General features: G+C 56.6%; 106 protein-coding genes, 10 tRNA genes and 1 riboswitch (2 of these 117 cut by a window edge). Of the genes, 68 read left to right on the forward strand and 48 right to left on the reverse strand.

Annotation, left to right across the window (positions count from 1 at the left end):
* The 6 genes from FOV68_RS06960 to miaB all read right to left on the reverse strand — a co-directional run.
* A protein-coding gene (locus FOV68_RS06960; RefSeq protein WP_010258958.1) for an amino acid ABC transporter substrate-binding protein crosses the window boundary here: on the reverse strand, positions 1-643 show its 5' portion. It extends 254 nt beyond the left edge of the window; 643 of the gene's 897 nt are visible here — the first part of the coding sequence; the start codon lies at positions 641-643; the stop codon falls past the left edge of the window.
* 440 nt (positions 644-1,083) lie between these two features.
* Positions 1,084-2,607: an apolipoprotein N-acyltransferase gene (lnt, locus tag FOV68_RS06965; RefSeq protein WP_031592228.1), complete on the reverse strand. Its 1,524-nt coding sequence runs from the start codon at positions 2,605-2,607 to the stop codon at positions 1,084-1,086.
* Between the two features lie 4 nt (positions 2,608-2,611).
* A complete protein-coding gene (gene corC, locus FOV68_RS06970) occupies positions 2,612-3,493 on the reverse strand; it encodes a CNNM family magnesium/cobalt transport protein CorC (protein WP_031592226.1) in 882 nt (293 codons plus the stop codon).
* A gap of 82 nt (positions 3,494-3,575) precedes the next feature.
* Positions 3,576-4,049 (reverse strand): rRNA maturation RNase YbeY, encoded by a 474-nt coding sequence (gene ybeY / locus FOV68_RS06975; RefSeq protein WP_033785461.1) that lies wholly within the window; start codon positions 4,047-4,049, stop codon positions 3,576-3,578.
* On the reverse strand, positions 4,046-5,107 hold the full coding sequence (locus tag FOV68_RS06980; RefSeq protein ID WP_010258952.1) for a PhoH family protein: 1,062 nt from the start codon (positions 5,105-5,107) through the stop codon (positions 4,046-4,048). Before FOV68_RS06980 ends, ybeY begins: the two co-directional genes overlap by 4 nt.
* Positions 5,108-5,316: 209 nt before the next feature.
* Complete coding sequence (gene miaB / locus FOV68_RS06985) at positions 5,317-6,741, reverse strand: tRNA (N6-isopentenyl adenosine(37)-C2)-methylthiotransferase MiaB (protein WP_064704648.1); 1,425 nt, start codon at positions 6,739-6,741, stop codon at positions 5,317-5,319.
* A gap of 172 nt (positions 6,742-6,913) precedes the next feature.
* On the opposite strand from miaB, the gene ubiF reads away from it, so the two are divergent.
* A complete protein-coding gene (gene ubiF / locus FOV68_RS06990) occupies positions 6,914-8,086 on the forward strand; it encodes a 3-demethoxyubiquinol 3-hydroxylase (protein ID WP_143990538.1) in 1,173 nt (390 codons plus the stop codon).
* 99 nt (positions 8,087-8,185) lie between these two features.
* Here the strand turns inward: ubiF and FOV68_RS06995 are convergent.
* From FOV68_RS06995 to nagB, 12 genes are all read right to left on the reverse strand, one after another.
* A tRNA-Gln gene (locus FOV68_RS06995) sits at positions 8,186-8,260 on the reverse strand.
* Positions 8,261-8,290: 30 nt separating this feature from the next.
* A tRNA-Gln gene (locus tag FOV68_RS07000) sits at positions 8,291-8,365 on the reverse strand.
* Positions 8,366-8,371: 6 nt separating this feature from the next.
* Positions 8,372-8,448, reverse strand: a tRNA-Met gene (locus FOV68_RS07005).
* 22 nt (positions 8,449-8,470) lie between these two features.
* Positions 8,471-8,545 (reverse strand) — tRNA-Gln (locus FOV68_RS07010).
* Between the two features lie 34 nt (positions 8,546-8,579).
* A tRNA-Gln gene (locus tag FOV68_RS07015) sits at positions 8,580-8,654 on the reverse strand.
* A 22-nt stretch (positions 8,655-8,676) separates the two neighbouring features.
* Positions 8,677-8,761 (reverse strand) — tRNA-Leu (locus FOV68_RS07020).
* A 9-nt stretch (positions 8,762-8,770) separates the two neighbouring features.
* Positions 8,771-8,847: transfer RNA gene (locus FOV68_RS07025), tRNA-Met, on the reverse strand.
* 218 nt (positions 8,848-9,065) lie between these two features.
* Positions 9,066-10,733, reverse strand: coding sequence for an asparagine synthase B (asnB, locus tag FOV68_RS07030; RefSeq protein WP_031592223.1), 1,668 nt, complete (start codon positions 10,731-10,733; stop codon positions 9,066-9,068).
* Between the two features lie 307 nt (positions 10,734-11,040).
* Complete coding sequence (locus FOV68_RS07035) at positions 11,041-11,793, reverse strand: HAD-IIA family hydrolase (RefSeq protein ID WP_010260664.1); 753 nt, start codon at positions 11,791-11,793, stop codon at positions 11,041-11,043.
* A gap of 39 nt (positions 11,794-11,832) precedes the next feature.
* A complete protein-coding gene (locus FOV68_RS07040; protein ID WP_010260667.1) occupies positions 11,833-13,053 on the reverse strand; it encodes an N-acetylglucosamine repressor in 1,221 nt (406 codons plus the stop codon).
* Between the two features lie 7 nt (positions 13,054-13,060).
* A complete protein-coding gene (gene nagA / locus FOV68_RS07045) occupies positions 13,061-14,209 on the reverse strand; it encodes an N-acetylglucosamine-6-phosphate deacetylase (RefSeq protein ID WP_010671285.1) in 1,149 nt (382 codons plus the stop codon).
* A 62-nt stretch (positions 14,210-14,271) separates the two neighbouring features.
* Positions 14,272-15,072: a glucosamine-6-phosphate deaminase gene (gene nagB / locus FOV68_RS07050; protein WP_010260676.1), complete on the reverse strand. Its 801-nt coding sequence runs from the start codon at positions 15,070-15,072 to the stop codon at positions 14,272-14,274.
* 328 nt (positions 15,073-15,400) lie between these two features.
* Here nagB and nagE point away from each other — a divergent pair, with 328 nt between their 5' ends.
* The 3 genes from nagE to FOV68_RS07065 all read left to right on the forward strand — a co-directional run bounded on the left by nagE (position 15,401) and on the right by FOV68_RS07065 (position 19,879).
* Positions 15,401-17,428, forward strand: coding sequence for an N-acetylglucosamine-specific PTS transporter subunit IIBC (gene nagE, locus FOV68_RS07055; protein ID WP_031293061.1), 2,028 nt, complete (start codon positions 15,401-15,403; stop codon positions 17,426-17,428).
* A 152-nt stretch (positions 17,429-17,580) separates the two neighbouring features.
* Positions 17,581-19,248: a glutamine--tRNA ligase gene (glnS, locus tag FOV68_RS07060; RefSeq protein WP_143990539.1), complete on the forward strand. Its 1,668-nt coding sequence runs from the start codon at positions 17,581-17,583 to the stop codon at positions 19,246-19,248.
* A gap of 235 nt (positions 19,249-19,483) precedes the next feature.
* The gene (locus tag FOV68_RS07065; RefSeq protein WP_010260686.1) at positions 19,484-19,879 is read left to right on the forward strand and encodes a hypothetical protein; all 396 of its coding nucleotides are present in this window, start codon (positions 19,484-19,486) and stop codon (positions 19,877-19,879) included.
* A gap of 71 nt (positions 19,880-19,950) precedes the next feature.
* On the opposite strand, the gene fur is transcribed toward FOV68_RS07065, so the two are convergent.
* The 4 genes from fur to ybfF form a co-directional block, all read right to left on the reverse strand.
* The gene (gene fur / locus FOV68_RS07070) at positions 19,951-20,394 is read right to left on the reverse strand and encodes a ferric iron uptake transcriptional regulator (RefSeq protein WP_009091454.1); all 444 of its coding nucleotides are present in this window, start codon (positions 20,392-20,394) and stop codon (positions 19,951-19,953) included.
* Between the two features lie 348 nt (positions 20,395-20,742).
* Positions 20,743-21,273 (reverse strand): flavodoxin FldA, encoded by a 531-nt coding sequence (gene fldA, locus FOV68_RS07075; protein WP_010671288.1) that lies wholly within the window; start codon positions 21,271-21,273, stop codon positions 20,743-20,745.
* Between the two features lie 132 nt (positions 21,274-21,405).
* Complete coding sequence (gene ybfE / locus FOV68_RS07080) at positions 21,406-21,681, reverse strand: LexA regulated protein (RefSeq protein ID WP_010260688.1); 276 nt, start codon at positions 21,679-21,681, stop codon at positions 21,406-21,408.
* A 168-nt stretch (positions 21,682-21,849) separates the two neighbouring features.
* Complete coding sequence (gene ybfF, locus FOV68_RS07085) at positions 21,850-22,614, reverse strand: esterase (RefSeq protein WP_010260689.1); 765 nt, start codon at positions 22,612-22,614, stop codon at positions 21,850-21,852.
* A gap of 250 nt (positions 22,615-22,864) precedes the next feature.
* Here ybfF and seqA point away from each other — a divergent pair, with 250 nt between their 5' ends.
* Both seqA and pgm read left to right on the forward strand, forming a co-directional pair.
* Positions 22,865-23,413, forward strand: a complete 549-nt coding sequence (seqA, locus tag FOV68_RS07090) for a replication initiation negative regulator SeqA (RefSeq protein WP_010260690.1) — start codon at positions 22,865-22,867, stop codon at positions 23,411-23,413.
* Positions 23,414-23,439: 26 nt separating this feature from the next.
* A complete protein-coding gene (pgm, locus tag FOV68_RS07095; protein ID WP_143990540.1) occupies positions 23,440-25,080 on the forward strand; it encodes a phosphoglucomutase (alpha-D-glucose-1,6-bisphosphate-dependent) in 1,641 nt (546 codons plus the stop codon).
* A gap of 276 nt (positions 25,081-25,356) precedes the next feature.
* Here the strand turns inward: pgm and kdpE are convergent, their stop codons facing one another.
* Positions 25,357-26,031: a two-component system response regulator KdpE gene (kdpE, locus tag FOV68_RS07100; RefSeq protein WP_010260694.1), complete on the reverse strand. Its 675-nt coding sequence runs from the start codon at positions 26,029-26,031 to the stop codon at positions 25,357-25,359.
* Between the two features lie 257 nt (positions 26,032-26,288).
* Between kdpE and FOV68_RS07105 the strand changes: the two genes are divergently transcribed.
* The 11 genes from FOV68_RS07105 (at position 26,289) to nei (ending at position 35,517) form a co-directional block, all read left to right on the forward strand.
* Positions 26,289-26,489: a DUF2517 family protein gene (locus FOV68_RS07105; protein WP_031592216.1), complete on the forward strand. Its 201-nt coding sequence runs from the start codon at positions 26,289-26,291 to the stop codon at positions 26,487-26,489.
* Between the two features lie 154 nt (positions 26,490-26,643).
* A complete protein-coding gene (locus tag FOV68_RS07110; RefSeq protein WP_022626045.1) occupies positions 26,644-27,600 on the forward strand; it encodes a 2-thiouracil desulfurase family protein in 957 nt (318 codons plus the stop codon).
* A 12-nt stretch (positions 27,601-27,612) separates the two neighbouring features.
* On the forward strand, positions 27,613-29,037 hold the full coding sequence (gene phrB / locus FOV68_RS07115) for a deoxyribodipyrimidine photo-lyase (protein WP_115758936.1): 1,425 nt from the start codon (positions 27,613-27,615) through the stop codon (positions 29,035-29,037).
* An 18-nt stretch (positions 29,038-29,055) separates the two neighbouring features.
* The gene (locus FOV68_RS07120) at positions 29,056-29,799 is read left to right on the forward strand and encodes a type 2 GTP cyclohydrolase I (RefSeq protein WP_039390972.1); all 744 of its coding nucleotides are present in this window, start codon (positions 29,056-29,058) and stop codon (positions 29,797-29,799) included.
* Positions 29,800-29,958: 159 nt separating this feature from the next.
* The gene (gene pxpB, locus FOV68_RS07125) at positions 29,959-30,615 is read left to right on the forward strand and encodes a 5-oxoprolinase subunit PxpB (RefSeq protein ID WP_039390970.1); all 657 of its coding nucleotides are present in this window, start codon (positions 29,959-29,961) and stop codon (positions 30,613-30,615) included.
* Complete coding sequence (gene pxpC, locus FOV68_RS07130; RefSeq protein ID WP_031592210.1) at positions 30,609-31,538, forward strand: 5-oxoprolinase subunit PxpC; 930 nt, start codon at positions 30,609-30,611, stop codon at positions 31,536-31,538. Before pxpB ends, pxpC begins: the two co-directional genes overlap by 7 nt.
* Entirely contained in the window at positions 31,528-32,265 is a 738-nt protein-coding gene (gene pxpA / locus FOV68_RS07135) for a 5-oxoprolinase subunit PxpA (protein WP_010260713.1), read from the forward strand. Before pxpC ends, pxpA begins: the two co-directional genes overlap by 11 nt.
* Before the next feature lie 53 nt (positions 32,266-32,318).
* The gene (locus tag FOV68_RS07140) at positions 32,319-33,047 is read left to right on the forward strand and encodes a DUF969 domain-containing protein (RefSeq protein ID WP_115764252.1); all 729 of its coding nucleotides are present in this window, start codon (positions 32,319-32,321) and stop codon (positions 33,045-33,047) included.
* Complete coding sequence (locus tag FOV68_RS07145; RefSeq protein ID WP_143990541.1) at positions 33,047-34,063, forward strand: DUF979 domain-containing protein; 1,017 nt, start codon at positions 33,047-33,049, stop codon at positions 34,061-34,063. The genes FOV68_RS07140 and FOV68_RS07145 overlap by 1 nt, the downstream gene beginning before the upstream one ends.
* Before the next feature lie 6 nt (positions 34,064-34,069).
* Complete coding sequence (pcp, locus tag FOV68_RS07150; RefSeq protein ID WP_137240919.1) at positions 34,070-34,717, forward strand: pyroglutamyl-peptidase I; 648 nt, start codon at positions 34,070-34,072, stop codon at positions 34,715-34,717.
* A gap of 11 nt (positions 34,718-34,728) precedes the next feature.
* Positions 34,729-35,517, forward strand: a complete 789-nt coding sequence (gene nei, locus FOV68_RS07155) for an endonuclease VIII (RefSeq protein ID WP_143990542.1) — start codon at positions 34,729-34,731, stop codon at positions 35,515-35,517.
* Between the two features lie 338 nt (positions 35,518-35,855).
* On the opposite strand, the gene FOV68_RS07160 is transcribed toward nei, so the two are convergent.
* Complete coding sequence (locus FOV68_RS07160; protein ID WP_010260725.1) at positions 35,856-37,139, reverse strand: citrate synthase; 1,284 nt, start codon at positions 37,137-37,139, stop codon at positions 35,856-35,858.
* A 633-nt stretch (positions 37,140-37,772) separates the two neighbouring features.
* Between FOV68_RS07160 and sdhC the strand changes: the two genes are divergently transcribed.
* The 22 genes from sdhC to FOV68_RS07270 all read left to right on the forward strand — a co-directional run bounded on the left by sdhC (position 37,773) and on the right by FOV68_RS07270 (position 57,386).
* Entirely contained in the window at positions 37,773-38,162 is a 390-nt protein-coding gene (sdhC, locus tag FOV68_RS07165; RefSeq protein ID WP_029519433.1) for a succinate dehydrogenase cytochrome b556 subunit, read from the forward strand.
* Entirely contained in the window at positions 38,156-38,503 is a 348-nt protein-coding gene (gene sdhD, locus FOV68_RS07170) for a succinate dehydrogenase membrane anchor subunit (protein WP_009091417.1), read from the forward strand. The genes sdhC and sdhD overlap by 7 nt, the downstream gene beginning before the upstream one ends.
* On the forward strand, positions 38,504-40,270 hold the full coding sequence (sdhA, locus tag FOV68_RS07175) for a succinate dehydrogenase flavoprotein subunit (protein WP_022626042.1): 1,767 nt from the start codon (positions 38,504-38,506) through the stop codon (positions 40,268-40,270).
* A gap of 14 nt (positions 40,271-40,284) precedes the next feature.
* Positions 40,285-41,001, forward strand: coding sequence for a succinate dehydrogenase iron-sulfur subunit (locus FOV68_RS07180; protein ID WP_010260736.1), 717 nt, complete (start codon positions 40,285-40,287; stop codon positions 40,999-41,001).
* 200 nt (positions 41,002-41,201) lie between these two features.
* Positions 41,202-44,009: a 2-oxoglutarate dehydrogenase E1 component gene (gene sucA, locus FOV68_RS07185; RefSeq protein ID WP_010260738.1), complete on the forward strand. Its 2,808-nt coding sequence runs from the start codon at positions 41,202-41,204 to the stop codon at positions 44,007-44,009.
* Between the two features lie 15 nt (positions 44,010-44,024).
* Positions 44,025-45,248 (forward strand): 2-oxoglutarate dehydrogenase complex dihydrolipoyllysine-residue succinyltransferase, encoded by a 1,224-nt coding sequence (odhB, locus tag FOV68_RS07190; protein WP_031593671.1) that lies wholly within the window; start codon positions 44,025-44,027, stop codon positions 45,246-45,248.
* 70 nt (positions 45,249-45,318) lie between these two features.
* Positions 45,319-46,485 carry an ADP-forming succinate--CoA ligase subunit beta gene (gene sucC, locus FOV68_RS07195; protein WP_003853151.1) on the forward strand — a complete coding sequence of 389 codons (1,167 nt, stop codon included), beginning with the start codon at positions 45,319-45,321 and terminating at the stop codon, positions 46,483-46,485.
* Positions 46,485-47,360 (forward strand): succinate--CoA ligase subunit alpha, encoded by an 876-nt coding sequence (gene sucD / locus FOV68_RS07200; RefSeq protein ID WP_010260744.1) that lies wholly within the window; start codon positions 46,485-46,487, stop codon positions 47,358-47,360. The genes sucC and sucD overlap by 1 nt, the downstream gene beginning before the upstream one ends.
* Before the next feature lie 573 nt (positions 47,361-47,933).
* Positions 47,934-49,505 carry a cytochrome ubiquinol oxidase subunit I gene (gene cydA / locus FOV68_RS07205; protein ID WP_010260749.1) on the forward strand — a complete coding sequence of 524 codons (1,572 nt, stop codon included), beginning with the start codon at positions 47,934-47,936 and terminating at the stop codon, positions 49,503-49,505.
* A gap of 11 nt (positions 49,506-49,516) precedes the next feature.
* Entirely contained in the window at positions 49,517-50,656 is a 1,140-nt protein-coding gene (gene cydB / locus FOV68_RS07210; protein WP_143990543.1) for a cytochrome d ubiquinol oxidase subunit II, read from the forward strand.
* 15 nt (positions 50,657-50,671) lie between these two features.
* A complete protein-coding gene (cydX, locus tag FOV68_RS07215) occupies positions 50,672-50,776 on the forward strand; it encodes a cytochrome bd-I oxidase subunit CydX (RefSeq protein WP_010260755.1) in 105 nt (34 codons plus the stop codon).
* Positions 50,776-51,069 carry a cyd operon protein YbgE gene (gene ybgE, locus FOV68_RS07220; protein WP_031593673.1) on the forward strand — a complete coding sequence of 98 codons (294 nt, stop codon included), beginning with the start codon at positions 50,776-50,778 and terminating at the stop codon, positions 51,067-51,069. The genes cydX and ybgE overlap by 1 nt, the downstream gene beginning before the upstream one ends.
* Positions 51,070-51,247: 178 nt before the next feature.
* Positions 51,248-51,652 carry a tol-pal system-associated acyl-CoA thioesterase gene (gene ybgC, locus FOV68_RS07225; RefSeq protein WP_010260759.1) on the forward strand — a complete coding sequence of 135 codons (405 nt, stop codon included), beginning with the start codon at positions 51,248-51,250 and terminating at the stop codon, positions 51,650-51,652.
* A complete protein-coding gene (gene tolQ, locus FOV68_RS07230; protein WP_010260762.1) occupies positions 51,649-52,335 on the forward strand; it encodes a Tol-Pal system protein TolQ in 687 nt (228 codons plus the stop codon). Before ybgC ends, tolQ begins: the two co-directional genes overlap by 4 nt.
* Positions 52,336-52,348: 13 nt before the next feature.
* Positions 52,349-52,777 carry a colicin uptake protein TolR gene (gene tolR / locus FOV68_RS07235; RefSeq protein WP_010260764.1) on the forward strand — a complete coding sequence of 143 codons (429 nt, stop codon included), beginning with the start codon at positions 52,349-52,351 and terminating at the stop codon, positions 52,775-52,777.
* Between the two features lie 27 nt (positions 52,778-52,804).
* Complete coding sequence (tolA, locus tag FOV68_RS07240; protein ID WP_064704663.1) at positions 52,805-54,082, forward strand: cell envelope integrity protein TolA; 1,278 nt, start codon at positions 52,805-52,807, stop codon at positions 54,080-54,082.
* Between the two features lie 115 nt (positions 54,083-54,197).
* The gene (tolB, locus tag FOV68_RS07245) at positions 54,198-55,493 is read left to right on the forward strand and encodes a Tol-Pal system beta propeller repeat protein TolB (protein ID WP_010260769.1); all 1,296 of its coding nucleotides are present in this window, start codon (positions 54,198-54,200) and stop codon (positions 55,491-55,493) included.
* Between the two features lie 50 nt (positions 55,494-55,543).
* The gene (gene pal, locus FOV68_RS07250; RefSeq protein ID WP_010260771.1) at positions 55,544-56,074 is read left to right on the forward strand and encodes a peptidoglycan-associated lipoprotein Pal; all 531 of its coding nucleotides are present in this window, start codon (positions 55,544-55,546) and stop codon (positions 56,072-56,074) included.
* 9 nt (positions 56,075-56,083) lie between these two features.
* Positions 56,084-56,878 (forward strand): cell division protein CpoB, encoded by a 795-nt coding sequence (cpoB, locus tag FOV68_RS07255; protein WP_010260773.1) that lies wholly within the window; start codon positions 56,084-56,086, stop codon positions 56,876-56,878.
* Between the two features lie 164 nt (positions 56,879-57,042).
* Positions 57,043-57,118: transfer RNA gene (locus FOV68_RS07260), tRNA-Lys, on the forward strand.
* A 70-nt stretch (positions 57,119-57,188) separates the two neighbouring features.
* Positions 57,189-57,264: transfer RNA gene (locus FOV68_RS07265), tRNA-Lys, on the forward strand.
* 46 nt (positions 57,265-57,310) lie between these two features.
* Positions 57,311-57,386 (forward strand) — tRNA-Lys (locus tag FOV68_RS07270).
* A 639-nt stretch (positions 57,387-58,025) separates the two neighbouring features.
* Here the strand turns inward: FOV68_RS07270 and FOV68_RS07275 are convergent.
* Positions 58,026-59,501 carry an AlkA N-terminal domain-containing protein gene (locus FOV68_RS07275; protein WP_143990544.1) on the reverse strand — a complete coding sequence of 492 codons (1,476 nt, stop codon included), beginning with the start codon at positions 59,499-59,501 and terminating at the stop codon, positions 58,026-58,028.
* 158 nt (positions 59,502-59,659) lie between these two features.
* Between FOV68_RS07275 and FOV68_RS07280 the strand changes: the two genes are divergently transcribed.
* From FOV68_RS07280 to pnuC, 3 genes are all read left to right on the forward strand, one after another.
* Complete coding sequence (locus FOV68_RS07280) at positions 59,660-60,202, forward strand: methylated-DNA--[protein]-cysteine S-methyltransferase (RefSeq protein WP_143990545.1); 543 nt, start codon at positions 59,660-59,662, stop codon at positions 60,200-60,202.
* Between the two features lie 126 nt (positions 60,203-60,328).
* The gene (gene nadA / locus FOV68_RS07285; RefSeq protein WP_143990546.1) at positions 60,329-61,390 is read left to right on the forward strand and encodes a quinolinate synthase NadA; all 1,062 of its coding nucleotides are present in this window, start codon (positions 60,329-60,331) and stop codon (positions 61,388-61,390) included.
* 24 nt (positions 61,391-61,414) lie between these two features.
* Positions 61,415-62,137, forward strand: coding sequence for a nicotinamide riboside transporter PnuC (gene pnuC / locus FOV68_RS07290; RefSeq protein WP_010260155.1), 723 nt, complete (start codon positions 61,415-61,417; stop codon positions 62,135-62,137).
* Here pnuC and zitB read toward each other — a convergent pair.
* The 4 genes from zitB to FOV68_RS07310 all read right to left on the reverse strand — a co-directional run bounded on the left by zitB (position 62,131) and on the right by FOV68_RS07310 (position 67,205).
* Positions 62,131-63,120 (reverse strand): CDF family zinc transporter ZitB, encoded by a 990-nt coding sequence (zitB, locus tag FOV68_RS07295; protein ID WP_115765427.1) that lies wholly within the window; start codon positions 63,118-63,120, stop codon positions 62,131-62,133. The two genes, pnuC and zitB, sit on opposite strands and share 7 nt — an antisense overlap.
* Positions 63,098-66,142, reverse strand: a complete 3,045-nt coding sequence (locus FOV68_RS07300) for an ATP-binding protein (RefSeq protein ID WP_186289733.1) — start codon at positions 66,140-66,142, stop codon at positions 63,098-63,100. Before FOV68_RS07300 ends, zitB begins: the two co-directional genes overlap by 23 nt.
* A gap of 14 nt (positions 66,143-66,156) precedes the next feature.
* Positions 66,157-66,738, reverse strand: coding sequence for a response regulator transcription factor (locus tag FOV68_RS07305; RefSeq protein WP_031593825.1), 582 nt, complete (start codon positions 66,736-66,738; stop codon positions 66,157-66,159).
* 98 nt (positions 66,739-66,836) lie between these two features.
* Positions 66,837-67,205, reverse strand: coding sequence for a YbgS-like family protein (locus tag FOV68_RS07310; RefSeq protein ID WP_022626030.1), 369 nt, complete (start codon positions 67,203-67,205; stop codon positions 66,837-66,839).
* A gap of 287 nt (positions 67,206-67,492) precedes the next feature.
* On the opposite strand from FOV68_RS07310, the gene aroG reads away from it, so the two are divergent.
* Positions 67,493-68,545: a 3-deoxy-7-phosphoheptulonate synthase AroG gene (aroG, locus tag FOV68_RS07315; RefSeq protein WP_031593826.1), complete on the forward strand. Its 1,053-nt coding sequence runs from the start codon at positions 67,493-67,495 to the stop codon at positions 68,543-68,545.
* Positions 68,546-68,747: 202 nt separating this feature from the next.
* On the opposite strand, the gene gpmA is transcribed toward aroG, so the two are convergent.
* The 6 genes from gpmA to modE all read right to left on the reverse strand — a co-directional run bounded on the left by gpmA (position 68,748) and on the right by modE (position 75,433).
* Complete coding sequence (gene gpmA / locus FOV68_RS07320) at positions 68,748-69,500, reverse strand: 2,3-diphosphoglycerate-dependent phosphoglycerate mutase (protein WP_003851893.1); 753 nt, start codon at positions 69,498-69,500, stop codon at positions 68,748-68,750.
* Positions 69,501-69,651: 151 nt separating this feature from the next.
* Positions 69,652-70,686, reverse strand: coding sequence for a galactose-1-epimerase (gene galM / locus FOV68_RS07325; RefSeq protein ID WP_010669659.1), 1,035 nt, complete (start codon positions 70,684-70,686; stop codon positions 69,652-69,654).
* The gene (gene galK, locus FOV68_RS07330; RefSeq protein ID WP_143990548.1) at positions 70,680-71,828 is read right to left on the reverse strand and encodes a galactokinase; all 1,149 of its coding nucleotides are present in this window, start codon (positions 71,826-71,828) and stop codon (positions 70,680-70,682) included. The genes galM and galK overlap by 7 nt, the downstream gene beginning before the upstream one ends.
* Positions 71,825-72,871 carry a galactose-1-phosphate uridylyltransferase gene (galT, locus tag FOV68_RS07335; protein ID WP_033756994.1) on the reverse strand — a complete coding sequence of 349 codons (1,047 nt, stop codon included), beginning with the start codon at positions 72,869-72,871 and terminating at the stop codon, positions 71,825-71,827. Before galT ends, galK begins: the two co-directional genes overlap by 4 nt.
* Before the next feature lie 237 nt (positions 72,872-73,108).
* Positions 73,109-74,581, reverse strand: coding sequence for a molybdate ABC transporter ATP-binding protein ModF (gene modF, locus FOV68_RS07340; RefSeq protein WP_143990549.1), 1,473 nt, complete (start codon positions 74,579-74,581; stop codon positions 73,109-73,111).
* Positions 74,582-74,650: 69 nt separating this feature from the next.
* Positions 74,651-75,433: a molybdenum-dependent transcriptional regulator gene (gene modE / locus FOV68_RS07345; RefSeq protein WP_022626025.1), complete on the reverse strand. Its 783-nt coding sequence runs from the start codon at positions 75,431-75,433 to the stop codon at positions 74,651-74,653.
* A gap of 136 nt (positions 75,434-75,569) precedes the next feature.
* Here modE and FOV68_RS07350 point away from each other — a divergent pair, with 136 nt between their 5' ends.
* The 4 genes from FOV68_RS07350 to modC all read left to right on the forward strand — a co-directional run bounded on the left by FOV68_RS07350 (position 75,570) and on the right by modC (position 78,387).
* Entirely contained in the window at positions 75,570-75,725 is a 156-nt protein-coding gene (locus FOV68_RS07350) for an AcrZ family multidrug efflux pump-associated protein (RefSeq protein ID WP_010260183.1), read from the forward strand.
* Between the two features lie 144 nt (positions 75,726-75,869).
* Positions 75,870-76,643 (forward strand): molybdate ABC transporter substrate-binding protein, encoded by a 774-nt coding sequence (gene modA, locus FOV68_RS07355; RefSeq protein ID WP_039391185.1) that lies wholly within the window; start codon positions 75,870-75,872, stop codon positions 76,641-76,643.
* Positions 76,640-77,329 (forward strand): molybdate ABC transporter permease subunit, encoded by a 690-nt coding sequence (modB, locus tag FOV68_RS07360; RefSeq protein ID WP_083068666.1) that lies wholly within the window; start codon positions 76,640-76,642, stop codon positions 77,327-77,329. Before modA ends, modB begins: the two co-directional genes overlap by 4 nt.
* Positions 77,329-78,387: a molybdenum ABC transporter ATP-binding protein ModC gene (modC, locus tag FOV68_RS07365; RefSeq protein WP_039391187.1), complete on the forward strand. Its 1,059-nt coding sequence runs from the start codon at positions 77,329-77,331 to the stop codon at positions 78,385-78,387. Before modB ends, modC begins: the two co-directional genes overlap by 1 nt.
* On the opposite strand, the gene FOV68_RS07370 is transcribed toward modC, so the two are convergent.
* On the reverse strand, positions 78,388-79,206 hold the full coding sequence (locus tag FOV68_RS07370; protein ID WP_010669666.1) for a pyridoxal phosphatase: 819 nt from the start codon (positions 79,204-79,206) through the stop codon (positions 78,388-78,390).
* Between the two features lie 155 nt (positions 79,207-79,361).
* Here FOV68_RS07370 and pgl point away from each other — a divergent pair, with 155 nt between their 5' ends.
* On the forward strand, positions 79,362-80,363 hold the full coding sequence (gene pgl / locus FOV68_RS07375; RefSeq protein ID WP_022626021.1) for a 6-phosphogluconolactonase: 1,002 nt from the start codon (positions 79,362-79,364) through the stop codon (positions 80,361-80,363).
* Between the two features lie 343 nt (positions 80,364-80,706).
* Here the strand turns inward: pgl and FOV68_RS07380 are convergent, their stop codons facing one another.
* Together FOV68_RS07380 and bioA are read right to left on the reverse strand one after the other, a co-directional pair.
* Entirely contained in the window at positions 80,707-81,183 is a 477-nt protein-coding gene (locus tag FOV68_RS07380; protein ID WP_143990550.1) for a kinase inhibitor, read from the reverse strand.
* A gap of 75 nt (positions 81,184-81,258) precedes the next feature.
* Positions 81,259-82,563, reverse strand: a complete 1,305-nt coding sequence (gene bioA, locus FOV68_RS07385) for an adenosylmethionine--8-amino-7-oxononanoate transaminase (protein ID WP_143990551.1) — start codon at positions 82,561-82,563, stop codon at positions 81,259-81,261.
* Between the two features lie 85 nt (positions 82,564-82,648).
* Here bioA and bioB point away from each other — a divergent pair, with 85 nt between their 5' ends.
* Genes bioB through bioD form a run of 4 tightly spaced genes read left to right on the forward strand, consistent with a single transcriptional unit; the run spans position 82,649 to position 86,238 of the window.
* Positions 82,649-83,680, forward strand: coding sequence for a biotin synthase BioB (bioB, locus tag FOV68_RS07390; RefSeq protein WP_031593833.1), 1,032 nt, complete (start codon positions 82,649-82,651; stop codon positions 83,678-83,680).
* Entirely contained in the window at positions 83,680-84,831 is a 1,152-nt protein-coding gene (gene bioF, locus FOV68_RS07395) for an 8-amino-7-oxononanoate synthase (protein WP_143990552.1), read from the forward strand. Before bioB ends, bioF begins: the two co-directional genes overlap by 1 nt.
* The gene (gene bioC, locus FOV68_RS07400) at positions 84,815-85,570 is read left to right on the forward strand and encodes a malonyl-ACP O-methyltransferase BioC (RefSeq protein ID WP_143990553.1); all 756 of its coding nucleotides are present in this window, start codon (positions 84,815-84,817) and stop codon (positions 85,568-85,570) included. Before bioF ends, bioC begins: the two co-directional genes overlap by 17 nt.
* Positions 85,567-86,238 carry a dethiobiotin synthase gene (gene bioD / locus FOV68_RS07405; protein ID WP_143990554.1) on the forward strand — a complete coding sequence of 224 codons (672 nt, stop codon included), beginning with the start codon at positions 85,567-85,569 and terminating at the stop codon, positions 86,236-86,238. The genes bioC and bioD overlap by 4 nt, the downstream gene beginning before the upstream one ends.
* 144 nt (positions 86,239-86,382) lie before the next feature.
* On the opposite strand, the gene FOV68_RS07410 is transcribed toward bioD, so the two are convergent.
* Complete coding sequence (locus FOV68_RS07410; protein WP_010260222.1) at positions 86,383-87,105, reverse strand: ABC transporter ATP-binding protein; 723 nt, start codon at positions 87,103-87,105, stop codon at positions 86,383-86,385.
* 183 nt (positions 87,106-87,288) lie between these two features.
* On the opposite strand from FOV68_RS07410, the gene FOV68_RS07415 reads away from it, so the two are divergent.
* Positions 87,289-87,567: a hypothetical protein gene (locus FOV68_RS07415; RefSeq protein ID WP_115387778.1), complete on the forward strand. Its 279-nt coding sequence runs from the start codon at positions 87,289-87,291 to the stop codon at positions 87,565-87,567.
* A 431-nt stretch (positions 87,568-87,998) separates the two neighbouring features.
* Positions 87,999-90,020, forward strand: a complete 2,022-nt coding sequence (uvrB, locus tag FOV68_RS07425) for an excinuclease ABC subunit UvrB (RefSeq protein WP_010260230.1) — start codon at positions 87,999-88,001, stop codon at positions 90,018-90,020.
* On the opposite strand, the gene yvcK is transcribed toward uvrB, so the two are convergent.
* Entirely contained in the window at positions 90,004-90,927 is a 924-nt protein-coding gene (gene yvcK / locus FOV68_RS07430) for a uridine diphosphate-N-acetylglucosamine-binding protein YvcK (protein WP_143990555.1), read from the reverse strand. The genes uvrB and yvcK overlap by 17 nt on opposite strands.
* Positions 90,928-91,131: 204 nt before the next feature.
* A riboswitch (molybdenum cofactor riboswitch) is annotated at positions 91,132-91,265 on the forward strand.
* Here yvcK and moaA point away from each other — a divergent pair.
* From moaA to moaE, 5 genes are all read left to right on the forward strand, one after another.
* Positions 91,255-92,241, forward strand: coding sequence for a GTP 3',8-cyclase MoaA (moaA, locus tag FOV68_RS07435; protein ID WP_039391210.1), 987 nt, complete (start codon positions 91,255-91,257; stop codon positions 92,239-92,241). It overlaps the preceding riboswitch by 11 nt.
* Before the next feature lie 14 nt (positions 92,242-92,255).
* Complete coding sequence (gene moaB / locus FOV68_RS07440; protein ID WP_022626013.1) at positions 92,256-92,771, forward strand: molybdenum cofactor biosynthesis protein B; 516 nt, start codon at positions 92,256-92,258, stop codon at positions 92,769-92,771.
* 2 nt (positions 92,772-92,773) lie between these two features.
* The gene (moaC, locus tag FOV68_RS07445) at positions 92,774-93,259 is read left to right on the forward strand and encodes a cyclic pyranopterin monophosphate synthase MoaC (protein WP_039391212.1); all 486 of its coding nucleotides are present in this window, start codon (positions 92,774-92,776) and stop codon (positions 93,257-93,259) included.
* Positions 93,252-93,497, forward strand: coding sequence for a molybdopterin synthase sulfur carrier subunit (gene moaD / locus FOV68_RS07450; RefSeq protein ID WP_022626012.1), 246 nt, complete (start codon positions 93,252-93,254; stop codon positions 93,495-93,497). Before moaC ends, moaD begins: the two co-directional genes overlap by 8 nt.
* 1 nt (position 93,498) lies before the next feature.
* Entirely contained in the window at positions 93,499-93,951 is a 453-nt protein-coding gene (moaE, locus tag FOV68_RS07455) for a molybdopterin synthase catalytic subunit MoaE (RefSeq protein ID WP_143990556.1), read from the forward strand.
* 104 nt (positions 93,952-94,055) lie between these two features.
* Here the strand turns inward: moaE and FOV68_RS07460 are convergent, their stop codons facing one another.
* Complete coding sequence (locus tag FOV68_RS07460; RefSeq protein WP_143990557.1) at positions 94,056-94,838, reverse strand: OBAP family protein; 783 nt, start codon at positions 94,836-94,838, stop codon at positions 94,056-94,058.
* 106 nt (positions 94,839-94,944) lie between these two features.
* Between FOV68_RS07460 and FOV68_RS07465 the strand changes: the two genes are divergently transcribed.
* Positions 94,945-96,039, forward strand: coding sequence for a DUF1615 domain-containing protein (locus FOV68_RS07465; protein WP_031594629.1), 1,095 nt, complete (start codon positions 94,945-94,947; stop codon positions 96,037-96,039).
* A gap of 245 nt (positions 96,040-96,284) precedes the next feature.
* Positions 96,285-96,992 carry a Bax inhibitor-1/YccA family protein gene (locus tag FOV68_RS07470; protein ID WP_010260256.1) on the forward strand — a complete coding sequence of 236 codons (708 nt, stop codon included), beginning with the start codon at positions 96,285-96,287 and terminating at the stop codon, positions 96,990-96,992.
* Between the two features lie 50 nt (positions 96,993-97,042).
* Here FOV68_RS07470 and FOV68_RS07475 read toward each other — a convergent pair whose 3' ends face one another.
* The 3 genes from FOV68_RS07475 to FOV68_RS07485 are packed head-to-tail and all read right to left on the reverse strand — an operon-like array spanning position 97,043 to position 100,010.
* Positions 97,043-98,008, reverse strand: a complete 966-nt coding sequence (locus tag FOV68_RS07475) for a lysylphosphatidylglycerol synthase domain-containing protein (protein ID WP_115758772.1) — start codon at positions 98,006-98,008, stop codon at positions 97,043-97,045.
* Positions 98,008-99,252 carry a cardiolipin synthase ClsB gene (clsB, locus tag FOV68_RS07480; protein WP_031594394.1) on the reverse strand — a complete coding sequence of 415 codons (1,245 nt, stop codon included), beginning with the start codon at positions 99,250-99,252 and terminating at the stop codon, positions 98,008-98,010. Before clsB ends, FOV68_RS07475 begins: the two co-directional genes overlap by 1 nt.
* Positions 99,249-100,010: an endonuclease/exonuclease/phosphatase family protein gene (locus FOV68_RS07485; protein WP_143990558.1), complete on the reverse strand. Its 762-nt coding sequence runs from the start codon at positions 100,008-100,010 to the stop codon at positions 99,249-99,251. The genes clsB and FOV68_RS07485 overlap by 4 nt, the downstream gene beginning before the upstream one ends.
* Positions 100,011-100,189: 179 nt before the next feature.
* Between FOV68_RS07485 and FOV68_RS07490 the strand changes: the two genes are divergently transcribed.
* From FOV68_RS07490 to FOV68_RS07505, 4 genes are all read left to right on the forward strand, one after another.
* Positions 100,190-100,582 (forward strand): YbhQ family protein, encoded by a 393-nt coding sequence (locus FOV68_RS07490; RefSeq protein ID WP_031594396.1) that lies wholly within the window; start codon positions 100,190-100,192, stop codon positions 100,580-100,582.
* Between the two features lie 217 nt (positions 100,583-100,799).
* Complete coding sequence (rhlE, locus tag FOV68_RS07495; RefSeq protein WP_022626008.1) at positions 100,800-102,179, forward strand: ATP-dependent RNA helicase RhlE; 1,380 nt, start codon at positions 100,800-100,802, stop codon at positions 102,177-102,179.
* Positions 102,180-102,181: 2 nt separating this feature from the next.
* On the forward strand, positions 102,182-103,132 hold the full coding sequence (gene dusC / locus FOV68_RS07500; RefSeq protein ID WP_033771193.1) for a tRNA dihydrouridine(16) synthase DusC: 951 nt from the start codon (positions 102,182-102,184) through the stop codon (positions 103,130-103,132).
* Between the two features lie 70 nt (positions 103,133-103,202).
* A complete protein-coding gene (locus FOV68_RS07505; protein WP_010260279.1) occupies positions 103,203-104,390 on the forward strand; it encodes an MFS transporter in 1,188 nt (395 codons plus the stop codon).
* 22 nt (positions 104,391-104,412) lie between these two features.
* Here the strand turns inward: FOV68_RS07505 and FOV68_RS07510 are convergent, their stop codons facing one another.
* From FOV68_RS07510 to FOV68_RS07525, 4 genes are all read right to left on the reverse strand, one after another.
* Entirely contained in the window at positions 104,413-106,014 is a 1,602-nt protein-coding gene (locus tag FOV68_RS07510) for an inorganic phosphate transporter (protein WP_039387694.1), read from the reverse strand.
* A gap of 187 nt (positions 106,015-106,201) precedes the next feature.
* Positions 106,202-107,323: a L,D-transpeptidase family protein gene (locus FOV68_RS07515; RefSeq protein WP_143990559.1), complete on the reverse strand. Its 1,122-nt coding sequence runs from the start codon at positions 107,321-107,323 to the stop codon at positions 106,202-106,204.
* 214 nt (positions 107,324-107,537) lie between these two features.
* Entirely contained in the window at positions 107,538-109,352 is a 1,815-nt protein-coding gene (locus tag FOV68_RS07520; protein ID WP_052270826.1) for a glycoside hydrolase family 15 protein, read from the reverse strand.
* Between the two features lie 231 nt (positions 109,353-109,583).
* Entirely contained in the window at positions 109,584-110,165 is a 582-nt protein-coding gene (locus FOV68_RS07525) for a DedA family protein (protein ID WP_143990560.1), read from the reverse strand.
* 204 nt (positions 110,166-110,369) lie between these two features.
* Between FOV68_RS07525 and FOV68_RS07530 the strand changes: the two genes are divergently transcribed.
* The 3 genes from FOV68_RS07530 to FOV68_RS07540 form a co-directional block, all read left to right on the forward strand.
* On the forward strand, positions 110,370-110,957 hold the full coding sequence (locus FOV68_RS07530; RefSeq protein ID WP_010260296.1) for a Yip1 family protein: 588 nt from the start codon (positions 110,370-110,372) through the stop codon (positions 110,955-110,957).
* Between the two features lie 178 nt (positions 110,958-111,135).
* Positions 111,136-112,083, forward strand: a complete 948-nt coding sequence (gene pbpG, locus FOV68_RS07535; RefSeq protein WP_010669685.1) for a D-alanyl-D-alanine endopeptidase — start codon at positions 111,136-111,138, stop codon at positions 112,081-112,083.
* 226 nt (positions 112,084-112,309) lie between these two features.
* Positions 112,310-114,630, forward strand: the 5' portion of a protein-coding gene (locus tag FOV68_RS07540; protein ID WP_143990561.1) for a DUF3772 domain-containing protein. It continues 127 nt past the right edge of the window; only the first 2,321 of its 2,448 coding nucleotides appear in the window; the start codon lies at positions 112,310-112,312; the stop codon falls past the right edge of the window.

A 114,630-nucleotide genomic window follows, 5' to 3' on the forward strand; every position in this document is an offset into this window, starting at 1 on the left:
GCTTTTTGGCTTTGGCGCGTTCGCCTGCCAGCAGGGCATCATCCATCATAAAGGCCACGGCTCGACCGGTTTCCAGCGTACGGAAGGAGTCACCGTGATCTTTTGCGCTGATGATGCGCAGATCCAGTTTCTGTTCGTCGTTGAGTTTGTGCAGCAGCACTTCAGAGGTGGTACCTGAGGTCACCACTACGGTTTTGCCTTTCAGGTCAGCGAAATCTTTGATCGGGCCATCTTTCTTCACCAGCAGACGGGTGCCGATAACAAAAATAGTGTCTGAGAAGGCGGCCTGTTTCTGGCGCTCAAGATTGTTAGTAGTCGAGCCACACTCATAATCGTAGGTGCCGTTTTGCAGCAGCGGAATACGGTTTTGTGAGGTGATCGGGATCATTTTGACCTGCAGATCAGGCTTGTTCAGTTTTGCTTTAATCGCTTCAACGATGGCATTTGAATAAGCCTGAGAGTAGCCGACGACTTTTTGCTGGTTGTCATAATAAGAAAAGGGAACTGATGATTCGCGATGCCCGACCACAATGACGCCATTGTCATTGATCTTCTTCAGGGTGCCGCTGAGATCTTCCGCCTGGGCCGCTCCCGCCGCTGCGCTGATCAGCAGAAGAGATAATGCCACTTTGCGTAGTTGCATGTTCCAACTCCTTCGTATGAAAAAGGCACAGGATATAACCTGCGCTGATTATGATGTTGTATCTGTTTTCTGCTGCGTTTCTGCTCATTCTGCGGTTTAAACGGGCGCAGAAGAGTCATTAACATAGCGGATTGTTAACGCAATGAAACAAAAAAGTTTCTTTTTTGCGAGGTGATACGCACCAAAAAAAGGCAATTTTTTCACCCTGCGCGTTAATGGTGCAGCAGCGTCAATTGTTTTGGTGCAACCCGCCCGGCATCAGCGCCTGCAATCAGCCTGTTTGCGAAAAGCAGTGAAACATTTTGCAATCATCGTGCCAGAAAGAGGTAATGGGTTAGAAAGACAGCAGAGCGTGCGGCGTGGGGAGTGAAAAAAACCGGAGAGTTACCATGAAAAAGGCGAAGCACGTGCTTCGCCTTCAGTGAGCACAGGAGGGGATGTTATCGACGCCGACGCAGCAGGGCTATCACCGCCGCCAGCAGCGTCAGTGACCATACTGGCCAGATGCCAGCCCGCGCATACGGGGTTTCTCCCTGCGTTGGCGTAACCTTGCTGGTCAGCACATCGCGGGTAAACTGCGGCAGCATGGCTTCCACATCACCACTGGCATTGACCACCGCCGTCACACCATTATTGGTGCTGCGCAACAGCGGACGTCCCAGTTCCAGCGCACGCATCCTCGCCATCTGGAAGTGCTGCCATGGGCCGATAGAGTGACCAAACCAGGCATCGTTCGAAACGGTGAGCAGGAAGTTGGTGTCGGGATGGAAGTTGGCCCGCACCTGTTCTCCCAGCACGATCTCATAACAGATGGCGCTGGTCAGGTTATAGCCCGCTACGCTGAGTTGCGGCTGGAGGTAGTTGCCACGACTGAATGCCGACATCGGCAGATCGAAGAACGGGGCCAGCGGACGCAGCAGATCGGCCAGCGGCACAAACTCGCCAAACGGCACCAGGTGATTTTTCTGGTAACGATTGCCGCTGAAGTAGTTGTACGGCGCTTTGCCGCCCAGCACGATCACGGTGTTGTAATCGTGATAACGGTTCTGCTCCAGCCGGGAGTCCACAATGCCGGTGATCAGCGAACTGCCGCGCTCACGCAGTTCGTCATCCAGCGAACGCAGGAACGGCTGCTGATTACTCTCCAGATCGGTAATTGCCGATTCAGGCCAGATAATAATCGGCGCTTTGCCCATCAGCGGCTGACTCAGACCGTTGTAAATGCGCAGGGTAGTGAGCAGCTGCTGCGGATCCCACTTCATCGATTGCGGAATGTTCCCCTGGACCAGCGCCACCTCGACGGCCCGCTCGGGCATCGGCTGAACCCACTGGATGTAGCGCAACGGCCATGGCAATGCCAGCAGCAGCAGCGCCGCCACCAGACTTCTGACGTTGCGCTGTTGCAGGGCATAAGCCAGCAGGCCAGCCACCACCATCAGCAGGAAGGTCAGCGTCTCTACGCCGGCCAGCGGGGCCAGGCCTTTTAACGGGCCATCGATCTGGCTGTAACCAAACTGCAGCCACGGAAAGCCGGTCAGCACCCAGCCGCGCAGGAACTCGGTCATCTGCCACAATGCCGGTGCCGCCAGCGCCAGGCGCCACAGCGTCGTTCGCGGCCAGATGCGATTCAGTACGCCGGCAAACAGCGCCGGGTAGATCGCCAGATAAGCCGCCAGCAGCGCTACGATAAAAACATTGACCGGGCCAGGCATGCCGCCAAAGGTGGCGACACTGACATAAACCCAGTTGATGCCACTGCCGAACAGACCTAATCCCCAGACAAAACCGATCGCGCTGGCCTGCGGGCTGGAGCGGTTAAGAGTCAGCAGCTGTAAGCCGCACAGCGAGAGCAGCGCGGCGGGCCAGAAATCATAAGGAGAGAAGGAGAGGGTGCCAAGTGCACCCGTTATTAAAGCCAGCAGCAGGCGAACCCGCTGACGCGGGTAGAGTGAGGCTAAAGCCATAGACTTATTCGTTTTCCAGTTGAGGTTGTGGCGAATTTTCCGGAATAGTCACGTGAACCTGGATAATGCGGCGGCTGTCAGCCATCGCCACCTTGAACTGGTACCCCTCAATCTCAATGCTTTCACCGCGAGCGGGCAGATGACCGAAGCCCTGCATCACCAGACCACCGATGGTGTCGACTTCATCGTCGCTGAACTGGGTGCCAAACACCTCGTTGAAATCTTCAATGGCAGTCAGTGCGCGCACCGTAAAGGTGTGGCGGTTGAGCTGACGGATATCACGATCTTCTTCATCGTCATACTCATCTTCAATTTCACCGACGATCAGCTCCAGGATGTCTTCGATGGTCACCAGACCGGAGACCCCGCCAAACTCATCAATGACGATCGCCATGTGGTAACGCTGGGAGCGGAACTCTTTCAGCATCCGGTCGACACGCTTACTTTCAGGCACAACCACCGCAGGACGCAGCACTTTCTCAATGCTGAAAGGCTCAGATTCGCTGCTCATAAACGGCAGCAGATCTTTCGCCATCAGAATCCCTTCCACATGATCTTTATCTTCGCTGATCACCGGGAAACGAGAATGGGCGGATTCGATGATGACATCCAGACACTCTTCGAGGCTCTGATTACGTTTCAGGGTGATCATTTGCGAGCGCGGGATCATGATGTCACGCACGCGCTGCTCCGCAATATCCAGTACCCCTTCGAGCATGTCGCGGGTGTCCTGGTCAATCAGCTCTTTGTTATTCGAGTCGCGGATCAGCTCCAGTAGCTCATCACGGCTTTTTGGTTCACCGTGAAAGAGTTGGTTGATCAACAGGGAGAAAAATCCCTTTTTACTACTGGGTGCATCGCTGTTTTGAGAATGGTCGTCGCTCATGGCGGTTTTTAAAGATCTCTCTGGTGAGGAATGGGTGCTGTCAGTAACCTGTACTGACAGCAGGATTGACTGAATTCAGGATTCAGGCGTCTTCTTTCTCCGAAATGTACGGATCAGGATACCCAAGAGCAAGCATTATCTCGGTCTCCAGCCCTTCCATCTCGTCCGCTTCGTCGTCTTCAATATGGTCGTAACCCAGCAGATGCAGCGTGCCGTGTACCACCATATGTGCCCAGTGGGCTTCAACGCTTTTACCCTGTTCAGCGGCTTCCTGCTCAACGACCTGGCGGCAGATGATCAGATCGCCCAGCAGCGGCAGCTCAATGCCCGGCGGCGCTTCAAACGGGAAAGAGAGGACGTTGGTCGGCTTATCTTTGCCGCGATAAGTCAGATTAAGCTCATGACTCTCCGCTTCATCAACCAGACGCACCGTGACTTCGCTTTCCGGCTGAAAAGGGGTGACAGCCGCTGACAGCCAGCGATGAAACTGGCTTTCATCAGGCAGGTCAGCGGTGTTGTCACAGGCGACCTGCAGGTCGAGAATCACCTCGCTCATTTGCTCTCCTGCGTGGCGCTCTGTGCAGCCAGTGCTTCACGTTTACGCTCTTCGGCCTGCTGGTCACGACGGGTCTGATCGGCCGCTTCCCAGGCTTCATAGGCGGTAACAATGCGTGCAACCACCGGATGGCGCACCACATCTTCGCTGTGGAAGAAGTTGAAGCTGATCTCTTCAACGTCCGCCAGCACCTCAATGGCATGACGCAGGCCTGACTTGACGTGACGCGGCAGGTCAATCTGGGTAACGTCGCCGGTAATCACCGCTTTAGAGTTAAAGCCGATACGCGTCAGGAACATCTTCATCTGTTCGATGGTGGTGTTCTGGCTCTCATCAAGAATGATGAATGCATCGTTCAGGGTACGACCGCGCATGTAGGCCAGCGGGGCGACTTCAATGACGTTGCGCTCCATCAGCTTTTCTACCCGCTCGAAGCCGAGCATTTCGAACAGCGCATCGTAGAGCGGACGCAGATAAGGGTCGACTTTCTGGCTCAGATCGCCTGGCAGAAAGCCGAGCTTTTCACCCGCTTCGACGGCTGGGCGGGTCAGCATGATGCGGCGAATCTCCTGACGCTCCAGCGCATCGACTGCTGCGGCTACCGCCAGATAGGTTTTACCGGTACCGGCCGGGCCGACACCAAAGGTGATATCGTGGTCGAGCACATTAGCGATGTACTGGGCCTGGTTTGGGGTGCGCGGCTTGATCACACCGCGCTTGGTCTTAATATTGACCGCTTTACCGTACTCCGGCACGCTCTCAGCGGTTTGCTCCAGTACCCGGCTCTCTTTGATCGCCAGGTGAATCTGATCAGGCTCGATATCCGGGATGTCGCCACGCACAGGCGCGGTATCGACATACAGAGTTTTCAGAATATCTGCTGCGGCATTGACGCAAAGTGGACGTCCTGACAGCTTAAAAACGTTGTCGCGACGATTGATCTCAATGCCCAGACGACGCTCAAGCTGTTTTACATTATCGTCGAAAGGCCCACACAGGCTCATCAGACGACGGTTATCAGCCGGTTCAAGGGCGATTTCACGAGTTTCGATATTCAAACGAATCCTTTGGGTCACTCAGGGCCAGTTATGGGATGTGTCTGACGCACCGTTAAGCTTAACCGGATGCACCATAACGAAATTATTTATGCCGTAACGCCTGGGCGCAAGCTTATGGAGTGATATTTGGGCGACACTTTCAGAAAGCAAGTGGTGCAAAGTGAAATTGGCGGCAACGCGATGCGCGCTGCCGCACAGTAAAGCGGGCATCACGGCTGGAACAGACTCACGCCGATTTCATTTTCTTTACGGGTACGGGCGATCACGGACGCCGGACTTTCCGCCATGCGCAGCCCCATCTCTTCTTCAGTACGCACCAGTTTGCCGCGCAGCGAGTTGGTGTAGACATCGACAATCTCAACATCCACAAAGCGGCCGATCATTTCAGGCGAGCCTTCGAAATTCACCACGCGGTTATTTTCGGTACGGCCAGAGACTTCCATCACGTTCTTGCGGGAGATGCCTTCCACCAGAATACGCTGCACTGTGCCCACCATGCGGCGACTGATCGCCTGCGCCTGCTGGTTAATGCGGTCCTGCAGGATCCACAGACGCTGCTTCTTCTCCTCTTCGCTCACATCATCCGGCAGGTCAGCGGCGGGCGTGCCGGGACGGGCAGAGTAGATAAAGCTGAAGCTGACGTCGAAATTGATCTCGGCGATAAGCTTCATGGTCTGCTCGAAATCCTGCTGAGTTTCACCGGGGAAACCAATGATGAAGTCAGAGCTGATCTCAATATCCGGACGCGCCGCGCGCAGCTTGCGGATAATCGCCTTATATTCCAGCGCGGTATGAGCACGCTTCATCAGCGTCAGAATACGGTCTGATCCACTCTGAACCGGCAGGTGCAGGAAGCTCACCAGTTCCGGCGTATCGCGGTAGACCTCGATGATGTCATCGGTGAACTCAATCGGGTGGCTGGTGGTGAAGCGAATGCGGTCGATACCGTCGATGGCGGCGACCAGGCGCAGCAGCTCAGCGAAGGTACAGATTTCACCATCAAAGGTGGCACCACGATAGGCGTTGACGTTCTGGCCAAGCAGGTTAACTTCACGCACGCCCTGCGCCGCCAGCTGAGCGATCTCCAGCAGAATATCATCGCTGGGACGGCTCACTTCCTCGCCACGGGTGTAAGGCACCACGCAGAAAGTACAATATTTGTTGCAGCCTTCCATGATGGAGACAAAGGCAGTCGGGCCCTCTGCGCGCGGTTCCGGCAGGCGATCAAATTTCTCGATTTCCGGGAAGCTGATGTCGACCACCGGGCTTTTGGTGCCGCGCACGGTGTTGATCATCTCTGGCAGGCGGTGCAGTGTCTGCGGACCAAAAACGATATCCACGCAGGGCGCACGCTGGCGGATATGATCCCCTTCCTGCGACGCCACGCAGCCGCCCACGCCGATAATCACATCCGGGTTGCGCTCTTTGAGTTTTCTCCAGCGTCCCAGCAGGTGGAATACCTTCTCCTGCGCTTTCTCGCGAATAGAACAGGTGTTAAGCAGCAGAATATCCGCCTCTTCAGGAACCTCGGTCAGCGTATAGCCGTGCGTACTGTTCAGCAGATCAGACATCTTGGATGAATCATACTCATTCATCTGACATCCCCAGGTTTTGATATGCAGTTTTTTTGTCATCGCGCTAACCATTGATTCAGTGCAGTGAAGTGCGGGGCGCGTATTGTAATGCTTTGATGCTGTTGTGACCAGCCTCAGGGCTTTTCTGCCAGCAATCCGGTTTTCCGGTACACTTTGCTTTATTCAGACCCGTGTTGCGCAGGCTGGCGGGAATAAGAGAGGGACATAAGCAATGCAGGATAATCAGTTTGATGTAGTGATTGTTGGCGGTGGCATGGTCGGTGCGGCGCTGGCATGTGGACTGACGCAGCAACATTTTCGCGTTGCGGTGATTGAGCGTGCCGAACCCGCTCCTTTTGATGCCGACAGCGATCCCGATCTGCGAATTTCGGCGATTGGCTCATCCTCGGTGGGACTGCTGAAGCAGCTCAACGTCTGGCCACGGGTAGAGGCGATGCGCAGCGCGCCCTATCGCAGGCTGGAAACCTGGGAGTGGCAGACGGCGCAGGTGAGTTTTGATGCGGCCTCGCTGGGGCTGCCCGAGCTGGGCTTTATGGTCGAGAACAGCGTGCTGCAGCGGGCGTTATGGGAGGAGATGCAGTCGCTGGGCGTGACCTGCTATTGCCCGGCCACACTGGAGAACCTGCAGCCAGAAAATGGCGGCTGGCGCATCGACCTTAACGACGGCGTTGCCTTACACGCCCGCCTGGTGGTTGGGGCTGATGGCGCGAACTCTCAGGTGCGACAGATGGCCGGGATCGGTATTCATGGCTGGAGCTATGCGCAATCCTGTTTACTGATCAGCGTGACCTGCGAACATCCGGCAGGCGATGCGACCTGGCAGCACTTTACGCCTCAGGGACCGCGCGCCTTTTTGCCGCTGTATGGCAACCGGGCCTCGCTGGTCTGGTATGACGCGCCTGCAAGAGTCCGCCAGCTACAGGCGATGCCGATGACCCAGCTGGAAAAAGAGATAGCCAGCCACTTCCCGGCGCGGCTGGGACGTTTTAAAGCCCACGCAGCGGGCGGTTTCCCGCTGGTGCGGCGTCACGCTTCACGGTATGTCCTGCCTGGACTGGCGCTGGTCGGTGATGCCGCGCATACCATTAATCCGCTGGCCGGGCAGGGCGTGAATCTGGGCTATCGTGATATTGATGCGTTGATTAATGTGCTGGTCAGCGCGCGCGGTGCGGCGGAGGATTGGGCATCCGAGCGCGTATTGCAGCGCTATCACCGGCAACGTCGTAAAGACAATATGCTGATGCAGGGCGGCATGGATTTGTTCTATTTTGCCTTCAGCAATCAGCTGGCACCGCTGCGGTTTGCACGTAATCTCGGTCTGATTGCCGCCGAACATTCCGGGGTACTGAAGCGGCAGGTTTTGCGTTACGCGCTGGGGTTATAGCAGATTGCGCATGTCGGCTCGCCATACGGCGGGCCTGCAATCAGGAAGGGGAACGACAAAAACAACAAAGCCCGCAAAAGCGGGCCAGGTTGTGCAATTTGGCTGGGGTGCAGGGATTCGAACCCCGGAATGCTGGTATCAGAAACCAGTGCCTTACCGCTTGGCGACACCCCAATAATGGTGTTTTTCAAATTGTCTTTTGTATGGCTGGGGTGCAGGGATTCGAACCCCGGAATGCTGGTATCAGAAACCAGTGCCTTACCGCTTGGCGACACCCCAATTATATGGTGGCTACGACGGGAATCGAACCTGTGACCCCAGCATTATGAGTGCTGTGCTCTAACCAGCTGAGCTACGTAGCCAAATTGTACTGCATTTCAATGATGGCTGGGATACCTGGATTCGAACCAGGGAATGCCGGTATCAAAAACCGGTGCCTTACCGCTTGGCGATATCCCATTCGTCCGTTCTCAGCCTCGAGAATCATCGAAATTGGCTGGGATACCTGGATTCGAACCAGGGAATGCCGGTATCAAAAACCGGTGCCTTACCGCTTGGCGATATCCCATCCACGCTGCCGAATAATGAAATGGTGCGGGAGGCGAGACTTGAACTCGCACACCTTGCGGCGCCAGAACCTAAATCTGGTGCGTCTACCAATTTCGCCACTCCCGCAAAAAAAGATGGTGGCTACGACGGGAATCGAACCTGTGACCCCAGCATTATGAGTGCTGTGCTCTAACCAGCTGAGCTACGTAGCCATCTTTTTTTCGCGTTACCTTCATCGGCGTTGCGGGGCGCATTATGCGGAGTTGACCAGACAGCGTCAACAATTTTTTTACCGTTTTTTTCCAGATAATCGCTGTTTGACTGGCTTATAACCAGCCTGGATGTTTATTCGGCAATTTTTCAGTGAATACAACGCTAATCGTAAAAAAAATGGGCCGCAGCGGGCCCATTCTGGCTGCTCTCTGCCAGCTTATTTATAGGCTGACTGATGCACACCCACGGCACGACCAGAGGGATCGTCCATGTTTTTAAACGCTTCATCCCATTCAATCGCTTTGGCAGAAGAACAGGCGACCGATGGACCGCCAGGCACACACTCTGCCGCGCTCGCCAACGGGAACAGCTCTTCAAAGATCTCACGATAGAGATAGGCTTCTTTCGAACCCGGCGTGTTGAACGGGAAGCGGAAGTGAGCGGTAGCCAGCTGCTGATCGCTGATTTGCTTCGCAGCCACTTCTTTCAGTGAGTCGATCCAGCTGTAGCCCACGCCATCCGAGAACTGCTCTTTCTGACGCCACGCCACGCTCTCCGGCAGGTAAGAGGAGAAACATTCACGCAGAATGTGCTTCTCCATTTTACCGTTGCTGCCACACATTTTATCGGCCGGGTTAATACGCATCGCTACATCCAGGAATTTTTTATCCAGGAACGGTACGCGGGCTTCAACGCCCCAGGCGGACATCGCTTTGTTGGCACGGGCGCAGTCGAACATATGCAGCGCCTGCAGTTTACGTACGTTTTCTTCGTGGAACTCTTTGGCGTCTGGCGCTTTATGGAAATAGAGATAGCCGCCGAAGACCTCATCTGCGCCTTCGCCCGACAGCACCATCTTAATGCCCATCGCTTTAATTTTACGCGACATTAAGTACATTGGCGTAGAGGCACGAATAGTGGTGACGTCATAGGTTTCAATGTGATAAATCACATCGCGAATGGCATCCAGACCTTCCTGCACGGTGAAATGAATTTCATGGTGTACGGTGCCCAGATGCTCCGCCACAGATTTCGCCGCTTTTAAGTCGGGTGACCCTTCCAGCCCTACCGCGAAGGAGTGCAGCTGTGGCCACCACGCATCACTTTTATCCTGATCTTCAACCCGCTTCGCCGCGTAACGCTTGGTCACGGCTGAAATGATGGAAGAGTCCAGACCGCCTGACAGCAGCACGCCGTAAGGCACATCTGACATCAGGTGGCTTTTCACGGACTCCTCCAGCGCATGTTTCAGGCCAGCGGCGTCGGTGGTGTTGTGCTCAACGTTTTTATATTCCATCCAGTCGCGCTGCCAGTAACGGCGGATCTCGCCATCGGTGCTGGAGAGGTAGCTTCCCGGCGGGAACTCTTTGATTGAACGGCAGGCAGGCACCAGCGCTTTCATTTCTGAAGCAACAAACAGGTTGCCATGCTCATCGTTACCCATATAGAGCGGGATGATGCCGATGTGGTCGCGACCAATCAGGTACGTTTTTTTAACGGTGTCATAGAGGATAAAGGCGAACATGCCTTCCAGCTCATCGAGGAAATCGACACCTTTCTCCTGATAGAGCGCCAGAATCACTTCACAGTCAGAACCGGTCTGAAACGCGTAGCGATCGCTGAGTTCAGCGCGCAGTGCCTGATGGTTATAAATTTCGCCGTTAACTGCCAGTACGTGGGTGTGATCGGCGTTGTACAGCGGCTGTGCGCCATTGTTAACGTCAACAATGGAGAGACGTTCATGCGCCAGAATAGCATGGTCATCGGCGTAGACGCCTGACCAGTCCGGGCCGCGATGACGCATTAAGCGTGAACATTCCAGCGCTTTTTTGCGCAGCTCAACAGGATCGGTTTTCAGATCCAGCACACCAAAAATTGAACACATAACTGACTCCTGAGCTCGCCTTACGGCGATGTTATCTTTTGCGTTTGTCCGGCAGCCTGATGCTGCGTGATACATAAGAAAATGCGCTATTTGGTGCATTCAATGCAAGAGGAATCGTGATTTACTGATAAAAAGATTGCTTGCACGGCAATAAAATTGAATAAACGATAATTTTAAAGCAATTTTGTTGATGGATCGGCAATGAAATAGCTTTTGTGAGCAGAAATCAGGCAGTAAAAGTAGGCGATATAGCGCAAAAAGGGGTGACGCATCACAGATTAGCCGGATGCGTCATAAGAGAAATGAATCAGAACAGGTCGATATCGGCCACAGAAGGGTAGATCCAGTCCGGACGGAACGGCATGGCATCAATATCACTCAGCGTCGAGACGCCGGAGAGCACCAGCACCGTCTCCAGACCCGCCTGAAAACCGGCCAGAATATCGGTTCGCAGATTGTCACCGACAATCACGGTCTCTTCCGAGTGGGCCTGCATTTTGTTCAGTGCGGCACGCATGATGTAGGGACTGGGTTTGCCGACAACAAACGGGCGACGGCCTGATATCTTCTCAATACCCGCACAGAGCGCGCCACAGGCAGGAATAAAACCGCGCGCATGGGTATCGGGGTTGGTGGCAATAAAGCGAGCGCCATTAGCCACGAAGAAAGCCGCTTTATGCATCATGTCCCAGTTAAACGAGCGCGTCTCTCCGACAATGACAAAATCGGGATTCACATCGGTAATGGTAAAGCCCGCTTTGTAGAGTTCATGAATCAGTGCGCCTTCACCAATTACATACGCCTTTTTGCCCTCCTGACGGCGCAGAAAGTCGGCGGTTGCCATTGCGGAGGTATAGAAAACGGAATCGGGCACCTCGACACCGGCCGAGGCAAAACGGTTAGCCAGATCCTGCTCGGTTTGCGAGGGATAATTCGTCAGCACCACCAGCGGCATCTCTTTGGCCAGAATGCGCTGTAAAAACTCCTGTGCGCCGGGAACGGCCGTGTTGTCGTGCATCAGCACGCCATCGATATCACAAATTACGCTTTTAATGGTCATAGTCAGATCCGATGTGGCCCGCCACAGCAGCGGGTTAGCTTAGTCTTCCAGAAGATGTTGCAGCAGAATGCCGTTAAGCATGGCACGTTTAGCGAGCGCAAAGGCACCGATAGCAGAACGATGATCCAGGGTGGAACGCACGACCGGCAGATTTTTACGGAAGGCCTCTAATGCCTGAGTATTAATGCAGCCCTCAATCGCGGGCAGCAGCACTTTTTCTGCTTCAGTGATCTCACCCGCCAGCACCACTTTTTGCGGATTAAACAGGTTGATCGCGATGGCGATAGCTTTGCCAAGATAACGGCCAACGTGCTCAACCACTTCACAGGCCAGTGCATCACCCTGATTGGCTGCTTTACAGATGTGGGATATCTGGCACGCCTCCAGCGTCAGTACGCTGGGATAGCCCTGATTCAGCAGATGCCGAACCCGATTTTCAATGGCGCCGTTGGCGGCAATGGTTTCAAGGCAGCCAAAGTTGCCGCAGTGACAGCGCTCGCCAAGCGGGTCGACCTGAATATGGCCGATCTCGCCAACGTTGCCGTTGCTGCCGAGAAAAATATGGCCGTTGGCAATAATGCCGGCCCCCGTGCCACGGTGTAAACGCACCAGAATCGAGTCAGCACAGTCGCGGCTTGCACCGAAATAGTGCTCGGCCAGCGCCAGGCTGCGAATATCATGACCCACAAAACTGGTAACGTTAAAACGTTTTTTCAGGCTGGCGACCAGCGGCCAGCGGCTGACAGAGATGTGTGGCATATAGCGGATCACGCCGTTAATCGGATCGACCAGCCCAGGCAGGATCACTGAAATCGCGATCAGCTCGCGAATTTTACGCTGGTGCTGCTCAATGAAGCTGCTGATGGCGTTAAACAGCGCATGTTCCAGCGTCTCCTGAGTGCGTTCCGGCAGCGCATAATCTTCCTGTGCCAGCGATTTACCGCTGAGGTCAAACAGAGTCAGGGTGGCGTCGTTGCGTCCTAGGCGGACGCCGATGGTATGGAAATGGCGGGTTTCAGTGATAATGGAGATGGCGCGGCGACCACCGGTAGACGCCTGCTGGTCTACCTCTTTGATCAGGCCGCGCTCAATCAACTGACGGGTAATTTTGGTGACGCTGGCGGGAGCGAGCTGGCTAAGTTCGGCAATCTGAATGCGCGATATCGGCCCCTGTTGATCAATCAGCCGGTAAACCGCTGCGCTATTGAGTTGCTTAACAAGATCGACATTTCCTATTTGTGACTGGCCGCCAGTGGTCATTCAGTGCTTACTCGCTCAGGACGTCGTCTCCGTTGACAAACGTCTTTATGATTTTAAAGTCGCGCGTAAACACAGTCAGGTTCGCGATTTTTCCTGCTTCGATCGAGCCTGACTGCCTTTCCACGCCCATCGCCCGTGCCGGGTAGAGTGTTGCCATGCGCAACGCTTCGTCCAGTGCGATCCCTGCATGTTCAACGCTGTTTTGTACCGCTTCAATCATCGTCAGGGCAGAACCACTTAATGTACCGTTTTCGTCGACACAGAGCCCATCGCGATAATAGATTGTTTTGCCTGCAAAAATAAACTCGCTTATGTCTGCGCCAGCCGGTGCAGTGGCATCCGTGACCAGCACCAGTTTGTCGCCTTTAATGCGTTTTGCATTGCGCACGTTAGCGTAATGTACATGTAAACCGTCCGCAATAATGCCGCAGTATACATCAGGAGAATCAAACAGCGCACCGATAAGCCCGGGTTCACGTCCGGCAAAGGTGGGCATGGCGTTGTAGAGGTGCGTCGCGAAACTCACACCAGCAGAAAAGCCCGCTTTAGCCTCTTCATAGGTCGCATTCGAGTGACCGGCTGAGACAATAATCCCGGCATCAGTCAATTGACGAATCACATCGCTACCCGCATTTTCAGGGGCAAGCGTGACTTTGGTGATGACGTCCGCGTTGTCGCACAGGTACTGCACCATTGCCGCATCCGGCAGGCGAATCAGCGCCGGATCGTGGGTGCCTTTTTTCGCTTTGCTCAGCCAGGGCCCTTCCAGATGCAGACCCAGCGCCTGATTCTGGTGTTTCTGCAGGTAAGCGCGCATGGTTTCAATCGCCCGTTTCATCAGGGCGTCGCTGCTGGTGATAAGCGTCGGTAAAAAGCTGGTGCAGCCAGACTTTTCATTGGCGCGCTGCATCGTTTCCAGCGTTTCAATGCTGAGCGCCTCAAGGCTGTCGTTGAACTGCACGCCACCGCAGCCATTGAGCTGGAGATCGATAAAGCCTGGCGCAATATTCGCCCCTGCCATATCCCGCTGCTCAATATCCGCCGGGAGCGCTTCACGCGGACAGACGCGCGCAATACGCCCATCGGCAACCACCACCGCGTGATTATCCAGAACCTCATGGCCACTGTAGATTCGACCGTTAACTAATGCGTACATCTCTCTTCTCCCGTCCTGGCCTGCTGCCACTCAGCGTAACAGCAGGGCATGACAATGTTCTGTTACACGCCTTTCATATTTTCCGCTTCCATTTCGCGGAAATATTTCACGGTTTTCACTTTCAGTTCCATGGTGGCCGGCTCATCACACACTACCACCGATTTCGCGTGCAGCTGCAGGCAGCTGATGGTCCACATATGATTAACGTTGCCTTCAACCGCCGCCTGTAATGCCTGCGCTTTAACATGGCCGGTAACCAGAATCATCACTTCCTCTGCATCCAGCAGCGTACCGACGCCGACCGTCAGCGCATATTTAGGCACCTGATCAACATCACCGTTAAAGAAGCGGGAGTTCGCCACGCGGGTGTCATGGGTCAGGGTTTTAATGCGGGTACGGGAAGCGAGAGAGGAAGCCGGTTCGTTAAAGGCGATATGACCGTCGTTGCCGACGCCGCCCATGAACAGGTGAATTTTACCCAGCGCGCGAATTTTCTCTTCGTACTGACGACATTCTGCGTCAATATCGGGGGCATTACCATTCAGCAGGTTGATATTTTCCGGTTGAATATCAACGTGATCGAAGAAATTTCGATACATGAAGCTGTGATAGCTCTCAGGATGCTCCTTTGGCAGGCCAACATATTCATCCATATTGAACGTCACGACGTTTTTAAAACTGACCTGGCCCGCTTTGTGCATATCAATCAGGTGTTTGTACGCTTCCAGTGGCGTACCGCCGGTTGGCAGACCCAGGACAAAAGGTTTATCCGCCGTCGGGTTAAACGCATTGATACGATTAACAATATGTCGGGCGGCCCATTTTCCCACCTGGGTTGGTGTCGCTAAAGGAATCAGTCTCATGTTTCACCTCAATTGAAAATAGAAAGGGGATGGCTAAGCCGTTGCGTGAGTCACCAATCTGAACAGATGATTCATTGTCGCTACGGGCGGCGCATAATTCAATATTTCGGATCATAAAATAAGTTTACGGTCATAGCCAGATGTTGCCGTATGAAACGATGTTTTTTAGTGATAAAAATCACATTTACCAGGCTTTTAATTTGCGAGGCGAATTAATTTATCATTACACTTCGCTGCGTGATATGAAGTGTATTAACGATCTTTGCAGCTGACATAACAACATTAAGCGGCGCAAAGGGATAAGTCAGGCTCATAGGGGGAAGGGGATATGTTAGGTTACTTACAAAAGGTGGGGCGCGCACTGATGGTGCCGGTAGCAACCCTGCCAGCAGCAGCGATATTAATGGGCGTGGGCTACTGGATCGATCCAGACAGCTGGGGCGCAGGTAATGCGCTGGCGGCGCTACTGATCAAATCTGGTGCTGCCATCATCGAAAACATGTCAGTACTGTTTGCGATTGGTGTCGCGTATGGCATGTCGAAAGATAAAGATGGTGCGGCAGCCCTGACCGGTTTTGTCGGATTCCTGGTGGTCACCACGCTCTGCTCACCGGCCGCGGTGGCGATGATACAGAAGATGCCGGTTGACCAGGTGCCTGTGGCGTTTGGCAAAATTAATAACCAGTTTGTCGGTATTCTGGTCGGTATCCTGTCGGCGGAGGTCTATAACCGCTTCAGCCACGTCGAGTTGCCGAAAGCACTCTCCTTCTTCAGCGGACGGCGACTGGTGCCGATTCTGGTCTCGTTCCTGATGATCCTGGTCGCCTTTATCCTGATGTATATCTGGCCGGTTATCTTTAATGGTCTGGTCGGCTTTGGTGAACATATCCAGAAGCTCGGTTCTGCCGGTGCCGGTATCTACGCCTTCTTTAACCGCCTGCTGATTCCGGTCGGTCTGCATCACGCCCTGAACTCGGTGTTCTGGTTCGATGTTGCGGGCATTAATGACATTCCTAAATTCCTTGGCGGTGCACAGTCACTGGCTGATGGATCGGCAACCGTCGGCATCACCGGTCGTTATCAGGCGGGCTTCTTCCCGATCATGATGTTTGGTCTGCCGGGTGCTGCGCTGGCTATCTACCACTGTGCGCGTCCTGAGAACCGCGTCAAAGTCGGTAGTATCATGCTGGCCGCAGCGTTTGCTGCCTTCTTTACGGGTATTACCGAACCGCTGGAGTTCTCCTTCATGTTCGTGGCACCCGTGCTTTATCTGATCCACGCCGTCCTGACCGGTATTTCTGTCTTCATCGCTGCCAGCATGCACTGGATTGCCGGATTTGGTTTCAGCGCCGGGCTGGTGGATATGGTGCTGTCGACCCGTAATCCGCTGGCGACACACTGGTACATGCTTATCCCGCAGGGTCTGGTCTTCTTCGTTATCTATTATGTGGTGTTCCGCTTTACCATCAAAAAATTCAACCTGATGACGCCGGGCCGCGAGCTGGCGGTTGATGGTGATGAAACTGATGGTTATGACGTTAACGTTGATAAAACGGATAGCGGTGAAAGTGCCACAGAGTCACTGGCGCGCCGCTACATTGGGGCGATTGGTGGTTCAGCTAACTTAACCAGCATCGATGCCTGTATCACCCGTCTGCGTCTTAACGTGAATGACTCGGCGCAGGTGAATGAGGCGGTTGCTAAGCGTCTTGGCGCGTCCGGCGTGATCCGTCTTAACAAACAGAGCGTGCAGATCATCGTAGGTACCCAGGCAGAAAGCATCGCCTCGGCCATGAAAAAAGTGCTGACCAAAGGTCCGGTTGCTGCAGCGGCTACCAGCAGTGCGCCGGCCGAGCCGGATGTTAAACCGCAGGCGGTGCTGAACAGTGAGAAGCAGGTCATCGCCACGCTGCTGGCGCCGGTCAGCGGTGAAGTCGTGGCGCTGGATGATGTGCCGGATGAAGCCTTTGCCAGCAAAGCGGTGGGCGATGGTCTGGCGATCAAACCCAGCGACAAATGGGTAGTGGCACCGATTGCCGGTACGCTGGTGAAAATCTTTAATACCAATCACGCCTTCTGTCTGGAAACCGACAATGGCGTGGAGATTGTGGTGCACATGGGGCTGGATACTGTGGCGCTGGAAGGTAAAGGCTTTACCCGTCTGGTTGAAGAGGGGGCCAGCGTGGTCGCCGGTCAGCGAGTACTGGAGATGGACCTTGAATTCCTTAACGCCAATGCCCGCTCAATGGTGAGTCCGGTCGTGGTCAGCAACAGCGACGATTTCGCCGGTCTGACTTTACTGGCACAGGGTCAGGTAATAGCAGGGGAAACCCCGCTGTATGAAGTGAAAGGCTAATCCCCGCAACAGAACCCCACAGGCAGGAAGCGATTCCTGCCTTTTTTGTTTTAAAGGCTTAACAAACGGTTGTTTCCCTCAGACGCTTTGTGGATCATACTCCGTTACTTCGTGGTACAAATCACCCGTTATTCGTATTGAGGATTTTTGAGATGAGTGAGGCTGAAGCCCGCCCAACTAACTTTATTCGTCAGATCATTGACGAAGATTTGGCGAGCGGTAAGCACAGCAGCGTGCATACCCGTTTTCCGCCGGAGCCCAATGGCTATCTGCATATTGGTCATGCGAAATCGATCTGTCTGAATTTTGGCATCGCCCAGGATTATCAGGGGCAATGCAACCTGCGTTTCGACGATACCAATCCGGTTAAAGAGGATATGGAATTCGTTGAATCCATCAAGCGTGACGTTCAGTGGCTGGGTTTTGAGTGGAGCGGTGAGGTCTGTTACTCATCAAACTATTTCGATCAGCTCTACAACTATGCCATCGAGCTGATTTCCAAAGGGCTGGCCTACGTTGATGAACTGAGTCCGGATGCGATTCGTGAATATCGCGGCACCCTGAAAGAGCCTGGTAAAAACAGCCCTTATCGCGATCGCAGCGTGGAAGAGAATCTGGCGCTGTTTGAGAAGATGCGAAACGGTGAGTTTGCCGAAGGCACCGCCTGTCTGCGCGCTAAAATCGACATGGCCTCTAGTTTCATCGTGATGCGCGATCCGGTGCTTTACCGCATCAAGTTCGCGGAACACCACCAGACCGGCAATAAGTGGTGCATCTACCCGATGTATGACTTTACCCACTGCATTTCCGATGCGCTGGAAGGCATTACGCACTCGCTCTGTACGCTGGAGTTCCAGGACAACCGCCGTCTCTATGACTGGGTGCTGGACAACATCACTATTCCGGTTCATCCGCGTCAGTATGAATTCTCGCGCCTGAATCTGGAGTATGCGGTGATGTCGAAACGTAAACTCACTCAGCTGGTGACCGAGAAGCACGTAGAAGGGTGGGACGATCCGCGCATGCTGACCGTTTCAGGTCTGCGTCGCCGTGGTTACACCGCCGCTTCTATCCGTGAGTTCTGCCGTCGTATTGGCGTGACCAAGCAGGATAACATCGTGGAGATGGCCTCGCTGGAGTCCTGTATCCGCGATGATCTCAACGAGAATGCGCCCCGCGCCATGGCGGTTTTAGATCCGCTTAAAGTGGTGATCGAAAACCTGCCAGCAGGCCATAGCGAAATCGTCACCATGCCAAATCATCCGGGTAAACCGGAGATGGGCACGCGTGAAGTGCCGTTCAGCCGCGAGATCTGGATCGATCGCGCGGATTTCCGTGAAGAGGCGAACAAACAATATAAGCGTCTGGTGCTGGGCAAAGAAGTCCGCCTGCGTAACGCCTATGTGATTCGTGCTGAGCGGGTCGCCAAAGATGAAGCGGGCAACATTACCTGCATCTACTGCACCAGCGATGTTGATACGCTGAGCAAAGATCCAGCCGATGGCCGCAAAGTTAAAGGCGTAATTCACTGGGTTTCGGCGGATCACGCGCAGCCAGCTGAGTTCCGCCTGTATGACCGTCTGTTCAGTGTGCCAAACCCGGCTGCTGCAGAGGATTTCCTGGCGGTCATTAATCCTGAGTCACTGACCATCAAAAACGGCTTTGTTGAACCCAGCCTGCGCGATGTGGAACCGACAACACCGTTTCAGTTTGAACGTGAAGGTTATTTCTGCGCCGACAGCGTTTACTCTAAACCGACGCAACTGGTGTTTAACCGCACCGTCGGTCTTCGTGATACCTGGACCAAAACGGGCGAATAAATTTTTTGAGGCCGACCTCATAAAATGACAAAAGGGCGATTTATCGCCCTTTTTTATTGCCCCGATTTTTACCATCGCCGACGTTTATTCTGCACTAACCACAACCGGTTCAGTACCGCTTTGTGGGAGTAATCTGAGTTTAAAAAAATTAATCAATTTCAGGATGTGAATTGTCAGCTTTCAGGTAGGCTATCCGCTCTCAGAGGTTGCAAAGCGGGTTACAGAAGGAAAAAAAATGACAGTTCTCGCCCAGGAAGCCAAACACAGTGTCGTCGTTTTACATCAGCTCATTGAACGTATTTTTAATCAGCCAGCCGGATCTGACGACAGTTTCCAGCTGCTGATGTCCTATTTTCATCCTGAATTTCGCATGGTGACCCCAAAGGGCAAAGAGTACAATCTGAACGAGGTCGAGGATCTTTTCCAGCAGTTGCAAGGGCAGCGGGAAGGGATGCGCATTGCCACCTGTGAACATGTCATTCTCTCTCATCATGAAAAAGAGATCGTCGTACAGTATCGCGAAATGCAGATGATGAACGGCAATAACCAGAGCCGCATTTCGCTGGCCATTCTGGATTGCAGCAGCTCCATTCCACGCTGGCGCTATCTGCAGGAGACGCTGGTCGCCTGAGTTGAGGGCAGAAAACAGACGAAAAAAAACCGGTGAATTCACCGGTTTTTTTATTTCAGGCCGCGCCAGCGTTACTGGTCGTGCAGCGTTTCGTCTTCACGGCAATCGCCCAGCGTACAGTGTCCATAGAGATAGAGGCTGTGGTTGGTCAGCTTGATGCCATGACGTGTCGCGATTTCACGCTGACGCGTTTCAATCGATTCGTCGCTGAACTCGATAACCTTGCCGCAATCCAGGCAGATCAGGTGATCGTGGTGATGCTGCTGCGTCAGTTCGAAGACAGACTTGCCGCCTTCAAAGTTGTGACGAGTCACAATACCGGCATCATCAAACTGGTTCAGAACACGGTAAACGGTCGCCAGGCCAATCTCTTCGCCAATGTCGATCAGGCGTTTATACAAATCTTCCGCACTGACGTGATGGCACTCAGGTTCCTGAAGCACTTCCAGAATTTTCAGTCTGGGCAGCGTTACTTTCAGGCCAGCCTTCTTTAATGCGGTGTTGTTGTCAGTCATGCGGATTTTGTCCTGTTACTAATATTCACTTTTGTGGCTTATCGCCTTGAATGTCGATCTGTGCTCATTCTCATTTGCGTCTCATTATAGAACTGAAGCGATGAAATGAAAACCAGAGGGCGTGTCTGAATCATCATGGGCTATTGGGGATTCGTCACCGGGCCGGGGAAGATTCTGACAGAGGTCTGTTAGCACATCACTTAGTCTTGCCGCCTGAGAAAATAAGCGGAAGATCGATGCGGGTATTCTACAGATTAAACGGAGAAAGTTAAAAAAATGTGGCTATTATTTCTATAGGCATTTTCATTGCCTCAATGTGAGCTGGCGCTCACATTGAGTCGGGCAGGATCAGGCTTCGATGATCTCTTTCAGCTGCAGTTCATCAAAAATCTGCTTAACCCACTGCTCTACACGCTGGCTGGTCAGCTCAGGCTGGCGATCTTCGTCAATGGCCAGGCCCAGGAAGTGGGTGTCATCGGCCAGGCCTTTCGAGGCTTCGAAGTGGTAGCCTTCAGTTGGCCAGTGTCCGACAATCACGGCACCGTGCGGTTCGATAATGTCGCGAATCGTGCCCATGGCATCACAGAAATACTCTGCGTAATCTTCCTGGTCGCCACAGCCAAACAGCGCAACCAGCTTGCCGTTAAAATCGATTTCTTCCAGCGTCGGGAAAAAGTCATCCCAGTCGCACTGCGCTTCGCCGTAGTACCAGGTCGGAATACCCAGCAGCAGGATATCGAATGCTTCCAGATCTTCTTTTGTGCTTTTTGCGATGTCATGGACTTCTGCAACATCTGTACCCAGCTGTTTCTGGATCATTTTTGCAATGTTTTCGGTATTGCCGGTATCGCTGCCGAAGAAGATGCCTACGAGTGCCATGAGTAAAATAACCTCTTAAATCCTGATGATGAGATGTGTGCCGCAGCACATTTCAGCGAATAATAGCAGACGAGAGAAAACCGGTGAACGGTTAAAGCCCCGACATTTGCCTCTGCGTGCGATTTGCTCGCATTAATCCAGTTTGAGCTGTGCCAGTAGCATCTGTTCAATCAGTTCGCTACGGCTGAGATTGCGCTGTTCTGCCAGCGTATTGAGTGCATCGACGGCGTCACTGTTCATTTTCAGTTCGACACGACGAAGTCCGCGTCCTTTGTCACGTTTCAGTTGATTGCGCTTATTAATGCGCAGCTGTTCATCACGCGAAAGCGGACTGGTTTTGGGTCGACCAGGGCGGCGCTCATCAGCAAAGAGATCGAGCGTCGTGCGGTCAGTCTGTTCTTTTGCCATGGCTTAGTAAAACTGAATGGGGGCGGGCGCCAGACACTCACCGCGCAGATTATAAATTATTGGCCATTGCCGCAGCAAAACTGACCCGCGGCAAAATTTTAGCGCGCCATCATACTTCACGCTTACGCCGGACGCCAATCCTAAACCTTTACCGCCATCTATTTGCTTTTAAAGCGCAAAAAAGCGACGGACACTGCGCAAAACGGCATCGGGTTTCTCTGCATGAACCCAGTGTCCTGCGCCACCGATCACATGCGCCTGAGCGGCCGGGAACTGCTGCAGCAACGCATCGCGATAGCTGTTATCCAGGTAGCTGGAGTCGCCGCCGCGAATAAACAGCGCCGGGTGATTCCAGGCGGGAACCGGCTGCCAGCCAGAGATCGTGGTGTAGTTATCCCATAGCACCGGGACGTTGAAGCGCCACTCCCCCTCCTGGAATGATTTCAGCAGGAACTGGATCACCCCTTCTTCCTCGATCAGCGTTCGCATGACCTTCGCCGCCTCGCTGCGGGATGAGACGCCCGCATCGGTGACGGCACGAATGCCGGCAAATATCTGGTCATGGCGGCGCGTCTGGTAATCCACCGGGGCGATATCGATCATCACCAGGCGCTCAATGCGTTCCGGCACCAGCGCGCTCATGGTCATGGCGATTTTACCGCCCATCGAGTGTCCGATCACCGCGACGCGATCAATGCCATGTGCATCCAGCGTATCGACCATATCCTGCGCCATTACAGCGTAGTTCATCTCGTCAGAACGTGGTGAAAGTCCGTGGTTGCGGACATCCACCTGCAGCAACGGACCGGCATCTTTCAGCCCGCGCGCCAGCACGCCAAGGTTATCGAGACTGCCAAACAGACCGTGAATAAGCAGGATGGGCAGAGAATCAGCAGGGGATTGTTCAGTTTGCAGACGGGCGTTCAAAATCATAGCAAAGTTCTTAAGTTTGAGACCTGAGCTTAGGTTATCATGGTTTCACCTTTTCAGGCGCGCCGGTTCCGGCGGCATTAGGACATATTCTGACTTTTGCCCGTAAACCGTTTGATTGCTAACAACCCGCCTGACTTTAACTTTATAATCCTGATGTTAGAACCCACACACCCTTTGAATTGCCTGACTATACTCAGAGCTTTTCAGGAAACAGGTGGTTCTGTCATGAGAAAGAACCGTACGGAATAAGATGAAAACGATCGAAGTTGACGAAGAGCTCTACCGTTATATTGCCAGCCACACGCAACACATTGGTGAAAGCGCATCCGACATTCTGCGTCGTATGCTGAAGTTCACGGCCGGTCAGACTGCACCCGCTTCGCCTGCACAGCCAGCCTCAAAAGATGCAGCGAAAGAGTCCCAGCCTGCGTCTGTGGGTTCGCGCCCGCAGGATCGTGTCCGCGCGGTGCGCGAGCTGCTGCTTTCCGATGAATATGCGGAGCAGAAGCGGGCGGTGAATCGCTTTATGCTTATCTTGTCAACGCTCTATCGTCTTGATACCGCAGCCTTTGCTGAAGCTACTGCATCTCTGCAGGGCCGCACCCGCGTCTATTTTGCAGGTGATGAGCATACGCTGTTGCAGAATGGCACCCATACTAAGCCGAAGCATGTGCCCGGCACGCCGTACTGGGTGATCACCAACACCAATACTGGTCGTAAATGCAGCATGATCGAACACATCATGCTCTCGATGCAGTTCCCTGCGGAACTGACCGAGAAAGTTTGCGGCACCATTTAAAACTTAAGCGTCAGGGAGCAGCGCCAATGGCCAATCACCCACGTGCCGGGCAACCCGCCCAGCAGAGCGATTTGATTAACGTTGCACAATTAACGTCACAATATTATGTCCTGCAGCCCGATGTGGCGAACCCGGAACATGCGGTGAAATTTGGCACGTCCGGCCATCGCGGCAGTGCAGGGCGTCAAAGCTTCAACGAGATGCACATTCTGGCGATCGCTCAGGCGATTGCCGAAGAGCGTAAAAAGAATGGTATCACCGGGCCTTGCTACGTTGGTAAAGACACCCATGCGCTGTCTGAACCCGCCATCCTGTCTGTTCTGGAAGTGCTGGCGGCGAACGGCGTTGATGTGATTGTGCAGCAGGATAATGGCTATACGCCAACCCCTGCGATCTCGAATGCGATTCTTGAGCACAACAAAGCGGGTGGCGCGCTGGCTGACGGCATCGTGATTACGCCGTCGCATAACCCACCAGAAGATGGCGGCATCAAGTACAACCCACCTAACGGCGGACCTGCTGATACCAACGTCACCAAAGTGGTTGAAGATCGTGCCAATCAGCTGATCAAAGATGGCCTGAAAGAGGTGAAACGTCTGCCGCTGGAGCAGGCGATGGCCAGCGGTCATGTGGTCGAGAAAGATCTGATCCAGCCTTACGTTGAAGGTCTGGCAGAGATTATCGACTTCCCGGCGATTCAGAAAGCGGGCCTGAAGCTGGGTGTGGATCCACTGGGTGGTTCCGGTATTGCTTACTGGCAGCGTATTGTTGAGCACTACAAGCTGGATCTGACGCTGGTAAACGACGCGGTCGATCAGACCTTCCGCTTTATGCATCTGGATAAAGATGGCGTGGTCCGCATGGACTGCTCGTCTGAAAGCGCGATGGCAGGCCTGCTGGCTTACCGTGACAAATTCGATCTGGCGTTCGGCAACGATCCCGATTATGACCGTCACGGTATTGTGACCCCGGCGGGTCTGATGAATCCAAACCACTATCTGGCGGTGGCGATTAACTATCTGTTCCAGCACCGTCCACAGTGGGGTCAGGATGTTGCCGTGGGTAAAACTCTGGTCTCCAGCGCCATGATTGACCGTGTGGTCAACGATATTGGTCGCAAGCTGGTGGAAGTGCCGGTTGGTTTCAAATGGTTTGTTGATGGTCTGTATGACGGCAGCTTCGGTTTCGGTGGCGAAGAGAGCGCAGGCGCTTCATTCCTGCGTTTCGACGGTACGCCGTGGTCTACGGACAAAGATGGCATCATCATGTGTCTGCTGGCCGCTGAAATTACTGCCGTAACCGGTAAAAATCCGCAGCAGCACTATGACGAACTGGCAGCGCGCTTTGGCGCACCAAGCTACAACCGTCTGCAGGCATCAGCCACCTCAGCGCAGAAAGCCGCGCTGTCGAAGCTGTCACCGGAGATGGTCAGCGCTGATACCCTGGCGGGTGATCCTATCACCGCTCGTCTGACTGCCGCGCCAGGCAATGGTGCATCTATCGGCGGTCTGAAAGTGATGACGGAGAATGGCTGGTTTGCTGCCCGTCCTTCAGGCACCGAAGACGCTTACAAAATCTACTGTGAAAGCTTCCTGGGCGCTGAACACCGCGCGCAGATTGAGAAAGAAGCCGTTGAGATTGTCAGCGAAGTGCTGAAAAACGCCTGATTAGCCGGGCAGATGAAAGATACGCTCGGTACCATTAAGGTTGCTGGTAAAGTCCAACCCGGCTAGCTGTTGGATCGTGCCAGCACAGGAAACAGGGTCAGATCGGAAAGACGCAAAAGATGTCATCCATGACAGCTCGGCCCGCGCCATCCATGGCGCGGGACGCTTTCCTCCTCTGACCCTGTTCCCTGCGCCTCGGGGTTTATCCGTTGCGGTCAGTATTTGCTCAGATTTGAGTTTGTTTGCAGTCATGAAAGGCGCCTCTGGCGCCTTTTTTTATGGCATAAAGCGATAGCCGATCCCGGTTTCCGTCAGCAGATGAGCCGGTTGTGTCGGATTGGCTTCCAGTTTCTGACGCAGATGTCCCATATAGATGCGCAGATAGTGGCTGTGCTCCACCGCATTGGGTCCCCAGACCTGGCTCAGCAACTGCCGCTGTGTCAGCACCTTACCGGCATTGTTCAGCAGAATACTCAACAGACGAAATTCAATCGGGGTAAGGTGAATCTCGCTGCTGCCGCGCTGCACCCGTCGTGCGGCGAAATCGACGCTGACGTCGGCGAACGTCACTCTGGCATCCGGCTGCTGGCCACTATGACGACGCAGCGCAACCCGGACGCGCGCCAGCAGTTCGCCAATGCCAAACGGTTTGGTCAGATAGTCATCTGCACCCGCATCCAGTGCGGCGATCTTATCCTGCTCATCGCTGCGCGCTGACAGCACAATCACCGGTATGGCGCTCCACTGGCGCAGGTCACGAATGAAATCGGTGCCATCTCCATCCGGCAGACCCAGATCCAGGATCACTAAGTCCGGCTTGCGGGTCGCCGCTTCAATCAGTCCGCGTTGCAGCGTATCGGCATCAAACACCTTAAGGGCTTCATTTTCCAGCGCCAGCCGGACAAAGCGCCGGATCTCTTTTTCATCTTCAACGATCAAAACCGTGGTCACGCAATACCTGCCTTGAGTGGGGACCGAAGCGCTACTTTATCAACATTTTATGCTGGCGTCCGCGACCATAATCGGCCAGCCCTTTCAACGCTCACGCAACCAGGCGGTAACTTTTTTGTAACTTAATTACAGGTTAATTCTTAAACAGTAAAAATAGCGGCAAATAAGTGGTCAGATGAGTAGTAAAGTTACACAACCTGGCGTAAAGTTGAACACAGATCACATTCACACTATTTCACCTACCAGGAGGAGAAACCATGTATCGGGCCTATCCACGTTATAAAATTATTGCGCGACGTACGCTGGTGGTTCTTCTCGGCGTACTGGCACTCCCTGTTATGCTGTTTCGACAGGATCGGGCACGTTTCTACAGCTACCTGCACCGCGTCTGGTGTAAGACCAGCGCCAAGCCAGTCTGGCTGGCGCAGTCTGAAGCGAGTGGTGGCGCGTTCTGGTAATTTGCCCTGCTGCAAAACAGGCCTGGTCAACTGACCAGGCTTTTTTTTGCGTTTTTTCTGAGAATAAGCGATCCGGAATCCCGTTTTACTCCTTTATTCCTGACCATTTTACGCTACACTTAAACCTCTACAAGATTTCGGAGGTTGTACAAGTATGAGCAAAAAAATCCCCGTTGGAATCAGTGCATGCCTGCTCGGCGACCGCGTCAGATTTGATGGTGGGCATAAGCGTCTTACTTTTGCGACCGACGATCTCACCCCATTTGTCCGTTTTGAGCCAATCTGCCCTGAGATGGCGATTGGTCTGCCAACGCCGCGTCCGGCATTGCGTCTGGTGAAGCAGGGCGATGATGAGCTGCATCTCTGCTTCAGCAAAGATGGCGGAGAAGAGGTTACGACGCAGATGCGTGACTGGTCTGCTGAGCGGGTAAAATCGCTGCATCATCTCTGTGGCTATATTCTCTGCGCCAAATCACCCAGTTGTGGCATGGAGCGGGTGCGGGTCTATGAGCCAGATAACAACAATAACCGCAAAGCAGGCACCGGTATTTTTACTGAATTCCTGCAGCGCGAAATGCCCTGGCTGCCGCTGGAAGAAGATGGTCGTCTGCACGATCCCGCCCTGCGTGAGAACTTTATCGGTCGTGTCTGCGCGCTGCATGAATTTAATCAGATGTGGGAAAACGGCCTGACCCGGCAGGGGCTGATCGCCTTCCACAGCCGTTACAAACTGATGATGCTGGCGCATTCGCAGGAAAAATACCGCGAGCTGGGCCCCTTTGTCGCCTCCATGAGCCAGTGGGAGTCGCTGGACGCCTTTGCCTTTGAGTACCGCAATCGCATGATGGAACTGATGTCACGCCCCGCCTCACGTCGCAATCACACCAATGTGCTGATGCATGTGCAGGGCTACTTCCGCACGCATCTGAGTTCACCGCAGCGCCAGGAGCTGGCAACGCTGATTGACCGCTATCGTCAGGGCACACAACCGCTGCTGGTGCCGATTACCATTCTCAAACACTACATGGCGGAGTACCCGCACCCGTGGCTGGCCCAGCAACGCTATTTCGATCCCTATCCCGAAGCCTTGTGCTTACGCTACGGACAGTAATACAGGAGGAGTATGACCACCCATCTGGTCTGGCTGCGTAACGATTTACGCGTCAACGACAATCTGGCGCTGCACGCCGCCTGCCGCGACAGCCATGCAAAAGTGATTGCGCTCTACCTTGCCACGCCAGCACAGTGGCAGCAGCATGAGATGTCACCGAAGCAGGCAGCATTTATCCACGCCAGCCTGTTGCAGGTGCAGCGTGCGCTGGCGGAGCGGGGCATTGAGCTTCACTACCAGGCGTGCCACGCCTTCAGCGACAGTGTTGATGCGCTGGAGCAGTTCTGCGCTAAGCAGCAGGTCGATCAGCTCTTCTACAATTACCAGTATGAAGTTAATGAACGCCAGCGCGATGCGGAGGCTGAAAAGCGTCTCGACCAGGCGGGCGTGATTTGCCAGGGCTTCGATGACAGCCTGTTGCTGCCGCCCGGCAGTGTGCAGAGTGGCGATCGCTCGATGTATAAGGTGTTTACCCCGTTCAGCAAAGCCTTTGTCCGCCGCTTGCAGCAGGGGCTGCCTGAATGCGTGCCTGCGCCGAAAGCGCGCGAAGGCGCACCGCTGAAAGCCACCCCGATTCCCGCCTTTGACTATCCAACTGAAGACTTTGATCAGGATCTGTTTCCGCCAGGCGAAGCGGCGGCATTGAAGCGGTTGCGCCATTTCGCCACGCAACCGGTTATCGACTATCCCGCTAAGCGCGACCTTCCGGCGCTGGACGCCACCAGCCGTCTGTCGGTTTATCTGGCGACCGGCGTACTGTCGCCACGTCAGTGCCTGCATCGCGTGCTGCATGAGCATCCCGATGCGCTGGACAACAGCCGCGCGTTCACCTGGCTGAACGAGCTGATCTGGCGTGAATTCTACCGTCATCTGCTGGTTGCCTGGCCGGCGCTGTGCCGACATAAGCCGTTTATCGACTGGACGCGAAACGTTGAATGGCAGCGTAACGACGCACATTTCGATGCCTGGAAAGCGGGTAAAACCGGCTATCCGATTGTCGATGCCGCAATGCGTCAGATGAAGGCGCTGGGCTGGATGCACAACCGCTTACGAATGATCACTGCCAGTTTCCTGGTCAAAGATCTGCTGATCGACTGGCGTGAAGGCGAACGCTATTTCATGCAGCAGCTGATTGATGGTGACCTGGCCGCGAACAACGGCGGCTGGCAGTGGGCGGCATCGACCGGCACGGACGCGGCACCCTATTTCCGCATCTTTAACCCGACCACGCAGGGCGAGCGCTTCGATGAGAAGGGGGATTTTATCCGTCACTATCTGCCAGAACTGGCCGGGGTCCCTGACAGTGATATTCACCAGCCACATGTCTGGGCGGAGAAGCATCATAAGAAACTCGATTATCCGGCACCAATCGTGGATCATAAGGTGGCACGTAAAAAGACATTAGACGCCTTTGAGCGCGCCAAAAGCGCAGCCTGAGGCCTCGAAGGAGCCTGAATGAACCATTACGAATTAGAGACGCTGATCAATCAGCAACTCGACAGCCACAGCTTCAGCGATTACGCCCCCAACGGTTTGCAGGTTGAGGGACGCAGCGAGATCAAAACGATTATCACCGGCGTGACTGCCTGTCAGGCGCTGCTGGATGAGGCGGTGGCGCGTCAGGCCGATGCGATTATTGTCCATCATGGCTATTTCTGGAAAAGTGAACCGGCCGCGATTAAAGGCATGAAGCGTCGTCGTCTGCGGACCCTGCTGGCCAACGATATCAATCTCTATGGCTGGCACCTGCCGCTCGACGCGCATCCTGAATTAGGCAACAACGCCCAGCTGGCGAAACTGCTGGATATCGAAGTGCGCGGCGAAGTGATGCCGCTGGTATTCTGGGGTGAGCTGGCTGAGCCCCAGTCCGGCGAACAGCTGGCCCGCCGAATTGGTGAGCGGCTGGGACGTGAACCCCTGCATTGTGGTGACAACGCGCCAGCGCTGATCCGTCGCATTGCCTGGTGCAGCGGGGGCGGGCAGGGCTTTATCGACCAGGCGGCGGCGGCGGGCGTCGATGCCTTTATCACCGGTGAAGTCTCTGAACAGACTATTCATAGCGCGCGTGAGCAGGGGCTGCATTTCTTTGCCGCAGGCCATCACGCCACCGAGCGCGGCGGCGTAAAAGCGCTGGGCGACTGGCTGGCGCAACACCACGATCTTGATGTGACCTTCATCGATATCCCCAATCCTGCCTGACTCTCTCCCTTGTCCTGCGCGCCTGCGCAGGACCTAAATCTGTTGACACATCCCTGTCACTTTCGCATAACTGTTTGCTTTACGTAGATAAGCAATGGGCTGCACCGGGCATCCGGTCAGGTCGGCCAGGCGCGATCTCAACTGAGCGGGAGGTAGCTGTTGCAAAGAGCACGGTGTTATTTATTGGGTGAACGCGCTGTCGTGCTGGAGCTGGAACCGCCGGTCTCACTGGAGAGCCAGCAACGAATCTGGGGACTGAGTCAGCGCCTGCACGCCTATGCCAGCGTGCTGGAAGTGATCCCCGGCATGAACAACATCACCCTAATCCTGCGTGATCCCCAGCAGAGCGCGCTGGACGCGATAGAGCGGCTTCAGCGCTGGTGGGAAGAGAGTGAAGCGCAGTTGCCGGAGTCGCGTCAGGTGGAGATCCCGGTGATCTATGGCGGCGAGTCTGGCCCCGATCTGACGGTCGTGGCGGAACACGCCGCGCTGACGCCCCGTCAGGTGGTTGAGCTGCACAGCAGCAGTGACTATGTGGTCTTTTTTATCGGCTTTCAGCCCGGTTTTCCCTATCTGGGCGGACTGGATCCGCGCCTGCACATCCCGCGGCGTGCTGAGCCCAGGGTTGCAGTGCCCGCCGGCTCGGTGGGCATCGGCGGCAGCCAGACCGGCGTCTATCCGCTGGCTTCGCCCGGCGGCTGGCAGCTGATTGGCCAGACGCGCACCGCGCTGTTTGATCCCCTGCAGCAACCGCCTACGCTGCTCCGTCCCGGTGACAGGGTTCGCTTTGTGCCGCAACAGGAGGGCGTATGTTAAATATTCTGCGAGCCGGCCTGGCCGCCACTATTCAGGATGCGGGCCGTTACGGCTGGCGTCAGTATGGCATCAGCCCTGGCGGCGTGCTGGATCATCCCGCGATGTTCACCGCCAACCTGCTGGTGGGCAATGACCCCGACAGCGCGGTGCTGGAGATGGTGCTTGGCCAGTTCAAAGCGGAGTTCACGCGCGATGGCTGGTTTGCGCTGACCGGCGCAGGCTGCCATGCGGAGCTTGACGGCCAGCCGGTCTGGACGGGCTGGCGCACGCCGGTGAAACGGGGGCAGCTCCTGTCACTGGCGATGCCGCAGCGCGGCATGCGCAGCTATCTGGCAGTGCAGGGCGGTTTTGATATCCCTGCGATGCTCGGCTCTGCCAGCACCGATCTAAAAGCAAAATTTGGCGGATTTGAGGGGCGAACCTTGCAGGATGGCGATCAGCTCCCGCTGGGTAAACCGACCCGCACGTTTGACCGTAAAGTCGGGGTGCGGCAACTGCTATGGGGCAACCGCATCCGCGCATTACCTGGCCCGGAATATCACGAGTTCAGCCGCGAAGCGCAGCAGGCGTTCTGGCGCACCGCATGGAAACTCAGCCCGCAAAGTAACCGGATGGGATACCGGCTTGAGGGACGCAAGCTTGAGCGCGAGAGTCCGCGCGAGCTGCTGTCACACGGCGTGATGCCGGGTGTGATTCAGGTGCCGCCGAACGGACAGCCTATCGTGCTGATGGCGGATGCCCAGACCACCGGCGGCTATCCGCGCATCGCCTCGGTTATCGAAGCCGATCTCTATCACCTGGCGCAAATCCGGCTGGGTGAGCCGATTCACTTTATTCACTGCACCCTGCCGGAAGCGATGCTGGCACGTCAGCATCAGCAACGCGCACTGGACCAGATGAAGTGGGGACTCAATGAAAATTGATTTAAACGCCGACCTGGGCGAGGGCTGCGCCAGCGATCAGGCGCTGCTGCAACTGGTGAGTTCCGCCAACATCGCCTGTGGCTTTCACGCAGGTGATGCGCAGACCATGCTGCAGTCGGTGCGCTGGGCACAGGCATCCGGCGTCGCGATTGGTGCACACCCCGCTTTTCCCGATCGGGAGAACTTTGGCCGCAGCGCCATGCAGCTGCCGCCGGAAACGGTCTACGCCCAGATGATCTACCAGATTGGTGCGCTGAAAAGTCTGGCGGAAAGCGAAGGTGCGCGGCTGCTTCATGTTAAACCGCACGGCATGCTCTACAACCAGGCTGCGGCTGATCCGGTGCTGGCGGATGCCATTGCCCGCGCCATCAGGGCGGTCGACAGCCAGCTGATTGTGGTAGGACTGGCTAACAGCGAATCGATTCGTGCGGCGGCACACTACGGCTTACGCACGCGGGAAGAGGTATTCGCCGACCGTGGCTATCTCAGCAGCGGTGCACTGGTGCCGCGCAGCGAGCCGGGCGCGCTGATTGAAGATGAACAGCAGGCTATCAGTCAGACGCTGACGATGGTGCAGCAGGGCAAAGTTAAAAGTATCACCGGAGAATGGGTAGCGGTGAATGCACAGACTGTCTGCTTACATGGCGACGGCGCGCACGCCCTGCAATTTGCACAGCGGTTGCGTGATGCGTTTGCCGATCAGCAGATTCGTGTCACCAGCAACTGAATAACCACATTTAGCCCGGCGTATGCCGGGTTTTTCAACTCTGAGGGAAATCCATGGATAGTGCAGTAAATCTCTGGCCATTACTGGGCATCGCCGCCATCGTCGTCGGCTTCGTGTTACGGTTCAATCCGGTGCTGGTGGTGATTGTCGCCGGGTTTGTGACCGGTCTTGCCGCGATGATGCCGCTGGCGGACATTCTGGAAAAGCTCGGAGCGGGTTTTCTTAACACCCGTAACCTGCCGCTGATCCTGCTGCTGCCGCTGGCGGTCATTGGCCTGCTGGAGCGTCACGGACTGAAAGAGCGGGCGCAGGCGTGGATTGCACAGATCAAAACGGCAACCGCCGGACGGCTGCTGATCGTCTATCTGTTTGTGCGCGAAATCACCGCCGCCCTGGGGTTAACCAGTCTCGGCGGACATCCGCAGATGGTGCGTCCGTTGCTGGCACCGATGGCGGAAGGGGCAACTGAAAGCCGCTATGGCGACATCTCACCTGAGCTGCGCCATCGGCTGCGCGCGATGTCAGCGGCGACCGATAATGTCGGCCTCTTCTTTGGTGAGGATATCTTCGTGGCGTTTGGCGCGATTATCTTTATGCATAATTTTATGCAGGAGTCCGCCGGGATTCAGACCGAACCGCTGCACATCGCCTTATGGGGCATTCCGACTGCCGTCGCCGCGTTCCTGATCCACTCGGCACGTCTGGTGCGGCTGGATCGGCAACTGGCGCGAGAGCTGCAGCAGCTGAACCGTCAGGCGCTTAAAGCCAAAGGAGGTGAGTAATGTTCCAGCAACAATATCTGATGTGGCTGGCGGGCATTATCCTGCTGGTAGTGGCGGTGCTTTCCTGGCGTGACAGCGCGAATCCACGTCGCTTTACCACCGGCCTGTTCTGGGCCTTGTATGGCCTGGTTTTTCTGGTCGGTGACTGGACGACACAACTGATGAGCGCCTGGATGGGTTCAGATGCGGCGGGCACCCGTATGCTGCACATCGGCATCGGTGTCATTGTGGTGGTGATGGCGCTGATTGCCGGATTTGGCGGTGTCAGGCTGGGTCGCTATCATCAGCGCAGAGATGAAGAGAAACAGGCCAGTGCGCTGCGTCTGCGCAACAAACTGTTTCTGCCTGCACTGTCGATTCCGGTCGTGACCGTGGTCGGTGTGCTGGCATTTAACCATATTCCCGGTTTGCAGGATGCGGTGTTCGGCCCCGGTAACCACGCCACGCTGGTGACACTATTTTCAATGATGGTCGGCTGTGTGATTGGCTGGCTGGTGGCGTTAAAACTGACCCACGAGAAACCGGTGCAGTCGATGCAGGAGACCCGTCGCCTGCTGGATTCGATTGGCTGGGCCTTTATCCTGCCGCAGATCCTTGCCACGCTGGGGCTGCTGTTTACCAGCGCGGGCGTGGGCAGTGCGATTTCGCATCTGACAGAAACCTGGCTGGCGGTGGATAATCGCTTTGTCGCGGTCACCGTCTATGCCGTTGGGATGGCGCTGTTAACCATGATCATGGGTAATGCTTTTGCGGCGTTTCCGATTATCACCGCAGGCGTCGGCATCCCGATTCTGGTGTTGCAGCACGGCGGAAATCCGGCAGTAATGGCGGCAATTGGCATGTTCTCCGGCTACTGCGGCACGCTGATGACGCCGATGGCGGCCAACTTCAATATCGTCCCGGCGGCGCTGCTGGAACTGCCCGATCGTAACGCGGTGATCAAGGCTCAGATTCCGACCGGTGTGCTACTGTTAATCGTTAATATTTTCCTGCTCTATTTCCTGATGTTCCTGTGAGGTTGCATGAAAACTGTCCTGATGACCGCCTTTGAACCTTTTGGCGGTGAAACGATTAACCCTTCATGGGAAGCGGTGCGCGCACTGGAAGGCAAACAGATTAGCGGGGCTACGATAGTGATCCGCCAGTTGCCGGTGGTATTCAGCGACGTACTCAATGTGCTGAATCAGGCGCTGGAAGAGGTGAAACCGGATGCGATTCTGTCGGTGGGACAGGCGGGCGGCCGTAGCGATATTACCGTTGAACGTATTGGTATTAATGTCGATGACGCCCGTATCCCGGACAACGACGGTCATCAGCCGGTGGATGAGCCCGTTGTAGCAGGTGGCCCGGCAGCCTATTTTTCCCGTCTGCCCATCAAAGCGATTGTGGCGGCGGTGCGTGAAGCGGGGATTCCCGCTTCAGTGTCGCAAACGGCGGGCACCTTTACCTGTAACCGCGTAATGTACGGCCTGCTGCACTGGCTTGAGCAGCATGACAGTCCGGTGCGGGGAGGTTTTATCCATATTCCTTATCTGCCTGAACAGGCGGCGCAGCATCCTGGCGCACCGAGCATGGCGCTGGCGTCCATTATTCAGGCGCTGGAAATTGCGGTAAAGGTCACGCTGGAGACCGGCGAGGATATTAAACAGGCTGGCGGCGCCACCCATTAAGAGGATGAACGATGCCTGAAGGACCGGAAATTCGTCGCGTGGCGGATAAACTTGAAGCCGCCATTGTGGGTCAGCCGTTAACGGAAGCGTGGTTCGCGTTTCCACAGCTCAAGACCTATGAACCAGCGTTGATTGGTGAGCAGGTTAATGCGATTGAGACGCGGGGTAAAGCGCTGCTGACTCATTTCAGCAATGGCCTGACGCTCTACAGCCATAACCAGCTTTATGGTGTCTGGCGCATTGTAAAACCTGATACCGAACTCAATTCCACCCGTCAGTTGCGGGTGAGACTGGCGACGGCGGGCAAAGCGATTCTGCTCTACAGCGCCTCAGATATTGAACTGCTCAACGCGGATACGCTGGCGGCGCATCCGTTTCTTAATCGTATCGGACCGGATGTGCTGAACAGCGCGCTGACAGTGGAAGAGGTGAAAGAGCGGCTGCTGTCACCCCGTTTCCGGCGACGGCAGTTCAGTGGTCTGCTGCTGGATCAGGCTTTTCTGGCCGGACTGGGAAACTACCTGCGTGCCGAAATTCTCTGGCTGGCACAGTTGCTGCCGCAGCATCGGGCGCAGGATCTCAGTAACGATCAGCTGACTGCTTTCAGCGAGGCGCTGCTTTCAGTGCCACGCCATGCCTATCGGATGCGTGGAACCATGAAGAAATATCATGAGGAAGCGGCGTTTCAGTTTGAGGTGTTTCATCGGCAGGGCAAAAAATGCCGGCGCTGCAGCACGGTGATTGAGAAGGGCACGCTCTCATCACGGCCTTTTTACTGGTGTCCGGGTTGTCAGAGATAGGCACTTGAAGAAAGCAAAAGCGGGGTAGTGTAGTTCTGGTCTGCAGTGAGATCGAGCCTGCTCAGGAAACACAGTCAGATCGGAAAGACGCAAAAGCCGTCATCCCTGACCTGCTCGGCCCGCGCGATTACGCACCTCATCCGTGAGGTGCGCCCGTAGCCGGGTAAACGCTTTGCGTTATTCAAAAACGCTCCCGGCGTTTTTGTCCATGGCGCGGGACGCTTTCCTCTTCTGACCGTGTTCCCTGCGCGTTAAACTTCTTCATTGCTGCCAGATGCGCCCTTATGTGGGCTTCTCAACTGGCTGAGCGGAGATCCCTCTCCGCTATCCACTGAGCCTTACTTTTTCAGCTGTGAGCTGAATTCGCGCTCGGTATAACCGGTGTAGAGCTGACGCGGACGGGCAATCTTCATGCCTTCGTCGTGCATCTCTTTCCAGTGTGCAATCCAGCCAACAGTACGGGCCATCGCGAAGATCACCGTAAACATGGAGGATGGAATACCCATCGCTTTCAGAATGATACCAGAGTAGAAGTCCACGTTTGGATAGAGTTTACGCTCAATGAAGTACGGGTCGTTCAGCGCAATGTGTTCCAGCTCCATCGCCACTTCCAGCAGATCATCCTTCATACCCAGCTCATTCAGGACTTCATGGCAGGTATCGCGCATTACGGTCGCGCGTGGATCGTAGTTTTTGTAAACGCGGTGACCAAAGCCCATCAGACGGAAGGAGTCATTTTTGTCTTTGGCGCGTTTAACAAATTCCGGAATGTGCTCAACGGTGCTGATCTCTTCCAGCATACGCAGGGTCGCTTCGTTGGCACCGCCGTGCGCCGGTCCCCACAGGGAGGCGATCCCGGCGGCGATACAGGCAAACGGATTCGCGCCGCTTGAACCGGCGGTACGAACGGTAGAGGTTGAGGCGTTCTGCTCATGGTCAGCATGCAGGATCAGGATGCGGTCCATGGCGCGTTCCAGTACCGGATTCACTTTGTACTCTTCGCACGGCGTGGCAAACATCATGTGCAGGAAGTTACCCGCATAGGAGAGATCGTTGCGCGGATAGACAAACGGCTGGCCGATAGAATATTTGTAACACATCGCTGCCATGGTCGGCATTTTAGAAAGCAGACGGAACGCTGCGATTTCGCGGTGGCGCTCAATGTTTACATCCAGCGAATCGTGGTAAAACGCAGCCAGTGCACCAGTAACACCGCACATTACCGCCATCGGATGCGAATCGCGACGGAAGCCGTGGAACAGGCGGGTAATCTGCTCATGAATCATGGTGTGGCGCGTAACCGTGGTGCGGAACTCATCAAACTGTTTCTGGTTTGGTGCTTCGCCGTTCAGCAGAATGTAGCAGACTTCCAGATAGTTAGAGTGGGTCGCCAGCTCAGAAATAGGGAAACCACGGTGCAGCAGGATACCTTCATCCCCATCGATAAAGGTGATTGCAGATTCGCAGGACGCGGTAGACGTAAAACCGGGATCGAAGGTGAACAGGCCACTTGAACCCAGAGTGCGGACATCAACGACATCCTGGCCCAGCGTACCTTTCAGCACGTCCAGTTCAATAGATGTTCCATCTTGCAGGGTTAGCGTTACTTTTTTATCTGTCATTTTCGTCTCCATAGCGCCTTATGTAGGTAAGGATCTTTAGACACCTGAAACGCGTTCATGTTGCGGTTGGCAAAACTACACAGTATCACTCTGCGGGGATAAAACGGGTGCAGGGTACAGAGTGAGCGGCGCGTTCCCAGCGGGAACCGGTGAGCCATGGACATGCTGCATATCGCGGTTGTTAAAGATCCGGTCAGGACATAACTTCTTGGTAACCAATAACCTGATGCTTTTTAATGCTCATTATCGCAATGTTACATAACTTGCGCTTAGGGGAAAGTGTATCCCCATAACTTTTGCGCATCATAGGAATTTACAGGCTTAGTTTGTAACTGAATTGTTGAACTATTGTCAAATCAGATAATTAAAATTGTATCAATTGTGAAAATCGTGAGTAGGATCACTGTTCCACCTAAAATATACCAAAGAGTTTGTAGGGGAATTGTAATCAGAATGTGATCCTCCTATACTCCAGGCAGGTCTCCGGAACACCCTGACACCAGGAGCCACCCAGCGTTTACTACCGCGTCAATTAACACTGGATGTTGCTTTTTTGGTGACGGTTAAAGTCTGCCACGCGTTGTGATTAGACTCCGCCTCAGGTCCGGAGGAAGCAAAATAAAAAAGAGCTGTGTGGGCAAAACCGTGAAAAAACAAAGACCTGTCAACTTGGATCTCTCGACGATCCGGTTTCCCGTTACTGCAATATCGTCCATTCTTCACCGCGTTTCCGGCGTAATCACATTGGTTGCCATTGGCATCCTGCTGTGGCTGCTCGGTCTCTCTCTCTCCTCTCCTGAAGGTTTCCAGCACGCTGCGTCCATTATGGATGGCTTCTTCGCGAAGTTCATCATGTGGGGCATCTTAACGGCGCTGGCCTATCACGCGGTGAGCGGGATTCGTCATATGTTGATGGATTTTGGTTATCTGGCCGAAACGCTGCAGGTTGGTAAGCGTTCCGCTCATATGACTTTTGTGATCACTGTCGTGCTGGCAATTCTGGCGGGAGTCCTCGTATGGTAAGCAATGCATCCGCATTGGGTCGCAACGGCATTCAGGACTGGCTGCTGCTGCGGGCAACTGCAATTCTCATTACGCTCTACATCGTCTACATCCTCGGTTTCGTGGTGATGACAGACACGCTGACTTATGACCTGTGGCGTGGCTTCTTCGCTTCCGCATTCACCAAAGTGTTCACGCTGCTGACGCTGTTCTCCATTCTGATCCACGGCTGGATTGGCATGTGGCAGGTGTTAACAGACTACGTTAAATCACTGCCAACCCGCTTGTTGTTGCAGTTTGTGATTGTCGTGGCGCTGTTATGGTATGCGATTTATGGATTTGTTGTGGTGTGGGGTGTGTAAATGAGTTTGCCAATCAGAGAGTTCGATGCCGTGGTAATCGGCGCAGGTGGCGCAGGAATGCGAGCCGCACTGCAAATCTCCCAGGGCGGCCAGAGCTGTGCCCTGTTATCTAAAGTTTTCCCGACCCGTTCCCACACCGTATCTGCGCAGGGCGGTATTACCGTTGCGCTGGGTAATACCCATGAAGATAACTGGGAATGGCACATGTACGACACCGTCAAAGGTTCCGACTATATCGGTGACCAGGACGCGATTGAATATATGTGTAAAACCGGCCCGGAAGCGATTCTGGAACTGGAACACATGGGTTTACCTTTCTCGCGTCTGGAAGATGGTCGTGTCTATCAGCGTCCGTTTGGTGGCCAGTCAAAGAATTTCGGTGGCGAGCAGGCGGCACGTACGGCGGCTGCGGCTGACCGTACCGGTCACGCGTTGCTGCACACCCTTTATCAGCAGAACCTGAAAAACAAAACCACCATCTTCTCTGAGTGGTATGCACTGGATCTGGTGAAAAACGCCGATGGCGCAGTCGTGGGTTGTACCGCTATCTGCATCGAAACCGGCGAAACCGTTTATTTCAAAGCGAAAGCGACCATTCTGGCCACTGGCGGCGCGGGCCGTATCTACCAGTCCACCACCAATGCACACATCAACACCGGTGACGGCGTAGGTATGGCACTGCGTGCGGGCGTACCGGTGCAGGATATGGAGATGTGGCAGTTCCACCCAACCGGTATCGCCGGTGCGGGCGTGCTGGTTACCGAGGGCTGCCGTGGTGAAGGCGGCTATCTGCTGAACAAACATGGCGAACGCTTCATGGAGCGTTATGCGCCGAACGCCAAAGATCTGGCGGGCCGCGACGTGGTGGCGCGCTCAATGATGATTGAAATCCGTGAAGGTCGCGGCTGTGACGGCCCGTGGGGTCCACATCTCAAACTGAAACTGGATCATCTGGGTAAAGAGGTGCTTGAGTCACGTCTGCCTGGCATCCTTGAGCTGTCACGCACCTTTGCGCACGCCGATCCGATCAAAGAGCCGATTCCGGTCATTCCAACCTGCCACTACATGATGGGCGGTATTCCGACCAAAGTGACCGGCCAGGCTCTGCGCGTCAATGAGCAGGGCGAAGATGTGGTCATTCCAGGCCTGTTCGCCGTCGGTGAAATCGCCTGCGTATCGGTGCATGGTGCTAACCGTCTGGGCGGTAACTCACTGCTCGACCTGGTGGTCTTTGGCCGTGCTGCGGGTCTGCATCTGCTGGCGAGTATTCAGGAGCAGGGCGACCTGCGTGATGCCACAGAAGATGAGATCGCCGGGGCGATGGCGCGTTTCAACCGCTGGGAAAACAACACTACGGGTGAAGATCCGGTTGAGATTCGTAAAGCGCTGCAACGCTGCATGCAGAATAACTTCTCGGTATTCCGTGAAGGCGAAGCGATGGCCCAGGGTCTGGAAGAGCTGAAAGAGATTCGCCAGCGCCTGAAGTCAGCGCGTCTGGATGACCGCTCACCGGATTTCAACACCCAGCGTATTGAGTGCCTGGAGCTGGATAACCTGATGGAGACGGCCTTTGCCACGGCGGTAGCGGCTAACTATCGCACCGAAAGCCGCGGTGCGCACAGTCGCTTCGACTTCCCGGATCGTGATGATGAAAACTGGCTGTGCCACAGTCTTTATGTCCCGGAAACCGAAAGCATGACGCGCCGTGAGGTGAACATGCAGCCGAAACTGCGCGCGGCCTTCCCGCCGAAAGTGCGTACCTACTAATTTCGGAGACGATCATGAGACTCGAGTTTTCAATTTATCGCTACAATCCGGACGTCGATGACAAACCGCGCATGCAGGATTACACCCTGGAAGCGGAAGATGGTCGCGACATGATGCTGCTGGATGCGCTGATTCGCCTGAAAGAGAAAGATCCGACTCTGGCGTTTCGTCGCTCCTGTCGTGAAGGCGTCTGCGGTTCCGATGGCCTGAACATGAACGGTAAAAACGGACTGGCCTGCATTACGCCAGTCTCAGCGCTGGGCAACGGCAAACAGAAAATTGTTATCCGTCCGCTGCCAGGTTTACCGGTGGTGCGTGACCTGGTTGTAGACATGAGCCAGTTTTATGCACAGTATGAGAAAATTAAGCCTTTCCTGTTGAATAATGGGGAAAATCCACCAGCTCGTGAACATCTGCAGTCGCCGGATGAGCGTGAACACCTGGATGGCCTGTACGAATGTATACTCTGTGCCTGCTGCTCAACCTCATGCCCATCATTCTGGTGGAATCCTGAGAAGTTCATCGGTCCTGCTGGCCTGCTGGCCGCGTACCGCTTCCTGATTGACAGCCGCGACACCGAAACCGAGGCGCGTCTCGACAATCTGAATGATGCTTTCAGCGTATTCCGCTGCCATAGCATCATGAACTGTGTGAGCGTATGTCCGAAAGGGCTGAACCCGACGCGCGCCATCGGCCATATCAAGTCGATGCTGCTGCAGCGCGGCGCATAAGCAGTTTCTGCCGGGAACCTCAGGTTCCCGGTGTTTTACGGAAGCCTCTGTAAGCGCGGTGATTACCACGTTTACAAAGGTTCCCTTACGGGCCACGCGCGCTGCGCAAAGTGCTCGTATAGCTGAACTCACTACGGCAAACCGCGAAAGCGGCAACAAATGAAACCTCAAAAAAGCATAGCAATGCTTAAGGGATCACAATGCAGAACAGCGCGATGAAGCCCTGGCTGGACTCTTCCTGGCTGGCCGGCGCGAATCAGTCTTACATAGAGCAGCTCTATGAGGATTTCCTGACCGATCCTGACTCTGTCGATGCAGTGTGGCGCTCGATGTTCCAGCAGTTACCGGGCACCGGAATGAAACCTGAGCAGTTTCACTCCACCACACGTGAGTACTTCCGTCGCCTGGCGAAAGACGCATCTCGTTACACCTCATCTGTCTCCGATCCTGAAACCAACTCCAAGCAAGTAAAAGTGCTGCAGCTGATTAACGCGTTTCGTTTCCGCGGTCATCAGCACGCCAATCTTGACCCGCTTGGTCTGTGGAAACAGGACCGGGTAGCCGATCTCGATCCCGCTTTTCACGATCTGACCGAGGCCGATTTTCAGGAAAGCTTTAACGTCGGCTCTTTTGCCATTGGTAAAGAGACCATGAAGCTGGCCGAACTGTTCGAGGCGCTGACTCAGACTTACTGCGGCTCGATCGGTGCAGAATATATGCACATCAACAACACTGATGAGAAACGCTGGATTCAGCAGCGTCTTGAGTCAGTCGCGGGCCGTGCAGCCTTCAGCAATGAAGAGAAAAAAGGTTTCCTGAAAGAGCTGACCGCGGCCGAAGGGCTGGAAAAATATCTCGGAGCGAAATTCCCGGGTGCCAAACGCTTCTCGCTGGAAGGCGGCGATGCACTGGTTCCGATGCTGCGCGAAATGATCCGTCATGCCGGTAAGAGCGGTACCCGTGAAGTCGTACTGGGTATGGCGCACCGTGGCCGTCTCAACGTGCTGATCAACGTGCTGGGTAAAAAGCCACAGGATCTGTTCGACGAGTTCGCCGGTAAGCACAAAGAGCATCTGGGCACCGGTGACGTGAAGTACCACATGGGCTTCTCGTCTGACGTGGAAACCGAAGGCGGCCTGGTTCACCTGGCGCTGGCGTTTAACCCGTCGCACCTGGAGATCGTCAGCCCGGTAGTGATGGGTTCAGTGCGTGCCCGTCTGGATCGTCTGGATGAGCCAGCCAGCAATAAAGTCTTACCGATCACCATTCATGGTGATGCGGCCGTGATTGGCCAGGGCGTGGTTCAGGAAACTCTGAACATGTCACAGGCGCGCGGTTATGAAGTGGGCGGTACCGTTCGCATCGTCATCAACAACCAGGTTGGCTTCACCACCTCCAACCCGAAAGATGCGCGTTCGACCCCTTACTGCACCGATATCGGCAAAATGGTGCTGGCACCGATTTTCCACGTCAATGCTGACGATCCGGAAGCGGTCGCGTTTGTGACCCGTCTGGCGCTCGACTATCGCAACACCTTTAAGCGTGATGTGTTTATCGATCTGGTCTGCTATCGCCGTCATGGTCACAACGAGGCGGATGAGCCAAGTGCGACCCAGCCGCTGATGTACCAGAAAATCAAAAAACACCCGACGCCGCGTAAAATCTATGCCGACCGTCTGGAAGGTGAGGCCATTGCCACGCAGGAAGATGCGACCGAAATGGTCAATCTCTACCGTGATGCGCTGGATGCGGGCGAGTGTGTGGTGCCGGAATGGCGTCCAATGAGCCTGCACTCCTTTACCTGGTCACCTTACCTGAATCATGAGTGGGATGAACCTTACCCGGCTCAGGTCGACATGAAACGTCTGAAGGAGCTGGCGCTGCGTATCAGCCAGGTGCCTGAAGAGGTGGAAGTGCAGTCGCGTGTTGCCAAGATTTACAACGACCGTCGTCTGATGGCTGAAGGCGAGAAAGCCTTTGACTGGGGCGGCGCGGAAAACCTGGCATATGCCACGCTGGTTGATGAAGGCATTCCGGTGCGACTGTCGGGTGAAGATACCGGTCGCGGGACCTTCTTCCATCGTCACGCGGTAGTGCATAACCAGGCGAACGGCTCAACCTATACCCCTCTGCACCACGTGCACAGCGGTCAGGGTCAGTTCAAAGTGTGGGACTCCGTGCTGTCAGAAGAGGCGGTGCTGGCCTTTGAATATGGTTATGCCACCGCAGAGCCGCGCATCCTGACCATCTGGGAAGCGCAGTTTGGTGACTTCGCCAACGGGGCACAGGTTGTTATCGACCAGTTCATCAGCTCCGGTGAGCAGAAGTGGGGCCGGATGTGTGGCCTGGTGATGCTGCTGCCGCACGGTTATGAAGGTCAGGGGCCAGAGCACTCCTCTGCGCGCCTGGAGCGTTATCTGCAACTCTGCGCTGAGCAGAACATGCAGGTCTGCGTGCCATCTACCCCTGCGCAGGTTTACCATATGCTGCGTCGTCAGGCGCTGCGCGGTATGCGCCGTCCGCTGATTGTGATGTCGCCGAAATCACTGCTGCGTCATCCGCTGGCGATCTCCACGCTGGATGAACTGGCTAACGGCAGCTTCCAGCCTGCAATTGGCGAAGTCGATGATCTGGATCCGCAGGGCGTGAAACGCGTCGTACTGTGCTCCGGTAAAGTCTATTACGACCTGCTGGAGCAGCGTCGTAAAAATGAGCAGACCGATGTGGCCATCGTGCGCATCGAACAGCTCTATCCGTTCCCGCATCACGCGGTACAGGAAGCATTAAAAGCGTATGCTCACGTGCAGGATTTTGTCTGGTGTCAGGAAGAGCCACTGAATCAGGGCGCCTGGTATTGCAGTCAGCATCATTTCCGTGAAGTTGTGCCGTTTGGTGCCACTTTACGTTATGCAGGCCGCCCGGCATCCGCCTCACCGGCCGTGGGTTACATGTCCGTACACCAACAACAGCAGCAAGACCTGGTTAATGACGCGCTGAACGTTAATTAATTAAAAGGAAAGATAATGAGTAGCGTAGATATTCTCGTTCCCGACCTGCCTGAATCGGTTGCCGATGCCTCTGTGGCAACCTGGCATAAAAAACCAGGCGATGCAGTCACTCGCGATGAAGTGCTGGTCGAAATCGAAACTGACAAAGTTGTGCTGGAAGTGCCAGCCTCTGCGGACGGTATCCTTGAAGCCGTTCTGGAAGAAGAGGGCGCCACCGTCACTTCCCGCCAGATCCTGGGTCGTCTGAAAGAGGGCAACAGCGCCGGTAAAGAGAGCAGCGCGAAGTCTGAAAGCAAAGAGTCTACCCCCGCTCAGCGTCAGACTGCGTCACTGGAAGAAGAGAGCAACGATGCGCTCAGCCCGGCTATCCGCCGTCTGATTGCAGAGCACAATCTTGATGCCTCGCAGATCAAAGGCAGCGGTGTCGGCGGTCGTCTGACCCGTGAAGATGTTGAAAAACATCTGGCCAACAAACCGCAGGCTGCCAAAGCCGCTGCGCCAGCTGCTGATGCCGCCGCCGCGCAGCAGCCAGTGGCTAACCGCAGCGAAAAACGCGTGCCGATGACCCGTCTGCGTAAGCGTGTTGCCGAGCGTCTGCTGGAAGCGAAGAACAGCACCGCGATGCTGACCACCTTCAACGAAATCAACATGAAGCCCATCATGGATCTGCGTAAGCAGTATGGTGAGGCCTTCGAGAAGCGTCACGGTGTACGTCTGGGCTTTATGTCCTTCTACATCAAAGCGGTTGTTGAAGCGCTGAAACGCTATCCGGAAGTGAATGCTTCTATCGATGGTGAAGATGTGGTTTACCACAACTACTTCGACGTCAGCATTGCGGTCTCTACGCCACGTGGTCTGGTTACACCAGTCCTGCGTGACGTGGATGCGCTGAGCATGGCGGACATCGAGAAGAAAATCAAAGAGCTGGCAGTGAAAGGCCGTGACGGCAAACTGACAGTCGACGATCTGACCGGCGGTAACTTTACCATTACCAACGGCGGCGTCTTTGGTTCACTGATGTCCACCCCGATCATCAACCCACCGCAGAGCGCCATCCTGGGCATGCACGCCATCAAAGATCGCCCGATGGCGGTCAATGGTCAGGTTGTGGTGCTGCCGATGATGTATCTGGCGCTCTCCTACGACCACCGTCTGATCGATGGCCGTGAATCAGTTGGTTATCTGGTTGCAGTGAAAGAGATGCTGGAAGATCCGGCGCGCCTGCTGCTGGATGTCTGATTTTCACCGGGCGCGCCTTGCCGCGCGCCCAACCTCATTACTCTTTTCAGACCTGAATGGATAGAACATCATGAACTTACACGAATACCAGGCGAAACAACTGTTTGCACGGTATGGCATGCCGGCACCAACGGGTTACGCCTGTACTACACCACGTGAAGCGGAAGAAGCAGCCTCTAAAATTGGCGCAGGCCCGTGGGTAGTTAAATGTCAGGTTCATGCCGGTGGCCGCGGTAAAGCGGGCGGTGTGAAAGTGGTTAACAGCAAAGAAGAGATTCGCGCATTTGCTGAAAACTGGCTGGGCAAACGCCTGGTCACCTATCAGACAGACGCAAACGGCCAGCCGGTAAACCAGATTCTGGTTGAAGCGGCGACCGATATCGATCAGGAGCTCTATCTGGGCGCAGTGGTCGATCGCGCAACGCGTCGCGTAATTTTCATGGCCTCAACTGAAGGCGGCGTGGAAATTGAAAAAGTGGCGGAAGAGACCCCGCACCTGATCCACAAAATGGCGCTGGATCCACTGACTGGCCCGCAGCCTTATCAGGGTCGTGAGCTGGCGTTTAAACTTGGCCTGACCGGCAAGCTGGTTGGCCAGTTCACCAAGATCTTCATGGGTCTGGCGACACTGTTCCTGGAGCGCGATCTGGCGATGGTTGAGATCAACCCGCTGGTGATCACCAAACAGGGCGATCTGATCTGTCTGGATGGCAAACTGGGTGCCGATGGCAATGCCCTGTTCCGTCAGCCAGAGCTGCGCGAAATGCGCGATCCAAGCCAGGAAGATCCGCGTGAAGCCCATGCGACACAGTGGGAACTGAACTATGTTGCGCTGGAAGGCAACATCGGTTGTATGGTTAACGGCGCAGGTCTGGCGATGGGCACCATGGACATCGTTAAACACCACGGCGGTCAACCGGCCAACTTCCTTGATGTCGGCGGCGGCGCAACCAAAGAGCGCGTGACCGAAGCCTTCAAAATCATCCTGTCTGACGATGCGGTTAAAGCCGTATTCGTTAACATCTTCGGCGGTATCGTACGCTGCGACCTGATTGCCGACGGCATCATCGGCGCAGTCGCTGAAGTGGGTGTGAACGTGCCAGTTGTGGTACGTCTGGAAGGTAACAACGCCGAGCTGGGCGCCCAGAAACTGGCGGACAGCGGTCTGAACATCATTGCAGCAACCAGCCTGACAGACGCCGCACAGCGTGTTGTTGCTGCCGCGGAGGGTAAATAATGTCCATTCTGATCGACAAAAACACCAAAGTCATTTGCCAGGGTTTCACCGGTGGCCAGGGGACTTTCCATTCTGAGCAGGCGCTGGCATACGGCACCCAACTGGTTGGCGGCGTGACGCCAGGCAAAGGTGGCACGACCCATCTCGGCCTGCCGGTGTTCAACACCGTTCGCGAAGCGGTAGAAGCAACAGGCGCGACCGCCACCGTGATCTACGTTCCGGCTCCTTTCTGTAAAGATGGCATCCTGGAAGCGATCGACGCGGGCATCAAACTGATTATCACCATCACCGAAGGCATCCCGACCCTGGATATGCTGACCGTGAAAGTGAAGCTGGATGAAGCAGGCGTGCGGATGATCGGTCCAAACTGCCCAGGCGTTATCACCCCAGGCGAATGTAAAATCGGCATCATGCCGGGCCACATTCACCAGCCGGGCCGCGTCGGTATCGTGTCACGTTCAGGCACCCTGACCTATGAAGCGGTTAAGCAGACCACGGACATCGGCTACGGCCAGTCAACCTGCGTTGGCATCGGTGGTGACCCGATCCCAGGCTCTAACTTCATCGACATCCTGAAAATGTTCCAGGATGATCCACAGACTGAAGTTATCGTGATGATCGGTGAGATCGGCGGTAGCGCAGAAGAAGAAGCTGCAGCCTTCATTAAAGAGCACGTGACCAAGCCGGTTGTAGGCTACATTGCTGGCGTCACCGCGCCGAAAGGCAAGCGTATGGGCCATGCTGGCGCCATCATTGCTGGTGGTAAAGGTACAGCAGATGAGAAATTTGCTGCGCTGGAAGCGGCTGGCGTGAAGACCGTCCGCAGCCTGGCGGATATCGGTGACGCAGTTAAAGCCGTATTACCTGCTAAATAAGTCAGCGTCATCTGAGACTAAGCCACCTTCGGGTGGCTTTTTTTTGCCTGTAAATGAGAGGTATAACGCAGGAAGCTAAAGAGAAGAGTGCGCAGTTAAATAACCGGCCCGCGGCTCATCACGTTAAGGAAAAGTGTCAAAGGTAAATTATTTCTTCGCGCTTTATTTCATTACTGACATCTCATTAACAAGAAACCTACCTGACCCTATCTGGAAACTTATTGCGTTAATCCAGATCAATTAATCGCGACTTATATCCAACTATATCTCTGGCAAAGCGCAACGCTAAGGGCGTAAATTGCGCTGCATCAATCCAGCCTTTTACACAAATTTTCAAACGTCTGCTCAACCCGGGATTAAACCCGCTTTCCTCCTGTTAAAGCACGCGTTAATGAAAGCGCTGATTGACAATTTTCTGAGCTGCTTCATTCGCTACTCGCCTGTTCGGGCAGCTCACAGACCTGTTCTGCGGGTAATAAAAAACTGGAATCAATAAACAGTCGTTGCTGACTCTGATTGCGTTCGATCTGTTCGCGCGCGTGACGGAGGCAAAGCGAGGAGCAAGGAGTCCTTATGTTAGATATCGTCGAGCTGTCGCGGTTACAGTTTGCCTTAACGGCGATGTACCATTTTCTGTTCGTCCCTTTAACGCTGGGTATGGCGTTTTTGCTGGCGATCATGGAAACGGTATATGTCCTGAGCGGCAAACAAATTTATAAAGATATGACGAAGTTCTGGGGCAAGTTATTTGGTATTAACTTTGCGCTGGGTGTCGCCACCGGCCTGACCATGGAATTTCAGTTCGGGACTAACTGGTCATATTACTCTCACTACGTCGGCGATATCTTCGGCGCGCCGCTCGCCATTGAAGGTCTGATGGCGTTCTTCCTGGAATCCACCTTTGTTGGCCTGTTCTTTTTTGGCTGGGATCGCCTGGGCAAAGTGCAGCACCTCGCAGTCACCTGGCTGGTGGCGCTGGGCTCAAACATGTCGGCGCTGTGGATTCTGGTGGCTAACGGCTGGATGCAGAATCCGATCGCCTCTGAGTTCAACTTCGAAACCATGCGCATGGAGATGGTCAGCTTCTCAGAGCTGGTGCTGAACCCGGTCGCGCAGGTGAAATTCGTTCACACCGTGGCAGCCGGTTACACCACCGGAGCGATGTTTATTATGGGCATCAGCGCCTGGTACATGCTGAAAGGCCGTGATTTCGCCTTTGCTAAACGCTCGTTCGCTATCGCAGCCAGCTTTGGCATGGCGGCGGTACTGTCAGTCATCGTTCTGGGCGATGAGTCAGGGTACGAAATGGGTGACGTGCAGAAAACCAAACTGGCCGCTATCGAAGCGGAGTGGGAAACCCAGCCGGCACCGGCGTCGTTTACCCTGTTTGGCCTGCCCGATCAGGCAACTCAGGAGAACCGATACGCAGTACAGATCCCCTGGCTGCTGGGCCTGATCGCCACCCGATCAACCGATACGCCGGTCACCGGCCTGAAAGATCTGATGGCACAGCATGAAGTGCGCATCCGCAACGGCATGAAAGCCTATGCCCTGCTGAATGAGCTACGCGGTGGCAGCCAGGATCCGGCGGTGCGTGACGCGTTCAACAGTCATAAACAGGATCTCGGCTACGGTCTGCTGCTGAAGCGTTATACCGACAACGTGGCTGATGCGACCGAAGCGCAGATTAAACAGGCGACGCAGGACTCTATCCCGCGTGTCGCCCCGCTGTATTTCGCCTTCCGCATCATGGTGCTGTGTGGCGTACTGCTGCTGGGCATTATCGCACTGGCGTTCTGGAGCGTACTGCGTAACCGCATCGGTAAAAATCGCTGGTTACTGAAAGCGGCGCTGTTTGGTATTCCGCTGCCGTGGATCGCTATTGAATCAGGCTGGTTTGTGGCGGAGTATGGTCGTCAGCCCTGGGCTATCGGTGAAGTGCTGCCGACTGCGGTGGCCAACTCCTCCCTGACCGTTGGCGATCTGCTGTTCTCCATGATCCTGATCTGCGGACTCTACACAATGTTCCTGGTGGCTGAGATGTACCTGATGTTCAAATTCGCCCGTCTTGGGCCGAGCAGCCTGAAAACCGGGCGTTATCATCATGAGCAGATCACGGCAATCACCCAGCCGGTACAGGGATAAGGAGAGCGACCATGTTTGATTATGAAGTTCTGCGCTTTGTCTGGTGGCTGTTGATTGGCGTACTGCTGATTGGCTTTGCCGTCGCAGATGGTTTTGATATGGGTGTCGGGATGCTGACACGCATTCTGGGCCGGAATGATACTGAACGGCGTATCATGATTAACAGTATCGCCCCACACTGGGACGGTAACCAGGTCTGGCTGATCACCTCAGGTGGCGCGCTGTTTGCCGCCTGGCCGATGGTTTACGCGGCAGCCTTCTCTGGCTTCTACGTGGCGATGATTCTGGTGCTCGCGTCGCTGTTCTTCCGTCCGGTTGGCTTCGATTACCGCTCGAAGATTGAAGATAATCGCTGGCGCGGTGCCTGGGACTGGGGGATTTTCATTGGCAGCTTCGTGCCGCCGCTGGTGATTGGCGTAGCGTTTGGCAACCTGTTACAGGGCGTGCCGTTCCATGCCGATGAGTATCTGCGCCTGTTCTATACCGGTAACTTCTTCCAGCTGCTGAATCCGTTTGGTCTGCTGGCAGGTGTGGTCAGTGTGGCGATGATTCTGGCGCAGGGTGCAACCTATCTGCAGATGCGCACTACCGGCGAACTGCATCTGCGTTCACGCACCGCAGCACAACTTGCCGCCCTGGTGATGATGGTCTGCTTTATCCTGGCGGGCGTCTGGGTGAAATATGGTATCGATGGTTATGTGGTGACCAGCACCATGGATCACTTCGCTGCTTCTAACCCACTGGGCAAAACCGTGGTGCGCGAAGCGGGTGCCTGGATGGTCAACTTCCAGAACCATCCTGTGCTGTGGCTGTTCCCGCTGCTGGGCGCTGTGCTGCCGCTGCTGACCATACTCTGCTCGCGGGTTGAGAAGGGCGCCTGGGCGTTCCTGTTCTCCTCACTGACGCTGGCCTGCGTCATCATGACAGCCGGCATTGCGATGTTCCCGTTCATCATGCCATCCAGCACGGTGCCGGGTGTGAGCCTGACCATGTGGGACGCAACGTCCAGCCTGCTGACGCTGCAAACTATGACCGTTGCCGCCGCTATCTTTGTGCCGATCATTCTGGCCTACACCACCTGGTGCTACTGGAAGATGTTTGGTCGTATCACCAAAGAGCATATTGAAAGCAACAGTCACTCACTCTATTAATTAAGGAGACGTCGCATGTGGTATTTTGCCTGGATTCTCGGCACGTTGCTGGCCTGTGCCTTTGGTATCGTGACCGCGCTGGCGATTGAGCACATTGAAGCGCAGGATGAGCCTCACTGATGCGAACGCCAATTCGGATGCTGTATGATCTGATGGATAAGGGCCCGTTACGGGCCCTTTCACTGCTGCTGGCGCTGCTGACCGCAGGCGGCGTGATGTGGGATCCGACACGCTTTGCCAGTCAGGCAGGCCAGTTACCGGCTCTGCAGGGGCTGGTGCTGATCTGGGCGGTCTGCAGTGGGGTGATCCACGGTGTGGGCTTCCGGCCACAGCAAACCCGATGGCAGGCGCTGTTTGCCCCGTTACCCGCCATGCTGGTGCTGTTTATTGCGCTTTACCGTTTTTATCTTTAAGACCCCGCCTCATCGGCGCTGTCAGTGAATTTTTGTCAGCGTCTGGTCAATTAATCTCCCTGAAATCGTTCCGTTTGTTACGGAGCGATAATTATTTTCGCCTGGCTCTGACGAGCCATTCCCAACCCCAATTCTCTTGCGTATAGTAACAACGTTTAAAACGAGGCCGGGATGTAGAGTGAGTACAACGCTGTTTCGCTGGCCGGTTCGGGTCTACTACGAAGATACTGATGCCGGTGGTGTGGTTTATCACGCCAGCTATATCGCTTTTTATGAACGAGCACGTACTGAAATGTTGCGACAGCACCATTTCAATCAGCAGACGCTGTTAGAACAGCAGATCGCTTTTGTGGTACGGCGTATATCGGTGGACTATCTGGCGGCGGCGCGTCTTGATGACCTTCTGGAGATCCAGAGCGAGGTCACATCAATGACACGGGCTACCATGACGTTCACTCAGCGTATCGTGAATACTGAAGGCAAAGTGCTCAATGAGGCAGAAGTCCTGATTGCCTGCATTAACCCACATCTAATGAAGCCGATTGCGCTTCCCAAGTCTATTGTCGCGGAGTTCAAGCAGTGACTGACATGAACATTCTTGATTTGTTCCTGAAGGCGAGCCTTCTGGTCAAACTTATCATGTTGATTTTGATCGGCTTTTCTATTGCCTCCTGGGCCATCATTATTCAGCGCACACGTATTCTGAATGCGGCGGGAAGAGAAGCGGAGGCGTTTGAAGACAAATTCTGGTCCGGCATCGAACTCTCGCGCCTCTACCAGGAAAGCCAGGAGCGTCGGGAAGAACTGGGCGGTTCGGAGCAGATTTTCTATTCCGGCTTCAAAGAGTTCGCCCGCCTGCATCGCGCCAACAGCCATGCGCCGGAAGCGGTCATTGATGGTGCGAGCCGTGCGATGCGTATCTCAATGAACCGTGAGCTGGAAGCGCTGGAAAACCACATCCCATTCCTCGGCACCGTCGGTTCTATCAGCCCTTATATCGGACTGTTCGGCACCGTCTGGGGGATCATGCACGCGTTTATCGCACTGGGTGCCGTGAAGCAGGCAACCCTGCAGATGGTTGCACCGGGTATCGCTGAAGCGTTGATTGCGACCGCTATCGGTCTGTTTGCCGCGATTCCGGCGGTGATGGCGTACAACCGTCTGAACCAGCGCGTGAACAAACTGGAGCAGGGCTACGACAACTTCATGGAAGAGTTCACTGCCATTCTGCATCGCCAGGCTTTCTCCAGCGATAGCGCTAAGTAAATAGAGGTTAATGATGGCCAGAGTACGTGGTCGCAAACGCCGCGACCTGAAGTCGGAAATCAACATCGTTCCGCTACTGGACGTCCTGTTGGTGCTGTTGCTGATCTTCATGGCAACGGCGCCCATTATTACCCAGAGCGTGGAAGTGGATCTGCCTGATGCGACCGATTCGAAAACCGTTGCCAGCGATGATAATCCACCGGTGATTGTCGAAGTGGCGGGCGTGGGTCAGTACAGCCTGGTCGTGGATCACGATCGTATGGATCAACTTCCACCAGAGCAGGTAATCAGCGAAGCGCAGCGTCGACTGGAAGCGAATCCTAAGACGGTCTTTTTGATCGGGGGCGCGAAAGAGGTGCCTTACGATGAAATTATTAAAGCGCTCAACCTGCTGCACCAGGCGGGTGTTAAATCTGTCGGTTTGATGACGCAGCCGATTTAAAATCGAACCGTTTTTTGGGAACCGAGTGTGTCGAAGGCAACCGAGCAAAACGAGAAGTTAAAGCGCGCGATAATCATTTCGGTGATTCTGCATATCGTGCTGATCGCGCTGCTGATTTGGAGCTCGTTTAATGAGCACATTGACGCCAGCAGTGCGGGTGGCGGAGGCAGTGATATTGATGCAGTGATGGTCGATCCCGGTGCCGTCGTGAGTCAATACAATCGTCAGCAGAACCAGCAAAGTGACAGCCAGCGGGCTGAGCAGCAGCGTAAAAAGCAGGCGCAGCAGCAGGCTGAAGAGCTGCAACAGAAACAGGCTGCTGAACAGCAGCGTCTGAAAGCGCTGGAAAAAGAGCGTTTAGCCGCGCAGGAAACCGCGAAAGAAGAGGCGAAACAGCAGGCTGAGCAGCAGAAAGCTGCCGAAGACGCTGCTAAGCAGGCGCAGGAGCAGCAAAAAACGGCGGAAGCGGCGGCTGCCAAAGCCAAAGCGGATGCAAAAGCTCAGGCAGATGCGCAGGCAAAAGCCGCGGCTGAGCAGGCGAAACAGGCCGCAGCTGAAGCAAAGAAGCAGGCTGATCAGCAGGCGAAAGCCGCTGCTGCTGCCGCTGCAAAAGAGAAAGCCGTTGCGGAAGCGAAGGCGAAATCTGAAGCGGATGCGAAAGCCGCGGCTGAGGCCAAAGTGAAAGCGGCGGCGGATGCCAAAGCCAAAGCGGCTGAAGAGGCTAAAGAAAAAGCAGCTGAGGCCAAAGCAAAAGCCGCAGAAGCCGCAAAAGAGAAAGCGGAAGCAGCTAAAGAGGCCGCCAAAGAGAAGGCGGAAGCAGCCGCCAAAGCGAAAGCCGATGCCGCGGCGAAAGCCAAAGCCGATGCTGCCGCAAAGGCCAAAGCGGATGCTAAAGCGAAAGCCGCCGCCGATGCGGCCAACGACAGCGATGTCGATGATTTGCTGGGTGGACTCGCTTCCGGTAAAAATGCGCCGAAAAGCGGCACCTCTGGCGGCGCAGCAGGGCAGGGAAACCAGAAGAAAGCGGGTGCATCAGGCGCGGAAATCAACTCCTACATGGGTCAGGTTGTGAGTGCGATTCAGAGCCGATTCTATGATGCGGATCTGTATCGCGGAAAAACCTGTGATTTACGGATTAAACTTGCGCCTGATGGCTTGTTGATTGATGTTAAGTCAGAGGGTGGCGATCCCGCGCTCTGTCAGGCCGCGATTGCTGCCGCAAAACAGGCACGTATTCCGAAGCCGCCTTCGCAGGCGGTCTACGAAGTGTTTAAAAACGCCCCAATGCGTTTTAAACCGCAATAATGCAGTAACGGGCGGCAAGTTGATCTATGTTTAGCGTGCCGTACTTAAGTTGTACTCGTGGTTTCCAGGAACAGTGCCAATTATCGTGGACTGAGGTTCAGATAAGGGAGATAAAATGAAGCAAGCTCTTCGCGTTACGTTAGGCTTTTTTATCCTGCTGTGGGCAGCCATGCTGCATGCAGAAGTTCGAATTGAGATCACCCAGGGTGTCAACACTGCGCGCCCGATTGGCGTGGTGCCGTTTAAATGGGCCGGTGCTGGCGCAGCGCCGGAAGATATCGGCGGCATCGTTGCAGCTGACCTGCGCAACAGTGGCAAATTTAATCCACTGGATCGCTCGCGTCTGCCACAGCAGCCTGCCAGCGCGCAGGAAGTTCAGCCTGCCGCGTGGAGTGCTCTCGGCATTGATGCCGTGGTCGTCGGTCAGGTCGCGTCTAACCCGGATGGCAGCTATCAGGTTTCGTACCAGCTGGTCGACACCGGCGGTGCACCAGGTACCGTGCTGGCACAAAACAGTTATAAAGTGACGAAGCAGTGGCTGCGTTATGCCGCTCACACGGCCAGTGACGAAACGTTCCTGAAGCTGACCGGCATCAAGGGCGCTTTCCGTACCCGTATCGCCTATGTGGTGCAGACCAACGGCGGCCAGTTCCCGTATGAACTGCGCGTTGCTGACTACGATGGTTACAACCAGTTTGTCGTGCATCGTTCACCACAGCCTCTGATGTCGCCAGCCTGGTCTCCGGATGGCAGCAAAGTCGCTTATGTGACCTTTGAAAGCGGCAAATCTGCGCTGGTGGTTCAGACGCTGTCGAACGGCGCTATCCGTCAGATCGCCTCCTATCCACGTCACAACGGTGCCCCAGCGTTCTCGCCGGATGGCTCTAAACTGGCGTTCGCGCTTTCTAAAACCGGCAGCCTGAACCTCTATGTGATGGATCTGGCCTCAGGTCAGACGCGTCAGATTACCGATGGTCGCTATAACAGCACCGAACCGACCTGGTTCCCGGACAGCCAGACGCTGGCTTACACCTCCGATCAGGCTGGTGCTCCACAAATCTACAAAGTCGGACTTAACGGTGGCGCGCCACAACGTATTACCTGGGAAGGCGGTCAGAACCAGGATGCGGATGTCGCAACAGATGGTAAGTCAATGGTGATGATTAGCACCAACGGTGGTGCTCAACACGTCGCCAAACAGGATCTGGAAACGGGAGCCGTTCAAACGTTAACGGACACGTTCCTGGATGAAACGCCGAGCCTGGCACCCAATGGCACAATGGTAATCTACAGCTCTACTCAGGGTATGGGTTCCGTGTTGCAGTTGGTTTCTACCGACGGCCGTTTCAAAGCGCGTCTTCCGGCAACTGATGGACAGGTAAAATTTCCTGCCTGGTCGCCGTATCTGTAATGTCTGACAGTTCAGACATCACAAACAATAAACAATAATGGGATTTTGAAATGCAACTGAACAAAGTGCTGAAGGGTTTGATGCTGGCTCTGCCGGTTCTGGCAGTAGCGGCTTGTAGCTCACACAAGAACAACAACAATGACCAGACTGGCATGGGCGCTGATGGCGGCGCTTACGGTGCAAATTCTGGCATGAACGGCAACGGCGGCAACATGTCTTCTGACGAGCAGGCTCGTCTGCAGATGCAGCAGCTGCAGCAGAACAACATCGTGTACTTCGGCCTGGACAAGTATGACGTTCAGTCTGATTACGCACAGATGCTGGATCAGCATGCAACCTTCCTGCGCAGCAACCCGTCATACAAAGTGACCATCGAAGGTCATGCGGATGAGCGCGGTACGCCGGAATACAACATCGCCCTGGGCGAACGTCGTGCTAACGCGGTTAAAATGTACCTGCAGGGCAAAGGCGTGTCGGCTGATCAGATGTCTATCGTATCTTACGGTAAAGAGAAGCCAGCCGTTCTGGGTCATGACGAAGCAGCGTATTCTAAAAACCGTCGTGCCGTTCTGGTCTACTAAGAGAATCACATGGTTAGTAACTTCAGACATCACCTGTTGAGTCTGTCGTTACTGATTGGCGTAGCGGCCCCCTGGGCCGCTAATGCCCAAGCGTCAATCAGTAGCGTTGGCTCCGGCTCGGTCGAAGACCGTGTCACCACTCTTGAACGAATTTCTAATGCCCAGGCTCAGCTGATGCAGCAATTGCAGCAGCAGATGAGCGATAACCAGCGTGATATCGACGCGCTGCGTGGGCAAATCCAGCAAAACACGTATCAGTTGAATCAGGTGGTTGAGCGGCAGAAGCAGCTTTACCAGCAGATTGACAGCCTGAGCAGCGCCAGCACCAGCGGCGGTCAGCAGGCAGCCGGCAGTAATGCCGCAGCGGATACCGGCGCAGCAGCAACCGCAGGCGCGGCAGCATCAACGGATAGCGCACCTGCGCAGACCGGTGACGCTAACAGCGATTACAATGCGGCTGTGGCGCTGATTCTGGAGAAGAAACAGTATGATCAGGCGATCAGCGCGCTCCAGGCGTGGGTAAAACGTTACCCGGATTCGACCTATCAGCCGAACGCCAATTACTGGCTGGGACAGCTGAACTATAACAAAGGCAAAAAGGACGACGCGGCTTACTATTACGCCACGGTAGTGAAAAACTATCCGAAGTCGCCGAAAGCTGCAGAAGCGTTGTTGAAAGTGGGCGTCATCATGCAGGAGAAAAAAGACACAGCGAAAGCTAAAGCGGTCTTCCAGCAGGTGATCAAACTTTATCCAGACACCGAATCTGCTAAGCAGGCGCAAAAACGTCTGACCAGTCTGTAATCTGTACGGTTCAGGCCAGATATCGTGTGATTTCTGGTCTTGCCGTATGAAAGGTAAGCAACTGAAGCATTTAGCAGAAATAAGAGTTGCGCTACCCCGCTAAATCAGTAATATATGCCGCCGTTGCCGGGACACATTGCAAAGTGTCTGGTAAGCCTGAAGATGGGTCGTTAGCTCAGTTGGTAGAGCAGTTGACTTTTAATCAATTGGTCGCAGGTTCGAATCCTGCACGACCCACCATCTTCCTCAGACGCGCTTTTACCGCGCAGTTTTAAGAAGAACACTTCAGCATTGCTTCACAACCTAAGATGGGTCGTTAGCTCAGTTGGTAGAGCAGTTGACTTTTAATCAATTGGTCGCAGGTTCGAATCCTGCACGACCCACCATCTTATCTCAGCCGCCTGGCGTGTTGAACGGTTGTAAGCCCCCAGCGGGTCGTTAGCTCAGTTGGTAGAGCAGTTGACTTTTAATCAATTGGTCGCAGGTTCGAATCCTGCACGACCCACCAATTAAGAAAAAAGCGCCCTCAGGGCGCTTTTTTCGTTTCTGCGGTATCTGATTACTTTTTCAAAGCAAAACGTCATTGGTTTTTGAAGTTGTGAGCAAACTCCGGCCCGTTCCGCTGTGAGATCGAGCCTGCGCAGAGAACAGGGTCAGATCGGAAAGACGCAAAAGCCGTCATCCCTGACCTGCTCGGCCCGCGCCGTCCCTGGCGCGGGACGCTTTCCTCTTCTGACCCTGTTCCCTGCGCGTTGAGCTTTTTCGTTGCGGTCAGATTCAGCCGGGTGTGAGTTTGTAAGCAGTCTGGAAAAGCCTCTGGCGATGGCTGTCGGCCCGCGCCATTCTCTTCTGACCCTTTTCCCTGCGCGTTGAGCTTTTTAGTTGCGGCCAAATCCAGTCGGGTGCGAGTTTGTAAGCAGTCTGGAAAAGCCTCTGGCGATGGCTGTCGGCCCGCGCCATTCTCTTCTGACCCTGTTCCCTGCGCGTTGAGCTTTTTCGTTGCGGTCAGATTTAGCCGGATGCGAGTTTATAAGCAGTCTGGAAGCGCCTCTGGCGATGGCTGTCGGCCCGCGCCATTTTCTTCTGACCCTGTTCCCTGCGCGTTGAGCTTCTGTATTGCTGGCAGATTTGCCCCCCAGTCTCGCTGTCACGGCTTTTTCTTTGCCTTTGCCACTGCCAGGCTCTCCCAGATATGCATCACCGCATAGCTGCGCCAGGGACGCCACGACTGCGATCGCGCCTCCGCTTCTTTCGATGACATGCCGCCCAGGTTGTTACGAATGGCAATATCCTCCTTGGGAAAGGCATCCGGCCAGCGCAGGGCGCGCATCGCGATATAGTGCGCGGTCCAGGGACCAATACCCGGCAGGCTGACCAGTTTTTTGATGACCTCGTCTGGCGCCTGAGCAGCGCTGAGACGCAGATCTCCGCTGGCGCAGGCATTTGCAAAGGCGATGATGGCGCGGGAGCGGGCGGCACTGACAATCCCCATCGGCGCGACATCGTCTACCGTCAGTCCGGCGATGCGTTCAGGATGGGCGGTGTAGCGGGTCAGATCGGCGAACGGCGTCTCACAGGGTTCGCCAAAGGCGGCGGCAAAACGGCTGCTGACCGTGGTGGCCGCTTTGACCGTCACCTGCTGGCCGATAATGGCGCGCACGCCCAGCTCAAAGGCGTCGAATGCGCCAGGCACTCGCAGACCCGGATGCGAGATCAGGCTGGGTGCCAGCAGGGGGTCCTGCGCCAGACAGGCGGCGATACGCTGCGGCTGTGCGTCGAGATCGAACAGATCGCGCAGACGGCGCAGCAGCAGAGGCAGAACCGGCGTCAGCGAGGTTGAGATCGTCACCTGCAGCGCGTTCTTTTGCGGCAGATGCGAAACAGAGACCCAGCCCCGGCAGCGGCCCAGCACCACGGTGCGTCGCCAGCTGCCATCTTCCACTGCCTCGACCTCTTTCATCAGATGCGTCTGCAAAAACCAGAGCATCGCCGCCCAGTCGTAGGGAGGGCGATAGGCCAGCCGCAGCGTCACGCGGTCGCCGGGCTGCGCACACTGAGTGCCCGTATCGTCCCTGCGCAGCGCGCCTGGCGTCATGCGGTAACGGGCCTGGAAGACATCATTAAAGCGCCGCAGGCTGCCAAAGCCGCTGGCATAGGCAACGTCAATAATCGGCAGCCGGGTTTCGGTCAGCAGCTGTTTAGCCAGTAGCATGCGCCGCGTCTGCTTCAGCTCCAGCGGCGAGACACCCAGCTCCTGCTGCACGATGCGGCGCAGCTGACGCAGGCTGATACCGAATTCAGCGGCAATCGCCTCCAGTCCTTCACGTTCCTCCAGCATGCCTTCCTCGATACGCTGAACCAGCCGCTCTGCCACACGGTGCGGCTGATCAACCGGTGCATTACCGGGTGCCAGTTCGGGCCGACAGCGCAGGCAGGGGCGAAAGCGGGCTTTCTCCGCCGCTTCGGCGCTGCTGAAGAAAAGGCAGTTCTTCTGCATTGGCGCTTTGACCGGGCAGACCGGACGACAATAGATACCGGTTGAGGTCACGCCAACAAAGAAAACGCCGTCAAAGCGGGTATCACGAGAGGTCAGCGCCTGATAGGCAATGTCGGGATCGAGCATGGCAGTTCTCCGGTAAATAAGCGCAGCCTACACCGGTGAATCCCGGCAGACTGGCTGTTTTCGGACAGCACAACAGTTTATCGCCATGACCGAAAACAGCCAGTCAGGCTGATGAAAAGTGCGATAATAGGCGACAGAACCGTGACGGGAGAATCACCATGTACTACTTCAAACCGATAGTCACCCCGGTGGGTGAACTGAAACTGGTCGCCAGCGATAGCGGCCTGGCGGGTATTTTGTGGGAAAACGACGATCCCAAACGCACCCGGTTTTTTCCGCAAACGCGCGATGACGATCATCCCATTCTGATCGAAACTGAGCGTCAGCTCAGCGAGTACTTCACCGGTGCTCGTCGCTGCTTTGAGCTGCCGCTCGATTTTGTCGGCACTGAGTTTCAGAAAAAAGTCTGGCAGGCGCTGGTGGCGATCCCGTTTGGTGAGACGCGCAGCTACAGCCAGATTGCGCGGGAGATCGGCCATCCGCTGGCGGTGCGAGCCGTCGGGGCGGCCAATGGGCGTAATCCGCTCTCAATTGTCGCACCGTGCCACCGCGTGATTGGGGCCAACGGCAAGCTTACCGGCTTTGCGGGCGGACTGGATATCAAAGCCTTTCTGCTGGCACTGGAAGCGCCGCAAAAACCGCTGGTACTGGCAGATGAAACGCAGCCCGGCAGGGTCGGCGCTGTGATGCAGACAGAATAAATATCGCACGACACAGCCAGGCTTTTCCGCTATCGTGTTTAGCATATAAAACACGATGGCGGATTCGACGCCATAAGTCGCCGGAACAGGCGATTTTCGTTAATTAGACAAAACGAGAGCTGTGTCATGAGTGTGATGTTCGATCCTGAAAGCGCCGTTTACCCCTTTCCGCCCAAACCCGCCCGTCTGAGTGACGACGATAAGGCGTTTTACCGTGAGAAAATTAAAGCGCTGCTGAAGGCGCGAAACGCGGTGATGGTGGCGCACTACTACACCGATCCGGAAATTCAGGCGCTGGCAGAAGAGACGGGCGGCTGCGTTTCCGACTCGCTGGAGATGGCACGCTTTGGCAGCAACCATTCGGCGACGACACTGCTGGTGGCCGGCGTGCGCTTTATGGGGGAAACCGCCAAAATCCTCAGCCCGGAGAAAACCGTACTGATGCCGACGCTGCAGGCGGAGTGCTCACTGGATCTCTGCTGCCCGATTGAAGAGTTTAACGCCTTTTGCGACGCCCATCCCGATCGCACCGTGGTGGTCTACGCCAATACTTCGGCGGCGGTAAAAGCGCGGGCCGACTGGGTGGTGACTTCAAGCATTGCGGTCGAGCTGATTGAGCACCTCGATAGTCTGGGCGAAAAAATTATCTGGGCGCCGGATCGCCATCTTGGCCGCTACGTCACGCAAAAATCGGGCGCGGACGTGCTCTGCTGGCAGGGTGCCTGCATTGTGCACGACGAGTTCAAAACCCAGGCGCTGCAGCGTATGAAAGCGCTCTATCCCGACGCGGCAGTGCTGGTGCATCCTGAGTCACCGCAGGCGATTGTCGATCTGGCCGATGCGGTCGGCTCGACCAGCCAGCTGATTCAGGCCGCCAAATCCCTGCCGCATCCGCAGATGATTGTGGCGACCGATCGTGGCATTTTCTACAAAATGCAGCAGGCGGTGCCGGATAAAGAGCTGCTTGAAGCGCCCACCGCCGGTGAAGGTGCCACCTGCCGCAGTTGTGCTCACTGTCCCTGGATGGCGATGAACGGCCTTAAAGCCATCGCAGAGGCGCTGGAGTCGGGTGGGGTGGAACATGAGATTCAGGTGGATGAGACGCTGCGTGAGGCGGCATTACTGCCGCTTAATCGCATGCTATCCTTTGCAGCGGAACTTAAACTCAACGTGAAGGGAAACGCGTAAGCGTTTTCCGGACAGGTGCTCAGCATGGACTTCTTCAGCACACATAATATTCTGGTTCACATTCCTCTGGGTGCCGGAGGCTACGATCTCTCATGGATTGAGGCTATCGGCACGCTGGCGGGCTTACTCTGCATCTGGTTTGCCAGCCTGGAAAAAATCATCAATTATCCCTTTGGCCTGATTAACGTCACGCTGTTTGCGGTGATTTTCTTCCAGATCCAGCTCTACGCCAGCCTGCTGCTGCAGCTCTTCTTTTTTGCCGCCAATATCTACGGCTGGTACGCCTGGAGTCGGCAAACCTCCGATCATCAGGCGGCGCTGAAAATCCGCTGGCTGCCACTGCCTAAGGCGCTGGCCTGGACGGCGGGTTGTGTCATTGCAATTGCGCTGATGACCCTCTATATCGATCCGGTGTTTGCGCTGTTAACCCGAGCGGCCGTCACGCTGATGAACGGCCTTGGTCTGTCGGTGGCGATGCCCGCGCTGCAGCCGGATGCGTTCCCGTTCTGGGACTCCTGCATGATGGTGTTGTCGATTGCGGCGATGGTGCTGATGACGCGCAAATATGTTGAGAACTGGCTGCTGTGGGTCATCATCAACGTGATTAGCGTGATGATTTTTGCCCGTCAGGGCGTCTATGCGATGTCGCTGGAGTATGTGATTCTGACGCTGATTGCGCTGAACGGCTCACGCATGTGGATCCGCAGCGCGCGGCAACAGGGTTCCCGCGCGCTGTCGGCTCAGTGAGTGTGCACTTCGCCTTTAGCGTGAGCATGCTCATGGTCGTGGTCGTGTGAATGGCTATGATCATGGCCGGTGGCGGCAGCACCGCTTAAGCCGAGTTCACACTCGGCACCGGCACAGGGCTGATACTCCATCTGCACGGTCGCATGCGCAATCTGATAGTGCTGGCGCAGATAGTCGTGGATACGATGCAGCAGCGCATCGTGATCGTAAGGCGGGATCACCTGCGCATGCAGCGTCAGCAGCGGCTTTTCGCCCACCTGCCACAGATGCACATGGTGAACATTGCGCACCTCTGCGATGTTCAGGGTGAGATCCCGTATCAGCCGGTTCACATCCAGCGATCGCGGCGCCCCTTCCAGTAACTCCTGCAGACTCTCACGCAGCAGCGCCCAGGCGCTGCGCAGCACCAGCAGTGACACCAGCAACGACAGAATCGGGTCGATTGGGGTCCAGCCGGTCAGCATAATAATCACCGCCGCGACAATCGCACCCACCGAGCCAAGCAGGTCGCCCATCACATGCAGCGCCGCGGCACGCACGTTGAGATTCTTCTCTTCGCTGCCGTGATGCAGCAGCCAGAACGACAGAATATTGGCCAGCAGGCCGCCAATAGCAATCCCCAGCATCAGGCCGCCGGTCACCGGTTGCGGGTCGGCAAAGCGGCGCACCGCCTCCCAGACGATCAGTGCGGTAATGCCCAGCAGCGCAATGGCGTTAACAAATGCGGCCAGCGTGGTCAGACGCAGCAGGCCGAAGGTGTGGCGTGCATTGGGTTTACGGCGCGAGAACTGCACCGCCAGCAGGGCCATCAGCAGCGCGGCGGCATCGGTCAGCATATGCCCGGCGTCCGCCAGCAACGCCAGTGAACCCGAGAGCCAGCCGCCAATCACTTCAGCCACCATAAAGACAACGGTCACCCCGAAGGCGGCCGCCAGACGCGTGCGATTACTATCCTGCCCGCTATGAGTGTGGGTATGTGCCATAAGATTCCAGTTTTTTCAGTAACCTGTTTGCTAATAATATCAGTAATTGCCACGTCTCAGACGTGTCCTGATGCTGTTTTGCCTGCTCCGCCAGTTGCTGGCTGAGCTGTGCGCCGTGCTCCAGTCCCACCAGTAACCAGCTTCCTTTCATCCGGTGCGCCGCTTCGGCGAACGGTATCCACGCCTCGCGCTCGCGTGCTTCGCGCATCACGGCCAGATCCTGCGTCACCGTGTTGTGCAGCGTCTGGCTCAGACGGCGGAGGAATTTCTCATTCTGCTGTGCCAGTTGCCACAAATTGTCATCCAGCGCCGCCAGCGGATCTTCCTGCCACTCTGCCAGCAGCGCGCTGAGATCGGCTAACTGCACCGGTTTTATCATTACCCGCTCCCGCGCCTCCAGCGGTCGTGACAGCAGCTGGGCATCAGCGGAGCAGAGCACCCGCATCGCCTGACGCTTCCGCTGACGGTCACGCCGCCGCAATATCCGCAGCAGCAGCGTGCCGTCAGGCCGCGGCATCATCTGGTCGATAAACAGCAGGTCATAAGGCTGCTGCGCATCGGCCTGCAGCAGTGCGCGTCCCTGCTCAAAGATGTCAGCCTGAATCGCAAAACGCGACAGCTGCTGCTGCATCACCAGCAGATTGGTCGGATGGTCATCGACAATCGCCACCCGCAGCGGTGGAAGGTCGGGAAGGGCGGTTTCATCCACGTGGTTTGCTGGTGCGCAGACCTCCAGTGGCAGCGTCACGGTGACCTGGGTGCCGTGACCGGGTTCAGAGGCGAGACGGATGTCGCCGCCCATCCGCTGCACCATTTCCCGGCAGATAAACAGCCCCAGGCCGCTGCCCTGCACCGAAACCGATTTACCGGACGGTGCCTGATACCAGGGATCGAACAGCTTCTGCTGTTCCTCTGGCGGAATGCCGCTGCCGCTGTCGCTCACCGTCAGAATCAGCTGTTGTTGCTGTGCGGCCAGCGTCAGGCGAATCGCGCCGTGGCGGGTAAATTTCAGCGCATTGGTCATCAGGTTGTTGACCACCTGCTGCAGGCGATCGGCATCGATCATCACGGCATCAGGCAGCGGCGTCAGCGCCTCGACGATCAGATGCGGGCCATCTTCGCGCATTAACGGATGATAAAAGTGCTGCTGCTGATTGAGCCACTGCGCCAGCGCCAGCGGACGGGGAGCCAGGGTAAAACTGTTGCTCTCGATGCGCGCATGATCCTGCAGATCATTCAGCAACGTCAGCAGCGATTGCGCACTGCTGTGCAGCAGCGTCAGGTTCTGGCTGCTGTGCTGCTGCTTCTCCAGCTCAAGCAGCCCCAGGATCGCCTGCATCGGCGTGCGCAGCTCATGACTGACGGTCGCCAGGAACTGGCTCTTCATCGCATTGGCGTGCTCAGCCTGTTCACGCTGCTGACGCTCCCGGCGCTGCTGCCAGTAGCGGCGCGCCAGCAGCAACAGCAGCAGCGCAATGGCCGCACCTGCCACCGCCAGCACCATCATTGGCAGCGAACGCATCACCATCACGCTGCCGGGCTGCGGCGGGGTTGACCAGCTATCGCGCATCTGGCTCTGCGTGTCAGCCGGGATCTGCTGCAGAGCGCGATCCAGCAGGGTGCGCAGCACAGGCTGTTCAGGCGTCACGCCCAGCGCGATCGGCCAGGCGATGTCGCTGGCAGCGAAAGCGAGATGGATGCGCGCATCATCGCGACTGGCGATACGCCAGCGGGCAGAGAGCACGTTATCGACCAGCGCATCGATCTGCCCCTTTGCCAGAGCATCATAGAGGCTATTACGATCGGCAAACTGCTGCGGCTGCAGATCCGCAGGCAACAGACGCAGCGACAGGTCATCCTGCAACACGCCGATACGCTTGCCGCGCAGGTCGCGCCAGTGCGCCAGCGTGTCGGGCTGCAGGCTGTAGATGCCCCACAGCGCGCGCCAAACCGGCAGCGAGGTGCTCTGCATCGCATCGCCGTTCAGCGGCTGCATCAGCTGCAGCATCGCCTGCTGCTGGCCGATCAGCGTGTTCGCCTGACGCGGATTGCTGACCCACACCGGTTCAAACTGCAGGCCGGTACTCTGGGCTATCGCTTTCAGCAAATCCACGCCATAGCCTCTGGCGGTCCCGCTGGCATCGCGATAACTCCAGGGATAGTTGTCCGGTTCGGCGGTGTAAGTAATACGTGGATGATCGGCAATCCAGGCGCGTTCAGTGGGGCTGAGCATCAGGGTCTGCGTATCCTGATAGCGCGGCAGGGTACTGCTCCAGCGCGCCTGCAGCGTGTTCATCAGTTCTGCTGGCAACTGACGCAGGCTCTGATTAATCCAGCTGATAAGCTCCGGATCGCGGGAGACCGCGCGCAGGTTGAGCTGTCCGGCCTCGATGTGTGAGGCGATCTGATAGATCTGGCCCTGTTGCAGCTGGCTCAGCAGAAAACCGGCGCTGGTTTCATCCGCCACCACATAATCATTCTGCTGATTCAGCAGGGTATAGAGCGCCTGCAGATCACTGCTGTAGCGTCGCCAGCTGTGGCGGGCCGCCAGCGCAGGCGGCAGTTGTGCCAGCGTGCTTTCGCTGATCGCCAGTTGGGCATTCTGGCTGTTAAACATCACGGCACGCTGGTTTTGCTGATTGCGGTAGACCCGAAGCGGACTGCTGTACCAGTTATCGCTGCTCAGGGCGCCGGCTGGCAGGGGGGAAATCCACATGCCAAGCGCAAAATCGATCTGGCCACTGTTCAGCGCCTGCATAAGATGCGGCTGATCGCTGTAGAGGTTGAGGCTGAATTGTGCGCCCGTCAGCTGCCGCAGGGCGGAAAGATAGTCGGCATTGATGCCATACAGGTCGTTGCCGATGCGCATCGCCCAGGGGGCGTGGTTCTCTTCCAGCAGGCCAACACGCAGGATTTTGCCCTGCATGGTTTCCGCGTGCGTCACCGGCAGCATCATCGGCAGATTGATGCTGCTCACCGGACGCACCTCAGCCAGAACGGAGCCGCACAGCAACAGCAGCATCAGCAGGAGAGTTCTCACTGCTGCGCCTTCCACAGGTCAGCCAGTTCCACCACCGAACGGGTACCGGTTTTTTCCAGAATGTTCTTTTTATGGGTGCTGACCGTTTTGTTACTGATGTGCAACTGGGCGGCGATTTGCAGATTGGACAGGCCGCTGGCCAGCAGCGCCAGAATCTGACGCTCTTTCTGGGTCAGCGGAAGTTCCGGCTCATCATCCATCACCGGAAACGCCGTCTGACCGCCCAGCACCGCCAGGATAGCGCTAAGCAGTTGCGCCATGCGCTGGCTCTTCACCACATAACCGGCGGCACCCAGCGCCTGGGCACGACGCACATAGTGGCGGGTCTGCTGAGCAGAATAGATCAATACCGGGCAGTCGGGCCGATGGATCTTCAGGCGACGCAGGAACTCCAGCCCATCGCTGTCCGGCAGGCCAATATCCAGCACGATGATGTCCAGTGGCTGCTGAAGCAGGGGACGGGCGGCTTTTTCACTGCTGGCAGAGAGGAGCTGAACCGGAAAGGGCGACTGGCTCAGAGCGGCTTCAAGTGCCACTTCAACCAGCGGATGATCGTCAATCAGAAGCAAAACGGCCATGAAGGATTTCCTGTAAATTTCACAGGATTAGCATAGCGGAAGAGTGGGGCAGAGGGGAGAAAAACCAGGAGAGCATCACCTCTCCTGGTTAAACAGAATTACTGAGTGGTGCCGTCGGTTTTGGTATCTACGTCACCGCCGCCCACTTTAGTCTGAACTTTTTTATTGATGTTCGGACATTTACCATCTTTACACTGGGCGTTCTGGTCCATTTCGTTAGCAGACATATTACCATGGCTGGTGGTGCTGCCAGACGTTGCAGGATTCGTATCGTTGCCAGTGTTATTAATTTTGCTGTTATCGACATTATTTGGCGGCAGATTCTCTTTCGCTCCGCCCGCTGCTGCACCTGCACTGGCTGCCTGATTCGATGTACCGTTATTGCTGCTGCTGTCTGCAGCCAGTACCGCACCGCTGCTCAGTGTCATTGCTGCTGTCAAAAAGAGTAAGGCAAACTTTTTCATCATTATGCTCCCGTTAATAAATGAAGGTGCTTTAAGCCCAGAGGTGCAATTTCGGGTAATAAAATCCCTGACGAAATATAATTCGCCGGTTGGCTTAAACAGGGTGATTTAATCTGGTAAGCGGGACGTTCCTCAGTGCTTACCATTAAAAAGTCTAGTCGCTAACCTGATTAATGCAAATATCACCCGCACATTTAACCCGCAGCGGGAATTTACACCCCTGGCGCTTCGGGCTACATTGGGCAGGTTGTGTCCGGCGGGCGCCGGGCCAGAAATAATATGGAATCAGTATGAATTACCAGAACGATGACTTACGCATCAAAGAGATTAAAGAGCTATTACCTCCGGTTGCGCTGCTCGAAAAATTCCCGGCGACCGATCGTGCTGCACAGACCGTTTCACAGGCCCGTCAGGCGATTCATCAGATCCTGCAGGGCAAGGACGATCGCCTGCTGGTGGTGATCGGCCCCTGTTCGATTCATGACACAGAAGCGGCGAAAGAGTATGCCGACCGCCTGCTGGCGCTGCGTGATGAGCTGAAAGGCGAGCTGGAAGTGGTGATGCGGGTCTATTTTGAAAAGCCGCGCACCACGGTGGGCTGGAAAGGGCTGATCAACGATCCGTATATGGATAACAGCTACCAGCTCAACGATGGTCTGCGTCTGGCGCGTAAGCTGCTGCTGGATATTAACAACAGCGGTTTACCGGCGGCGGGCGAGTTTCTGGATATGATTACCCCGCAATATGTGGCTGACCTGATGAGCTGGGGCGCGATTGGCGCGCGCACCACGGAATCTCAGGTACACCGTGAGCTGGCGTCGGGTCTCTCCTGTCCGGTCGGCTTCAAAAACGGCACCGATGGCACCATTAAGGTGGCGATCGATGCGATTAACGCGGCGGGTTCACCACACTGTTTCCTGTCAGTGACGAAGTATGGTCACTCCGCCATTGTGGAAACCAGCGGCAACGGTGACTGCCATATCATTCTGCGCGGCGGCAAAGAGCCGAACTACAGTGCGCAGCATGTTGCAGAGGTCAAAGAGGGCCTGGCAAAAGCGGGTCTGCCACAGCAGGTGATGATCGATTTCAGCCACGCCAACAGCAGCAAGCAGTTCCAGCGTCAGATGGTTGTGGCAGACGATGTCTCACAGCAGCTGATTAACGGTGAGCAGGCGATTGTCGGTGTGATGATCGAGAGTCATCTGGTGGAAGGCAACCAGAGCCTGGAGAGTGGCGAGCCGCTGGTCTATGGCAAAAGCGTCACCGACGCCTGTATCGGCTGGGAAGATACCGACAAGGTACTGCGTCAGCTGGCAGCAGCGGTTAAACAGCGCCGCGGCTGAGTGGGATAACTGACAAGGTCTGACCCGGTTCGCTTTGAGGATTGTGCCTCTGACCGTGTTCCCTGCGCTTTGAGCTAATCAGTTGTTGCCAGGCTCATTGTTCTCTTTATTCTGACAACGAACACAGTGCGCAGCGTTCGTGCGCTCAGCCCAATAAAAAAGGCCAGACTTTCGTCTGGCCTTTTTGCATTTCAGCGAGAAATTACTTCGCTTTACCCTGATTCGCAACGGCTGCGGCTTTCGCGGCAATCTCGTCCTGGTCGCCCAGGTAGTAGCGTTTCAGCGGTTTGAAGTTTTCATCGAACTCATAAACCAGCGGTACGCCGGTAGGGATGTTCAGTTCGAGGATTTCATCTTCGCTCAGGTTATCCAGATATTTCACCAGCGCACGCAGTGAGTTGCCGTGTGCGGCAATGATCACTTTCTCACCGCTTTTGATGCGCGGCAGAATGGTGTCGTTCCAGTAAGGGATAACGCGGTCGATGGTCAGCGCCAGGCTTTCGGTGGTTGGCAGCTGCTCTGGGGTCAGTTTCGCGTAACGCGGATCATGGCCCGGGAAGCGCTCATCTGAACGATCCAGCTCTGGTGGGGTAACGGCAAAGCCGCGACGCCATTGCTTAACCTGCTCATCACCATATTTGGCAGCGGTTTCCGCTTTATCCAGACCCTGCAGCGCACCGTAGTGACGCTCGTTCAGACGCCAGGTTTTCTCAACCGGCAGCCAGGCCTGATCCAGCTCATCCAGCACATTCCACAGCGTGTGAATGGCACGCTTCAGTACTGAGGTGTAAGCGAAATCGAAAACAAAGCCCTCTTTTTTCAGCAGCTGACCTGCTGATTTGGCTTCGCCACGACCTTTCTCAGAAAGGTCAACATCATACCAACCGGTAAAGCGGTTTTCGTTGTTCCACTGGCTTTCGCCGTGTCGCACCAGAACCAGCTTAGTTACAGCCATAGCTTAACTCCTTAATACTGTGATGTTTCTGTGAGATTGGAAACCTGCTGCTGCCCGCCTGACACGCGAGCTGATTGCGCCATACCATAACGGAAAAGCGAGCAGCGCGTAAGCCTGTGTGTGACGCACTGCGCGTTTTTCAGCCGGAGGCTCAGCGTGGCGTGAAGCGATAACGCGTCACGGATTCCCAGCGATCTCCCGGCTGCAGCCAGCAATCAGGCTGAGGCCACTCAGCATGATTAGGCGAATCCGGTAAAAATTCGCTCTCCAGCGCAATACCCTGAAATGCAGTATAGCTCGCCTGCTCGCGGGCACGGGTGCCCGCCAGGTAGTTGCCGGAGTAGAACTGCAACGCCGGTGCCGAAGTGGTCACGCTGAGCTGCAGTCTGCCATCTTCCGACCAGAGTTCTGCCGCAGGCTGAGTGTCGTCGCCTGCGCTGTTGAGCAGAAACGCATGGTCATAGCCCTTCACCGCCCGCTGGTCGTCGTCTGCCAGAAACTCCTGTGCCACGACTTTGGCCTCGCGGAAATCAAAACTGGTTCCGGCAACCTCTTTCAGCGGCGCATTCGGGATGCCTTCGCTGTCGACCGGCAGATAATGGTCGGCGTGCAGTTGTAAGCGATGCTGGCGAGCGTCGCCATGATGCGCATCAAGGTTAAAGTAGGCGTGGTTAGTCAGATTGACCGGGCAGGGCTGATCGCAGCGCGCTTCATAGCTAATGCTCAGGCAGTTCTGGTCATCCAGCTGGTAGCGCAGATCGGCAATCAGATTGCCGGGATAGCCCTGATCGCCATCAGGCGAATCAATGCGGTAGTGCACCTCACTGTCAGACTGGCTGACAATCTGCCAGCGGCGCTTATCAAAGCCTTCTGGTCCGCCATGCAGCTGATGTGCGCCCTGGTTCGGCACCAGCTGGCGATTCAGTTTATTCAGTTTCGCCCCGGCGATGCGGTTAGCGTAGCGGCCGACCGTCGCGCCCAGATAGGCATCCTGATGCAGATAGTCAGAGGGCGTGGCGCAGCCAAGTAGCGCTTCACGCACCGTGCCATCCTGCATCGGCACGCGGGCGGAGAGCCAGGTTGCGCCCCAGTCCATAAAGGTTGCCAGCATGCCGTTGGCATTGCGCAGCACCGTTATGCGCCACGGCTGACCGTCGGGCGCATGGGAGTTGACGTCATTCAGCATTGGCCGGCTCCTTCAGAGGCTTTGCAGACGTAGAAGGTCTCTTTGATGCCGGTCGCTGCTTCATACTGCTCCGCTACGGCGGCTTTAACCTGATCGACCAGATCCAGTGGCATCAGCGCGACGATACAGCCACCAAAGCCGCCGCCGGTCATACGCACGCCGCCGCGCTCACCGATCTGCGCTTTCACGATCTCTACCAGGGTATCGATCGGTGGCACGGTGATCTCGAAGTCGTCACGCATCGAGGCGTGAGATTCGGCCATCAGCTGGCCCATACGGGTCAGGTCGCCCTGCGTCAGCGCATCAGCCGCTTCCAGGGTGCGGGCGTTCTCGGTCAGGACGTGACGCACGCGTTTTGCCACCTGCGGGTCGAGCTGCGCCTGTGCCGCTTCAAACTCGGCCAGTTCAACGTCACGCAGTGCCTTCTTATTGAAGAAACGCGCGCCCGCTTCACACTGCTCACGACGCGTGTTGTATTCGCTGCCAACCAGGGTACGACGGAAGTTGGAGTTGATGATCACCACCGCGATATCTTCCGGCATCGACACCGGACGCGTGCCCAGCGTGCGGCAGTCGAGCAGCATGGCGTGATCTTTCCGGCCCAGCGCTGAGATCAGCTGGTCCATGATGCCGCAGTTACAGCCGACGAACTGGTTTTCCGCTTCCTGACCATTCACGGCAATGGCGGCGCCATCCAGCGGCAGATTATAGAGCTGCTGCACTACGGTGCCGACCGCCACTTCCAGCGACGCAGATGAGCTGAGGCCCGCGCCCTGAGGCACGTTGCCGCTGATCACCATATCGATACCGCCGAAATCGGCATGACGCCGTTGCAGATGTTTCACCACGCCGCGTACATAGTTGGCCCACATCGGTTCCTGCAGGCTGACGATCTCTTCATCCAGCGAGAATGTGTCCTGCGCATTCTCATAATCCGCCGCGACCACCCGAATCTGGCGATCGTCACGGCGGGCACAGGCAATCACCGTCTGGTAATCGATAGCGCACGGCAGCACGAAGCCGTCGTTATAGTCGGTATGCTCGCCAATCAGGTTAACGCGGCCCGGTGCCTGAATAGTATGCGTAGCGGCGTAACCGAAGGTGTCAGAGAAAAGCTGCTGCGTGATGGTTTTTAAGCTCATTGTTGTGCCTCACGGAAGTGAACGTCGCTGACAGAACGCAGACGTTCTGCCGCCTGCTCCGCCGTTAAATCGCGTTGGGTTTCGGCCAGCATTTCATAGCCAACCATAAATTTACGCACCGTTGCTGAGCGCAGCAGCGGCGGATAGAAGTGAGCATGCAACTGCCAGTGATCGTTGGCTTCGCCGTTAAACGGCGCGCCGTGCCAGCCCATGGAGTAGGGGAATGAGCACTGGAACAGGTTGTCGTATCGGCTGGTCAGCAGCTTAAGCGCCAGCGCCAGGTCGGTACGCTGCGCCTCATTGAGGTCGGTAATTCGTTTGACGTGCGCTTTCGGCAGCAGCAGGGTTTCAAACGGCCAGGCGGCCCACCACGGCACAACCGCCAGCCAGTGATCGGTTTCCACCACGGTGCGGCTGCCATCCTGCTGTTCGCGAGCCAGATAATCGACCAGCATCGGCGAGCCATGTTTAGCGAAATAGTCGCGCTGATGATCATCTTCACGCTGCGCTTCATTCGGCAGGAAGCTGTTGGCCCAGATCTGACCATGGGGATGGGGGTTGGAGCAGCCCATCGCCGCGCCTTTGTTCTCAAACACCTGCACCCAGGGATAGTGCTGACCCAGATCGGCGGTCTGTGCCTGCCAGGTACGCACCACCTCTTCCAGTGCGTTCAGCGACATCTCCGGCAGGGTTTTGCTGTGATCGGGCGAGAAGCAGATGACCCGACTGGTGCCGCGTGCGCTTTCACAACGCATCAGGATATCGTCGCTCTCGGGCGCGTCTGGCGTGTCGGTCATCAGCGCAGCAAAGTCATTGGTAAAGACGTAGGTGCCTGCATAGTCCGGGTTTTTGTCGCCGGTGATGCGGGTGTTTCCGGCACACAGGAAGCAGTCCGGATCGTGCGCCGGTAACGTATTGACCGCCGGGGTTTCCTGCGCGCCTTGCCACGGACGTTTGGCCCGATGAGGTGAAACTAAAATCCATTGATCAATCAGTGGATTGTAACGGCGATGCGGGTGATCGACCGGGTTGAATTTTTCCATGTTAGATCCTGGTAAGCGTCAAAAGCCAAAGAGGCATTGGTAAAAAGTAGCACATCATCGCGCCCGAAAGCGTGATCAAGTCTGGATAAATGGTATCGCTTACACAAGCTGAATATTCTTATTTCGTGGCATTGTGTGCGGATATATGGCGTGAAAGGCGATGCCGAATGGTAGCGCTTACACAAGGGCGCTTTAAAACGCCGCAGCAGCGGCGTGGGGTGACCCGTTATAAGAGCCTTAGTGCAGATTTTCCTGCTGATAGTGAAAGCCGCCGTCATGGGCGATAAAGCTCAGGCGATGTGTGATGCAGGCGGGCGCATCTTCCGCGTGATGCGAAACAAACAGCAGCTGAGTCCGTCCCTCGCCAATCAGCACATCGACAAAGCGCCGCACCAGCTGGCGGTTAATCGGGTCGAGCCCCTGTAGTGGCTCATCCAGTATCAGCAGCGTCGGATGCTTAACCAGCGCGCGGGCAATCAGCACCAGCCGCTGCTGTCCCCATGAGAGCGAGTGGAACGGCGCATCGGCCTGTCCGTTATCCATCCCCAGCAGTGCCAGCCACTGCTGCGCCAGCGCTTTTTGCCGGTCAGAAGCTGCCTGATAGAGACCAATAGAGTCGAAAAAGCCCGACAGGATCACCGTGCGCACATTGGTGCTGACGCGATAATCGAGATGCAGGCTGCTGCTGACATAGCCAATATGCTGCTTGATATCCCAGATGGTTTCGCCACTGCCGCGACGGCGGCCAAACAGGGTTAAATCATTGCTGTAGCCCTGAGGATGATCGCCGGTCACCAGGCTAAGCAGGGTCGATTTTCCGGCGCCGTTCGGACCGGTGATCTGCCAGTGCTCGCCGGCGTTGACCTGCCAGTTCAGCCCCTGAATTACTGGCTTATCGTTATACGAGACGGTGCCGTTGCGCAGGATAACGCGCGGCGCATCATCCGCCAGCGATGGCAGCTGATCCGGCGCATCCGCCTCAGGTAACGCCATTCCCATCAGCTGTTCACTATGTGCCAGCTGCGCCACCAGCGCTTCTGTTAAAATGGCCTGGCGTGGCCCGCTGTGGGTGAGGGTGCACTCTGCCAGCACGCCAACCTGCTGAATGAAGTCGGGAATATCGTCAAAGCGATTGAGCACCAGCACCAGGGTAAATGTCGGCTGCTGCAGGCCGCGCAGCGTGTCGGTCAGGCTGGCGCGCGACGCCACATCCAGCCCGTCAAACGGCTCATCCAGAATCAGCAAATCTGGCTGGTTCATCAATGCCTGACAGAGCAGGGTTTTGCGGGTTTCGCCGGTAGAGAGATATTTAAAGCGGCGTGAAAGCAGCGCTTCGATGCCGAACTGCTGTGCCAGCTGCTCGCAGCGCTCGGGCTGCTGAACCTCCGCCTGAATCACCTCTGCCACGGTCAGCCCGGTATCCTCTTCACCTTCGCTGAGCATATCGGTGTTGTTGCGCTGCCACTCCTGCGCCACCAGGGTTTGTAGCTGCTCCAGCGACAGCCGGACCGGACGTCTGAAATCGCTGCTGACTGAACCGGCCAGCGGCGGAAGTTCTCCAGAGAGTGCGCGCGCCAGTGATGATTTGCCGCTGCCGTTGGCACCGACAAACGCCCAGCTTTCGCCGCGCTGCAGTTCCACCTGATTCAGGCTCAGTATCCGGGTATCGCTAAGACGAAATGTGCCTTGCGAAATGTGCAATGAAGCCATGATCTGTTCCATTTTTTGCATCGTGTTACTGAGTTGTAACCATTGCCCGTAATGAAGTCAAATCAACCGCTAGAGCAGGGTGGCGACGATGGCGTGTTCCGCATTGAAACTGGCGATCACGGCGTCGCCGGGCTGCAGCCTGAGTTGCTGTAGCTGATCGTTGCTCAGGGTCGCGCACAGGGTTTCGCCGCTGGCGAGCTTCATCAGCACTTCACTCATCTGCTCGCCGGGTTCGATGGCACTGACCGTCGCTGCCAGCTGATTGTCATCCTGTGCGGCGTCACGACTGATGCGGATCCACGGCGCTTTGATCAGTACCAGCACCTCTTTACCCGCGGCCAGTTGCAGGCGATCGGCGCTGCGCTGGGTCAGCGCCACATTAAGCTGCGTGACGCCATCGGCCAGTTGAATCAGCAGATGCTGGACCACCTGCTGCGCATCGTTACTGACGACGGTGCCAAACAGCTGGTTACGGGCGCTGGTCTGCAGCGAGAAGCGGGCGATGGCCGCCAGCAGACTGTCGAGCGGTAACGTATCCTGCTGCAGCGCATCAAAGGCTTTCTGCTGGATCTGCTCCATCAGCTGGAACAGCTGAATCAGGCGTTCACCGTAGCGGGTCAGCGTTGCGCCACCGCCGCCTTTGCCGCCGGTGGCCCGCTCTACCAGCGTTTCATCCGCCATCTGGTTCATCTCATTAATCGCATCCCAGGCACTTTTGTAGCTGATGCCGGCCAGCTTCGCACCCTGACTGATCGACCCGGTCTGCTGTACGCGTTTCAGCAGCTCAATACGTCGCGGATCGGCAAACAGTTTCTGTTGTAAACGGATATGAAGGGACAGTTCGGCTTCCATGGCAGCTCCGGCAAAGGGTTAAGGCGAAGGCCGATGATAGCGGCGTTTTGTGACCAAAGTAAAAGCACGAAAAGGGCTGCGCAAAATTTTGCTGACCCGTTACAATCTCTTTTTTGTTAGCAGAGTGAGACTCTCCATGCTGGAATTACTTAAAAGCCTCGCCGTCGCCATACTGATGGTGCCTGTGGTGATGGCGCTGATGCTGGGTATGATTTATGGCCTGGGTGAAGTGTTTAACGTCATCTCTAAAATTGGTCATCGCGAAAAATCCTCAGCCCGTTCGCACAATTAATTGCTGCCACGCCCGCCATCTGCGCGGGCGTGGTTGTTTTTAACTCACCTGATTTAACCTTTTGTTCCCCCTGCCGATAATTTACTGAACCTCACTGACATTGCGCTATATTATCCGCTACACAACGAATAGCCGGAGAAAATCATGTCATTTAAACACTATCGCTGGGGCGTCGCGGCCCTGATCACCGTTTCGCTGGCCGGACAGGCTGTGGCCGCCGACAACATTACTGTGTTTGCCGCGGCTTCACTGACCAACGCGATGCAGGATATTGCCAGCCGTTACAAGCAGGAAAAGGGGGTGACGGTGGTCTCTTCATTTGCCTCCTCTTCAACGCTGGCGCGCCAGATTGAGCAGGGTGCTCCTGCCGATCTCTTTATCTCTGCCGATCAGCAGTGGATGGATGATGCGGTGGCGAAAAAAAGTGTGATTACCAGCAGCCGCTATACCCTGCTGGGCAACGATCTGGTGCTGATTGCGCCACGCAGTGCCGCAGCCAAAGCGGTGACGCTGGATCCGAAGACTGACTGGAAAACATTGCTGCACGGGGAGCGTCTGGCGGTCGGCGATCCGGACCACGTTCCCGCGGGCATCTACGCCAAAGAGGCGCTGCAAAAACTGGGTGCCTGGGAAGGCGTTGCGCCTTCGTTAGCGCCAGCCAATAATGTTCGGGCAGCGCTGGCCCTGGTCGAGCGTAATGAAACGCCCTATGGCATTGTCTACGGTTCTGACGCGGTCGCCAGCGACAAAGTGCAGGTCGTCGGGCATTTTCCGGCAACCAGCCATAAGCCGGTGGAATATCCGATGGCGATAGTTAACGATCACGACAATGCCGCCGTTAAAGCGTTTTATGATTATCTGAAAGGGCCTCAGGCCGCAGCTATCTTCAAACATTACGGATTCACACCGACGAAATGATACTCAGCGATCCCGAATGGCAGGCGGTACTGCTTAGCCTTAAAGTCTCTGGCATAGCCGTGATGGGCAGCCTGCCGTTTGGCATCCTGATGGCCTGGATTCTGGTGCGCTGCCGTTTTCCCGGTAAAGCGCTGCTCGACAGCCTGATCCACCTGCCGCTGGTGTTGCCGCCGGTGGTGGTGGGGTATCTGCTGCTGATTAGCCTTGGGCGGCGCGGCATCATAGGCGAAAAGCTTTATGACTGGTTCGGCTTCAGCTTTGCTTTCAGCTGGCGCGGTGCCGCACTGGCCTCTGCCGTGATCGCCTTTCCGTTGATGGTGCGTGCCATCCGGCTGGCGCTGGAGGCGGTGGATAACCGGCTGGAGCAGGCGGCGCGCACGCTGGGCGCCGGACGCTGGCGGGTCTTTTTCACCATCACGCTCCCGCTGACGTTGCCTGGCGTCATCGTCGGTACGGTGCTGGCGTTTGCCCGATCGCTGGGTGAGTTCGGCGCCACCATCACCTTTGTTTCCAATATTCCCGGCGAGACGCGCACGCTGCCGCTGGCGATGTTTACCCTGATAGAGACGCCCGGCGCGGAAGGGGCGGCGGCACGGCTCTGCGTCATCGCGATCGTGCTGGCGCTGGCGTCACTGCTGGCGTCGGAGTGGCTGGCACGTGCAGGCCGTAAGCGGATGGGAAACTGATGCTATCACTCAACTTTATGCAGCAGCAGGGCGATCACGTGCTGGAGGTCGACCTGCAGATCCCGGCCAAAGGGATCACTGCTATTTTCGGTGTGTCCGGCGCCGGAAAAACCTCGCTGATCAACGCGATCAGCGGGCTGACTCAGCCGCAAAGGGGACGGATCCAGCTGCACGATCGCCTGCTGTTTGATGCGGAGCAGAAGATTGCGCTGCCGCCGGAAAAACGGCGTATCGGTTATGTCTTCCAGGATGCGCGGCTGTTCCCGCACTATCGGGTCCGAGGCAACCTGCAATATGGTATGGCACCTAAGATGAAAGCGCAGTTCGACAGTCTGGTTTCACTGCTGGGTCTGGAGGCGCTGCTGCCGCGCTTTCCGCTGTCGCTGTCGGGCGGGGAAAAGCAGCGGGTCGCGATTGGCCGTGCGCTGCTGACCGCACCGGATATGCTGCTGCTGGATGAGCCGCTGGCGTCACTGGATCTGCCACGCAAACGTGAACTGATGCCCTATCTGCAAAAGCTGGCGAAGCAGGTCGATATTCCGATGCTCTACGTTTCGCACAGTCTGGAGGAGATCCTGCAGCTGGCCGATAACGTGCTGGTGCTGGATGCGGGCAAGGTCAAAGCCTTTGGTCCGCTGGAGCGGGTATGGAGCAGCAGCGCGATGCGGCCCTGGCTGCCAGTGAGTGAACTGACCAGCGTGCTGCGGGTGCAGGTGCTGGAGCAGCATCCCGACTATCCGATGACCGCGCTGTCGCTGGGCGATCAGCACATCTGGGTCAGCCGGGTGAATCAGCCGGTTAAAACCCCGCTGCGTATTCGCATTGCCTCGGCCGATGTCTCGCTGGCGCTGCAACCGCCGCAACACAGCTCTATCCGCAACATTTTACCGGCACAGGTGGTGGAATTGCTGGAGGTCGGGGACCAGGTTGAGGTGAAGCTGCGCATCGGCATCAGCGAACTCTGGGCGCGCATCACGCCGTGGGCGCGGGATGAGCTGGGCATCCGGCCGGATCAGTGGCTTTATGCCCAGATCAAAAGCGTCTCGGTGACGCCCTGATTACAACACGTACTGATAGAGGGTATCGGCAATACCGGTTTCAAGGTTGGTGCCGATGACCATTTTCGCCCGCGCTTTGATTGCCTCATCGGCATTGCCCATCGCCACGCCCAGTCCGGCCGTTTCCAGCATGCTGAGATCGTTATAGTTATCACCGAACGCGATCACATCGGACATACTCAGCCCCAGTGATTCAACCCACTGCGCCAGTCGTTTGCCTTTGCTGTTGCCGCCTTTGGCGATATCCACCTGATCGTGCCACGACCATTCACAGGCCAGCCCCAGTTCCGCTTCCACCCTGGTGGCGAACTGCTGCAGTTCCGGGATGTTGTTGTGCGACAGGGCAAACTTCCAGATCGAACCGGCGTCGCGTGCCGCCTGGGCTAAGTCGGGCACCTGGCGGAACAGTGGACGCTGGTGGGCAGGCAGCGATTCGGCCCATTTCAGGGTGCGCATCACGTGGCCGGTCGGGGTCTGATAGAGCATCGCATCATCCACGTAGAGCAACCCGTGAATCTGCTGCTGATTCAGCATCTCAATTACCTGCAACGCCAGTTGCGGGTCGAGGGGATCGGACGCCAGCACCTTTTTCGCCTGGTAATCATACAAATAGGTGCCATTACAGCAGATTGCGGGTGTATCCAGCTGTAACGCCTGATAAAAAGGGTGGATAGCGCAGTGATGGCGTCCGGTCACGATAGCGACATGAACGCCCGCCTGGCGTGCCTGATTTAGCGCTTCGATTGACTGCGGCAGAATCGTTTTGGCTGGGGTCAGCAGCGTGCCGTCGAGATCGAGGGCAATTACACGGTAGCTCATTAATCCTCTCGTTTTTCCTGGTTTGCAGGGGCTGAAGTCTACACCTCACCACGGTCCGGAGACAAAAAACAGGGCACAAATGATCCCAGCGTAGGGCAATAAAACAGGCTACAGTGATTCACAAATCATGATCAGGCAGCAAAAAAGGAGAATGCATGAAACAAGTTGTCTACACCGCCAGTCCCGAGAGCCAGCAGATCCACGTCTGGCAGATGAATGATGAGGGTGGGCTGACGTTGCTTCAGGTGACCGATGTCGCCGGCCAGGTTCAGCCAATGGTGGTGAGTCCGAACCGCGATTTTCTCTATGTCGGTGTGCGTCCCAATTTCCGCGTGCTGGCGTTTCGCATTGCCGCCGATGGCACGCTGACCGAAGCGGGTCAGGCGCCGTTGCCCGGCAGCCCGACTCACATTTCCACCGATCGCCAGGGCAGGTTCCTGTTCTGCGGCTCCTACAATGATGCCTGCGTCAGCGTCAGCCCGATTGGCGATGACGGCATTCCGCAGGCCCCGCTGCAGGTGATCAGCGGACTTGATGGCTGTCACTCGGCCAACATCGATAATGACAACAAGACGCTCTACGTGCCGGCTCTGAAGCAGGACCGTATCTGTCTGTTTAAGCTGGGCGAAGACGGTCAGCTGACGCCGCGTAAACAGGCTCAGGTCACGACAGTAGAAGGCGCTGGCCCGCGTCATATGCAGTTCCATCCGGGCGGCCAGTACGCTTACTGCGTGAACGAGCTCGACAGTACGGTTGAGGTCTGGGCATTAAATACGGGCGAAGGTGAAGCAGAAAGCGTGCAGACGCTGGATATGATGCCGCCTGATTTCAGCGGTACGCGCTGGGCAGCCGATATTCATCTGACGCCGGATGGCCGTTTCCTCTATGCCTGCGATCGCACCAGCAGCACGCTGGCAGTCTTCAGCGTCAGCGACCTGGGCGATGAGCTGACCCTGGAAGGGTTCCAGCCGACGGAAACGCAGCCGCGCGGATTTAATATCGATCACAGCGGACGCTATCTGGTGGCGGCGGGACAGAAATCTCATCACATCGAAGTTTATGCGATTACCGAACCGAAAGGGCTGTTAAAGCCGCTGGGACGTTATGCGGTGGGGCAGGGCCCGATGTGGGTTGTGATTCATCAGTTACAGGCGTAACCCGCTACGAAAAACGCCTCTCCTGTCAGGGAGAGGTATGAGATAGTTGACGAAGTCTGCCACAGCCCAGCTGTGAGATCGAGCAGACACAGGGAATGGCGTCAAATCGGAAAGACGCAAAAACCGCCATCCATGGCACGCTCGGCCCCCGCGATTACGCACCTCATCCCTGAGGTGCGCCCGTAGCCGGGCCAACGCTTTGCGTTGTTCAAAAACGCTCCCGGCGTTTTTGTCCCTGGGCGTGGGACGCTTTCCTCTTCTAACGCCGTTCCCTGCGTTTTGAGCTAATACGTTGCTGCCAGGTCACCCAGCCTTGGGTTTGCCAGTAGTCTGTCGTGCTGAATTACTGATAATTCACGGTCAGCGAGGCGCTCGCCAGTGCGTGGAAATGCACATTAAAGCCGACCATTGCGCCACTGGCGCCTTCATCTACTTCAATCGTCTCCACATCCAGCGCATGCACGGTGAAAATGTAGCGATGGGTTTCGCCCTGTGGCGGTGCCGCGCCACCGTAGCCCGCCTGACCGAAATCGGTACGGGTCTGGATTGCGCCTGCTGGCAGTGACGCTTTGCCGGAGCCGGCACCCTGCGGCAGTGACGTCGTGCTGGCCGGAATATTCGCCACCACCCAGTGCCACCAGCCGGAACCGGTCGGGGCATCAGGATCGTAGCAGGTCACCACAAAACTTTTGGTGCCTTCCGGCGCTGCTTCCCAGGCAAGGTGGGGGGAGATATTCTCGCCCTGATAACCCATGCCGTTGAAAACATGCTTTTCAGGCATCTTATCGCCGTCATTAAAATCCTGACTAAAAACGCGCATCACATCTCCTTAATTGTCGATGAATAGCCTGCCATCATAACTAAAAGTGTCGCCAGTGCCAGCGGTCAGCCTGCTTCAGGCGGCAAAATGTTGAGAATGCTCCAGCGCGCCGCCAATCGCCTGCACCAGCCTGCTCAGCGCCTGTGGTGTGATGATGTAGGGTGGCATCAGGTAGATCAGCCGGCCAAAAGGCCGGATCCAGACGCCCTGTTCAACAAAGAACTGCTGCAGCGCCGCCATATTAACCGCCTGATGGGTTTCCACTACGCCAATCGCGCCCAGCACGCGCACATCGGCCACCTGCGGTGAACTGCGCAGCGGCAGCAGCTCAGCCCGTAACTGCTGTTCGATCGCCGCCACCTGGCGCTGCCAGTGACCTTCCGCCAGCATGGTCAGGCTCTCCGCCGCTACCGCACAGGCCAGCGGATTGCCCATAAAGGTCGGGCCATGCATAAAGCAGCCCGCCGCGCTGCGGCTGATGGTGTCCGCGACCTCGCGGGTAGTCAGGGTCGCCGCCAGCGTCATCATGCCACCGGTCAGCGCTTTGCCGACGCAGAGAATATCCGGGGTAATGCCCGCATGCTCGCAGGCAAAAAGTTTGCCGGTACGGCCAAACCCGGTGGCGATCTCATCCGCAATCAACAGCACGCCATAGCGATCACAGGCTTCCCGTACCTGCTGCAGATAGCGCGGAGGGTAGAAACGCATGCCGCCCGCACCCTGCACAATCGGCTCCAGAATGACGGCTGCCAGTTGCCGGTGATGCTGTTCTATCAGCCTGGCAAAATCATCGAAATCAGGCTTGTGCCATTCATCATCAAAGCCGCAGGCCGGGGCAGCCGCAAAGTGATGCTCGGGCAGATAGCCGCGCCACAGGCTGTGCATCGAGTTCTCGGGGTCGCACACCGACATCGCTGCAAAGGTATCGCCGTGATAGCCGCGTTTCAGCGTCAGGAACTGCTGGCGCGTCTCGCCACGCCCCAGCCAGTACTGCAGCGCCATCTTCATCGACACTTCCACCGCCACCGAGCCTGAGTCGGCCAGGAAGACGCACTCCAGCCCCTCAGGCGTCATCGCCACCAGCTGACGGCAGAGCGCTACCGCCGCCGGATGGGTAATGCCGCCAAACATCACGTGCGACATCTTTGTGACCTGCTCTGTCAACGCCCGGTTCAGGCGCGGATGGTTGTAACCGTGAATCGCCGCCCACCACGAGGACATCCCATCCACCAGCTCACGGCCATCGGCCAGCTGCAGCTGAAAACCCTGTGCGGCGACCACTGGATAGCAGGGCAGCGGATCCTGCATGGAGGTGTAGGGATGCCAGATATGCTGGCGGTCAAAGCGGGCATCGTCTGAGGAGAAAACGGGGATAGTCATCGGAGTTGTAAACCAAAATAAAAAAATATAGTTTACAAGTATAACCCTGCTTTTCGTCGGGATGACACCCTTTTTGGAGTAAGTAATGGCTCAACGCTGGACAATTGCACAGGCGCAAGCGCTGTTTGATCAACCTTTTCTTGAACTGATGTTTAACGCACAGCAGGTGCATCGGCAGCACTTCGATCCGCGCCAGGTGCAGGTCAGTACCCTGCTGTCGATCAAAACCGGCGCCTGTCCGGAAGATTGTAAATACTGCCCGCAGAGTGCGCGCTACAAGACCGGCCTGGAGTCGGAGCGGCTGATGGAAGTGGAAGAGGTGCTGACCTCAGCGCGTCAGGCCAAAGCCGCCGGTTCAACCCGTTTCTGCATGGGTGCCGCGTGGAAAAATCCGCACGAGCGCGATATGCCCTATCTGGAGAAGATGGTGGAAGGCGTGAAGGCGATGGGAATGGAAACCTGCATGACGCTGGGCACGCTCAGCGACGACCAGGCGCAGCGACTGGCGGGCGCGGGTCTCGATTTCTACAACCATAACCTCGACACCTCACCGGAATTCTACGGCTCCATCATCACCACCCGCAGCTATCAGGAACGTCTGGATACGCTGGGCAAAGTGCGCGACGCCGGCATCAAAGTCTGTTCGGGTGGCATTGTCGGCCTGGGCGAAACCGTTAACGACCGCGCCGGTCTGCTGGTGCAGTTAGCCAATCTGCCAACGCCGCCGGAGAGTGTACCGATCAACATGCTGGTGAAGGTCAAAGGCACGCCGCTGGCAGATAACGATGACGTGGAACCGTTCGATTTTATCCGCACCATCGCGGTGGCGCGCATCATGATGCCGACCTCGCATGTGCGCCTCTCTGCGGGCCGTGAGCAGATGAGTGAGCAGACCCAGGCGATGTGCTTTATGGCCGGGGCGAACTCGATTTTCTACGGCTGCAAACTGCTGACCACGCCGAATCCGGAAGAGGATAAAGACCGCGTGCTGTTCCGAAAACTGGGTCTTAACCCGGAGCATACTCACACTCAGCACGGCGATCAGCAGCAGGAGCAGCAACTCAGCGAGCAGCTATTCCATGCCGACACTGAACAGTTCTACAACGCGGCGCTGTAATGGGCTGGCAGCAACGTATCCGTCAGGCGCTGACGCAGCGCCGGGCGGCCGATGGCTGGCGGCAGCGACGGGTGATCGATCAGCAATCGACCCGCACGCTGCACAGCGGCGGCCGCAGCTATCTCCACTTCTCCAGCAATGATTATCTTGGCTTAACCCAGCATCCGGCGGTGATTGCGGGCTGGCAACAGGGCGCGGCGCGGGCGGGCGCAGGTGCGGGTGCTTCAGGGCATGTCACGGGTTATCACCGTCAGCACGCCGATCTTGAGGCGCAGCTGGCCGACTGGCTCGGCTACGACCGTGCGCTGCTGTTTATCTCTGGCTTTGCGGCCAATCAGGCGGTCATTCATCTGCTGGGCGAGAAAAACGATCGCATCCTGGCCGATAAACTCAGCCACGCCTCGCTGCTCGACGCCGCCAGCCATAGTCCGGCACAGCTACGACGTTTCCATCACAACGCGCCGGAGAGCCTGGCAGCCCGGCTCGCCTCTCCCTGCGAGGGCGAAACGCTGGTGGTGACGGAAGGTATTTTCAGCATGGATGGCGACAGTGCGCCGCTGGCCGCCCTGGCGCAACAGACGCGCCAGGCAGAGGGCTGGCTGCTGGTGGATGATGCGCACGGCATCGGCGTGGTGGGTGAGCAGGGGCGCGGCAGCTGCTGGCAACAGGGCGTTAAACCGGAACTGCTGGTGGTCACCTTTGGCAAAGCCTTTGGCGTCAGCGGTGCCGCGCTGCTGTGCGACGCGGCCACCGCCGACTATTTTCTGCAGTTCAGCCGACATCTGATCTACTCCACCGCGATGCCCGCGGCGCAGGCTAGCGCGCTACAGGCGGCGCTGCGTGAAGTTCAGCAGGGCGATGCCCTGCGCCAGCAACTGCAGCAGAACATCGGGCATTTCCGGCGCGGTGCGGCCTCGCTGCCGTGGCAACTGATGGACTCCGGCAGCGCGATTCAGCCGCTGCTGGTGGGCGAAAATGGCGATGCGATGGCGCTCTCCCAGCGGCTGGCTGAGGCGGGCTGCTGGGTCAGCGCGATCCGGCCACCGACCGTGCCGCCGGGGACGGCCCGGCTGCGCATCACCCTGACCGCGGCTCATCATCCTGAGGATATTGACCGGTTACTGGAGGCGCTGCATGACGCTGCGGGTTGACAAGCAGGCGGTGGCACGCGCCTTTGGCCGGGCGGCCAGTCATTACGATGCCCATGCTACGCTGCAACGCCTTAGCGGCGATGCCCTGCTGGCACTGGCGCCCGCACAGAGCGGTCTGCAGCTGCTGGATGCCGGTTGCGGCACCGGCTGGTACAGCAGGCTGTGGCGCGAACGTGGCAAACAGGTAATGGCACTGGATCTCTCTCCGCAGATGCTGCAACAGGCACGGGACAATGACGCGGCGCAGCACTATCTGGCCGGTGATATCGACGCGCTGCCGCTGGCGGATAACACGATTGACCTGGTGTGGAGTAACCTGGCGGTGCAGTGGAGCGAGGATCTGCCCGGCGCGCTGAGCCAGTTCCGGCGGGTGCTGCGACCCGATGGCACGCTGCTGTTTTCCACTCTGGGCGATGGTTCGATGCAGGAGGTTCATGAAGCCTGGTCCCATCTGGATGCGCTGCCTCACGCCAACCGCTTTCTCAGCGAGCCACAGATTGCGGCGGCTTGCCACGCAGAGCACCTGCGCTGTACCTCAGAGGTGGTGACCCTGCATTTTCCCGATGCGCTCAGTGCCATGCGCTCCCTGAAAGGGATTGGCGCGACCCATCTGCACCAGGGGCGTGACGGGCAGGTATTAACCCGACAACGGCTCAACCAGTTAGAGGCGCACTGGCCGCGCGATCGGCACGGCTATCGCCTGAGTTACCATTTAATCTATGGAGTAAGTGCATCATGAAACGCCTGTTTATCACTGGCACCGACACCGAGGTCGGTAAAACTGTGGCCAGCGGCGGGCTGCTGCAGGCTGCAGCCGCAGCGGGCTATCGCTGTGCGGGCTATAAGCCGGTTGCCTCAGGCTGTGAGATGACGCCAGAGGGCATCCGTAACAGCGATGCCCTGGCGCTGCTGCGCTACAGCAGCGTGCCGTTAACCTATCAGCAGGTCAATCCGCTGGCGTTTCTCGAGCCGACTTCGCCGCACATCGTCAGCGCCGAAGAGGGCAGGCCGATCACCCATCTGGCGCTGTCGGCGGGTCTGGCGGCGCTGCAACCGCTGGCAGACTGGATTCTGGTAGAGGGCGCGGGCGGCTGGTATACCCCGTTGTCGGAGACGCACACCTATGCGGACTGGGTGGTCAGCGAAAAGCTGCCCGTGATTCTGGTGGTGGGGATTAAGCTCGGCTGCATCAACCACGCCATGCTCACCGCTGACGCGGTGCGGGCAAGCGGACTGCCGCTGGTGGGCTGGATCGCCAACACCGTTGAACCCCCGGGTAAACGCTATCAGGAGTATCTCACCAGCCTTAAAAATAGGTTACCTGCGCCCTGTCTGGGCACCATCCCGTTTCTCACTGATGCGTCGCAGCAGGCGTCCTGTGGTCAATACCTGACGCTGCCGGAGTAACCGCCTGGCCTGGCTATTTTATTTGTCACGCTGAGTCCGGGCAGTGCTCACCATCCTCGCGCTGTGTATGCGCTCCGGTGGTTCTGCGCGCTCCATCTCCAGCCTGCCTGCAACCGTTACGCCCGGTGGGGCAGGCGCCCGGTGTCAGGCTACCGTCAGCCATTTATCGACGGTGTGGTCATCAAGCTGTTCCATGCTGCCCTGCGCCACATTGCGACCGCGGTGCAGCAGCAGAAAATAGTCCGCCACGCGACGGATCAGCGACAGGCGCTGCTCCAGCAGCAGGATGGTCAGCCCGTAGTCGAGGTTAAGCCGACGGATCAGATTGCCCATCTCCTCTTCCAGCCACGGCGACATCCCGTCGGTCGGCTCATCCAGAATCAGCAGTTTGGGCTGCAGCACCAGCGCGCGCGCCAGGGCCAGCTGTTGCTGCTGATCGATCGGCAGATCGCCGCTGCGCTGCTGGCGCAGAGAGTAGAGCGCCGGGAAGAGGTCGAACACCATTTCGGGAATGGCACGATGGCGGTCGCGCTGGCTGGCACCCGCCAGCAGGGCAATCAGCAGATTATCTTCCACGCTCATCTGGGTAAAAATATGGCGGCCCTGCGGCACATAGCCAATCCCCATCTGCGCCCGTTGTTCAGCCGGTTGCAGCAGCAGATCTTCCGGCGGCGAGCCATCCTCTTTCCAGGAGATGGAGCCGCTGTTAATCGGCAATCTGCCCATGATGCAGTTCACCAGCGTGGTTTTACCCATGCCAGGACGGCCCAGAATGCCGGTGCAGGTGCCAGGCGACAGATCCAGGTCCACATCCCACAGAATATGGTTTTGACCGTAAAATTGATTTACCGAACGTAAACTCAGCATCTGACACTCTCCTTCCCGATCATTAGCCTGATTGCTTCCGCGCTCTGTCGTCTGGCAAACAAGTCATCAGCAACGGCAGCCTCGCCATTGCAGCACAGTGCGCATTCAGCGCGGTAACGCTACTGACTCCTGCAATTCCCAGGCCAGATCTAAAAACGGCCCTGTTTCCTGCCGGAGCGCCTCGTGTCAGGGAAGAAAGGTGAGAAAAACTTATCAATTCCCCACGGTGATCACGCGCCTGCACTTTTGCAGTGCCTCGGGGCGCTGTTTCTGGTGCAGACGTACTCTGACGTGGCAGCAAGTCCGATTAAGAATCTTAGTATGAGGCGTGAAAATTTGCGTGCGGCACCCGGTGACAGATTAAAATTGCAGAATAATCCGGCAGCAGGCGACGCGAAATTTAACGCAAAAAAAAATATTTTCACGGTGGTGAGAAGGCAGGGAAAAATTATACACAGCTGATGGCGTCGGGGCTGCCATCACTTATCCACCATTCCTGTGGATAACCTTGTGCATTAGGTAATGAAAACCAGTTGGAAGCGAGGAAATACGCGGCCTGGTAACATAATGACGAGAATCTGGCCTCATAGCCTTATTTCAATAAAATCAGTTTGTTATCAAAAAACAAGCCTGAGAATTATCTGTCAGGTAACCGTACTGTAATTTTGTGACACTCTATTGACAAATGTTAAATCAGATCCCTGCCTGGGGATAACATTGCGCAACAAGCTGAGCTATAACGCTGCCAGCCTGCAGGGACAGCAGGTGGCATCCTGCTGGCGTTAACATTGCACCAATACTGTTTTTATATCCAGTATTATTTTCTGGCAAAATCACCATAGCAGAGTAAAATGAGTGCCTGCCCGCCGACTTCTCCAGCAGGAACTGCATTCATGAGCAAAGCCTTTAAATTGAACTCCGCCTTTAAACCTTCGGGCGACCAGCCTGAGGCGATACGTCGCCTGGAAGAGGGGCTGGAGGATGGACTGGCCCATCAGACCTTATTAGGCGTAACCGGCTCTGGTAAAACGTTTACCGTCGCCAACGTGATTGCCGACCTCAACCGTCCGACCATGGTGCTGGCGCCCAACAAGACGCTGGCCGCCCAGCTCTATGGCGAGATGAAAGAGTTTTTCCCGGATAACGCCGTCGAGTTTTTCGTCTCATACTACGACTATTACCAGCCAGAAGCCTATGTGCCGAGCTCCGACACCTTTATCGAAAAGGATGCGTCGGTGAACGAACATATCGAACAGATGCGTCTGTCGGCCACCAAGGCGCTGCTGGAACGGCGCGATGTCATTGTGGTGGCGTCGGTTTCGGCTATCTACGGTCTGGGAGATCCCGATCTCTATCTGAAAATGATGCTCCACCTGACCCGCGGCATGATTATCGATCAGCGCAGTATTCTGCGCCGTCTGTCAGAGCTGCAGTACACCCGCAACGACCAGGCGTTCCAGCGCGGTACCTTCCGGGTGCGCGGCGAAGTGATCGATATCTTCCCGGCGGAGTCGGACGACATTGCGCTGCGCGTCGAGCTGTTTGACGAAGAGGTTGAGCGTCTGTCGCTGTTTGACCCGCTGACCGGCCAGATCGATTCGGTCGTGCCGCGCTTTACTATCTACCCCAAGACGCACTACGTGACGCCGCGTGAGCGTATTCTGCAGGCGATGGAAGATATCAAAGTCGAGCTGGCGGACCGCCGCCGGGTGCTGCTGGAGAACAATAAGCTGCTGGAAGAGCAGCGCATTACCCAGCGTACCCAGTTTGACCTGGAGATGATGAGTGAGCTGGGCTACTGCTCCGGCATCGAGAACTACTCACGCTACCTCTCCGCACGCGGACCGGGCGAAGCGCCACCGACGCTGTTTGACTATCTGCCCGCCGATGGCCTGCTGGTGGTGGATGAGTCGCACGTGACCATTCCGCAGATTGGCGGCATGTATAAAGGCGACCGGGCGCGTAAAGAGACGCTGGTGGAGTATGGCTTCCGCCTGCCGTCGGCGCTGGATAACCGTCCGATGAAGTTTGAAGAGTTTGAGGCGCTGGCACCACAGACCATCTATGTTTCGGCGACGCCGGGCAAATATGAGCTGGAAAAGTCGGGCGACGAAGTGATCGATCAGGTGGTGCGTCCTACCGGCCTGCTGGATCCGATCATCGAAGTGCGTCCGGTCGGTACCCAGGTCGACGATCTGCTGTCAGAAATCCGTCAGCGCGTGGCGATCAACGAACGTGTACTGGTGACGGTGCTGACCAAACGCATGGCGGAAGATCTCACCGAATATCTGTCTGAGCATGGTGAGAAGGTGCGTTATCTGCACTCTGATATCGACACGGTAGAGCGTATGGAGATTATTCGCGACTTACGTCTGGGCGAGTTTGATGTGCTGGTGGGCATTAACTTACTGCGTGAGGGGCTGGATATGCCGGAAGTGTCGCTGGTGGCGATTCTCGATGCGGATAAAGAGGGCTTCCTGCGCTCCGAACGCTCGCTGATTCAGACCATTGGCCGTGCGGCGCGTAACATCAATGGTAAGGCGATTCTCTACGGCGATAAAATCACGCCGTCGATGGCGCGTGCCATTGAAGAGACCGAGCGCCGCCGTGAGAAACAGCAGCTGCACAACGAAGAGAACGGCATCGTGCCGCAGGGCCTGAATAAGAAGATCACCGATATTCTGGAACTGGGCAAAAACGTGGTGAAAACGCGCGGCAAAGCGAAACCAGCCCGCCCTGGCGAAGCCCAGGCGCTGGCCGATTTCCAGCTGTTAACGCCGCAGGCCCTGCAGAAGAAAATCCACGAGCTGGAAGGGCAGATGCAGCAGCATGCGCAGAACCTGGAGTTCGAACAGGCGGCCAACGTGCGCGATCAGCTGCATGAACTGCGAACGCTGTTTATTGCGGCCTCGTAGCGCCGTTAAAGCCCTGAATGGCGTGTTCCAGCGCCACCCGTAACAGCTGGCGGTCGTGACGATATTGGATATCGGCGGCCTCCAGCGGTTCACGGACAATCAGCCGGTTTTCAATGCCACGGGTGTCCACCGCCGGGCTGACGACCAGCGCATCAATCACGCGCTTGCCGATATAACGCTCCATCATCTGCAGCTTATAAGCCACTGAGAGACTGGCGGCGGCAGGACTCAGCTCGCGGCCCAGATTGCCGATAAACACCATGGTGGCAGGGGTGCGACGCAAGGCCTGCGCCATCTCTTCCATCAGCAGAATCGGCATCAGGCTGGTGTAAAAGCTGCCGGGTCCAATCAGGATCAGATCCGCTTCAGCAACTGCCTGCAGCGCTTCCCGCGTTGGCTGGACGTTGGGATGCAGCATCAGCTCCTGCGGCGGCTGCTTCATCTCGTCAATCGCCGTTTCGCCATAAACCATGTTGCCTTCAACATCCATCGCCACCAGATCCACCGGCTGCTCAGACATCGGAATTAAAAAGGCATCGACTTTAAGCAGGTTACGGATGATGTTGATTGCTTCAAGCGGTCGAACGCTGAGATGATCCAGCGCCCGCAGCATCAGATTACCCAGGTTGTGTCCGGCCAGTTCGCCGTTACCGGCAAAACGGTACTCAAACATCGCCGAGGCGACGCTGGGTTCAGCAATCAACTGGTTAAGGCAGTTACGCATGTCGCCCCAGGCGATGCCGCCTTCTGAGCGACGAATACGGCCGGTTGATCCGCCGTTGTCGGTGGTGGTGACGATGCCGGTGAGACGCGAGCCCAGCGGGGAAAGGGCAGACATGACGCGGCCTAAACCGTGTCCGCCTCCCAGTGCCACAACGCGATCAAGATCGGCCAGTGTGCGATTCATACTTCTCCTTAATATCTCTTCGCGTGGCGTGGCTCTAATCGCTAAGCCCGCGCGGATGACTTACGTCAAAATCTGGATCGCATTTTAACGTATCCTGTCGCGAAAATGCGGTGAAAATTCGATATGTATAAGAATATATAGCGAAAACAGCAAATGGAAGAGTGGCGAAAATCACGCTACCATCATGCTTACCGCGCTGATCAACGGGTCAGCGTACACTCAAGCCTGAATGCCTACGTCTGCGGATAGGGGGTTCAGGCCGTAGCCATCGAGCTGCCAGGGTGCAGGAAGAAATGACTGCATCTCCCAATCTGGAAAGGTGTTCTGGTGTCACAATTTACTGATGCATACGCGCGTAAGTTCTATTACCTGCGCCTGTCGGTCACGGATGTTTGTAATTTCCGCTGTACCTACTGTCTTCCTGACGGCTACAAGCCGCAGGGAATTCGTAACAAAAGCTTTCTCTCGCTGGATGAAATCCGCCGCGTCACGCGGGCCTTTGCCGCTGCCGGAACGGAAAAAGTGCGGCTGACCGGCGGTGAGCCGTCGCTGCGCCGTGATTTCACCGACATCATTGCGGCGGTGCGCGAAAACGCCTCCATTCGCCAGATCGCGGTAACCACCAATGGCTACCGGCTGGCGCGCGACGTGAAGCAGTGGCGTGACGCGGGGTTAACCGCACTCAACGTCAGCGTCGACAGCCTGGATGCCCGTCAGTTTCACGCCATTACCGGTCAGGATAAATTCCATCAGGTGATGAGCGGCATTGATGCCGCGCTGGACGCTGGTTTTCGCCAGGTCAAAGTCAACAGCGTGCTGATGCGCGATCTCAACAGCCGTAATCTGGCCACGTTCCTCGACTGGATCCGCACCCGTCCGATTCAGCTGCGCTTTATCGAACTGATGGAGACCGGCGACGGTGGCACGCTGTTCCGCGATCAGCACGTTTCCGGCATGGTCATCCGCGATCAGCTGGTCGCCCAGGGCTGGCAGCGTCGTGAGAGCGGACGCAGCGACGGCCCGGCGCAGGTCTTTTACCATCCCGATTATGTCGGCGAGATTGGTCTGATCATGCCTTATGCCAAAGATTTCTGTGCCAGCTGCAACCGTCTGCGCGTTTCGGCGCACGGTAATCTGCACCTTTGCCTGTTTGGTGACGGCGGTGTGCCGCTGCGCGATCTGCTGGCGTCAGACGACCAGCAGGCCGAACTGCAGGCGCGCATCGCCAGCAGCCTGGGGCAGAAAAAGCAGACGCACTTTCTGCATCAGGGCAACACCGGCATCACACAGAATCTCTCTTACATTGGCGGCTAATTTCAGGAGGCAGTATGGGTAAACCAGCCAGCGAATTTCAGGCAGTGCAGATTGCGGTGATGACAGTGTCAGATCGTCGCGATGCCAGTGACGATACCTCCGGCGACTATCTGCGCGAAGCCGCCGCGGAAGCGGGACATGAGGTGGTCGATCACGCCATCGTGCCGGATAATCTCTATCGTATTCGTGCCACCGTGTCGCGCTGGATCGCCAGTGAAGATGTTCAGGTCGTGATTATTAATGGCGGAACCGGCTTTAACCTGAAAAACAGCACGCCGGAAGCGCTGCTGCCGCTGTTCGACCGCGAGATTGATGGATTTGGCGAACTGTTCCGGATGATCTCCTATGAAGAGATTGGCGGTTCGACATTGCAGTCGCGCGCGATTGCCGGTCTGGCTAATCAGACGCTGATCCTGGCCGTGCCGGGTTCCACCAGCGCCTGCCGCACCGCCTGGGAACGCATTATCGCTGACCAGCTTGATGCGCGCACCGCGCCCTGTAATTTTGTCTCACATCTCAAGAAACGGTAAGTATGTCTCAACTCACACACATTAACGCCGCGGGCGAAGCGCACATGGTAGATGTCTCCGCCAAGGCTGAAACCGTGCGCGAAGCGCGGGCAGAAGTGCTGGTGCTGATGCAGCCGGAAACGCTGCAGATGATTATCGAAGGAAGCCACCACAAAGGGGATGTCTTTGCCACCGCGCGCATCGCCGGTATTCAGGCGGCGAAACGCACCTGGGAACTGATTCCGCTCTGTCATCCGCTGATGCTGAGCAAAGTGGAAGTGAACCTGGAGGCTGAACCTGACCATAGCCGGGTTCGCATCACCACGCTCTGTCGCCTGACCGGCAAAACCGGCGTGGAGATGGAAGCGCTGACGGCCGCGTCGGTTGCCGCGCTCACCATCTACGACATGTGTAAAGCGGTGCAGAAAGATATCGTTATCGAACAGCTGCGCTTAATCAGCAAGAGCGGTGGCAAAAGCGGCGATTTCCAGGCGGTCGCGCATGATTAAGGTGCTGTTTTTCGCCCAGGTCCGTGAGCTGACCGGCACCTCATCGCTTGAGGTCGGTGCCGATTATCCTGATGTGGCCGCGCTGCGCAGTGCGCTGGCAGAGCGCGATGACCGCTGGGCGCTGGCGCTCGAGTCAGGCAAGCTGCTGGCGGCGGTTAATCAGACGCTGGTGCCGATGAGTCACCCGCTGCACGCCGGTGATGAAGTGGCCTTTTTCCCGCCCGTGACCGGAGGCTAAGATGGAAACGCAGATTCGCGTCGGTCCCGCGCCCTTTGATATGGCGGAAGCCTATCGCTGGCTGGCAGCCTGTGATGAAGATGGTGCAGTCGTGACCTTTACCGGCAAAGTCCGTAACCACAATCTGGGCAACGACGTCGCGGCACTGACGCTGGAGCACTATCCCGGCATGACCGAAAAAGCGCTGCAGGAGATTGTTGATGCGGCGCGCGAACGCTGGCCGCTGCAGCGCGTCACGGTGATCCATCGCGTGGGCGAACTGTTTCCCGGCGATGAAATCGTGCTGGTGGGCGTGACCAGCGCCCATCGCAGCAGCGCCTTTTCTGCTGCAGAGTTCATCATGGATTACCTGAAAACCCGTGCACCGTTCTGGAAGCGAGAAGCGACAGAGCAGGGCGATCGCTGGGTGGATGCCCGCGACAGCGACCACCAGGCGGCTCAGCGCTGGGACTAAGCTGCGTTAACGGCTCAGTGGGCAAAGGTGTCTGCGCCGCTGAGCCGTTAACCGCAGACACAACGCTGCCCGCATCACCAGGCATCACGACGCTTAGCGCGGGATTAAGGCTGCTTTAGCTGCTCAGCCGGGCCAAACCCGGTCTGACCGTGGCTGTGTTCGCCGCCGGCGGTGCGCTTCAGCTGAATGACCTGGCCCTGTTGCCAGGCGTTGGCACCTGCCGCGGCAGGATGCGCCACGATATCCGCACGCTGGGCGCGGATCTTTTTGCTGTCGACGTCAAAACGACGATCGCGGTCCGCCAGCAGTCGCGAGTCCATCTGACCATCCTCCGTAAAGCCCATCATCAGCGCCGGAATGCCGATCGGCAGCGTTTTGTCGCGATCGGTGTGCCAGGTGTGCCAGGTTTTCCCGTAGGTATTCACAATGCGCTTCATCAGGGCGTGGTCGGCGGCTTCCGGTAAGCCTGGGGCAATCAGCGTGCCCGATTTCACCTCATACTGATGGCTGTGCCAGAGCTTCTTCTCCTCGGCCGGCAGGGTGTTAAACAGCCGTTCGCTGATAATGTACTCCACGCCCATCAGCCGTGCGTCGCGCGTGTTGCCGTCGTAAATCACCGCCTGCATCACATCGTCGTTCAGTACGGTGACATAGTGGTGCGCCTCCATCTGACCGTTCTTATCGCCGTTATAAAAATGGAATCCGTCGAGATAGGTGTTGATGGCGTCGATGGGCGGACGTGACTGCATCACGCTGGCGCCGCTCTCCAGCACCTTAAGCGAGGAGGAGGTGGGGGCGCCCGGCGATTTTACCTGGGCAGGCGTATTATTGGCGCCGCAGCCGGTTAATAACAGGCTGAACGCCGCAACAGGCCAGAGTTTAAACATCGTAACTTCCTTTAACGGTAAAAAAGATAACCTTAGTTCAGTTCTCGCCTGCCTGTGAAACTCTGGCGATGGTAGAGTAGAGCTTTGGTTCATTCTGAGGACAGGCATGTCATCCACCCCGATTCTGCAACGTCTGACACTGGTCGCCGCACTGGTGCTGGCAGGTTGTAGCAGCAAGAAAATCCCTGAGGCGCCGGTGCGGCAGCCTGAAGATGTCAAAGCGCAGATCCAGCGGCTGCTGCCGTCGCACGTCAGCAATAAAGCGGCGTGGAGCGACGATATCTACACCACCTTCCGCACTCAGCAGCTCGATCCCAGCGCCAGCAACCTCTGCGCGGTGATCGCCGTGGCGGATCAGGAGAGCAACTTCAGCGCCGAGGCCGCCGTACCGGGTCTGCCAAAAATCGCCTGGGGCGAGATCAACCGCCGTGCGGCGCAGGTGCATGTGCCGGCATTCCTGGTGCGTACCGCGCTGCAGATCAAATCGCCCACAGGTGAAAGCTACGCCGCCCGGCTGGACAAAGTGCGCAGTGAGAAAGAGCTGAGCGCTATTTTCGATGACCTGATCGATATGGTGCCGATGGGCCAGACGCTGTTCGGCAATCTCAACCCGATCCACACCGGCGGGCCGATGCAGGTCAGCATTGCGTTTGCCGAAGCGCACGCCAAAGGCTACCCGTGGCCGATCGATGGCACTATCCGGCGTGAAGTCTTTACCCGCCACGGCGGGATCTACTTCGGGACGATGCACCTGCTCGGCTATCCGGCTGACTACAGCCAGCCGCTCTACCGCTTTGCCGACTACAATGCGGGCTGGTATGCCAGCCGCAATGCGGCCTTCCAGGCGGCGGTGTCGCGCGCCACCGGCATGAAGCTGGCGCTGGATGGCGATCTGATTCTTTATGGATCGGATGCGGCGGGCGGCACCGAACTGGCGGTGCGCACGCTGTCGAAGCAGATCGATATGAGCAACAGCGACATTCGCCGCGATCTGGAGAAAGGGGAGAAAGCGTCGTTCAGCGACAGCGAACTCTGGAAACAGGTCTTTACCCTGGCGGATAAAATGGCGGGTCGAAAGTTACCGCGTGAAATGCTGCCGGGCATCAAGCTGGAAAGCCCGAAAATTACCCGTAATCTCACCACGGCGTGGTTTGCGCAGCGTGTCGACAGCCGTTATCAGCAGTGCCTGTCGCGACGTTAAGCGGCATGTTGTGGCGCAGTTGAGCTGAGCTGTGCCACACTTAGAGCCAGTTCCGGACGACTTTTATTGTTATCTGGCCCTGAACTGCGCGCATCCTCATAAGGCCGTACGGGCCCGTGGCGGTTGTGTCGCGCTGTCGCTGGCCCAACGGGCTGAAACAGAAACAACGTATGCCTGCCAGACCAGGTTATTCATCCGGTTCCCTGTGTGGAGCCGGTCCTAATCCGTTTAACAAGAGGTGCATCATGGACCGATATCCACGAAATGATTCCATCGTTCAATCCGCATCTCGCGGTTTACAAGCCTATATGGCGCAGGTCTACGGCTGGATGACCTGCGGTCTGTTACTGACGGCGTTTGTCTCCTGGTACGCTGCACGCACGCCAGCGATCATGGAGCTGGTGTTTGCTAACCGCATCACCTTCTTCGGACTGATTATCGTGCAGCTGGGGCTGGTCTTCTTCCTGTCAGGTATGGTGCATCGCCTGAGCGGGGCCGTGGCAACCGGGCTGTTTATGCTCTACTCGGCGCTGACCGGCCTGACCATGGCGAGTATCTTCCTGGTTTACACTAACTCCTCGATCGCCAGCACCTTCTTTATCACGGCGGGGATGTTTGGCGCGATGAGCTTCTACGGCTATACCACCAAACGCGATCTCAGCCGTTTTGGCAGCCTGCTGTTTATGGCGCTGATTGGCATCGTGCTGGCGTCGCTGGTGAACTTCTGGCTAAAAAGCCCGGCGCTGATGTGGGCGATTACCTACATCGGGGTGGTGGTATTTGTGGGGTTAACGGCCTATGACACGCAGAAGCTGAAAAATATCGGTGAGCAGATCGATGCCCGCGATACGGAAAACCTGCGTCGCTACTCGATTATGGGCGCACTGACGCTGTATCTCGACTTCATCAACCTGTTCCTTATGCTGCTGCGGATTTTCGGCAACCGCCGTTAAGTCTGAGGGAGTAGCGGGGGAGGAGCACTGTCTGCGCCTCCCCTTTTTTATTACGACTTCTGCAACTTCTGCTCATTCTTCTGGCGCAGATGTTTCGCCCGACTCTCCAGCCCCAGATAGAGTACCAGCGCTAGCAGCAGCGGCAGGATAAAGTAGAGCACGCGATAAGCCAGCAGCGCCGCAATGATAGTGCCATGCGAGGCGTGCTGACCGCTAAGCAGCGCCAGGAAGACCGCTTCCAGTACGCCTATGCCCGCCGGAATATGAATGATTACCCCGGCAATACTGCTGATCAGCAGCACGCCCAGCACCATCGGATAACCGACGTCTCGTCCCAGCAGCAGCCAGATAATCGTCCCCATCACCATCCAGTTGGCACAGGAAACCGCAAACTGCAGCAGCGCCATGCGCAGCGAGGGCAACTGCAGCGTCTGGCCTTTGATCGTCCAGCGCCGCTGCTTTGAAAAGGCACAGGCCCAGAGGTAGACCGCCACCAGCACCAGCAGAGCGCCACCAATCAGCCGCAGGGTGGTTTCACCAATAAACCAGCCGCTGGGGATCGAGACCATGCCCGCACTGAATACCACGCCCGCCAGCAGAATATAGCCCAGCCAGTTAGTGGCGATGCTCAGAGAGAAGATGCGGGTAATGGTGCCGCTATCCAGCCCTAACCGTGAATAGAGCCGGTAGCGCATCGCGACGCCACCTACCCAGGTGCTCAGCGTCAGGTTGAAGGCGTAACAGATAAACGACACCAGCATCACCTGCCGCTTCGCCAGCTTATGGCCGCAGTAGGCGCGTCCAATCAGGTCATAGCAGCCATACACCAGGTAACTCAGCACCACCAGTCCGGCGGCGGTCAGTACCACAAAGCGGTTGTAGTTAACGATGACGTCATAAACATCTTCCCAGTTCACTTTGCGGGCATAGACCACCAGCAGAACCACCACCGCGATGAAAAAGAGCACGGTGAGGATTTTTTTCGCCAGTTGCCAGCGTGGATGTTTTTTTGCCATCAGGATTTTGCTCCCGGGTTATCAGTTTCAACGCGATCCTGCGTCTCCATTTCAGGCTGTACCGGCTCACCCACCTGGGCCAGCAGCGGCGTATGCGCCGGCAGCCAGCCAGCGATGGCCGGGAAATGGCGCAGGAAGTGGAATACCACCACGCTTTTACTCAGTTGCCACCAGTTGCGCGGCGGTAAGCGATCTTCCTGCACGCGCTGGCAATCGTTGGCCAGCAGCGCTTCCAGGTTATCACGCAGCGTCTGGTTAAACGGCCTGTCGTGGATGATCAGATTGGCTTCAAGGTTAAGTGACAGGCTAAGCGGATCGAGATTGCTGGAGCCGACGGTGGCCCAGTAGTCGTCTTTTACCGCGATCTTGCCGTGCAGCGGGCGACGGATATATTCGTAGACTTCGACGCCGCCATCGACCAGATAGTTATAGAGCAGTTCCGCGCCGACTTTCACAATCGGCATATCCGGCTCGCCCTGCACAATCAGTCGCACCCGGACGCCACGCTGCGCGGCGTTGCGCATCTCACGCAGCAGCCGGTAGCCGGGGAAGAAGTAGGCGTTGGCGATAATCACATCCCGCTTCGCCTCGCGCAGCATCTCCAGGTAGTGGACTTCGATGTCGTCGCGATGCTCGTCGTTATCGCGATAAACATAGAGCACCTGAGCATCGCCGGGCGTGGCGTTCACCGCCGGACGATGAGAGCGCGATCCCCACCAGCGGCGGGTATTCTGTTCGCTGCCAATCGCCTGTTGCAGATAGCGGGCGATGTCATCCACCACCGGGCCTTTGACCTGCACCGCATAATCCTGTTTGGCTTCCGGGCCATAATCGGTGTTGTGCTCGGCCGAGAAGTTAATGCCGCCCACAAAGGCCACCACGTCATCCACCACCACGGTTTTGCGGTGCAGACGGCGGAAAACGTTGGTGCGCATCCCCATCACCAGCGGACGCGGATCGTAATAGATGAAACGCACGCCAGCGCTGGTCAGGCTGTTAACAAATTTGTCAGAGAGTTCGGCAGAGCCATAACCATCGACCATCACTTCGACCCGCACGCCGCGCTGGGCGGCCGCCAGCAGTTCGCGGTGCAGGGCGTTGCCCACGTCATCCTCAAACAGAATAAAGGTTTCGATTAATACCGTACGTTCCGCCCGCTGGATCGCGCCAAAGACCCGCGGGAAAAACGCTTCGCCATTTTCCAGCAACAGCAGCCGGTTGCCTTCCTGCCAGCTAAAATTCATAGGTGAATCTCCACCGCCAGCGGCGCATGGTCGGAAAGATGGGACCAGGGCTTGCGCGGCAGCGCCCACGGATGACTGACGGTGGCGTTGCGGACATAGATGCGGTCGAGCCGCAGGATCGGGAAGCGCGCCGGGAAGGTGCGCGCCGGGCGTCCGGTTTTCATGCTGAATACCTCTTTCAGGCCTGCGCCATGTTTCAGGATAGCGTTAGCGCGTCGCTGCCAGTCGTTGAAATCGCCCGCCACCACCACCGGCGCGTCGGGCGGCAGTGAGTTAACCATTTCACATATTTTCTTCATCTGCGCGTGACGATGCGCCTCTTTCAGGCCCAGATGAACACAGATGACATGCAGCGTGCCGTGCGGCTTGGGCAGGGCGATCTGGCAGTGCAGCATGCCGCGGTTTTCACTGCCCGCCACCGAGATATCCCGATTCTCATAGTCGGCGATCGGGAAGCGAGACAGCACCGCATTGCCGTGATGCCCCTCCGGATAGACCGCATTACGCCCATAGGCGAAATCGTTCCATATGGTGTCGGCCAGAAACTCATAATGAGGAGACTCGGGCCACTCCTCATGGTTAAGGGAGTGGATGGCATGCGTGCCCATCACCTCCTGCAGAAAGACCACATCCGCCTCCGTCGCGCGAACGGCGTCGCGTAATTCGGGCAGGATGAAGCGGCGATTGAAAGGGGCGAAACCCTTGTGTGTATTGATCGTCAGGACTTTTATTGAAAATCCTTGCTTGTTTTGTGGCATACTCGCGACGCACTCCTTTTCATCATCAATAGAATCAAAGTGTAGTCTTTGTCACAAATGGGTGGTGAAAGAGGGCGAAAATTAGGGCGTTATCCGAAAATTGTTTTACATTGAGGAAATCGTTTCCGGCTTGTGCCGGTAGCACTTGGGCGACCTGTTGGGTCTGCCAGGAGAACTGAATGAAATGGTCTAATCGTATTCAAATCATCACGGGTCAGACGTTGTTGCATATTGCTATGCATCTGCTGGTCATCGCTGCACTGATCTGGGGCTGGAAACACAAAGCGCTCGTTGATGTCTGCAGCACGCTGGTGGCGATGTACGCACTGGTTTTTGTTGCCATGCTGGTGACACAGCGCATTGCCCGTTTACGTACTCTCGGCGATTATCTTGAAGAAGCGACCACCACTTACTACTTTGGCGCCGCCATGATGACACTGTTCCTGGTGTCGCGGATTTACCACAACAACCTGCTGCTGGCGTGTCTCGGCGTAGTGATGTTGCTGGGTCCGGCGCTGGTCTCGCTGCTGGCGAAAGAGCCACCGCGACGAATCGAAAACAAACGTAGTTAAGTTGAAGGCCACCGGAAGGTGGCCTTCCTGTTTTCAGGCGGTTAAGTTGTATCAGGAAATGTGAGCTATCTCGCACACTGCTCTTAAAGCTGTTACACTCGCCCGCTTACGCATCGTAGTTTGCGCCCTTTTCACGCGTCAGCCCTGGCTGGCGTCACTATCCCTCTGAAAACTACACCGTGAATCACGGTCAGAGCGGACCGGAGTAAATCACTTAATGTCTTTTGACTCTCTCGGCCTGAGTGCCGATATTTTGCGCGCGGTCGCCGAACAAGGCTACAGCGAACCCACACCTATCCAGCGCCAGGCGATTCCTGTTGTGCTGGCAGGCCGCGATCTGCTGGCGAGCGCCCAGACCGGCACCGGCAAAACAGCCGGCTTTACCTTACCGATGTTACAAAAACTCTCTGCCACTGCCACGCCCATCCGCGGTCGTCGCCCGGTGCGCGCCCTGATCCTGACCCCAACCCGTGAACTCGCGGCGCAGGTCGGCGAAAACGTCAGCGACTACAGCAAATATCTCTCGCTGCGTTCTATGGTGGTGTTTGGTGGCGTCAGCATCAATCCACAGATGGTCAAACTGCGTGGCGGCGTCGATATCCTGGTGGCAACGCCTGGACGCCTGCTGGATCTGGCACAACAGAATGCGGTTGACCTGTCACAGGTCGAAATTCTGGTGCTGGATGAAGCGGACCGTATGCTGGATATGGGCTTTATCCACGACATCCGTCGCGTACTGGCGCGTCTGCCGGCTAAACGTCAGAACCTGCTGTTCTCTGCCACCTTCTCTGATGAGATCAAAGGCCTGGCTGAGAAACTGCTGACCAACCCGGAAATGATTGAAGTGGCTCGCCGCAACACCGCCTCCGAGCAGGTCGCGCAGCAGGTGGCTTTCGTTGATAAGAAGCGTAAGCGTGAATTGTTGTCTCAGCTGATTGGCGAAGGCAACTGGCAGCAGGTGCTGGTCTTCACCCGGACCAAACACGGCGCGAACCACCTTGCCGAGCAGCTGGGCAAAGATGGCATCTCCGCCGCCGCGATCCACGGCAACAAAAGCCAGGGAGCACGTACCCGCGCACTGGCCGACTTCAAATCAGGCGGTATTCGCGTCCTGGTTGCCACCGATATCGCGGCCCGTGGCCTGGATATCGAAGAGCTGCCACACGTCGTGAACTATGAGCTGCCTAACGTCGCCGAAGATTACGTTCACCGTATTGGCCGTACCGGCCGTGCGGCGGCGACCGGTGTCGCACTGTCACTGGTCTGCGTCGATGAGCATAAACTGCTGCGTGATATCGAACGTCTGCTGAAGCGTGAAATCCCGCGTCTGGCCGTTGAGGGTTATGAACCCGATCCGAGCATCAAAGCGGAGCCGATCATCAACGGTCGTCAGCAGCAGTCTCGCGGCGGTGCAGGTGGCGGTGGCGGCGGCCGTGGTCGCAGCCAGGGCGGACAGGGTGCAGGCGCATCGCGCTCATCTTCATCCGGCGAAAAGCGTCCTCAGGCGCGTCGTCAGAGCCAGGCCGCTCCTCAGGGCGATAGGCCCGCAGCCCGTCCGCGTCGTCCGGCAGCAGCGAAGCGTACCGGAAACGTCTGAGTATGAGGGTTTTACTGGCACCGATGGAGGGCGTGCTGGATTCACTGGTGCGCCAGCTGTTATCGGAAGTGAACGACTACGATCTCTGCATTACTGAGTTTTTGCGCGTGGTCGATCAACTGCTGCCGGTAAAATCTTTCTACCGTCTCTGCCCCGAACTTCATAACGCCAGCCGCACGCCTTCCGGCACGCGGGTGCGTATGCAGCTGCTGGGGCAGCATCCCGAATGGTTAGCCGAGAACGCCGCACGTGCGGTGGAACTGGGCTCATGGGGTGTGGATCTCAACTGTGGTTGTCCTTCTAAACTGGTCAACGGCAGCGGAGGCGGCGCAACTCTTCTTAAAGATCCCGATCTGATCTATCGCGGCGCGAAAGCGATGCGTGAAGCGGTGCCTGCAGATTTGCCGGTGACGGTGAAAGTGCGGCTCGGCTGGGACTCCAGCGCCCGCAGTCTGGAGATTGCCGATGCGGTGCAACAGGCCGGTGCCAGCGAACTGGTGGTGCATGGGCGGACCAAAGAAGAGGGCTATCGCGCAGAGGCGATCAACTGGCAGGCGATTGGCGATATTCGTCAGCGGCTGCGCATTCCGGTGATTGCCAATGGCGAAATATGGGACTGGCAAAGCGCGCAACACTGTATGGCGGTAACCGGCTGCGATGCGGTGATGATTGGCCGTGGCGCACTGAACATCCCCAACCTGAGCCGGGTAGTGAAATATAACGAGCCGCCGATGGCCTGGCCTGATGTGGTGCGGTTATTACAGAAATACAGCCGGCTGGAAAAGCAGGGCGATACCGGCCTCTACCACGTGGCGCGTATCAAACAGTGGCTCGGTTATCTGCGCAAAGCTTATGGCGAAGCCGATGGCTTATTCAGCGAAATCCGTGCGTTAAAATCGTCGGGCGACATTGCACAGGCGATTGATCGTCACGCGCATGTTCATGGTTTGTGATAAAAAATCAGGCGACCCTTTAGCGGCCTGACGGTATAGTGGGGAAAATTTTCTGGACCCCTTGCCTGCTATGTCTGACTCTGCTGTGTTGAGCAACAGCCAGCTCAACAAACGAATCCTCTCCGTTATTATCTTCACTTTCTTCTGCTATCTCTCTGTCGGCCTGCCGCTGGCCGTGCTGCCAGGCTTCGTCAAAAATCATCTTGGCTTCAGCTCGTTTATCGCCGGACTGATTATCAGCATTCAATATTTTGCGACGCTGCTCAGCCGTCCGCAGTCGGGCCGTCTGGCCGATCGCCTTGGGCCAAAGCGGGTGGTGATGCTGGGACTGCTCTGTTGCGGCATGAGCGGGGTACTGACTATTGTGGCTGCACTGCTGAGCGGCTGGCCGTGGCTGAGTCTGGCGCTGCTGGCCATCGGACGGCTGTTTCTCGGCGTGGGTGAAAGCTTCAGCAGTACCGGGTCAACCCTGTGGGGTATGAACATCGTCGGGCCGATGCAGACCGCGCGCGTGATCTCCTGGAACGGTGTTGCGACCTATCTGGCAATGGCCGTTGGTGCACCGCTGGGCGTGTTGCTGAACAGTGAATTTGGTATGAGTGGATTTGCCGGGCTGATTGCGCTGATGGGCGTGGCGGGCTATCTGATGGCCAGCCGCAAACCGGCGGTGACGGTCAGTGTGGGCGAGCGCATTCCGTTTCACCGCGTCTTTTCGCGCGTCTGGCTTTATGGCCTGGCGCTGGGCTTCGGCACCATCGGTTTTGGCGTTATCGCCACCTTTATCACCCTCTATTTTGCCAGCCGTGACTGGCAGGGCGCGGCCTATGCGCTGACGCTGTTCAGCCTGGGTTTTGTGCTGGTGCGTCTGGGGTTTGGTCGCTTTATTACCCGTTTCGGCGGGCTGCGCGTGTCGCTCTTCTCTTTCCTGCTGGAGTGCCTGGGACTGCTGATTATCTGGCAGGCGGACAGCGCCTGGCTGGTAGGGGCGGGCGCATTCCTTACCGGCAGCGGATTTTCGCTGGTCTTTCCGGCGCTGGGCGTTGAGGCGGTTAAACGGGTTGAGCGCCAGGATCAGGGCTCTGCACTGGGCACCTATTCCGCTTTTCTCGATCTGGGCCTGGGTTTAACCGGCCCGGTGGCGGGATTGCTTATCGGACACTGGGGGATGCAGTCAGTCTATCTGGCAGCGGCGTTGATGGTGCTGGGGGCGCTGCTGATTACCCTGCGGCTATACTGGCAGCAGCGGCTTATCGCCTGAACTGACGATAAGCTGCAGACCGTTAAAAATGGCTGAACACCCAGTAAAGCAGGGCAGAGAGCAGAATAGATACCGGCAGCGTTAAAATCCAGGCGACGGCCAGGTTACGCAGCGTCGAGAGCTGCAAGCCGGAACGGTTCGCCGCCATAGTGCCCGCCACGCCGGATGAGAGCACGTGGGTGGTAGAAACCGGTAAACCGAAACCGTCTGCCGCGCCAATGGTCATCATCGCCACCAGTTCGGCGCTGGCGCCCTGGGCATAGCTCAGATGGGTTTTACCGATCCGTTCTCCCACTGTGACTACAATCCGGCGCCAGCCGACCATGGTGCCCAGTCCCAGCGCAATCGCCACCACCACTTTCACCCACATCGGAATAAAGCGGGTGGCGCTGTCGAGTTCCGTTTTCACTGCCTTGAGGTTGCGTTCCGTCTCCTGCGGCAGTCTGACCTCGGCGCTCTGCAGATGCTTGATCGATTCTGACGCCAGATACATCTGGTTGCGGGTATTGGTCACCGCCTGAGCTGGAATGTTTTCCATTGAACCGTAACGACGAATCTCATCGCCGACTTCGCGCAGCGTCATCGCCAGCGCGGGCAGCACGTCGGGATTCATGCTGTTGCTGCCAACAAAGCCGGTCAGTACCTCACGGGCCGGTGGAGGATTGGCTGACGCGGGCTGCAGTTGCAGCAGCTGATGGGCGGTCACTTCGTTCAGCGCCGCGACGCGCGGGATCTGATCGGGTGGCAGCGATCGGTTCAGGGCGTAGGCGATCGGCATGGTGCCCACCAGGATCAGCATAATCAGCCCCATCCCTTTCTGACCATCGTTGGAGCCGTGCGCAAACGACACGCCGGTACAGGTCAGGATCAGCAGGCCCCGGATCCAGACCGGTGGCGGCTGATTGCTTTCCGGCGCCTGATAAAGCTGGCGATTGCGGATAAACAGTTTCATCACCCACAGCAGCAGCCCGGCGCAGACAAAGCCGACCACCGGCGACAGCAGCAGTGCATAGCCGACCTTCAAGGCCTGATCCCAGTCAACCCCGCTCAGACCGCTGCGTCCGTGCAGCATCGCATTGGCAACGCCGACGCCGATGATTGAGCCGATCAGCGTATGGGACGACGACGACGGCAGCCCTAAATACCAGGTGCCCAGGTTCCAGATAATCGCTGAGAAGAGCAGCGCATAGACCATGGCAAACCCGCTGCCGCTGCTGGCCTGCAGGATCAACTCCACCGGCAGCAGTGAGATAATGCCAAACGCCACCACGCCGCTGGAGAGCAGCACACCCAGAAAGTTACAGAAACCGGACCAGACCACCGCGACGCCGGGCGTCAGCGAATGGGTGTAGATCACGGTCGCCACGGCATTGGCGGTATCGTGAAAGCCATTCACAAACTCAAAGCCGAGCGCAATCAGCAATGCCAGCCCCAGCAGAAAGAACGGCAGATAGCTGGTGACCGGCATATTGGTCTCTTCAACATCGCTGACCAGATTGAGGCCAGCGAACGCCAGTCCGGCAACCAGCAGAATAAAGAACAGCGGTTTACTGAAACGGCTATTTTTGCCGTTGAAATCGGGGCGACCTCGGGCTGATGAGGAGGAGAGACTGTTTTCGCTCATGGTGTACCTCTGGTAGCTGATGCCGGCTGCTGATTTGCACCGGGTCAACGCAGTGTGATACGCGCTTTATATGACAGATTAATGATCGTCGGACGGGGCATTCTGAGCGGAGTGCGCGGGAAAACGCGGAAACGCAGGCAATAAAAAAGCCAGCGACAGGCGCTGGCTTCTGAAAGCAGGGCGGCAATTACGAGTTGGTATTGGCCGCGGCTGCAGGTGCTGCTGGTGTTACCGGAGCGGCCGGAGCGGCTGGCTCAGTGGCCGGCTGCTGTGGCTGCGCGGCATCACTGTTTGCACCCTGAGAGGTGACCGGCGTCATTGGCTCTTCCTGTGGCACAGCCTGCGGGTTTTCCGGCATCGGAACTGGCGCAGTCTGGATGTTGTTCTCCACGCCGTTCACTTTTACTGGCATACCGGTACGGCCCTGAATCGCGCCATTAACCTGATCCTGATTGACGCTGGCATCAACCAGAACTTTGCTCACCGCCTGATTCAGCGTAATCGGCACCAGCTCACGCGAGTTGAACTGCTCTTCGGTGGTCGACAGCGGGTTATGCACTTCTACATAACGTGAACCGTCTGGCTCCACGGTCGCTTTTACCGGCTGATCAACGAACTGTACGCGCGTACCGACCGGCACGTTCTGATACAGCCATTTGATATCGTCAGCGCGCAGACGCACACAACCATGGCTCACGCGCAGGCCGATACCGAAGTTGGCGTTGGTGCCGTGAATCGCATAGAGGCGACCGATATAGAGCGCATACAGGCCCATCGGGTTATCCGGGCCTGGCGGGAAGACAGCTGGCAGGGTTTCACCGCGCGCCGCGTAATCCGCATGCATGCCTTTGGTTGGCGTCCAGGTCGGGCCATCTTTTTTACGTTCTACCGCTGTGGTCCAGTTAATCGGGGTATCTTTACCCAGCTCACCGATACCAATAGGCAACACCACCACGGTTTTGCTGCCTTTCGGATAGTAGTAAAGACGCATCTCCGCGCTGTTAATCACAATGCCTTCACGCGGTGCGTCCGGCAGGATCAGCTGCTGTGGGATGATCATTTTGCTGCCAGCCTTAGGCAGATAAACGTCAACGCCCGGATTGGCTTCCAGCATATTGCTGAGGCCCATCTGGTACTGCGCCGCAAAAGCTTCCAGCGGCAGTTTGCTGTCTTCAGGGACAGTAATTTCGATATTTTCGCCGATCAGACGGCTGTTGGCCGGCGGTAACGGGTAAACCACAGCAAAGGCTGACTGGCTGAAGGCCGCCAGAGCCAGTGCGATTGAAGCGAAAGCGCGAATGATTTTCATATTTTACAATTCTTTATCGCCATATTTCAGGCTGTTCAGTGTGTCGAATTCATGCTGGCCACTGTGACCTGCTGCGCATTATATGTTCATTAATCTGACGTTGTGAATCGGGATTTTAACCTGCCTGCAATACTTTACGTAAATTCACCGCGGATGTTAGCGCATTTCCGGAAAGCAGGGCGCTAAAAATGGGGCTTTCCGGGGTTATCCCTGACTAAGGTTGCCACTGCGTTTGTTCGCCGCTGAGTTTGCGGTTCAGGAAAAAGGCGGCACTGATTAACGCCAGATGGGTCAGCGCCTGCGGCGTGTTGCCCAGCGCATGGCCGTGGCTGTCAAACTCCTCCGCGTAGAGGCCCAGTGGATTGGCGTAGCTCAGCAACTTTTCAAATTCAAAATGCGCTTCCTGAATCCGGCCCGCGCGCGCCAGACACTCGACATACCAGAAGGAGCAGGCTCCGAAGGACCCTTCTGAGCCTTTCAGGCCATCGGCGGGCGTCTCATGCGTATTGTAACGGCGCACCATACCGTCGCTGACCAGATTAGTTTTGATCGCATCCAGCGTGGCAATCCAGTCCGGGTCGGTGGCTCCCACAAAACGCACCAGCGGCATCAGCAGCATTGAGGCGTCGAGATGTTCGCCATGACGGGTCGAAGAGAAGTGACCCCGCTCACTGTTCCAGAAGTTAGCCCAGATATCCTCGCGGATCTCCCGGCGCGCCCGATCCCAGCGTTCATAAGGCATCGGCAGCGATCGCTTCATGCCCAGACGCAGCGCGCGATCCATCGCCACCCAGCACATCAGACGTGAATGCAGGAAATGTTCCGGTTCACCGCGCATCTCCCAGATACCGGCATCGGGCTGATCCCAGTTCTCACACAGCCAGTCGATCATTTTGACGACATGTTCCCAGCCGCGCTGGGAGATCGCCTCACCATATTTATTGGCCAGATAGACCGCATCCATCAGCTCGCCATAGATGTCGAGCTGGGTCTGCTGCCAGGCGTCATTGCCGATGCGCACCGGACGGGAGTCGGCATAGCCGGAGAGATTCAGCAGCTCCATCTCGTGCAGTTCGGTGCCGCTGTCCAGCCGGTACATGACCTGCAGGCGCATCTCATCGTGATGGCTGTTTTCAACGCAGCGACCAACCCAGTGGGTAAAGTGTTTGGCTTCATCGATATAGCCCAGACGCATCAGGGCATACATGCTGAACGAGGCGTCACGGATCCAGGAGGCGCGATAGTCCCAGTTGCGTTCACCGCCCAGCTCTTCGGGCAGGCCAAAGGTCGCTGCTGCCGCAATAGAGCCGTGCTGATGTGAAGTCAGCAGTTTGAGGACCAGCGCCGAACGCTGCACCATTTCGCGCCAGCGTCCCTGATAGTTACTGTGGGCGCTCCAGCGTCGCCAGTAGTTCAGCGTCTCTTCAAAGCAATGTTCGGTGGTCAGGGCTTCGATATGCGCATCATCCACGCTGCCAAATTCAAACTGCGCATGTTCACCGGGTTGTAACGTGAAGAGGGCGGTCGCGCTCTCATCCTCCAGCGTCATCACCACGCTGGCGGCGAGGCGTAGGGACGGCTGGCCTTCGGCATGAAAATCGATACAGCCGTTGTGCGCCTCTGCGCGGGTCTGCGCCCGGGCGTAGTCGTGACGCGGTGAACAGCGCAGGCTAAAGGTCGCGCTGCCGCGTACCATTTTGACCCGCCGGATCAGACGCGGCAGCTTGTCCTTGTCATCACAAATCGGCATGTAGTCGGTGATCTCCGCTACGCCTTCATCATCCAGCCAGCGGGTCTGCAGGATGTTGGTATCGGGCAGGTAGAGCTGCTGACGTCGCGCATTTGGCCAGTCAGGGGCCAGGGAGAAAAGCCCGGCATCATCGCTGTCGAGCAGGGCGGCAAAGACCGACGGGCTGTCGAGTTCCGGCCAGCAGAGATAATCAATGGTGCCATCATTCGCGACCAGCGCGCAGGTGCGCAAATCTCCGATCACGCCATGGTCTTCAATCTTACGTTTTACCTTACTCATCCTCATCTCCCTGTCAGTGTCCATCCTAACTATAGCTGAGCCATCTGATGCGGCTTCGTTTGGGCACAGATGGTTAACGTATGGTTGAATGAGGCAGGGAAGGGGTGAGGGCGGGTGAGACATGGGAAATCGCCAGCAGGGTCGCCTGGCGCTGCTCAGCGTCGGCGACCTGTGCCACCGGTCAGCTCTCTCTTATAGCCGGTGGCGTCTGCTGGCGAATCCGTGGTTCATTTATTCCTGGTCGGCACGACGGTTGTGCCAGCGGCGGATCACCCAGCGCAGCGCAAAGGCGAATACCACTGCGCCGACCAGCCACAGCAGATGCTTCAGATGCTGGTCGAGTTTATGAAGCCACGGCGCGATGATGCCGCCCGCGAAATAACCCAGCGTGACAAAAATCAGCGCCCAGATGGCTGCCCCGATGACGTTAAGAATAAAAAAATTCATCGGATTGAGGCGGCTGGCCCCGATGATGATTGGGCCAATCAGTCGAAAGCCATACATAAAGCGCACGCCAATCACAAACAGGCTGGGACGGCGTTTAATCAGGCGGTTCGCCTTGACCACTTTATCCTGATGCTTTTTAAAGCGGCGCAGGATCTGCGTGCCCCAGCGGCGACCGACCCAGTAGAGCAGTTGATCGCCGACAATACCACCACCCATGGCGGCCAGCACCACCCCCATGTAATGCAGCAGCCCCTCATGCGCGGCGACGCCGCCCAGCAACGTAAATGTTTCCCCCTCGGCGATACAGCCAATAAAAAGTGCCAGATAACCGTACTGCGTAATTAATGCATTGATATCCAGATGCAAAATGACCCTCCCTGTTCAGTGACTGTTTCTTCAAGTCTATACGCGATTTGGCTTCGCTTCCGCCCGTGCCTCATGGGTCCGTTTATTTATGCTGTTTTTTTGTCCGATCACCACGAAAGTTTCGCTGCCGTTTATACTTGAGAGGACGCTGCCCCAAAGACGGATGCATCATCGGGCGGCCCACTGCATCAGAGGAGTGAATCTATGAATCATGTCTGGGGTCTGCTGGCGCATCCGAATCAGGAAATGCGTCATATCAAGCAAGAGAATGAGAGCGTATCGCACCATTACACCCACCATGTTCTGCTGATGGCGGCGATTCCGGTGATCTGCGCCTTTATTGGCACAACTCAGCTGGGCTGGAATCTGGGCGAGGGGCAATATGTGCAACTCAACCTGTTAACCGGGATTGGGCTTGGCATTCTGTTCTATCTGATTATTCTGGGTGGCGTCGCGGTAATGGGACGCGTGATTCACTGGATGGCACGTGATTATCCGCAGCGCCCTGGCGTACAGCGTTGTACGGTGTTTGCGGGCTATGTGGCCACGCCGCTGTTTCTCAGCGGGCTGGTGGCGCTCTATCCGCTAGTCTGGCTCTGCGTGCTGGCAGGCGCGCTGGCGCTGCTCTACACCGGTTATCTGCTCTATATCGGCATTCCACTGTTTCTTAATATCGACCGTGAAGAGAGTCTGCGCTTTTCCGGTTCAACGCTGGCCATCGGCGTGCTGGTATTTGAAGTGTTACTGGCATTAACCGTGGTGCTGTGGGGATATGGACCGCATCTGTTCTGACCGACCGCTGCCGCCGCTCTGGCGGCAGTTCTCTTTTTACGCCCGGAAACACTCTCACCAGGAAATTTCTTAACCTTACGGGTATGATATCGCCGCCAGCCCGCGCTCCGACCTCACTGAAGCGGGCGGCCTGTGTCGGTCTGACACAGTACATATTCATAACCGGGTTTTTTCTACGATGCCTGCAAAAATTCGTTCCACCCTGCTTTCGCTGGCGCTGCTCGTTTCAGGGCAGATTGTTTCACTTCCGGCGCAGGCAACGACGTCGCTGTCGCAACTGGCGCCTATTGCTCAGCCGCAGATCGCCTCTGGCAGTGCGATGATTGTCGATCTCACGACCAATAAAGTGCTGTTTTCCAGCCACCCTGATCGGGTCAGGCCCATTGCCTCCATCACCAAGCTGATGACTGCTATGGTGGTGCTGGATGCGCATCTGCCGATGAACGAGATGATAACTGTCGATGTCAGCCAGACGCCGGAAATGCGGGGTGTCTTCTCACGCGTTAAGCTCAACAGCCAGATTAGCCGCCGGAATATGCTGCTGCTGGCGCTGATGTCCTCGGAAAACCGCGCCGCCGCCAGCCTGGCTCATGCTTATCCGGGCGGCTATAACGCTTTTATCCGGGCGATGAACGCGAAAGCGCGGTCACTGGGCATGAAACAGACCCGCTACGTGGAGCCAACCGGCCTGTCGACGCAAAACGTCTCCAGCGCGCAGGATCTGGTTAAATTACTAAAAGCAACGCGGGAATATCCGCTGCTTGGCGCGCTCAGCACCACTAAAGAGGAGACGGCGGTGTTTGCCCATCCGAGCTATGCGCTGCCGTTCCGCAACACCAACCATCTGGTCTATAAAGATGACTGGCACATTCAGCTGACTAAAACCGGTTACACCGATGAGGCGGGCCACTGCCTGGTGATGCGCACCATGATTAATAATCGTCCGGTGGCGCTGGTGGTGCTGGATGCCTTTGGCAAATATACCCACTTCGCCGACGCTAACCGTCTGCGCAGCTGGATTGAGACCGGTAAAGCGGCGCCGGTGCCGGCCGCCGCGCTGGCGTATAAAAAACAGAAATCGGGCCAGGTTGCCAGTAATGGGGCCAGCAGCGCCGACGTTGAGTAGAAAACAGCCGGTGTTACGCGCTGCGGACACTGGCATTACCTGCAGGCTGAGCGGGTATCCGGGATGATGCAGGCAGAGGCGTACAACGATTTTCACGCCTCTGTCTGCACCGAATTAGCCCGAAAAATGCCCGTTATTCCTATATTGCCATCCCTTGCAAAGCCCTACACTACGCGCGACTGGCGAGGGACGATCGCCTGATTTAAGCTGCCGGAATCTTACTCATATGTTTAAGCTACGATCCTTTTTTGCATTGTTAATGCTGGCGCTGGTGGCATTTGCCCCGGCGCTGACGCTGGCCGCGGATGATAAAGCCACTGCTGCTCAGGAACAGGATGCTCCACCGAAGCTGAATGCTGCGGTTGAACTGCCGAAAATGCAGAAGATCCTCGATAAAATCAAAAGTCAGGTCTCCGTTGATGCTGGCGAAAACAAGCTCACTCAGCTGAATGAAATGGCGCTTGAGCTCTCAGGCAGTGCCGACACGCTGGGCCAGGCGCTGCTCCCCGATCGCCAGCAACTGGACGCTCAGTTGCAGGTTCTGGGGCCGGCACCTAAAGCCGACAGCGGCGTAAAAGAGACGTCGGAAGTGACGCGCAAGCGTAACGCGCTGGAGAGTCAGAAAAGCAAACTCGACGATCAGATCAAACAGGCCGAAGGCATTAAAAATGGCGCGCTGATGCTCTCCTCGCAGATTGTTAACCTGCGCCGCGATCAGCTGAAAAGCCAGCTGGCGCTAAACTCCGGCACCATTCTGGGGCCGCGCTTCTGGTCACCGCTGCTCAATAGTCAGGATCTGGATGGCGAGAAAATCGGTGAATTCCTGCAGGAGTTGCAGGACACCGCGGCACTCTCATGGGAGCCGGGCTGGCGCGTGGGCAGTGTCTTCTGGCTGCTGGCTGCCATGCTGGTGATGACGGCTGGCCGTCGATACAGCGAAGAGTTTCTGGCCTGGATCAGCATTCACAAACTGCCGGAAGGGAAGCTGCGCCGCAGTTTCCTGGCGGCAGCGATAGCCCTGACCACCCTGGTGGCCGTCGTCCTCACCTTTAACTTTATCGCCCTGGCCTTTACCCGCCGTGATGAGGTTTCTGAAAACGTTCAGGACTTTGTGGATCAACTGGTTCGGCTCAGTGTCTTTTGTGGCCTGATTGCCGGACTGGGACGCGCTTTCCTCTCTACCCGTCGCCCCAGCTGGCGTTTACCGACCATCTCCAATGAAGTGGCGATGGCGTTAAAACCGTTTCCACCGATTACCGCCGTGCTGGTCTTTATCTTCCAGACGGTCGAGGCGTTTAACTACAGCGTCGGCACCAGCCTGAATACCACTATTTTTGCCAACGGGCTGACGGCACTGCTGATTGGTACTACCGCGCTGGCGATCAGCATGCGCACCAACCGGGTTCGTCGCCGTATGACCCAGGCGGGCACACCACCGGAGGCCCGTTCCACGCTGGTCGGATTGATCCAGATGGGCCTGACGCTGACCGGCATCGCCATTCTGGTGTCGCTGCTCATCGGTTACGTCACGCTGGCGCGCTTCCTGAGTTATGAAGTGATCTGGTGCGGCCTGCTGTTTGGTTCGTTCTACTTCCTCAGTCATCTGCTCAACGATGGCTGTGAGAGCCTGTTCTCGACCAGTAACGCAACCGGTCGCCGCATTCAGAGTTCGCTTAACATCAATGAGCGTCATCTGCAGCAAACGGCTACGCTGCTGACGGCCATCGGTAAAACCTTCCTGGTGCTGGTTGTGGCGCTGGCGCTGGTTAACGGGACCTTTGCCTCTTCAACGCCGATTGAGCTGCTGCAAAAAGTGATTGAGTTCTGGGGCGGTAAAGGACTTGAATCCCTGAATATCGTACCGGCGCATATGGTGAATGCGATTATCTGCCTGATCGTCGGCATCTATGTGCTGCGAACGGTGCGCCGCTGGCTCGATACTGATTTTCTGCCGAAAACCACCATGGATGTGGGCATGCGGGTGTCGCTGGTGACGCTGTTCAGCAACATCGGTTATGTACTGGTCATCCTGCTGACGTTGTCGATCATGGGTCTGCAGTGGAATAAGCTGGCCTGGATCGTCAGTGCCTTGTCGGTTGGTATCGGTTTTGGCTTACAGGAGATTGTGAAGAACTTTATTTCGGGGCTGATTCTGTTGACCGAGCGGCCAGTGAAAGTTGGCGATCTTGTTAGCATCAGCGGTATCGAAGGGGATATCCGCCGGATTAACGTGCGCGCCACCGAGATCCAGCTGGGCGATAAATCCACGGTGATTGTGCCGAACTCGCAGTTTATCTCGCAGAACGTGCGAAATGCCACCATGGGTAATGCGCAGGGGGTGGTCACGATTACGCTGACTTTCCCGCTCGACATCGATCCGGTGAAAGTGCGCGATATCCTGCTGGAGGTCTACAACGAAAATGAACGCATTCTGGAGACGCCAGAGCCATCCGTTTCGTTTAAAGATCTGACTCAACAGGGAATTATACTGAGCGTCACCGGTAACGTGGCGGGGCAGCGCCAGATCGCAGGGGCGAAGAGCGACCT

Source organism: Pantoea sp. paga (assembly GCF_007558755.1).
GTDB classification, from domain to species: Bacteria; Pseudomonadota; Gammaproteobacteria; order Enterobacterales; family Enterobacteriaceae; genus Pantoea; species Pantoea agglomerans.

Excerpts from the sequence above, each read along its gene's own strand:
- FOV68_RS07515 (WP_143990559.1), bottom strand. The coding sequence starts at position 107,323 with ATGAAAATCATTCGCGCTTTCGCTTCAATCGCACTGGCTCTGGCGGCC.
- FOV68_RS07510 (WP_039387694.1), bottom strand. The coding sequence starts at position 106,014 with ATGAGCGAAAACAGTCTCTCCTCCTCATCAGCCCGAGGTCGCCCCGAT.
- FOV68_RS07490 (WP_031594396.1), top strand. The coding sequence starts at position 100,190 with ATGAAATGGTCTAATCGTATTCAAATCATCACGGGTCAGACGTTGTTG.
- bioF (WP_143990552.1), top strand. The coding sequence starts at position 83,680 with ATGGGCTGGCAGCAACGTATCCGTCAGGCGCTGACGCAGCGCCGGGCG.
- ybfE (WP_010260688.1), bottom strand. The coding sequence starts at position 21,681 with ATGGCAAAAGAACAGACTGACCGCACGACGCTCGATCTCTTTGCTGAT.
- aroG (WP_031593826.1), top strand. The coding sequence starts at position 67,493 with ATGAATTACCAGAACGATGACTTACGCATCAAAGAGATTAAAGAGCTA.
- FOV68_RS07300 (WP_186289733.1), bottom strand. The coding sequence starts at position 66,142 with ATGCTGCTGTTGCTGTGCGGCTCCGTTCTGGCTGAGGTGCGTCCGGTG.
- FOV68_RS07275 (WP_143990544.1), bottom strand. The coding sequence starts at position 59,501 with ATGCTCGATCCCGACATTGCCTATCAGGCGCTGACCTCTCGTGATACC.
- bioB (WP_031593833.1), top strand. The coding sequence starts at position 82,649 with ATGGCTCAACGCTGGACAATTGCACAGGCGCAAGCGCTGTTTGATCAA.
- ybgE (WP_031593673.1), top strand. The coding sequence starts at position 50,776 with ATGCGAACGCCAATTCGGATGCTGTATGATCTGATGGATAAGGGCCCG.
- FOV68_RS07475 (WP_115758772.1), bottom strand. The coding sequence starts at position 98,008 with ATGGCAAAAAAACATCCACGCTGGCAACTGGCGAAAAAAATCCTCACC.
- modC (WP_039391187.1), top strand. The coding sequence starts at position 77,329 with ATGCTATCACTCAACTTTATGCAGCAGCAGGGCGATCACGTGCTGGAG.
- bioC (WP_143990553.1), top strand. The coding sequence starts at position 84,815 with ATGACGCTGCGGGTTGACAAGCAGGCGGTGGCACGCGCCTTTGGCCGG.
- FOV68_RS07120 (WP_039390972.1), top strand. The coding sequence starts at position 29,056 with ATGAACCATTACGAATTAGAGACGCTGATCAATCAGCAACTCGACAGC.
- miaB (WP_064704648.1), bottom strand. The coding sequence starts at position 6,741 with ATGACAAAAAAACTGCATATCAAAACCTGGGGATGTCAGATGAATGAG.
- bioA (WP_143990551.1), bottom strand. The coding sequence starts at position 82,563 with ATGACTATCCCCGTTTTCTCCTCAGACGATGCCCGCTTTGACCGCCAG.
- odhB (WP_031593671.1), top strand. The coding sequence starts at position 44,025 with ATGAGTAGCGTAGATATTCTCGTTCCCGACCTGCCTGAATCGGTTGCC.
- FOV68_RS07465 (WP_031594629.1), top strand. The coding sequence starts at position 94,945 with ATGTCATCCACCCCGATTCTGCAACGTCTGACACTGGTCGCCGCACTG.
- pgl (WP_022626021.1), top strand. The coding sequence starts at position 79,362 with ATGAAACAAGTTGTCTACACCGCCAGTCCCGAGAGCCAGCAGATCCAC.
- modE (WP_022626025.1), bottom strand. The coding sequence starts at position 75,433 with ATGGAAGCCGAACTGTCCCTTCATATCCGTTTACAACAGAAACTGTTT.
- nadA (WP_143990546.1), top strand. The coding sequence starts at position 60,329 with ATGAGTGTGATGTTCGATCCTGAAAGCGCCGTTTACCCCTTTCCGCCC.
- fur (WP_009091454.1), bottom strand. The coding sequence starts at position 20,394 with ATGACTGACAACAACACCGCATTAAAGAAGGCTGGCCTGAAAGTAACG.
- sucD (WP_010260744.1), top strand. The coding sequence starts at position 46,485 with ATGTCCATTCTGATCGACAAAAACACCAAAGTCATTTGCCAGGGTTTC.
- moaB (WP_022626013.1), top strand. The coding sequence starts at position 92,256 with ATGGGTAAACCAGCCAGCGAATTTCAGGCAGTGCAGATTGCGGTGATG.
- pxpA (WP_010260713.1), top strand. The coding sequence starts at position 31,528 with ATGAAAATTGATTTAAACGCCGACCTGGGCGAGGGCTGCGCCAGCGAT.
- FOV68_RS07160 (WP_010260725.1), bottom strand. The coding sequence starts at position 37,139 with ATGACAGATAAAAAAGTAACGCTAACCCTGCAAGATGGAACATCTATT.
- FOV68_RS07470 (WP_010260256.1), top strand. The coding sequence starts at position 96,285 with ATGGACCGATATCCACGAAATGATTCCATCGTTCAATCCGCATCTCGC.
- sdhA (WP_022626042.1), top strand. The coding sequence starts at position 38,504 with ATGAGTTTGCCAATCAGAGAGTTCGATGCCGTGGTAATCGGCGCAGGT.
- FOV68_RS07040 (WP_010260667.1), bottom strand. The coding sequence starts at position 13,053 with ATGACCACTGGCGGCCAGTCACAAATAGGAAATGTCGATCTTGTTAAG.
- cydX (WP_010260755.1), top strand. The coding sequence starts at position 50,672 with ATGTGGTATTTTGCCTGGATTCTCGGCACGTTGCTGGCCTGTGCCTTT.
- glnS (WP_143990539.1), top strand. The coding sequence starts at position 17,581 with ATGAGTGAGGCTGAAGCCCGCCCAACTAACTTTATTCGTCAGATCATT.
- pcp (WP_137240919.1), top strand. The coding sequence starts at position 34,070 with ATGAAAACTGTCCTGATGACCGCCTTTGAACCTTTTGGCGGTGAAACG.
- tolR (WP_010260764.1), top strand. The coding sequence starts at position 52,349 with ATGGCCAGAGTACGTGGTCGCAAACGCCGCGACCTGAAGTCGGAAATC.
- ybfF (WP_010260689.1), bottom strand. The coding sequence starts at position 22,614 with ATGATTTTGAACGCCCGTCTGCAAACTGAACAATCCCCTGCTGATTCT.
- pgm (WP_143990540.1), top strand. The coding sequence starts at position 23,440 with ATGGCCAATCACCCACGTGCCGGGCAACCCGCCCAGCAGAGCGATTTG.
- pxpC (WP_031592210.1), top strand. The coding sequence starts at position 30,609 with ATGTTAAATATTCTGCGAGCCGGCCTGGCCGCCACTATTCAGGATGCG.
- phrB (WP_115758936.1), top strand. The coding sequence starts at position 27,613 with ATGACCACCCATCTGGTCTGGCTGCGTAACGATTTACGCGTCAACGAC.
- corC (WP_031592226.1), bottom strand. The coding sequence starts at position 3,493 with ATGAGCGACGACCATTCTCAAAACAGCGATGCACCCAGTAGTAAAAAG.
- FOV68_RS07280 (WP_143990545.1), top strand. The coding sequence starts at position 59,660 with ATGTACTACTTCAAACCGATAGTCACCCCGGTGGGTGAACTGAAACTG.
- FOV68_RS07410 (WP_010260222.1), bottom strand. The coding sequence starts at position 87,105 with ATGCTGAGTTTACGTTCGGTAAATCAATTTTACGGTCAAAACCATATT.
- nei (WP_143990542.1), top strand. The coding sequence starts at position 34,729 with ATGCCTGAAGGACCGGAAATTCGTCGCGTGGCGGATAAACTTGAAGCC.
- FOV68_RS07140 (WP_115764252.1), top strand. The coding sequence starts at position 32,319 with ATGGATAGTGCAGTAAATCTCTGGCCATTACTGGGCATCGCCGCCATC.
- FOV68_RS07520 (WP_052270826.1), bottom strand. The coding sequence starts at position 109,352 with ATGAGTAAGGTAAAACGTAAGATTGAAGACCATGGCGTGATCGGAGAT.
- sdhD (WP_009091417.1), top strand. The coding sequence starts at position 38,156 with ATGGTAAGCAATGCATCCGCATTGGGTCGCAACGGCATTCAGGACTGG.
- pnuC (WP_010260155.1), top strand. The coding sequence starts at position 61,415 with ATGGACTTCTTCAGCACACATAATATTCTGGTTCACATTCCTCTGGGT.
- FOV68_RS07460 (WP_143990557.1), bottom strand. The coding sequence starts at position 94,838 with ATGTTTAAACTCTGGCCTGTTGCGGCGTTCAGCCTGTTATTAACCGGC.
- pbpG (WP_010669685.1), top strand. The coding sequence starts at position 111,136 with ATGCCTGCAAAAATTCGTTCCACCCTGCTTTCGCTGGCGCTGCTCGTT.
- moaD (WP_022626012.1), top strand. The coding sequence starts at position 93,252 with ATGATTAAGGTGCTGTTTTTCGCCCAGGTCCGTGAGCTGACCGGCACC.
- FOV68_RS07180 (WP_010260736.1), top strand. The coding sequence starts at position 40,285 with ATGAGACTCGAGTTTTCAATTTATCGCTACAATCCGGACGTCGATGAC.
- yvcK (WP_143990555.1), bottom strand. The coding sequence starts at position 90,927 with ATGAATCGCACACTGGCCGATCTTGATCGCGTTGTGGCACTGGGAGGC.
- nagB (WP_010260676.1), bottom strand. The coding sequence starts at position 15,072 with ATGAGACTGATTCCTTTAGCGACACCAACCCAGGTGGGAAAATGGGCC.
- dusC (WP_033771193.1), top strand. The coding sequence starts at position 102,182 with ATGAGGGTTTTACTGGCACCGATGGAGGGCGTGCTGGATTCACTGGTG.
- FOV68_RS07380 (WP_143990550.1), bottom strand. The coding sequence starts at position 81,183 with ATGCGCGTTTTTAGTCAGGATTTTAATGACGGCGATAAGATGCCTGAA.
- cydB (WP_143990543.1), top strand. The coding sequence starts at position 49,517 with ATGTTTGATTATGAAGTTCTGCGCTTTGTCTGGTGGCTGTTGATTGGC.
- zitB (WP_115765427.1), bottom strand. The coding sequence starts at position 63,120 with ATGGCACATACCCACACTCATAGCGGGCAGGATAGTAATCGCACGCGT.
- moaC (WP_039391212.1), top strand. The coding sequence starts at position 92,774 with ATGTCTCAACTCACACACATTAACGCCGCGGGCGAAGCGCACATGGTA.
- FOV68_RS07530 (WP_010260296.1), top strand. The coding sequence starts at position 110,370 with ATGAATCATGTCTGGGGTCTGCTGGCGCATCCGAATCAGGAAATGCGT.
- modF (WP_143990549.1), bottom strand. The coding sequence starts at position 74,581 with ATGGCTTCATTGCACATTTCGCAAGGCACATTTCGTCTTAGCGATACC.
- gpmA (WP_003851893.1), bottom strand. The coding sequence starts at position 69,500 with ATGGCTGTAACTAAGCTGGTTCTGGTGCGACACGGCGAAAGCCAGTGG.
- FOV68_RS07145 (WP_143990541.1), top strand. The coding sequence starts at position 33,047 with ATGTTCCAGCAACAATATCTGATGTGGCTGGCGGGCATTATCCTGCTG.
- FOV68_RS07035 (WP_010260664.1), bottom strand. The coding sequence starts at position 11,793 with ATGACCATTAAAAGCGTAATTTGTGATATCGATGGCGTGCTGATGCAC.
- pal (WP_010260771.1), top strand. The coding sequence starts at position 55,544 with ATGCAACTGAACAAAGTGCTGAAGGGTTTGATGCTGGCTCTGCCGGTT.
- modA (WP_039391185.1), top strand. The coding sequence starts at position 75,870 with ATGTCATTTAAACACTATCGCTGGGGCGTCGCGGCCCTGATCACCGTT.
- lnt (WP_031592228.1), bottom strand. The coding sequence starts at position 2,607 with ATGGCTTTAGCCTCACTCTACCCGCGTCAGCGGGTTCGCCTGCTGCTG.
- FOV68_RS07065 (WP_010260686.1), top strand. The coding sequence starts at position 19,484 with ATGACAGTTCTCGCCCAGGAAGCCAAACACAGTGTCGTCGTTTTACAT.
- FOV68_RS07350 (WP_010260183.1), top strand. The coding sequence starts at position 75,570 with ATGCTGGAATTACTTAAAAGCCTCGCCGTCGCCATACTGATGGTGCCT.
- fldA (WP_010671288.1), bottom strand. The coding sequence starts at position 21,273 with ATGGCACTCGTAGGCATCTTCTTCGGCAGCGATACCGGCAATACCGAA.
- clsB (WP_031594394.1), bottom strand. The coding sequence starts at position 99,252 with ATGAATTTTAGCTGGCAGGAAGGCAACCGGCTGCTGTTGCTGGAAAAT.
- FOV68_RS07110 (WP_022626045.1), top strand. The coding sequence starts at position 26,644 with ATGAGCAAAAAAATCCCCGTTGGAATCAGTGCATGCCTGCTCGGCGAC.
- rhlE (WP_022626008.1), top strand. The coding sequence starts at position 100,800 with ATGTCTTTTGACTCTCTCGGCCTGAGTGCCGATATTTTGCGCGCGGTC.
- sucC (WP_003853151.1), top strand. The coding sequence starts at position 45,319 with ATGAACTTACACGAATACCAGGCGAAACAACTGTTTGCACGGTATGGC.
- nagA (WP_010671285.1), bottom strand. The coding sequence starts at position 14,209 with ATGTACGCATTAGTTAACGGTCGAATCTACAGTGGCCATGAGGTTCTG.
- ubiF (WP_143990538.1), top strand. The coding sequence starts at position 6,914 with ATGCAGGATAATCAGTTTGATGTAGTGATTGTTGGCGGTGGCATGGTC.
- FOV68_RS07505 (WP_010260279.1), top strand. The coding sequence starts at position 103,203 with ATGTCTGACTCTGCTGTGTTGAGCAACAGCCAGCTCAACAAACGAATC.
- moaE (WP_143990556.1), top strand. The coding sequence starts at position 93,499 with ATGGAAACGCAGATTCGCGTCGGTCCCGCGCCCTTTGATATGGCGGAA.
- seqA (WP_010260690.1), top strand. The coding sequence starts at position 22,865 with ATGAAAACGATCGAAGTTGACGAAGAGCTCTACCGTTATATTGCCAGC.
- galT (WP_033756994.1), bottom strand. The coding sequence starts at position 72,871 with ATGGAAAAATTCAACCCGGTCGATCACCCGCATCGCCGTTACAATCCA.
- cpoB (WP_010260773.1), top strand. The coding sequence starts at position 56,084 with ATGGTTAGTAACTTCAGACATCACCTGTTGAGTCTGTCGTTACTGATT.
- FOV68_RS07310 (WP_022626030.1), bottom strand. The coding sequence starts at position 67,205 with ATGATGAAAAAGTTTGCCTTACTCTTTTTGACAGCAGCAATGACACTG.
- modB (WP_083068666.1), top strand. The coding sequence starts at position 76,640 with ATGATACTCAGCGATCCCGAATGGCAGGCGGTACTGCTTAGCCTTAAA.
- asnB (WP_031592223.1), bottom strand. The coding sequence starts at position 10,733 with ATGTGTTCAATTTTTGGTGTGCTGGATCTGAAAACCGATCCTGTTGAG.
- FOV68_RS07105 (WP_031592216.1), top strand. The coding sequence starts at position 26,289 with ATGTATCGGGCCTATCCACGTTATAAAATTATTGCGCGACGTACGCTG.
- sucA (WP_010260738.1), top strand. The coding sequence starts at position 41,202 with ATGCAGAACAGCGCGATGAAGCCCTGGCTGGACTCTTCCTGGCTGGCC.
- uvrB (WP_010260230.1), top strand. The coding sequence starts at position 87,999 with ATGAGCAAAGCCTTTAAATTGAACTCCGCCTTTAAACCTTCGGGCGAC.
- cydA (WP_010260749.1), top strand. The coding sequence starts at position 47,934 with ATGTTAGATATCGTCGAGCTGTCGCGGTTACAGTTTGCCTTAACGGCG.
- FOV68_RS07370 (WP_010669666.1), bottom strand. The coding sequence starts at position 79,206 with ATGAGCTACCGTGTAATTGCCCTCGATCTCGACGGCACGCTGCTGACC.
- nagE (WP_031293061.1), top strand. The coding sequence starts at position 15,401 with ATGTTAGGTTACTTACAAAAGGTGGGGCGCGCACTGATGGTGCCGGTA.
- ybeY (WP_033785461.1), bottom strand. The coding sequence starts at position 4,049 with ATGAGCGAGGTGATTCTCGACCTGCAGGTCGCCTGTGACAACACCGCT.
- galM (WP_010669659.1), bottom strand. The coding sequence starts at position 70,686 with ATGCTGAATGACGTCAACTCCCATGCGCCCGACGGTCAGCCGTGGCGC.
- FOV68_RS07485 (WP_143990558.1), bottom strand. The coding sequence starts at position 100,010 with ATGCCACAAAACAAGCAAGGATTTTCAATAAAAGTCCTGACGATCAAT.
- tolB (WP_010260769.1), top strand. The coding sequence starts at position 54,198 with ATGAAGCAAGCTCTTCGCGTTACGTTAGGCTTTTTTATCCTGCTGTGG.
- galK (WP_143990548.1), bottom strand. The coding sequence starts at position 71,828 with ATGAGCTTAAAAACCATCACGCAGCAGCTTTTCTCTGACACCTTCGGT.
- bioD (WP_143990554.1), top strand. The coding sequence starts at position 85,567 with ATGAAACGCCTGTTTATCACTGGCACCGACACCGAGGTCGGTAAAACT.
- FOV68_RS07305 (WP_031593825.1), bottom strand. The coding sequence starts at position 66,738 with ATGGCCGTTTTGCTTCTGATTGACGATCATCCGCTGGTTGAAGTGGCA.